102 protein-coding genes, 2 tRNA genes, 1 rRNA gene and 1 riboswitch (2 of these 106 cut by a window edge) are annotated in these 114,244 nt (G+C 61.3%); of the genes, 57 read left to right on the top strand and 48 right to left on the bottom strand.

The annotated features are described in order from the left end of the window. Positions 1-602 carry the 5' portion of an SPFH domain-containing protein gene (locus B5477_RS12355; RefSeq protein WP_079699967.1) on the bottom strand. The gene continues 319 nt to the left of window position 1, outside the view, so only the first 602 of its 921 coding nucleotides appear in the window; the start codon lies at positions 600-602; its stop codon lies off the left edge, out of view. A gap of 44 nt (positions 603-646) precedes the next feature. Then, a complete protein-coding gene (locus B5477_RS12350) occupies positions 647-1,093 on the bottom strand; it encodes an NfeD family protein (protein WP_079699966.1) in 447 nt (148 codons plus the stop codon). A gap of 581 nt (positions 1,094-1,674) precedes the next feature. Between B5477_RS12350 and B5477_RS12345 the strand changes: the two genes are divergently transcribed. After that, entirely contained in the window at positions 1,675-2,274 is a 600-nt protein-coding gene (locus B5477_RS12345; protein WP_159449043.1) for a GNAT family N-acetyltransferase, read from the top strand. Positions 2,275-2,445: 171 nt separating this feature from the next. Here the strand turns inward: B5477_RS12345 and B5477_RS12340 are convergent, their stop codons facing one another. Continuing rightward, positions 2,446-3,405, bottom strand: coding sequence for a uroporphyrinogen decarboxylase family protein (locus B5477_RS12340; RefSeq protein ID WP_242942199.1), 960 nt, complete (start codon positions 3,403-3,405; stop codon positions 2,446-2,448). Positions 3,406-3,412: 7 nt separating this feature from the next. Beyond that, complete coding sequence (locus B5477_RS14945; protein WP_132084991.1) at positions 3,413-3,628, bottom strand: hypothetical protein; 216 nt, start codon at positions 3,626-3,628, stop codon at positions 3,413-3,415. A 91-nt stretch (positions 3,629-3,719) separates the two neighbouring features. On the opposite strand from B5477_RS14945, the gene B5477_RS12335 reads away from it, so the two are divergent. The 4 genes from B5477_RS12335 (at position 3,720) to B5477_RS12320 (ending at position 8,006) form a co-directional block, all read left to right on the top strand. Beyond that, entirely contained in the window at positions 3,720-5,222 is a 1,503-nt protein-coding gene (locus B5477_RS12335; RefSeq protein WP_079699964.1) for an ASKHA domain-containing protein, read from the top strand. 40 nt (positions 5,223-5,262) lie between these two features. Further along, complete coding sequence (locus tag B5477_RS12330) at positions 5,263-6,483, top strand: helix-turn-helix domain-containing protein (protein ID WP_159449042.1); 1,221 nt, start codon at positions 5,263-5,265, stop codon at positions 6,481-6,483. 90 nt (positions 6,484-6,573) lie between these two features. Continuing rightward, positions 6,574-7,212, top strand: a complete 639-nt coding sequence (locus B5477_RS12325) for a corrinoid protein (protein ID WP_079699962.1) — start codon at positions 6,574-6,576, stop codon at positions 7,210-7,212. After that, on the top strand, positions 7,200-8,006 hold the full coding sequence (locus tag B5477_RS12320) for a DUF1638 domain-containing protein (protein WP_159449041.1): 807 nt from the start codon (positions 7,200-7,202) through the stop codon (positions 8,004-8,006). Before B5477_RS12325 ends, B5477_RS12320 begins: the two co-directional genes overlap by 13 nt. A 69-nt stretch (positions 8,007-8,075) precedes the next feature. On the opposite strand, the gene B5477_RS12315 is transcribed toward B5477_RS12320, so the two are convergent. The 5 genes from B5477_RS12315 to B5477_RS12295 form a co-directional block, all read right to left on the bottom strand. After that, positions 8,076-9,089 carry a uroporphyrinogen decarboxylase family protein gene (locus B5477_RS12315; protein ID WP_079699960.1) on the bottom strand — a complete coding sequence of 338 codons (1,014 nt, stop codon included), beginning with the start codon at positions 9,087-9,089 and terminating at the stop codon, positions 8,076-8,078. Between the two features lie 51 nt (positions 9,090-9,140). Beyond that, positions 9,141-9,974, bottom strand: coding sequence for a carbohydrate ABC transporter permease (locus tag B5477_RS12310; RefSeq protein WP_079699959.1), 834 nt, complete (start codon positions 9,972-9,974; stop codon positions 9,141-9,143). Between the two features lie 12 nt (positions 9,975-9,986). After that, positions 9,987-10,862, bottom strand: a complete 876-nt coding sequence (locus B5477_RS12305) for a carbohydrate ABC transporter permease (RefSeq protein ID WP_242942227.1) — start codon at positions 10,860-10,862, stop codon at positions 9,987-9,989. An 84-nt stretch (positions 10,863-10,946) separates the two neighbouring features. Continuing rightward, entirely contained in the window at positions 10,947-12,305 is a 1,359-nt protein-coding gene (locus B5477_RS12300; RefSeq protein WP_079699957.1) for an ABC transporter substrate-binding protein, read from the bottom strand. Between the two features lie 329 nt (positions 12,306-12,634). Continuing rightward, positions 12,635-13,645 carry a LacI family DNA-binding transcriptional regulator gene (locus B5477_RS12295; protein ID WP_079699956.1) on the bottom strand — a complete coding sequence of 337 codons (1,011 nt, stop codon included), beginning with the start codon at positions 13,643-13,645 and terminating at the stop codon, positions 12,635-12,637. Positions 13,646-13,867: 222 nt separating this feature from the next. On the opposite strand from B5477_RS12295, the gene B5477_RS12290 reads away from it, so the two are divergent. The 4 genes from B5477_RS12290 to B5477_RS12275 all read left to right on the top strand — a co-directional run bounded on the left by B5477_RS12290 (position 13,868) and on the right by B5477_RS12275 (position 18,527). Further along, positions 13,868-15,196 (top strand): family 4 glycosyl hydrolase, encoded by a 1,329-nt coding sequence (locus B5477_RS12290; protein WP_079699955.1) that lies wholly within the window; start codon positions 13,868-13,870, stop codon positions 15,194-15,196. Between the two features lie 174 nt (positions 15,197-15,370). Continuing rightward, entirely contained in the window at positions 15,371-16,711 is a 1,341-nt protein-coding gene (locus tag B5477_RS12285) for an ABC transporter substrate-binding protein (RefSeq protein ID WP_079699954.1), read from the top strand. A 93-nt stretch (positions 16,712-16,804) separates the two neighbouring features. Next, positions 16,805-17,680: a carbohydrate ABC transporter permease gene (locus B5477_RS12280; protein ID WP_079699953.1), complete on the top strand. Its 876-nt coding sequence runs from the start codon at positions 16,805-16,807 to the stop codon at positions 17,678-17,680. Between the two features lies 1 nt (position 17,681). Continuing rightward, complete coding sequence (locus tag B5477_RS12275) at positions 17,682-18,527, top strand: carbohydrate ABC transporter permease (RefSeq protein ID WP_242942198.1); 846 nt, start codon at positions 17,682-17,684, stop codon at positions 18,525-18,527. Between the two features lie 63 nt (positions 18,528-18,590). On the opposite strand, the gene B5477_RS12270 is transcribed toward B5477_RS12275, so the two are convergent. The 3 genes from B5477_RS12270 to B5477_RS12260 form a co-directional block, all read right to left on the bottom strand. Then, complete coding sequence (locus B5477_RS12270) at positions 18,591-19,934, bottom strand: M26 family metallopeptidase (protein ID WP_079699952.1); 1,344 nt, start codon at positions 19,932-19,934, stop codon at positions 18,591-18,593. Next, positions 19,931-20,170 (bottom strand): hypothetical protein, encoded by a 240-nt coding sequence (locus B5477_RS12265; protein WP_079699951.1) that lies wholly within the window; start codon positions 20,168-20,170, stop codon positions 19,931-19,933. Before B5477_RS12265 ends, B5477_RS12270 begins: the two co-directional genes overlap by 4 nt. Before the next feature lie 263 nt (positions 20,171-20,433). Then, positions 20,434-21,171: a DUF4097 family beta strand repeat-containing protein gene (locus B5477_RS12260; RefSeq protein WP_079699950.1), complete on the bottom strand. Its 738-nt coding sequence runs from the start codon at positions 21,169-21,171 to the stop codon at positions 20,434-20,436. Positions 21,172-21,568: 397 nt separating this feature from the next. Here B5477_RS12260 and B5477_RS12255 point away from each other — a divergent pair, with 397 nt between their 5' ends. The 4 genes from B5477_RS12255 to B5477_RS12240 all read left to right on the top strand — a co-directional run bounded on the left by B5477_RS12255 (position 21,569) and on the right by B5477_RS12240 (position 26,532). After that, positions 21,569-22,852 carry a tyrosine-type recombinase/integrase gene (locus B5477_RS12255; protein ID WP_159449039.1) on the top strand — a complete coding sequence of 428 codons (1,284 nt, stop codon included), beginning with the start codon at positions 21,569-21,571 and terminating at the stop codon, positions 22,850-22,852. Positions 22,853-23,098: 246 nt separating this feature from the next. Further along, positions 23,099-24,808, top strand: a complete 1,710-nt coding sequence (locus B5477_RS12250; RefSeq protein ID WP_159449038.1) for a peptidoglycan DD-metalloendopeptidase family protein — start codon at positions 23,099-23,101, stop codon at positions 24,806-24,808. 455 nt (positions 24,809-25,263) lie between these two features. After that, complete coding sequence (locus B5477_RS12245; RefSeq protein ID WP_079699947.1) at positions 25,264-25,524, top strand: helix-turn-helix domain-containing protein; 261 nt, start codon at positions 25,264-25,266, stop codon at positions 25,522-25,524. 186 nt (positions 25,525-25,710) lie between these two features. Beyond that, on the top strand, positions 25,711-26,532 hold the full coding sequence (locus tag B5477_RS12240; protein WP_079699946.1) for a pentapeptide repeat-containing protein: 822 nt from the start codon (positions 25,711-25,713) through the stop codon (positions 26,530-26,532). On the opposite strand, the gene rsmA is transcribed toward B5477_RS12240, so the two are convergent. After that, entirely contained in the window at positions 26,529-27,392 is an 864-nt protein-coding gene (rsmA, locus tag B5477_RS12235) for a 16S rRNA (adenine(1518)-N(6)/adenine(1519)-N(6))-dimethyltransferase RsmA (protein ID WP_079699945.1), read from the bottom strand. The genes B5477_RS12240 and rsmA overlap by 4 nt on opposite strands. Before the next feature lie 153 nt (positions 27,393-27,545). Between rsmA and B5477_RS12230 the strand changes: the two genes are divergently transcribed. The 13 genes from B5477_RS12230 (at position 27,546) to B5477_RS12170 (ending at position 42,009) form a co-directional block, all read left to right on the top strand. Beyond that, positions 27,546-28,040 (top strand): deoxycytidylate deaminase, encoded by a 495-nt coding sequence (locus B5477_RS12230; RefSeq protein ID WP_242942197.1) that lies wholly within the window; start codon positions 27,546-27,548, stop codon positions 28,038-28,040. 209 nt (positions 28,041-28,249) lie between these two features. Next, a complete protein-coding gene (locus tag B5477_RS12225) occupies positions 28,250-29,065 on the top strand; it encodes a ClpP family protease (protein WP_079700485.1) in 816 nt (271 codons plus the stop codon). Next, on the top strand, positions 29,062-29,292 hold the full coding sequence (locus B5477_RS12220) for a YlzJ-like family protein (protein ID WP_079699944.1): 231 nt from the start codon (positions 29,062-29,064) through the stop codon (positions 29,290-29,292). Before B5477_RS12225 ends, B5477_RS12220 begins: the two co-directional genes overlap by 4 nt. A 53-nt stretch (positions 29,293-29,345) precedes the next feature. Then, complete coding sequence (locus B5477_RS12215; protein WP_159449037.1) at positions 29,346-30,221, top strand: undecaprenyl-diphosphate phosphatase; 876 nt, start codon at positions 29,346-29,348, stop codon at positions 30,219-30,221. A 39-nt stretch (positions 30,222-30,260) separates the two neighbouring features. Continuing rightward, positions 30,261-33,023 carry an FtsK/SpoIIIE family DNA translocase gene (locus B5477_RS12210; protein ID WP_242942196.1) on the top strand — a complete coding sequence of 921 codons (2,763 nt, stop codon included), beginning with the start codon at positions 30,261-30,263 and terminating at the stop codon, positions 33,021-33,023. A gap of 60 nt (positions 33,024-33,083) precedes the next feature. Then, the gene (locus B5477_RS12205) at positions 33,084-34,988 is read left to right on the top strand and encodes a YgiQ family radical SAM protein (protein WP_079699942.1); all 1,905 of its coding nucleotides are present in this window, start codon (positions 33,084-33,086) and stop codon (positions 34,986-34,988) included. Between the two features lie 6 nt (positions 34,989-34,994). Further along, the gene (locus B5477_RS12200; RefSeq protein WP_079699941.1) at positions 34,995-35,984 is read left to right on the top strand and encodes a ComEC/Rec2 family competence protein; all 990 of its coding nucleotides are present in this window, start codon (positions 34,995-34,997) and stop codon (positions 35,982-35,984) included. 17 nt (positions 35,985-36,001) lie between these two features. After that, positions 36,002-36,223, top strand: coding sequence for a DUF3006 domain-containing protein (locus tag B5477_RS12195; protein WP_079699940.1), 222 nt, complete (start codon positions 36,002-36,004; stop codon positions 36,221-36,223). A 238-nt stretch (positions 36,224-36,461) separates the two neighbouring features. Next, the gene (locus B5477_RS12190; protein ID WP_079699939.1) at positions 36,462-37,856 is read left to right on the top strand and encodes an ABC transporter substrate-binding protein; all 1,395 of its coding nucleotides are present in this window, start codon (positions 36,462-36,464) and stop codon (positions 37,854-37,856) included. 152 nt (positions 37,857-38,008) lie between these two features. Then, on the top strand, positions 38,009-39,187 hold the full coding sequence (locus B5477_RS12185; protein ID WP_079699938.1) for an ROK family transcriptional regulator: 1,179 nt from the start codon (positions 38,009-38,011) through the stop codon (positions 39,185-39,187). A 54-nt stretch (positions 39,188-39,241) separates the two neighbouring features. Continuing rightward, the gene (locus B5477_RS12180; protein WP_079699937.1) at positions 39,242-40,273 is read left to right on the top strand and encodes an asparaginase; all 1,032 of its coding nucleotides are present in this window, start codon (positions 39,242-39,244) and stop codon (positions 40,271-40,273) included. 3 nt (positions 40,274-40,276) lie between these two features. Next, positions 40,277-41,176, top strand: a complete 900-nt coding sequence (locus tag B5477_RS12175) for a carbohydrate ABC transporter permease (RefSeq protein WP_079699936.1) — start codon at positions 40,277-40,279, stop codon at positions 41,174-41,176. Beyond that, a complete protein-coding gene (locus B5477_RS12170; RefSeq protein ID WP_079699935.1) occupies positions 41,176-42,009 on the top strand; it encodes a carbohydrate ABC transporter permease in 834 nt (277 codons plus the stop codon). The genes B5477_RS12175 and B5477_RS12170 overlap by 1 nt, the downstream gene beginning before the upstream one ends. 565 nt (positions 42,010-42,574) lie before the next feature. Here the strand turns inward: B5477_RS12170 and B5477_RS12165 are convergent. Then, positions 42,575-42,808, bottom strand: a complete 234-nt coding sequence (locus tag B5477_RS12165) for a helix-turn-helix domain-containing protein (protein ID WP_079699934.1) — start codon at positions 42,806-42,808, stop codon at positions 42,575-42,577. 114 nt (positions 42,809-42,922) lie between these two features. Between B5477_RS12165 and B5477_RS12160 the strand changes: the two genes are divergently transcribed. After that, positions 42,923-43,189 carry a helix-turn-helix domain-containing protein gene (locus B5477_RS12160; protein WP_159449036.1) on the top strand — a complete coding sequence of 89 codons (267 nt, stop codon included), beginning with the start codon at positions 42,923-42,925 and terminating at the stop codon, positions 43,187-43,189. A 113-nt stretch (positions 43,190-43,302) separates the two neighbouring features. Here B5477_RS12160 and B5477_RS12155 read toward each other — a convergent pair whose 3' ends face one another. From B5477_RS12155 to B5477_RS12145, 3 genes are read right to left on the bottom strand one after another with little or no spacing between them, the layout of a single operon-like run. Next, on the bottom strand, positions 43,303-44,733 hold the full coding sequence (locus B5477_RS12155; protein ID WP_079699932.1) for an ABC transporter permease: 1,431 nt from the start codon (positions 44,731-44,733) through the stop codon (positions 43,303-43,305). Continuing rightward, entirely contained in the window at positions 44,720-46,279 is a 1,560-nt protein-coding gene (locus B5477_RS12150; protein ID WP_079699931.1) for a COG1361 family protein, read from the bottom strand. The genes B5477_RS12155 and B5477_RS12150 overlap by 14 nt, the downstream gene beginning before the upstream one ends. Beyond that, positions 46,276-47,154 (bottom strand): ABC transporter ATP-binding protein, encoded by an 879-nt coding sequence (locus B5477_RS12145; RefSeq protein ID WP_079699930.1) that lies wholly within the window; start codon positions 47,152-47,154, stop codon positions 46,276-46,278. Before B5477_RS12145 ends, B5477_RS12150 begins: the two co-directional genes overlap by 4 nt. A gap of 244 nt (positions 47,155-47,398) precedes the next feature. Here B5477_RS12145 and B5477_RS12140 point away from each other — a divergent pair, with 244 nt between their 5' ends. Continuing rightward, positions 47,399-48,364 (top strand): D-2-hydroxyacid dehydrogenase, encoded by a 966-nt coding sequence (locus tag B5477_RS12140; RefSeq protein WP_079699929.1) that lies wholly within the window; start codon positions 47,399-47,401, stop codon positions 48,362-48,364. Between the two features lie 40 nt (positions 48,365-48,404). On the opposite strand, the gene B5477_RS12135 is transcribed toward B5477_RS12140, so the two are convergent. The 3 genes from B5477_RS12135 to B5477_RS12125 all read right to left on the bottom strand — a co-directional run bounded on the left by B5477_RS12135 (position 48,405) and on the right by B5477_RS12125 (position 51,093). Beyond that, positions 48,405-49,514 (bottom strand): mechanosensitive ion channel family protein, encoded by a 1,110-nt coding sequence (locus B5477_RS12135; RefSeq protein ID WP_079699928.1) that lies wholly within the window; start codon positions 49,512-49,514, stop codon positions 48,405-48,407. Between the two features lie 24 nt (positions 49,515-49,538). Beyond that, on the bottom strand, positions 49,539-50,723 hold the full coding sequence (locus B5477_RS12130; RefSeq protein WP_079699927.1) for an alanyl-tRNA editing protein: 1,185 nt from the start codon (positions 50,721-50,723) through the stop codon (positions 49,539-49,541). 76 nt (positions 50,724-50,799) lie between these two features. After that, positions 50,800-51,093 carry a hypothetical protein gene (locus B5477_RS12125; RefSeq protein ID WP_079699926.1) on the bottom strand — a complete coding sequence of 98 codons (294 nt, stop codon included), beginning with the start codon at positions 51,091-51,093 and terminating at the stop codon, positions 50,800-50,802. A gap of 259 nt (positions 51,094-51,352) precedes the next feature. On the opposite strand from B5477_RS12125, the gene B5477_RS12120 reads away from it, so the two are divergent. Next, positions 51,353-53,428 (top strand): elongation factor G, encoded by a 2,076-nt coding sequence (locus B5477_RS12120; RefSeq protein WP_079699925.1) that lies wholly within the window; start codon positions 51,353-51,355, stop codon positions 53,426-53,428. A 53-nt stretch (positions 53,429-53,481) separates the two neighbouring features. On the opposite strand, the gene B5477_RS12115 is transcribed toward B5477_RS12120, so the two are convergent. The 6 genes from B5477_RS12115 to B5477_RS12090 all read right to left on the bottom strand — a co-directional run bounded on the left by B5477_RS12115 (position 53,482) and on the right by B5477_RS12090 (position 58,012). Then, positions 53,482-54,036 (bottom strand): CarD family transcriptional regulator, encoded by a 555-nt coding sequence (locus tag B5477_RS12115; RefSeq protein ID WP_079699924.1) that lies wholly within the window; start codon positions 54,034-54,036, stop codon positions 53,482-53,484. Positions 54,037-54,049: 13 nt separating this feature from the next. After that, entirely contained in the window at positions 54,050-54,289 is a 240-nt protein-coding gene (locus B5477_RS12110) for a hypothetical protein (RefSeq protein WP_079699923.1), read from the bottom strand. A gap of 239 nt (positions 54,290-54,528) precedes the next feature. Next, positions 54,529-54,765 carry a ribonuclease HII gene (locus tag B5477_RS12105; RefSeq protein ID WP_079699922.1) on the bottom strand — a complete coding sequence of 79 codons (237 nt, stop codon included), beginning with the start codon at positions 54,763-54,765 and terminating at the stop codon, positions 54,529-54,531. A 71-nt stretch (positions 54,766-54,836) separates the two neighbouring features. Next, positions 54,837-55,760, bottom strand: a complete 924-nt coding sequence (locus B5477_RS12100) for an AraC family transcriptional regulator (protein WP_079699921.1) — start codon at positions 55,758-55,760, stop codon at positions 54,837-54,839. Between the two features lie 202 nt (positions 55,761-55,962). Next, the gene (locus tag B5477_RS12095) at positions 55,963-57,669 is read right to left on the bottom strand and encodes an ATP-binding protein (protein ID WP_242942195.1); all 1,707 of its coding nucleotides are present in this window, start codon (positions 57,667-57,669) and stop codon (positions 55,963-55,965) included. 269 nt (positions 57,670-57,938) lie between these two features. Continuing rightward, positions 57,939-58,012: transfer RNA gene (locus B5477_RS12090), tRNA-Gly, on the bottom strand. A gap of 219 nt (positions 58,013-58,231) precedes the next feature. Here B5477_RS12090 and B5477_RS15430 point away from each other — a divergent pair. From B5477_RS15430 to B5477_RS12075, 3 genes are read left to right on the top strand one after another with little or no spacing between them, the layout of a single operon-like run. Continuing rightward, entirely contained in the window at positions 58,232-58,789 is a 558-nt protein-coding gene (locus B5477_RS15430) for a winged helix-turn-helix domain-containing protein (protein ID WP_079699919.1), read from the top strand. 50 nt (positions 58,790-58,839) lie between these two features. Next, entirely contained in the window at positions 58,840-60,510 is a 1,671-nt protein-coding gene (locus tag B5477_RS12080) for an efflux RND transporter periplasmic adaptor subunit (RefSeq protein ID WP_159449035.1), read from the top strand. Beyond that, positions 60,507-63,548: an efflux RND transporter permease subunit gene (locus tag B5477_RS12075; protein ID WP_079699917.1), complete on the top strand. Its 3,042-nt coding sequence runs from the start codon at positions 60,507-60,509 to the stop codon at positions 63,546-63,548. The genes B5477_RS12080 and B5477_RS12075 overlap by 4 nt, the downstream gene beginning before the upstream one ends. 88 nt (positions 63,549-63,636) lie before the next feature. Here the strand turns inward: B5477_RS12075 and B5477_RS12070 are convergent, their stop codons facing one another. The 3 genes from B5477_RS12070 to B5477_RS12060 all read right to left on the bottom strand — a co-directional run bounded on the left by B5477_RS12070 (position 63,637) and on the right by B5477_RS12060 (position 65,435). Beyond that, complete coding sequence (locus tag B5477_RS12070) at positions 63,637-63,819, bottom strand: hypothetical protein (protein WP_079699916.1); 183 nt, start codon at positions 63,817-63,819, stop codon at positions 63,637-63,639. Between the two features lie 77 nt (positions 63,820-63,896). Then, positions 63,897-65,030: a sodium ion-translocating decarboxylase subunit beta gene (locus B5477_RS12065; RefSeq protein WP_079699915.1), complete on the bottom strand. Its 1,134-nt coding sequence runs from the start codon at positions 65,028-65,030 to the stop codon at positions 63,897-63,899. 33 nt (positions 65,031-65,063) lie between these two features. Next, positions 65,064-65,435, bottom strand: a complete 372-nt coding sequence (locus B5477_RS12060) for an OadG family protein (RefSeq protein ID WP_079699914.1) — start codon at positions 65,433-65,435, stop codon at positions 65,064-65,066. Between the two features lie 189 nt (positions 65,436-65,624). Here B5477_RS12060 and B5477_RS12055 point away from each other — a divergent pair, with 189 nt between their 5' ends. Continuing rightward, positions 65,625-66,614, top strand: a complete 990-nt coding sequence (locus B5477_RS12055) for an AEC family transporter (RefSeq protein ID WP_079699913.1) — start codon at positions 65,625-65,627, stop codon at positions 66,612-66,614. A gap of 478 nt (positions 66,615-67,092) precedes the next feature. On the opposite strand, the gene B5477_RS12050 is transcribed toward B5477_RS12055, so the two are convergent. Next, on the bottom strand, positions 67,093-67,890 hold the full coding sequence (locus B5477_RS12050; RefSeq protein WP_181966705.1) for a hypothetical protein: 798 nt from the start codon (positions 67,888-67,890) through the stop codon (positions 67,093-67,095). A gap of 243 nt (positions 67,891-68,133) precedes the next feature. Next, on the bottom strand, positions 68,134-68,748 hold the full coding sequence (locus B5477_RS12045) for a S24 family peptidase (protein ID WP_079699912.1): 615 nt from the start codon (positions 68,746-68,748) through the stop codon (positions 68,134-68,136). A gap of 289 nt (positions 68,749-69,037) precedes the next feature. Here B5477_RS12045 and B5477_RS15095 point away from each other — a divergent pair, with 289 nt between their 5' ends. From B5477_RS15095 to B5477_RS12035, 4 genes are all read left to right on the top strand, one after another. After that, entirely contained in the window at positions 69,038-69,175 is a 138-nt protein-coding gene (locus B5477_RS15095; protein ID WP_159449034.1) for a hypothetical protein, read from the top strand. A gap of 93 nt (positions 69,176-69,268) precedes the next feature. After that, positions 69,269-69,412, top strand: a complete 144-nt coding sequence (locus B5477_RS15480) for a CD1375 family protein (RefSeq protein WP_286168296.1) — start codon at positions 69,269-69,271, stop codon at positions 69,410-69,412. Next, entirely contained in the window at positions 69,412-69,855 is a 444-nt protein-coding gene (locus B5477_RS12040; RefSeq protein ID WP_079699911.1) for a phage holin family protein, read from the top strand. The genes B5477_RS15480 and B5477_RS12040 overlap by 1 nt, the downstream gene beginning before the upstream one ends. Beyond that, positions 69,852-70,517: an N-acetylmuramoyl-L-alanine amidase gene (locus B5477_RS12035; RefSeq protein WP_079700482.1), complete on the top strand. Its 666-nt coding sequence runs from the start codon at positions 69,852-69,854 to the stop codon at positions 70,515-70,517. The genes B5477_RS12040 and B5477_RS12035 overlap by 4 nt, the downstream gene beginning before the upstream one ends. A 76-nt stretch (positions 70,518-70,593) precedes the next feature. Here the strand turns inward: B5477_RS12035 and rpmB are convergent, their stop codons facing one another. Then, positions 70,594-70,782, bottom strand: a complete 189-nt coding sequence (gene rpmB, locus B5477_RS12030; protein ID WP_079699910.1) for a 50S ribosomal protein L28 — start codon at positions 70,780-70,782, stop codon at positions 70,594-70,596. Positions 70,783-70,959: 177 nt separating this feature from the next. Between rpmB and B5477_RS12025 the strand changes: the two genes are divergently transcribed. Continuing rightward, positions 70,960-71,036 (top strand) — tRNA-Pro (locus tag B5477_RS12025). Between the two features lie 170 nt (positions 71,037-71,206). Further along, positions 71,207-72,949 carry an FUSC family protein gene (locus B5477_RS12020; RefSeq protein ID WP_341455999.1) on the top strand — a complete coding sequence of 581 codons (1,743 nt, stop codon included), beginning with the start codon at positions 71,207-71,209 and terminating at the stop codon, positions 72,947-72,949. Positions 72,950-73,008: 59 nt separating this feature from the next. Here the strand turns inward: B5477_RS12020 and B5477_RS12015 are convergent, their stop codons facing one another. Then, the gene (locus tag B5477_RS12015; protein WP_079699909.1) at positions 73,009-74,070 is read right to left on the bottom strand and encodes a DUF4261 domain-containing protein; all 1,062 of its coding nucleotides are present in this window, start codon (positions 74,068-74,070) and stop codon (positions 73,009-73,011) included. A gap of 208 nt (positions 74,071-74,278) precedes the next feature. Here B5477_RS12015 and B5477_RS12010 point away from each other — a divergent pair, with 208 nt between their 5' ends. Next, on the top strand, positions 74,279-74,857 hold the full coding sequence (locus B5477_RS12010) for a GNAT family N-acetyltransferase (protein WP_159449033.1): 579 nt from the start codon (positions 74,279-74,281) through the stop codon (positions 74,855-74,857). An 81-nt stretch (positions 74,858-74,938) separates the two neighbouring features. Here the strand turns inward: B5477_RS12010 and rhaD are convergent, their stop codons facing one another. The 3 genes from rhaD to B5477_RS11995 are packed head-to-tail and all read right to left on the bottom strand — an operon-like array spanning position 74,939 to position 78,510. Next, on the bottom strand, positions 74,939-75,754 hold the full coding sequence (gene rhaD, locus B5477_RS12005; RefSeq protein WP_079699907.1) for a rhamnulose-1-phosphate aldolase: 816 nt from the start codon (positions 75,752-75,754) through the stop codon (positions 74,939-74,941). Between the two features lie 13 nt (positions 75,755-75,767). Next, positions 75,768-77,024 carry an L-rhamnose isomerase gene (locus B5477_RS12000; RefSeq protein WP_079699906.1) on the bottom strand — a complete coding sequence of 419 codons (1,257 nt, stop codon included), beginning with the start codon at positions 77,022-77,024 and terminating at the stop codon, positions 75,768-75,770. A 1-nt stretch (position 77,025) separates the two neighbouring features. Continuing rightward, positions 77,026-78,510, bottom strand: a complete 1,485-nt coding sequence (locus tag B5477_RS11995; protein WP_079699905.1) for a rhamnulokinase — start codon at positions 78,508-78,510, stop codon at positions 77,026-77,028. Between the two features lie 156 nt (positions 78,511-78,666). Between B5477_RS11995 and B5477_RS11990 the strand changes: the two genes are divergently transcribed. From B5477_RS11990 to B5477_RS11960, 7 genes are all read left to right on the top strand, one after another. Further along, positions 78,667-79,434 carry a DeoR/GlpR family DNA-binding transcription regulator gene (locus B5477_RS11990; RefSeq protein ID WP_159449032.1) on the top strand — a complete coding sequence of 256 codons (768 nt, stop codon included), beginning with the start codon at positions 78,667-78,669 and terminating at the stop codon, positions 79,432-79,434. Between the two features lie 192 nt (positions 79,435-79,626). Next, positions 79,627-81,423: a sensor histidine kinase gene (locus B5477_RS11985; RefSeq protein ID WP_079699903.1), complete on the top strand. Its 1,797-nt coding sequence runs from the start codon at positions 79,627-79,629 to the stop codon at positions 81,421-81,423. Next, the gene (locus B5477_RS11980; protein WP_079699902.1) at positions 81,417-82,988 is read left to right on the top strand and encodes a helix-turn-helix domain-containing protein; all 1,572 of its coding nucleotides are present in this window, start codon (positions 81,417-81,419) and stop codon (positions 82,986-82,988) included. Before B5477_RS11985 ends, B5477_RS11980 begins: the two co-directional genes overlap by 7 nt. Positions 82,989-83,103: 115 nt before the next feature. Beyond that, entirely contained in the window at positions 83,104-84,459 is a 1,356-nt protein-coding gene (locus B5477_RS11975; RefSeq protein ID WP_159449031.1) for an ABC transporter substrate-binding protein, read from the top strand. Positions 84,460-84,572: 113 nt separating this feature from the next. Then, positions 84,573-85,460, top strand: a complete 888-nt coding sequence (locus B5477_RS11970; protein ID WP_079699900.1) for a carbohydrate ABC transporter permease — start codon at positions 84,573-84,575, stop codon at positions 85,458-85,460. 11 nt (positions 85,461-85,471) lie between these two features. Next, positions 85,472-86,317 (top strand): carbohydrate ABC transporter permease, encoded by an 846-nt coding sequence (locus B5477_RS11965; RefSeq protein WP_079699899.1) that lies wholly within the window; start codon positions 85,472-85,474, stop codon positions 86,315-86,317. 15 nt (positions 86,318-86,332) lie between these two features. Further along, on the top strand, positions 86,333-88,969 hold the full coding sequence (locus B5477_RS11960) for an alpha-L-rhamnosidase (RefSeq protein WP_079699898.1): 2,637 nt from the start codon (positions 86,333-86,335) through the stop codon (positions 88,967-88,969). Between the two features lie 54 nt (positions 88,970-89,023). Here the strand turns inward: B5477_RS11960 and B5477_RS11955 are convergent, their stop codons facing one another. Beyond that, positions 89,024-89,944: an AEC family transporter gene (locus tag B5477_RS11955; protein WP_079699897.1), complete on the bottom strand. Its 921-nt coding sequence runs from the start codon at positions 89,942-89,944 to the stop codon at positions 89,024-89,026. A 173-nt stretch (positions 89,945-90,117) separates the two neighbouring features. Here B5477_RS11955 and B5477_RS11950 point away from each other — a divergent pair, with 173 nt between their 5' ends. Then, positions 90,118-90,804, top strand: a complete 687-nt coding sequence (locus tag B5477_RS11950; protein WP_079699896.1) for a GntR family transcriptional regulator — start codon at positions 90,118-90,120, stop codon at positions 90,802-90,804. A gap of 116 nt (positions 90,805-90,920) precedes the next feature. Here the strand turns inward: B5477_RS11950 and B5477_RS11945 are convergent, their stop codons facing one another. The 9 genes from B5477_RS11945 to B5477_RS11905 form a co-directional block, all read right to left on the bottom strand. Beyond that, positions 90,921-92,345, bottom strand: coding sequence for a GntP family permease (locus tag B5477_RS11945; RefSeq protein ID WP_079699895.1), 1,425 nt, complete (start codon positions 92,343-92,345; stop codon positions 90,921-90,923). A gap of 95 nt (positions 92,346-92,440) precedes the next feature. Continuing rightward, positions 92,441-93,604: a UxaA family hydrolase gene (locus B5477_RS11940; protein ID WP_079699894.1), complete on the bottom strand. Its 1,164-nt coding sequence runs from the start codon at positions 93,602-93,604 to the stop codon at positions 92,441-92,443. A gap of 16 nt (positions 93,605-93,620) precedes the next feature. Then, entirely contained in the window at positions 93,621-93,917 is a 297-nt protein-coding gene (locus tag B5477_RS11935) for a UxaA family hydrolase (RefSeq protein ID WP_079699893.1), read from the bottom strand. Between the two features lie 31 nt (positions 93,918-93,948). Continuing rightward, complete coding sequence (larA, locus tag B5477_RS11930; RefSeq protein ID WP_079699892.1) at positions 93,949-95,226, bottom strand: nickel-dependent lactate racemase; 1,278 nt, start codon at positions 95,224-95,226, stop codon at positions 93,949-93,951. A 237-nt stretch (positions 95,227-95,463) separates the two neighbouring features. Next, the gene (locus tag B5477_RS11925; RefSeq protein WP_079699891.1) at positions 95,464-96,696 is read right to left on the bottom strand and encodes a glycerate kinase type-2 family protein; all 1,233 of its coding nucleotides are present in this window, start codon (positions 96,694-96,696) and stop codon (positions 95,464-95,466) included. 129 nt (positions 96,697-96,825) lie between these two features. Next, on the bottom strand, positions 96,826-97,914 hold the full coding sequence (locus tag B5477_RS11920; RefSeq protein ID WP_079699890.1) for an FAD:protein FMN transferase: 1,089 nt from the start codon (positions 97,912-97,914) through the stop codon (positions 96,826-96,828). Next, complete coding sequence (locus B5477_RS11915) at positions 97,896-98,969, bottom strand: hypothetical protein (protein WP_079699889.1); 1,074 nt, start codon at positions 98,967-98,969, stop codon at positions 97,896-97,898. Before B5477_RS11915 ends, B5477_RS11920 begins: the two co-directional genes overlap by 19 nt. Before the next feature lie 20 nt (positions 98,970-98,989). Continuing rightward, entirely contained in the window at positions 98,990-99,955 is a 966-nt protein-coding gene (locus tag B5477_RS11910; protein WP_079699888.1) for a polyprenyl synthetase family protein, read from the bottom strand. After that, positions 99,948-101,915: an NAD(P)/FAD-dependent oxidoreductase gene (locus B5477_RS11905; protein ID WP_079699887.1), complete on the bottom strand. Its 1,968-nt coding sequence runs from the start codon at positions 101,913-101,915 to the stop codon at positions 99,948-99,950. The genes B5477_RS11910 and B5477_RS11905 overlap by 8 nt, the downstream gene beginning before the upstream one ends. A 149-nt stretch (positions 101,916-102,064) precedes the next feature. Between B5477_RS11905 and B5477_RS11900 the strand changes: the two genes are divergently transcribed. The 6 genes from B5477_RS11900 to B5477_RS11875 are packed head-to-tail and all read left to right on the top strand — an operon-like array spanning position 102,065 to position 107,565. Next, positions 102,065-103,759 carry a menaquinone biosynthesis decarboxylase gene (locus tag B5477_RS11900; protein WP_242942194.1) on the top strand — a complete coding sequence of 565 codons (1,695 nt, stop codon included), beginning with the start codon at positions 102,065-102,067 and terminating at the stop codon, positions 103,757-103,759. Beyond that, positions 103,749-104,609 (top strand): 4-hydroxybenzoate octaprenyltransferase, encoded by an 861-nt coding sequence (locus tag B5477_RS11895; RefSeq protein WP_079699885.1) that lies wholly within the window; start codon positions 103,749-103,751, stop codon positions 104,607-104,609. The genes B5477_RS11900 and B5477_RS11895 overlap by 11 nt, the downstream gene beginning before the upstream one ends. Before the next feature lie 10 nt (positions 104,610-104,619). Then, positions 104,620-105,192 (top strand): UbiX family flavin prenyltransferase, encoded by a 573-nt coding sequence (locus tag B5477_RS11890; RefSeq protein ID WP_079699884.1) that lies wholly within the window; start codon positions 104,620-104,622, stop codon positions 105,190-105,192. Beyond that, positions 105,189-106,100, top strand: coding sequence for an ABC transporter substrate-binding protein (locus tag B5477_RS11885; RefSeq protein WP_159449030.1), 912 nt, complete (start codon positions 105,189-105,191; stop codon positions 106,098-106,100). The genes B5477_RS11890 and B5477_RS11885 overlap by 4 nt, the downstream gene beginning before the upstream one ends. Further along, a complete protein-coding gene (locus B5477_RS11880; RefSeq protein ID WP_079699882.1) occupies positions 106,052-106,834 on the top strand; it encodes an ATP-binding cassette domain-containing protein in 783 nt (260 codons plus the stop codon). The genes B5477_RS11885 and B5477_RS11880 overlap by 49 nt, the downstream gene beginning before the upstream one ends. Further along, positions 106,831-107,565, top strand: a complete 735-nt coding sequence (locus B5477_RS11875) for an ABC transporter permease (RefSeq protein ID WP_079699881.1) — start codon at positions 106,831-106,833, stop codon at positions 107,563-107,565. The genes B5477_RS11880 and B5477_RS11875 overlap by 4 nt, the downstream gene beginning before the upstream one ends. A gap of 70 nt (positions 107,566-107,635) precedes the next feature. Here B5477_RS11875 and B5477_RS11870 read toward each other — a convergent pair whose 3' ends face one another. Both B5477_RS11870 and B5477_RS11865 read right to left on the bottom strand, forming a co-directional pair. Further along, positions 107,636-108,172: a folate family ECF transporter S component gene (locus tag B5477_RS11870; protein ID WP_079699880.1), complete on the bottom strand. Its 537-nt coding sequence runs from the start codon at positions 108,170-108,172 to the stop codon at positions 107,636-107,638. Between the two features lie 123 nt (positions 108,173-108,295). After that, a riboswitch (THF riboswitch) is annotated at positions 108,296-108,395 on the bottom strand. Positions 108,396-108,579: 184 nt separating this feature from the next. After that, a complete protein-coding gene (locus tag B5477_RS11865; RefSeq protein WP_079699879.1) occupies positions 108,580-110,835 on the bottom strand; it encodes a hydratase in 2,256 nt (751 codons plus the stop codon). Positions 110,836-111,010: 175 nt separating this feature from the next. Here B5477_RS11865 and B5477_RS11860 point away from each other — a divergent pair, with 175 nt between their 5' ends. From B5477_RS11860 to B5477_RS11850, 3 genes are all read left to right on the top strand, one after another. Next, positions 111,011-111,907: an LCP family protein gene (locus B5477_RS11860; protein WP_159449029.1), complete on the top strand. Its 897-nt coding sequence runs from the start codon at positions 111,011-111,013 to the stop codon at positions 111,905-111,907. Between the two features lie 63 nt (positions 111,908-111,970). Then, positions 111,971-112,171, top strand: a complete 201-nt coding sequence (locus B5477_RS11855; protein WP_079699877.1) for a DUF378 domain-containing protein — start codon at positions 111,971-111,973, stop codon at positions 112,169-112,171. A gap of 658 nt (positions 112,172-112,829) precedes the next feature. After that, positions 112,830-114,244: ribosomal RNA gene (locus tag B5477_RS11850) — 16S ribosomal RNA — on the top strand (it continues 99 nt past the right edge of the window).

Below are 114,244 nucleotides of genomic sequence, written 5' to 3'. Positions count from 1 at the left end.
GCGACCAGGATCTGGCTGCGCTTCTCGCCCTCGGCGCGCAGAATGGATTCACGGCGCTCGCGCTCGGCCTTCATCTGCTTCTCCATCGCATCCTGGATTTCGGCGGGCGGCATGATGTTCTTGAGCTCGACCCGGTTGACCTTGATCCCCCACTTGTCGGTGGCGCTGTCCAGGATGGTGGTGATCTTGGTGTTGATCACATCGCGCGAGGTCAGGGTGTGGTCGAGCTCCATCTCGCCGATGATGTTACGCAGGGTGGTGGCGGTCAGGTTTTCGATGGCCGAGATCGGACGCTCGACGCCGTAGGTAAAGAGCTTCGGGTCGGTGACCTGGTAGAAGACGACGTTATCAATCTGCATGGTGACGTTGTCCTTGGTGATGACCGGCTGGGGCTTGAAGTCGACCACCATCTCCTTGAGGCTGACCCTTTTGGCGACCCGGTCGATAAACGGTATCTTGAGATGCAGCCCGGTCTCCCAGGTGGCGTAGTAGGCGCCGAGGCGCTCGACGACGTAGGCGTTGGCCTGTGGGACGATCTTGATGTTTGAAATGACCAGGATCAGGACCAAGAGTATCAGGACGAGAATGACGATGACGGGCATTTTGTTTCCTCCTCAGTGTTTTGAGTGTATGGCGTATTAGACGCTTAAACGGACAGTTTGCGCACGATCAGTTTTACGCCGTCGATTTTTTCGACGCGCACGGTTTGGTCTTTTTCGATGGCCTCGCCGCCGGCGCTGCGCGCCGACCAGCTCAGGCCGTTAACCAGGACCCGGCCCTGCTCGTGCAGGTTGTCGATCGGCTCGGTGACGATCCCTTCCATCCCGACGACGGCGTCCGCGTTGGTCTTCTGCTTTTTAGCACCCAGCAGGCGGTGCGCCAGCGGGCGGCTGAGCAGCAGCGCGACGCAGGAGATCAGCACGAAGCAGGCAAATTGGATCGCGGGCGGAAGCCCGGTCAGCGAGAGCAGCGCGGTGATCGCCGCGCCCAATGCGAACCAGATCGATACCAGCTGGACGGTGGCCGCCTCGGCGATTGCGAGGACCACCGCGAGCACCAGCCATAAAACGGGGTATAAGACGTTTGGATTCATACGCGTTACCTTACCCTTTCTACAGCGCCCATAAGGGGCCTTGCGGACCTTTTAGAGCCCTGTGCAACGAAGCGTTTGACGATGTACATCGAAGTTTCTTTCGTTGTGAGATTATTGTACCACAGTTGCCAGCAAATTAACAAGCGCGGGAAAACGAGAAAAAAGCCCCAAAAACCGTTGTTTTGCCCGATTTTTGAAACCTACTCGCCCGGGGTTATCCCACCGTGTCCGGGGGTGACGGGGCGCCCCGGGGCTTCCAAAACGCCGGCCGCCGGATCGGGCTGTGGGAATCAGAGGGATTCCGAGGAGGTTTGCGAAAGCCGAAGGCCATTTCGCCTGCCCGCGGAAACCCCCGGATTTTTTGCGGGATATCGTGTTTTCTCCCGTTTGCGCGCCCGCAGGCGGCCGTGCTATACTTATCTTACAGGTAACATCACACACGTGGCGGCAAAATTTCCTTCGTTAGGGGTGGAACCATGCGCTAGCTTGGCTTGCCGCAAGCTTATTCAATCGGGTATATACGGCCTTAGGCCAATTATTTAAAGGTGTGTGAAATCATGTTGATCCAAGGACTCGTTCGCTTGGAGAGAAAAGATATCGGCCGGCTCGTGGAGCTGATGTCCGATAGTTTTATGCAGGACCCGCTGTACCAGAAACTGATCCCGGACGAAACCGTTCGGGAGAAGCTGCTGCCGCGTTACTTCCGATGCTACCTGGGACGCTATTTCGACTACTGCCACGCCTTCGCCGACAGCGAAGAGATGAACGGCGCGATCGTCGTGTTCGACGACAGCGACGAGCACAATGCACTGCGTTACCGCTTCGACGGGCTGCGCTATGAGCTGCTCGAATATTTCGAGGTGCTGCGCAGCGATCCAAGCCTTCGCACCTTCCGAAAATTCCGTAAGAACAAGCAGTTTTTGACCTCCGACTGGGTGCGCGGCGCCATTGACGCGCCGGACGTGCATCTTGATTTGCTGGCCGTGCGCCAGAGCGCCAGAGGAAAAGGGGTCGCCCGCAAGCTGATGGAGCCGTTTTTGCAGTATGCCGAGCAGCGGCGCTACAGCGCGACGCTCGAGACCCACAACCCGCGCAACGTCGCGATCTACCAGCGCTTCGGCTTCCAGACGGTTCTGGAGCTCGGGAGCGGCGCGCTGCACCAATATTGTATGGTGCGCTGATACGAAGAATGAAAGACTCCCCCGGCCCGCACAGCGGGCCGGGGGAGTTTCTTTGTATGACGAAGGCCGGGGTGAAAAATAAGCATAAGTTATTCCACTATTATGAAAAAAAACAGTTTTGCGCAATATTTTATTCTGGCATAATGGCAGATAGAATAGGGCTTTCCAGGCTCACAGCGCCCGCCCCAAAGAGTAATCCCCGGCGGCGGCAAAGAAGGCGCGAATGTTCTCCCAAGGGGTTTTTGGCGGGATGTCGCAGCCGGAGGAAAGGACAAAATTGGGATATTCGCGGCACTCCTCCATCAGGCTGTACACCGCGCGGCGGACCGATTCCGGCGTGCCGCCCAGGAATTCCCCGGAGGGGCTGATGTTGCCCATGACCGGGACGTTTGGCGGGGAGAGCGCCAGCATGTCTTTCAGGCGGATGGAGTCGCCGAAGTGGTAAAAAGCCGCGCCGATGTCATACAGGGATTCCGCCATGGGCACCACGTTGTTCCCGCAGTTGTGGTAGCCCACCAGGAAGCTCTCCGTCTGCACCGCGCTGACGATCCGCTTGACATAGGGGGTGGAGAACTCCTGCTCCAGCTCCGGGGAGAGCAGACCGGCGAGAGGCTCGGCCATCAAAACGCCGCCCGCCCCCGTCCCCCGGTAGGCAAGGGCATAGGTGGTCAGGAAGGCGGTGACCTTTTCCATAACGCAGTGGACCAGCTGCGGGTCGGTATAGCAGCACACCATGATTTCCGTGACGTCCATCAGCCGGCCGGCCAGGGAGAAGGGGCCGATCATCCCGGCAAGGACCGGCCGGTCGGTGATGAGACCGCAGGCCTTGCGGATGGCTTCGACGTAGAGTCCGCACCGCGCCGTTTCAAGATCCGGTATGGCAAGGGCCTCGGCGTCCTCGGGGCTTTCTATGATCCGTCCCACCACCGTCGGGACCTCGTCCGGGGAGAAATGGATGCTGGAGCCGAAGGCCTGCGCCTCCACCGAGAGGTCCATCATGCTCACAGAGGCCAAGGACGGCGCCGCGTCGGCGACCGCCTTCATCCCCCTGGCCTGAAGGTCGCTGCTGCCGATCAGGTCCTCCACGCTGATCCCCAACAGCTGGACCGAGGGGAAGGATAAGATCGGCATCGGGCGTTTATTTGCCGCCTTTATGACATTTTGCAGCCAAACCGCCATATTCTGGCTCATCATGCAAAGCTCCTCTCGCAGATAAATTTATTGTTTGAATCTTATCACATCCGATGCGGTTTTGTTTGGTATTAACTGTGTGTTTTTGGTAGAATTTACGGGTGTTTTCGCGGCTGAAATTCTTCCAAATATACTGCAAAATTACTGAAAAAATTACAATCAAGAGCGGCCGGTTTCTCCTATCCTTATTCTTAGACAGGTAAAGGAAACTACTGGTTTTGTATCCTGCGGCAAAGAGGAAAGGAAGGCGCGCCATGAAGATAGACTGCCGAAATGGAGACACCGTCGCCGACGCCCTGAAGGGGCAGAACATTTTGCTCACTCCCTGCGGGAGACGGGGAAGCTGCGGGAAATGCAGAATTCAAACGCTGGCGGGCGAATGGCTTCCCCCGACCGGGGACGAGCGGCGCCTGCTTTCTTCAGAGGAGCTCGCGCAGGGGATACGCCTGGCCTGCCAGGCCAGAGGGACCGGCCTCTGCGAGGTAAAGGTTCTCTTCCAGACGGACGAGATGCACATTCAAAGCGCGCACGGGCAGCTTACCAGCCCGCTGCGCAAGCTACGCAGAGACATGGACGGAAAATACGGCTTTACCGCGGACCTCGGCACCACCACCGTGGTGGCGCAGGTATGGAGGGGCGACGGCTGCCTTTTGGGCGAGGGGGCCATGCCCAATCCCCAAGGCGCGTTCGGAGCGGATGTGATTTCCCGGATCGAAAGCGCCCTGGGGGGCCGGGGGCAAGAGCTGCAGGACCTGGCCGCCGGATGCCTCGACGAGCTGATTAAGGAGGCCTGCCGGCAGGCCGGCATCTCCCCCGGTTCCCTCGAAGAGGGCGTGATCGTCGGCAACACCGCCATGCTCACCCTGCTCGCGGGAGAGGATCCGCAGGGCCTTGCGGTATTTCCCTTCGAACCGGGGGATTACTTCGGAGAATGGTACGGCGCGCAGGAGCTGGGGCTCGGGGCCGCAGGGGCGCGCATCCACCTCCCGCGCTGTATAGCCGGGTACGTGGGGGCGGACGCCGTGGCCGCCGCCCTGGCGGCGGACCTCGACCGCCCGGGGCCGGTGCGGCTTCTCGGGGACATCGGCACCAATGGGGAAATGTTCCTGTCGCTCGGTGGGAAGCTGCTCTGCTGCTCCACGGCGGCGGGACCGGCCTTCGAGGGCGGGGGCATCTCCTGCGGGATGCCGGGGATCGGCGGCGCCATCTCGAAGGTTTTTCTGCAGGAGGGGCAGCTCAAATGGGAGACCCTGGGCGGGACGCCCAGGGGGGTCTGCGGCAGCGGGCTGCTGGATGCGGCGGCGGCGTTTCAGGCGCTTGGCCTGCTCGACGAGTCGGGGCTTCTTGTCAAGGATGGGGAGCCGCAGCCCGCCATGGAGATCGGCGACTCCAAAATCTCCCTGACCCAGAAGGATATCCGCAGCTTGCAGCTGGCCAAATCCGCCATCCGGGCAGGGATGGAGACCTTGCTCTCCCGCGCCGGCGTCCTGCCGGAGCAGGTGGAAACGCTCTACCTTGCCGGGGGATTTGGGAGCTGTCTCAATCCAAAGAGCGCCGGCGCCATCGGCCTGATCCCCCCTCGGCTGGCTCCGAGGGCCGAGGGGCTGGGCAACGCCGCGCTGCTGGGCGCGGCCGCCATCCTGCTGCGGGAGGAGGGGCGCCGGCGCGCCCTGGCGATCTCAAAAGAGGCCGTCCACCTGGAGCTCTCGCAGGACCCGGATTTCATGGAACGCTACGTGGAACACATGATGTTTTGATCCCGCCGGCGGGATGAGCACAGGGAGAGGAGGAAAGGGCATGCAAAAGGAGCTGCAGGAGCGCGTTCTCCAGTGCGCCAGGCATTTTGAAAACCTCTGCGGGGTGCAGTGCGTGGTGGTGGACACAAGGGAAGAGCGCCTGGTGGAAACATGTGAGGAGCGCCTGTTTTTCTGCGGGCAATGCCGGCATGAGCGCCGGGACATCATCAACACCTATCTCTACGGGGCGAGCGAGGCCTACCGCTGGAACGGCAGCTATGTCTATTACTGCCCGATGGGCCTCGTCTTTGCAGCCTCGTCCATCTCCTGCGAGCAGGGGGAGCTGTGCGGGGCCATCGTGGCGGGGCCGCTGGTCATGGGCCCGCTGGAGGACAACCTGGCGGACATCCCCGACGATGCCGTGCGGGAGCGCACCGCCGGCCTGCCCAATTTTTCCACGGCACGGGTCAACGACCTGGCGGCGGTGCTCTCCTCGGTGGCGGCGCACGCCTGCGGGGTGCCTCATGGAAAGGTCGGCTCCTTTATCTACGAGCAGGAGGAGATTCTCAAGACCCTCTATAATGTGCAGACCCTTTACCGCCGGGACGAGGGCCACAGCTATCCCATCGAGTATGAACGGCAGCTTCAGCAGTTCATCCGCCAGCGGGACAAGGACGGCTCCAAGCTGCTGCTCAACCAGCTGCTGGGCCAGGTCTTTCTGGCCAGTGAATTCGACCTGGAGCAGAGCAAGGCCAGGATCATGGAGCTGGTGGTGCTGCTCTCCCGCGCGGCCATCGATGCGGGGGCCGACATCAATGAGATATTCTGCTGCAACACCAGTTATATCCGCGCGATCGAGCAGATGGACAGCATGGAGGACCTGAGCGTCTGGATCACCGGGATCATGCACCGGTTCATCAGCTATTCGTTCGACTTCTCCCAGGTCAAGCACTCCGACGTGGTGTTCAAGGTGATGGAATATGTCAAAAACAATTATGACAAGAAGCTGACGCTGGATGAGATCGCCGGCAGCGTATACCTGAGCAAATCTTACCTCAGCAGCATCTTCCGGGAAGAGAGCGGCTACCATCTCTCGCATTATATCAACAAGGTGCGCGTTGAGAAGAGCAAGATGATGCTGCTGGATGGCAACGCCCGGCTGATCGATATCGCCAATTTATGCGGGTTCGAGGACCAAAGCTATTTTACCAAGGTCTTTAAGCGCTTCGTCGGCATGTCCCCCAAGGCCTTCCGGGATTCCCGGGGGGAAATCGATAAATAATCTCCCAAAAGGCAAAAGATAATGCAAGCATTGACCGGACGCGAAAAGGTAAACTTATATCGTCAAACGGTATGGAAAGGGAGGATCGGAATGGACGATATCATGCTGGAGATCAGCGAGCTGCTGCAGAAGGGCCGGGCTCCGCTGGTAAAGGAAAAAGTACAGCAGGCCCTGGAAAATGGGTGTTCCCCCAAGGATATACTGGAGCAGGGGCTGCTGGCGGGCATGGATGTGATCGGGGAGAAATTTAGGAACAACGAGGTCTTTGTGCCCGAAGTCCTCATCGCCGCGCGGGCCATGAACAACGGGATAGCCGTGCTCAAGCCCTATCTGGCCGCGATGGGGGTGGAGTCCGCCGGCTGCGTGATCCTCGGCACGGTGAAGGGGGACCTCCATGACATTGGCAAGAACCTGGTCAAGCTCATGCTGGAGGGGAAAGGGTTTCAGGTGGTGGACCTGGGGGTGAACGTCAGCGCCGAGCAGTTCGTAAAGGCGGCGCAGGAGCATGACGCGGACATCGTCTGCTGCAGCGCCCTGCTGACCACCACTATGACGGAAATGAAATCGGTCGAGCAGGCATTGCGGGATGCAGGCCTGCGCGAAAAGGTCAAGTTTATGGTGGGCGGAGCGCCGGTCACCCAGGCCTTTGCCGACTCGGTGGGGGCCGATTGCTATACCCCCGACGCGGCGACCTGTGCCGAGGAGGCCCTGCGGCTGTGCCGGGCTTGAATCCCCCCGTCCTCCGGTTGGCGGTTATCGCCTGCCAGGTCTACAGCAGGGAGCTCTCCTTCGCCCTTTCTCAAAGCCCCTGCCCCTGTACGGTGACCTGGCTGCCGCAGGGGCTGCACAACACGCCGGACCAGTTGCGCCGCCGGCTGCAGGAGCAGATCGGGCTGCTGGAGGCCCAGCAGAAAGAGAGGGAGCGCTTCGACGCCATCGTATTAACCTATGGCCTTTGCGGAGGCGGGGTATGCGGCCTGGTCTCCTCCACCCTGCCGCTGGCGGTGCCCCGGTGCGACGATTGTATCGGCGTGCTGCTGGGCGCGAAAAAACGCTACCGGGCGTACTTCGATTCCCGGGAGGGGATCTATTGGTACAGCCCGGGCTGGATTGATTTCGGAGACGTGCCCTGCGAGGAATACTATCAAAGGCGCTATGAGCACTACCGCGCTCTTTACGGAGAGGACAACGCCGCCTATCTCGTCGAATGCGAGGACGGCTGGATGTCCCGCTATCAAAACGCCCTGTTCCTCCAGCCGGATATCCCCGGGGACTGGGAACGGTACCGCATATTTGCCCGCCAGGCCGCGGAGCGCTTTGGCTGGAATTACGAGGCGGTTCCTGGCAGCAGCCGCCTGCTCGAGCTGCTGCTCAGCGGCCGCTGGCCGGAGGACGAGGTCTTTGTCTGCCCGCCGGGTCAAAAAATCGCCCTGGTTCCGGGCACCACGGAACTGACCAGTGTGGCTCCGGACGACAGCCTCGGTATGACAGGTCCCGTGATTAGTCTCAACAGCATGTGCTGACCTCAAAAAAACACCCTGCCGGCGCCAAGGCCTTGGCGCCGGCAGGGTGTTTTTTGATGGGACAGGAAGCTAGTGCTCGGCCTTTGCTTCGGCCCGCAGCTTTTTATTGAAGTCCAGGCGCGCGGCGATGACCGCGTCGTAATTTTCCTTGGGCATGCCGAGGAAGATGGTGTTGCAGCTGGAAAAGACATGTCCGGAGGGCTCCGACTCCCGCACCGCGGTAAGGATTTCGGTGGCCTTTTCATAGCACTGCTGCGGGGTGCCCATGTGGATGATCGAACAGTCGATGTTCCCGATCAGGGTCAGCTTGCCGCGGCTGCGGAGCTTGAGCTGCGCGATGTCCATATTGGCCAGGGGATCTATACAGTGCAGCCCGCCCACTCCGCTTTCCAGGATTCGGTCGAAGATGCCGTTTAAATTCCCATCGCTGTGCCAGATGCAGGGCACGCCTGCCTTGCGGCAGGCCTCGGTCCACACTCTGAAGGCGGGGAAAAAGAACTGGTCCATCATCTCGGGGGAAAGAAAGGTGCCGGTGTTGAAGGCGAGGTCGCAGTCGTCGATCAGCCCGTCTGCCCCCGCCTCGAGCAGCTGCTCCTGAATCTCCAGCATGTGGCGCACCTCGTCCATCGAGCGCTGCTTGCACTTTTCCGGCTCCTCGATCAGCTCCATGGAATAGGCGGTGAGGTCGCCGAAAAACGGGATGCTCAGCGGCAGATAGACGGTGCCGAAGATGAAGTAGTCGTTGCCCGCCTCCTTGCGCAGGGCCCGCAGATGGGCGAGGCGGTCCGAGAGCGTTGGCATGTACAGGTCGGCGGCCTTGCCGGGAGAGATTTCCCAATATCCGCCGATGTCCTTGAGGGCGTTATGATGGCAGGCCTCGGCCGCGCGGATCATGATTTCGGCGTTGTGCCCATGCGCCAGCTCCCTTTCCTTGGGAGATAGCTTGGCCATCTCTTCGCCCACCACCGGCCACTCCCCGGCGTATTCGCGATAGAGCTGAAATTCTATCTCCATGCCGGGGACGGCCGGGATGCTTTCATGGTTATAAACTTTGAGAAATTCCTGTTTGGGGGTAAGGTTCATGATAAAGACCTCCTTTTTTCCTTATCGCGCCGCCGTGCGGGGACGGGCGTTTTATTCCTTGACGCTGCCGGCGGCAAGTCCGCGCACGAATTGCTTTTGTGCCAGCAGGAAGGTCAGCAGCAGCGGCAGGGAGCTGATGACGCAGGCCGCCAGAGTGATGCACCAGCGCGAGGCGTATTGCCCCTGGAAGGTCTGTAATCCGAGCGGCACCGTCATGAGCGACTGGCTGTCGATGAACACCATGGCGAACATGAATTCATTCCACACCGATACCGCGCTCACGATGGCGCAGGAAAAGATGATCGGCCGGCAGATGGGCACCACGATCCTAAAAAAGATCCCCAGGATGCTGCACCCGTCGATGAAGGCCGCCTCCTCGATGTCCTTGGACAGCGAGAGGAAATAGGAGCGCATGAGGAAAACGGAGAACGGCGTCTGCAGCGTGACATAGGCGATGTACAGCGCGATGTGGGTGTTGCGCAGGCCGGCAGCGGCGAACATGTTATACAGCGGGATAATGATGCAATATTCCGACACCATCAGCCCGCCGAGGATGGAATAGAAAATCACTTCCCGGAAGGGGAACTGGAACCGGGAGAGGCCGTAGGAGGCCAAGGAAGCCACGAAGCAGATGAGCAGCACCGAGATGATGGTGACGACAAAGCTGTTGAGCATATAGTCCGATATACCGGACTGCCAGGCGGTGGCGTAGTTGCTGAACATCCATTCCTTGGGCAGGGCCAGGGAGTTTTTAAAAAACTCGTCGTTGGTCTTAAAGGAATTGAGCACCCCCCACAGCAAGGGGATCAAAATCAGGGCCGCGATCAGGCCGAGAACCAAATAGCTGAAAAACTTTGCCCAAAAGGCTGATCTGTTTTTACCCATTACGCGACCTCCTCACTGTTTGCCGGAACCGGAAATGCGCAGCTGCAGCATGGACAGCAGCAGCATGATGACGAACATCACGGTCCCGATCGCCGCGGCATAGCCCATCTTGTTGTAGATAAAGGCGTACTGGTACAGCAGGGTTCCCACCGTATGGCTGGCATAGCCCGGGCCGCCCAACGTCATGACATAGACCTCGGTAAACACCTTGAGGCAGCCGATCACATCGATCACCGTCACCACCAGGATCATCTCCCGGATGGCGGGGATGGTGATGTAAATGGCCTTTTGGAAGCCGTTGGCGCCGTCGATCGAGGCCGATTCGTACATGTCCTCGGGGATCTTCTGGATCGAGACGATCAGCAGCATGCAGTAGTACCCCATGTATTGCCACTGCGCCATGAGGATGATGGCCCAGATGGCGAGGTTCGCCTCGCCCAGCCACGCATGCTGGAACTGCTCGAGGCCCAAGGTGGCCAGGACAGTGTTGAGCAGCCCGCCGCGCGACTGGTAGATGAACTTCCAAAGCAGCGCCGCCGCGGTAATCGAGATGACGCTGGGGATAAAATAGACCGTGCGGAAAAAACCGCTGTGGTTGCGGATCAGCTTGCTTTCCATGATGATGGCCAGTACAAGGCCCAGCCCGCACTGGAAGACGATACAGGTGGCGCCATAATAGATATTGTTGCGAAAGGCGGTCAGCAGGTTGGCATCGGAAAAGAAGGAGGCGTAGTTCTGGAGCCCCACGAACCGGGGCTGGGAAGAGAAGGCGGCCGTGCTGAACAAGCTGGTGTACATGTTTTGCACAATGGGGTTGTAGAGCACTACGACGATCAGTAAAAAAGCAGGAAGCACAAACAGATAGGGCACATACCACTTGACGCGCATAAAATTCACACCCGTTTCCTTAGAAAATAGCGAGGAGAGCAGGGCCGCCGCCGGCCCTGCTCCGGATAAGCTCATTGACCGGGATCAGCCGCCCATCTCTGTTTTTGCCTCGGCGGCAGCGGCCTGGATCAGCCCCATGTACTCCTCGGCGGACATGGTGCCGTTGAGGAATTCCTGCGTACGGGAATAGAATACGTCGCGCAGCAGGGTGTGACATTCGTTGTCGATCCAGTTGACCAGGCCCTTGGTCCCCATCAGCAGGTCGTACACGTCGCTGAGCATCTGGGGCGCGGTCGCCTTGTCCAGGGAGCCCTTCGAGGCGTTGAACCAGCCGATTTCGCTGCTCATGCGCTTGCCCACCTCAGGCCCGGTTATGTAACCGAGGTAATCCAGAGCCTTTTCGGGATGTTCGCACTTGGAGGACATGGAGAAGCCTTCGGGGGAACCCAGCAGCATATCCTGGTCGCCGGGCGCGCCGGGGATGGTGGGGAACTTGAACATACCGTAGTTGAGGTTGCCGCCCGAGTCCTCCTCCACGTTGGTGATCTCGATGGACTCCAAAAACGCCATGCCCGAGCCGCCGGTGGCGAAATCCATACGGGCCACGCCGTGGGTGATCGAGACCATGTCGTCGTTCATGTACTGGGCAAGCTCGGTGTACTTGGCCAGCGCATCAAGATAAGCGGGGTCGGTCCATTCGCCCGAGGTGGGGTTGTAGTCGACATCCCGCACCTCCTGCGGGACCATGACGTGGAACAGGATGGCCAGCAGGTGGGTGGCGGGCCACTGGTCGGCGTCCCCCTCGGAGATGGGCAGCACGCCGTTGCTCTGCAGCACCTCGCAGATGTGGATGAGCTCATCCCAGGTCTTGGGCGGGGTCAAGCCGTATTCGTTGAAGATGTCGATGTTGTAAAAGAACAGCTTGACGGTCAGGTCGTAGTCCAGGCCGTACAGAGCGCCGTCCTCGGTGCGAAACGGCTCCAACAGGGCGGAATTATAGTTCTCCTGCCAAGCGGTGTTCTTCTCGTATTCTTCGGCCAGGTCGTAGACCAGGCCCTCGCGCACGAACTTATTAAGGAATTCGCCGGGGAAGCTGAAAAACACATCGGGCGGGTCGTTGGAGGCCATCAGGATGGTGAGCTTTTCGGCATAGGGGTCGGTGGCGGTAAAGGTCATATTGATCTCGGTGTCGGGGTTCTTCTGGAGCCAATCCTGGGTGATGCTTTCAAAGAAGCCCTTGAAGGGTTCGTCTGAAAAGCGATGCATAACGTCCAGAACGATCTTGTCTCCATCGGCTTGCGCCGCAGGCTCGGAAGACGCGGGGGTCTGCCCGGCGCCGCCGGGGTCGCTGGAACCGTCGGGGACGGCGGGGCTGCCGCAGGCGGTGAACGTCAGGCTGAGCGCCATAATGAGAGCCATGAGTAACGCCATCTTCTTGGTCATTTTTTCTCCTCCTCGGTAAAAATAATAGGTTTCTGCCCGTTTTGGGGTAGACAGGCCAAAGCATATTGAACAAATTGGTCCTGCCCGGCTCCTTTATTATAGTATAAAACCACGGTCTAAAGGCTTGCACAATCTTTAGCCTTTTGGCAGTTTGTTTCTTTTTATTGCCGTAATTTACCGGCAGCGCGCCGTCTCAATCTTTCGCGGCGGCTTCTCCTTGGCGTAAGAAAACCGCAGCAAAAAAAGCCCATAAACCCGTGGTATAGGGTTTATGGGCTTTTCCTGAATAGCAGGCTATGTCTGATGGGCAGGAGATCCCCCGCCGCTCTTTACCTCGTCGAGGCGCGAACGATCAGCTCGGTGGAAAAGACCAGGTCGTGCCAGTTCGAGGTGTCCCCGTTCATCCGCGCGACCAGCCGGTCGGCCGTGGCGATCCCGATGTCCTGGGTGGGGATCGAGATGGTGGTCAGGGGCGGGATGGTATAGGCGGAAAACGAGGTGTTGTTGATCCCCACCACCCCGACCTCGTCGGGCACCTTGCGCCCCATGTTGTGCGCCTGGTTGAGGATGACCGAGGCCATCGAGTCGCTGCCGGCGAAGAAGGCGTCGGGCGGATGGGCGGAGTCGAGCATACGGCGGGTCTCCTCGGCGCAGTTTTCGAGGTCCCAGCCGCAGTAAACGATGAGATCGGGATCGAAGGGGATCCCCCGCAGCGAGAGCGCCAGATGGATGGCGCTGGCGGGGATGGTTTCGTGAAACGATCTTTCCAAGCTCGCCCCGCCCATATAGCAGATTCTGCGGTATCCCCGATCCAACAGGTAGGAAAAGGCGGTGAAGCAGGCGCGGAAGTTGTCCACCCCCACGTTGTCGAGCTCCGGATATTGGGTGTCACACCCCACGATATAGGGCACGTACTCTTTGATATAGGCATACATCTCGTCGGGCAGCTGTTCCATGAGCACCAGCCCGCAAAGGCCCTGTGAAAAGGTCTCCTCAAGCACCTTCGGATTCATCAAATCCTTCAAATTCCGAATCGCGCTGATCACGTACCCATGCTCGATCATCCGGTTTTCCAGCGCCGAGAGGATGGAGGTGAAGTACGGGTCGGAATATTTTTCGACCGTCTCGGCCAGCACGCAGCCGATCCTTTTGGAAGAGGGAGCGCCTACCTTCGGGTCGCGGGTGATGTAGCGGTATTGATACCCGAGTTCGTGCACAGCCTGATAGACCCGCTCGCGGGTTTCGGGGCGGGTGCGGTAGGTGGTGTCCTCCGAGAGGATGCGCGATACGGTGGCGATCGAGACCCCGGCCCGAGCGGCTACGTCACGAATATTCGGCATCGGTGTTCCTTCTTTCACGGAAAATGTTTACTAAACATTATTATAGCAGAAAAAAACCGGATTACAAGGGGACGCGGACAGAAATTTAAAATTTTATTTAGCGATATGACGGATAATCAAAAAAATAACTCAAAAAAACTGTTTACATTTTTGAAACGATGTGCTAAGATAAAGTTAACAGAAACTAAACAGTTTACTAAAATGAGAAATGGGGTCATACATATGCCAAAAAAATTCGCATTCATTGGCGCCGGCTCGTTGGGCTTCACCCGCGACCTGGTGCGCGACATCCTCACCTTCGACAAGTTTAGGGACGCGGACATCTGGTTGATGGACATCAATCCGACCCGCCTTGAGTACTCCAAGCGCGGCGTCGAGAAGATCGTGACCGCCGGCAAGTACCCGGCGAGCGTCCATGCGACCACCAACCGCGTCGAGGCGCTCGAGGGCGCGGACGGCGTGCTGATCACCATTTTGCAGGGCGGGGTCGAGGTCTGGCGTTCGGACATTGAGATTCCCGAGCGCTACGGCGTGGACATCTGCGTGGGCGATACCCGCGGCCCGTCGGGGATTTTCCGCTTCCTGCGCACCGCGCCGGTGATGCTGGACATCTGCAAAGACGTCGAAAAGTACTGCCCGAACGCGGTGGTGCTCAACTACACCAACCCCATGGCCATGCTCTGCCGGCACCTGCAGAGCGAGAGCAAGGTCAACGTGACCGGCCTTTGCCACAGCGTGCAGGGCACCGCCCAGATGCTCGCCGAGTGGATCGGCGCCGACATGAAGGACGTCGAGTACACCTGCGCGGGGATCAACCACCAGGCCTTCTACATCGACTATAAGTGGAAGGGGCAGGACGCCTACCCGCTCATCCGCAAGGCGCTCGAGCGTCCGGAGATCGCCGAGAGCGACCCGGTGCGCAACGCGATGTTCAGAAACCTCGGCTACTACAACACCGAGAGCTCGGGCCACAACAGCGAATACAACGCCTGGTTCCGCAAGAGACTGGATTTGATCGGGAAATACTGCACCCACGGCACCAACTGGAACCCGGGCGAGCACGCCTACATCCTCAAGGAGTACCTCGGGCGTGAGACCACCTGGGAGAAGGAATACACTGAATACCTCGAGCACGGCGAGGTCGAGCTCGAGCGGGGCGACGAGTACGCGGCGAACATCTTCAACGCCCTCTTCGGCGACAACACCCCGTTCCCCTTCAACGGCAACCTGCGCAACGAGGGGTATGTCGACAACCTCCTGCCCGGCGCCTGCGTCGAGATTCCGGTCGTCGCCTGCAAGGACGGGATCATCCCCCAGAAGGTCGGCCGCATTCCGGATCATCTGGCGATCCTGGTCAACACCTCGGCCGGGTGCGAGGAGCTCGCGGTCAGGGGCTGCATCGAGGGCAACCCGGAGGATATCTTCCACGCCATCCTGTTCGACCCGCTGACCTCGGCGGTGCTGACCATGGACGAGATCCGCGACATGACCCGCGAGATGTTTGAAAAGAACCGCGAATACCTCGGCTACTTCAAAACCCTGAAAATCTAAATTTGGGCCAAAACCATACGTTTAGCAACTGGAAAAGGGAAGCTCAAACGTTGTCGAAAGGTAACGAAGAAAGGCCCCTGTGCGGCTCTCCACTTTATGCGAAGAGCTGCACAGAGACCCTGGCATATAGAAATTTCTATATGTATAATAAGATGAAAGAAAGAGGGACTTGAGATGAAACGATTATTGGCAAGCCTGCTCTGCGCATCGATGCTTCTGGTATCCTTTGCCGGCTGCGGCAGCAAGGAAGCGGCCCCGAGCAGCACACCCGAGACCACCCCTGAGACGCCCGCCAGCAGCACCGAAGCCGAGACTGAACCCACCGGCGAGGGCGCGACCATTGAGCTCTGGCTGCATCAGAACGAGGCCTGGAACGCCTCCCACCAGACGATCGCCGACCAGTACATGACTGAGAACCCGGGCCAGGAGATTGTGATTAAGACCTTCCCCTACAGCGATTTCCTCTCCAAGATCCAGACCTCCCTGCTTTCGGGCGGCGAGGGCGCCGACATCTATGAGATGTGGGGCGGCTGGGCGCTCGACTTCACCGGGACCGGCGCGCTGGCCGAGGTTCCGGCGGACATCTCCGCGACCTTTGAAAACTTCTACGCCCCGGTGCTGGGCGCCTATACCCGCGACGGCAAGTACTACGGCGTGCCGCTGGAGTTCAACATCGAATACGGCGGGCTGCTGGTAAACAAGAAGCTCTTCGGAGAAAAGGGCCTGGAGTATCCCAAGACCTGGGCCGACATTGAGAAGATCGCGGACGCCACCTCCTCCAAGGACGGCGAGGTCATGAACCTGCGCGGCTTCGACTTCGTCTCGGAGGACAACATCCTGTACACCTTCCTGGCGATGATCCTCTCCTCGGGCGGCAGCTATCTGACTGAGGACGGCAAGGTCGACTTCACCACCCCCGAGGCGGTGGACGCGATGACCACGCTGGTCAGCTATGTGCGCGACAAGGGCTACACCAACCTCGACGGCATCACCAGCGGCAAGGAAGGCTACAGCTTCGTCTACACCGACGAGTCGATGATGGACATCGTCGGCCCGTGGGCGGTCGCCGACGGTTCCGCTTCCTACGGCCTGGAGTACGGCACGGACTACGAGTACATCGCTCTGCCTCCTTATAAGGAGCCCGTCAAGTTCGCCGCCGAGACCGGCTGGGGCCTGACCGTCGCCGAGTCGAGCGACGTCAAGGACGCCGCGTGGAAATACGTTGCATACTTCGATTCCCCCGAGGTTCTGGTCAAGCACAACATCGCTTGCTCCCAGATTCCGCCCCGCACCGAGATCGTCGAGATGCAGGAGTATAAGGATGGCATGCCCTATGCGCAGCCGCTGCTGGACATCCTGCCCGCCGGCCAGTTCATCGGGCCGTTCAACACCACCACCATCAAGGAGAACATCGACAACATCTTCACCGAGCTGTGCACCACCGATAACTATCCTACCATCAAGGACGGGCTTGTCGCTTTGACCGATAACCTCAACACCGCGTTCTTCGGCTGATCCGGCAAATACGCATAAATCTTCCGGGCGGGGGGTACCTCTCCCCGCCCGGGATTTATTTAAATTTGCGCGATTTGGAGGATAGGAATCGTTATGAAAAATAACAAGTTCGTGTGCATCGTACTAATCCCCATTTTTTGCCTGATCGTTGTATTTTTAATCGCACCGCTGTTTTATGGGCTTGGCATCTCCATGTTCGACTATAACCCCCTGCGGGCAGACAACCCCTTTATTGGAGCCGCAAACTATGTGAGACTGTTCCACGACACCCTTTTTTACCGGGCGCTGGCGCATACGCTGGTCTTCGTCGGGGTGACAGTCACCCTTAATATAATCGTTACCCTGATCCTGGCGCAGCTGATCAGCTCTCTACCCTGGAATTTTGCGCGCGGACTGTTCCGCACAGTCCTCTTCCTGCCCTGCGTGGCGCCGATGGTCGGCACCTCGCTGGTCTGGCGCAACGGCATGTTCGCCACCAAAAACGGCCTGGTCAACCACCTGTTGGGGTATCTCGGGATTCCGGCCATCAACTGGCTGGGGGATGCGAGCGTGGTCATGGTCGCCATGATCATCTTCACCATCTGGGCGGACATCGGCTACAATACTGTGCTTTTCTGCGCGGGGCTCGACGGAATCCCCAAGGACTTTAGCGAGGCCGCGCAGATCGACGGCGCCGGGCCGGTGCGGCGGTTCATCTACATCACGCTCCCCCTGCTCGGGCGCACCTTCATCTTCGTGCTGATGATGACGTTGATCTCGCACTTCCAGATGTTCGTGCAGTTCATGGTTCTGGCCCAGCGCGGCGCGCCGAACAACGCGGCGACCGTGCTCACCCTGCTCATCTATAAGGAGGGCTTCAGCAACCAGAATATGGGCTACGCCTCGGCCATCGCCGTCATTCTCTTCCTGGTCATCATGGTGGTCACTGTGATTCAGCGCCGGGTCAACCGGGTCGATTGGGGGTATTGAGATGGCGGAAATGAAGAAACGAAAAAAGAACCCCTATCTTACGGTGAATATCATTATCGTGATCCTCCTGGGGCTGCTGGCGGTTCTGGTGGTGCTGCCCTTCGTGTGGATGGTCCTCTCGTCCTTCAGGACCAACAAGGACATCCGTCTCAACATCTCCAGCATGTGGCCGGACCCCTGGACGCTGACGGGCTACGCCGCGGCGCTGACCAAGGCGCCCTTCGTGCGGTGGTTCATCAACAGCGTGTTCGTCTCCACCACGGTGACGCTGATCGTGCTGTTCACCAGCTCGATCACCGGATTTGTCTTCGCGAAGTACAAATTCCCGTTTAAAAACCTGATTTTCGGCGTCATCCTGGCGACCATGATGGTCCCCTCCCAGGTGCTGATGATCCCCAACTTCCTGATCGTCAAGGGCTTGGGGCTCTATAACCGCCTGGGGGCGCTGATCGTGCCGATGATGGTGAGCATGTTCGGGATATTCCTGTGCAAGCAGTTCATCGAGGATATCCCGGACAGCCTGTGCGAGGCGGCCAGGATCGACGGCGCGGGGGATTTCTTCATCTACGCGCGGATCATCCTGCCCAACATCAAGCCGTGCATCGGGTCACTGACCATCTTCACCTTCCTCGAGCGCTGGAACGACTATCTGAACCCGCTCATCATGCTCAACGACACCGAAAAGATGACCCTGCCGCTGGCGCTGAACTTCTTTTCCTCCCAGCATCTGGCAGATCTGAGCGCCACCATGGCGGTGGCCTCCCTGGTCATGGTGCCGGTACTAATCGTGTTCATCATGTTCCAAAAGCAGTTTATTAAGGGCCTTGCCCTTTCGGGAATGAAGTAAACGGCATACATAAAAACGGCGGCCCGCCAAAAGCGGGCCGCCGTTTTTTTGCGAGATGATGATTCAGGGCTGGAACACTTTGAGAACCGGGGCGGCAACAGTCTTGCTGCCGCCCGACAGGGTGGGGACGGTGACGGTGCCCATCTCCCAGACGGACGGGTCGAAATCCGCCGGAAGGGAGGAAAAGGAGGAGATTTGCGTGCAGCCGTCATCTGAGAAATTATCGGCCGTCGGATTGTTTGAGGTGTTCGCGATCCCGTGGGTCGGGCCACCCGTCCCGCTCGCCCCCCAGTAATTAGCCGAGGAGGTGATCGAGCCGGGGAAAAAATTGTTTTGGCTGTCCTGAAGGGAGATGTCCCCGGCAACGCCGCCCGACATCCGTTCGGCGGACCCATCATTGGAAGCGGATACTTGGTATTCGGTCAGGTTCCAGGTCTGCCGGATGGTACAGCGGTTGCGCGCGACCGCGGCGATCCCGCCGATCCATCTTACATCGGCAGTTGTACCGTAGGAGGAAGAAACGACCCCGGCAAAATAGCAGTTTTCTATGGTCGATTGACTGAGATGCCCGATCAGGCCGCCCCGCTCAGGCCAGATAAAGTCGCCCTGATCCTCCACCCGGCCGGTGGCGCAGCAATTCGAGATGAAGGAATTATTCTCCGCATGGGCCGCCAGTGACGCGGCGACAGTATTACCTTTTACGGTTACGGACTCCAACGCGAGGTTTTGAACCGTGGCCCCCTCAAGACGGCTGAACAGTCCGCCGGTATCAGCTTCGTTTACCTTGAGCCCGGTGACCTTGTGCCCGCCCCCGTCATAAGTGCCGGAAAAGGAAGCGATCGGCGCCCAGTTGCCCGAGAGGGCAATGTCCCGGTCCTGGTAGATGTTCGCCGCGCTGTGCGCTCCCACATGCGCGAGCTGCTGCTGCGAGCCGACATAGAAGGGGTCCGCCGCGCTCCCGCTCCCCCGGTAGAACGCGCCCGCCGTCCCTGAAGCGCACCCGCAGGTCGGCTTGGTGGTGAAGGAGAATTCCCGCGCCGCCGCCGTGTCCGTCCCGATCCGGCCCGGCAGCGGGCGCGCTTCAATTTTCAGGGTGTAGCTCTGCGGCCCGGTGATGTCATAGGCCAGCGGCAGGTAAACGTCCTCCTGCGCCGCCGTCATCTCCACCTTCGCGCTGACCACCGGAGCCCCGGCGGCGCTGCCGCCCTCGTAGAGCGAGAAGGTGTAGTCGGTGGTGCGCGGCGAGCGGGTGAAGGGAATGGTCACCCCGTAGTCCGCCCGGTAGTTATCCTGCACCGTCACGATGACCCCGCTCTGCGCCGCCCCGGCGCTGGAGGTGATCAGGAAAACACCCGCCGCCAGCGAAGCAGCCAACAGCCGGCGCAGGCGCCCTGCCCGGCCCGTCATCCCTGCTCACCGATCGCACAGGTGGTGATCTCCCCGATCACGAACCCGTCGAGTGGGAGCTGCTCGCGTTCGGGCAGCTCGAAATCATACCGCTCGAGCAGCTCATACTCCTGCGCGGTGATGATCCCCTGCCCAAGCAGGGAGGCGTAATACTCCTGTGGGTTTTCCTGCACGGAAAACCCGCAGAAAGTAAGTATCGCCAGAGCGGGCAGGAACGCGGTTAGGAATTTCTTCATTTGACTTCCCCCTTAAGAATAAAAGACCAGTAGATAAGGTAGCTTGCGGTCTTTCGCTCCGGGGGTGGGGGTGGGAAAGGGAAGATTTCACTTGAAATCTGTACCAGAACAGGATATAATTAGGACAAACAGGGAGGAAATCGACGAAATCTTTCGAGCCTCCTTCCAAAAAAACGCAAAAAGATGACCGTTAGCTACCTTAGCTAACGGTCTTTCTTGTTTGCCGCCGAAAAGCAAATGCTCCATCATTTCGGGGGGCAGTATTACTTCTTGAAGTCGATCGAACCGACCTTGGTCGAGAGGTTGATCTTGGTCTTTTCGTCCTTGTTTTTAAAGGGGATGCCCTGCTGGCCGAGCTCCTCCATCACCAGGTTGTAGGAGGAGGAACGGGGGATCTTGAACTTGATGTTCCCAACGTCCGAGCTCAGGCGGATCTCCTCGGCGGCGGCGATGTTGTTTAGCTGCACGTCGATATCCCCGACCAGGCTCGTGATGGAGCTCTTTCCGCTGAAGGAGCTCTTTTTGACTGTAACCGAGCCGTTGTTCGAGATGATCGAAAAGGCGCAGTCCATTTTCTCCACCAGGATGTCTCCGCTGCCCGACTGGACGACCACGCTGCCGATCCCGTCGGGCACCTTGATGGTCAGGTCCACCGATACGTCCTCGCCCTCCTTGAGCGTTAAGCTCTGTCCCGGCTCGGAGTAGATGGAAAGCAGACTCGGGTCGCTGTTGTCGGTGGTGACCCGCACGTTCTGCTCGATCAGGGTGCGGCGGCTGCGCTCCGGGGCGGTGATGGCGTATTCGGCCTCCATCTGGATGATCTTTCCGGAAGAGGGGACGATATGGATGTTTCCCTTGTCCGACTCCACATTGATCGCCACGATATTTTCGACCGGCACGTCGGGCAGGTCCTCCCGGCTGAGCTTGCCGGTGTGCGGCCCCCCACAGCCGTAGAGCAGGCAGAGCCCCAGCGCGAGGGGAAGCAGGAATGATTTGCGCATTTGTTGTCCTCCTTCGTAAAAGGGGGTGGTTTTAAGGTGGCCGTTCGTGCGGCGAAACCGGCGCGAAACGTCCAGAAGGGAATGGCCATTTATATGGATGACCGACTCTATTATACAGGAAATACGGTCTAAATTGCAATTTTTAAAGGAATATTTAAATTTATTCAACAAATAAAATTGAATTTGAGGCTTAAACGTGGTAAATTGGGTGCATGGCCGTGACGGTGCAAAACGCCGGCCAGTGCCCGGACGCGCCCGCTCCCTGTGGGAGCGGCAGGGCAAATTTTCGCGCAGCAAGCCTTTCTTCGCACGGGCCGCTTTACATCCCTGCCATCCCCATCCCCAGCCTATTAAGACTACCTATATGCCAAAATACGAGAAATGGGGTAGCATTAATATGGCCGAGATCAAAAACCGCATAGCGAGCTCTCTGAATTTGAGCGTAAAGAGGTCCTCGCTGCTCCCGAGCTATGTGCCCATGCACGTCACCCGGGAATACCGCCTGTGTTACACGCATTACAAGCCCGCCCGCCGAAGCAAGAAAGGCGTATCCTACATCGATTTTATGTCCATGCTGCGCCGGCAGCAGCTGTTCGAATTTGAAAGCCAGTTCTCCTACATTGGCCGACGTTTTCGGATCATCTCCGCCCCCGCCAAAGAAGAGCTCACCAACACCAGGGTCGTCGTTCCCGATCCGGAGGGGATCGAGGAACTGCTGGAGGACGGCAAGTATAACTATGTCTCTTCCAGCGTCCCCGTCCAGCTGCAGGACCTGCCGAGCAAGGACGTCAGCTTTTCCGAGTGGAGCGCGCTCTGGCTGGAGACCTATAAACGGGGCCGCGTGAGGCCCAACACCTACCACGTCACCTACCGCAACATCGTGTTTAACCACCTCAACCGGCATTTCGAGGACACGCCGGTGCGGGACATCACCCCGCTGGACATCCAGAACGCCCTGATGACCGAGGCCCAGATCTATTCGGATTCCACCATGCGCAAGGTCAAGGCGGTGGTCTATGCCATCTTTGACCGTGCGGTGGACAACGGGATCTGCCAGAGCAATCCGGTGCGCAACATCCCCACCCCGCCGGGGCTTCCCTGCCGTCCGAAGCGGGTCTATTCAAAGCGCGAGGCGCAGACGCTTATCGACTTTGCCAAGACCCATCCCAAGGGCGCGTCGATCATCACCCTGCTCAAGACCGGCATGCGCCGCGGCGAGCTGGTGGCGCTGATGTGGAAGGACATCGATTTCCGGGGCGGCATCATCCACATCTCCCGCGCGGCGGCGGATGTGCACGATAAGGTGCTCATCGGGCCGCCCAAGACCAAGACCAGCGTGCGGGCCATCCCGTTTGACAGCGAGCTGAAAAGGATATTGGCCTCCCTGCCGCAGACCTCGCCCTTCGTCTTCCCGAACCGCTATGGGGAGATTAACTCTCCCAACAACTGGTCGCGGCGCACCTACCGCCCCTTTATGGAGGCGTTTGCCCGCCGCCACCCGAACGTCCCGATCCTCAATCCGCACGAGCTGCGCCACACCTATGGCACGCTGCTGCGCGACCGCGGGGTGGACATCTATTCCATCCAGAAGGTGCTCGGCCATGCCGACATCTCAATGACCTCGCAGATTTACGTGCACAACAACGAGAAGACGCTTAAAAAGGCGTTGGGGCTCAAGTGACCCCATTCCCCGCCGTTTGACAGCATCCCCGCCGGTATGCTATGATGCCGGGGTTCGTAAGCCCCCGGAACGGCCCGGGCCCCCTGTGAAAATTTGCTGTGCGATCCTGATACATCCCCGCAAAACATCCGGCCGCGCGGGCGGCCAAATTTTTCGACCCAATATGCCGCACGGACGGCCGGTTCCCGGATGTGCGTCACACGCGCCGGCGCTTGAGACAATGACGGTGGCGGCATGGAGGAGAAGATGAGCGCAAGAGAACTACTTGAAAAAATAGCGGTCCTGCTTTACGCGATCGTTTATAAGTACTGTTATCTGGTCGGTCTCTTTACCCAGGAGCTGCTTGAGGGCGTGGTGCGCTTCGTCTCGCGACATGTGCGCCGGGCCGAGCTGCGCCTGATTGACTTTGCACGCGCGCTCCCGCCGGCGCTTTCCCACCTTCTGCACCGGCTGCGCCGTTCGCTGCAGCGGCAGCGTCTGCGGGCGGGGCGCACCTTTGGTTCGGTGCGCGTCGCCGCCGAACAGATGCGCTCCGGCCGGGGGCGCGAGGGGCTGCGCACCTTCGGGCGCGCCGGCCTTGAGCTGCTGCGCCAGCTCTTCCCGCTGCTGCGCACTATCGTCAACTTGGCGCTGCCCATCGCGGCCATCCTGCTGCTGTGGCAGAATGTGCAGCTGGTGGGACGGCAGCAGTATGCGCTGCGGGTGGCCTATGCCGGCGAGACGGTGGGACTGATCAAAAACGAGGCGGTCTACGACCGGGCGGTCAGCCAGGTCGAGGCCAAGCTGCAGGGCTCCCAGCAGGGGACCCCGATCGACTTCAGCGCGAATTTCGAGCTGATCCCGGTCGGGGAGAGCGACCCGCTGCTGGACGAGTACGCCCTGAGCGACAAGATCATCGCCGCCTCGGACAACGACATCACAGAGGCCTTCGGCCTCTATGTGGACGGTAGCCTGATCGGCGCGGTGGCGCAGAAGAACACCCTGCCCACCCTGCTGGCCGGGCTGCAGGACCGCTACCGGACCGACGACCCGACCGAAACGGTGAGCTTCGTGCGAAGCGTCAAGGTGGTCGAGGGGCTCTACCCCGAGGGCCGCGTGGTGGATGGGGAGACCATCGGCTCCCTGATCGACCGCGAGGTGCAGGGCGAGGTGGTTTACACCGTCGAGGCGGGGGACTCCCCGTCGCTGATCGCCGAACGCTTCGGCATCCCGCTGCGCCAGCTGCTGCGCAACAACCCCGGGATCGAGGAATCCCTCCTGATCGGGGATGAGGTGGTGGTGGACCGGGCGCAGCCCTATATGTCGGTGAAGATTAGCCGGGTCGAGACCTATGAGGAAGAGATCCCCTACTCCACCGAGACGAGCGAGGATAGTTCGCTGCTCAAGGGCCAGCGCAAGGTGACCCGCGAGGGCGAGAATGGTCTCGCGCGGGTGCGCGCCTCGGTGACCTATGTGGACGATGTGGAGACCGAGTGCAATGTGCTGAGCCGCACCCCGCTGCGCGAGGCGGTCAGCGAGCAGGTCTCGGTCGGGACCAAGCTCTTCGCCCAGACGCCGGGGGTCTACTCCTCGGGCACCGTGTCCTCCAACTTCGTCTGGCCGGTGGTGAGCGCGAGGGCCTATGTCTCCAACGGCTACTACGGCTACTACGGGCACGGGGCAATCGACATCGCGGCGCCCTACGGCTCGCCGATTATCGCCTCCGCGCCCGGCACGGTGGTGATGGCGACCTATTCCGCCAGCGGGTACGGCCGGCATGTGATGATCAATCACGGCGACGGCGTGCAGACCCTCTACGCGCATATGAGCGCCCTGGCGGTGGGAGTCGGGGAGACGGTGGAGCAAGGGCAGGTCATCGGCTATGTGGGCAGCACCGGCAATTCGACGGGCAACCACTGCCACTTTGAGATACGGGTAGGCGGAAGCAAGGTGAACCCGATGGGATACCTCCCGTGATTTTCTGTCTGGCGTCCCGCCGCGGCGATATTTGCCGCGGCGGGATTTTTTTTGTGTTTTGTGGCCGGCGGCAGGCCCTAAAGGGCAGACCCGGAAAGCGCATGGGCCGATGGGCGCCGGGGCGCAAAAGGGAGCCTCGCTTTACAGGGGTGGCAAAGTTTGCACTTTGGGCTGGCCAATATTTGCTAGGAAATTAGCTCGCACCCCACGCGAGGCGCACCGTCAAGCGGTTTGCGGGAGGTCGCTTCCTTGACAATCGACCCATAATTGTTGTAGTATACCCACAGAAGGAAGAAGCGATGGGGGATACTTTTTCCTGGTCCGGACCGGAGGTAGGAACCGCCCGGACGAAGAAATATCGGTTTGTTCCGCCGGCAAAGAGGCGCCCTTTGGATTTTAGCTGTCTTTTGGGAGGGCCCCGGCGGATAAACAAATATAGTGTAGGTGGGGTTAAAATGAAAGGAGTTTTAAGCACCAGGATGGTGGGCGACCGCAACCTGGTGGGCGACCGCATCCGGCAGGCGCGTTTGGCGCTCAAGCCGCCGGCGACCCAAAGCCAGGTGAGCGCAAAGCTGCGTGAGGAGGGGATCGAGCTGACTTTCAGCTCGGTGGGAAAGATCGAGCAGGGCCTCTCCGCCGTGACTGACAAGCAGCTGGTCGCCTTTTCCAGGGTGTTGGGCGTTTCCGTCCTTTGGCTTCTGGGCATGGAAGATTAAAACCGGCCGCTGTGACGTCGGGCGTTGGCTTACCTGCCCGCGGGCCCCGCAAGCGGCCCGCATGGATCATGCTTATTCCATTAAAAATACACCGGCGACGCCGGGGCCTCAATGCTCCGGGTTGCCGGTGTGTTTTTTGTGCGGATGTGTTATACTGAAAAAAATTCTTCGAGAGGAGGGCGCCAAATGAGGGGGATCCACCGCCCGGACCCGTGCCCACAGCTCAGCGCACGGCTTGCGATCGACTGCAAAAACTGTCAGGGCCTGTGCTGCGCCGCCCTGGCCTTCTCCCGCTGCGACGGGTTCCCTGCGGACAAGGCGGCAGGGGAGCCCTGCCGCTACCTCGGCGGGGACTTTCGCTGCGCCGTCCACGCGCGGCTGGGGCAAAAGGGGCTGCACGGCTGCATGGCCTTCGACTGCTTCGGAGCCGGCCAGCGGGTGAGCGGGTACTATCCCGGCCGGGACTGGCGAAGCGACCCGGCGCTGAAAGACGCGCTGTTCGCGCGCTTCCTCGCCGTTTACCGGCTGCACCAGATGCTCTGGCTGCTGGGCGAGACGCTCTCCCTGTTACCCGCGCATTCCCTCTGGGAGGAGGCTGCGGCGCTGATTGCCGAGGGCGACGAGCTGGCGCGGCAGCCCTCTCCCGGCCTCGGAAAATATCACGGACGGGTCAGCCGGGTGCTGCAAAGCGCCGGGGCGCTCGTCTGCGGGGAGGCGGGCCCGGCGGCGCCTGGCAGGAAGCGGATGGATTATGCCGGGCGCAGCCTGCGCGGGCAGAGCCTTTGCGGGCGGGATATGAGCATGGCGCTGCTGATCGCCGCCGACCTGCGGGACTGCAATCTCTATGGAGCCAACCTCTGCGGAGCGGACCTGCGGGACTGCGATCTGCGCGGGGCGGACCTGCATGAAGCGTGCTTCCTCACCCAGGGGCAGCTGGCCGCCGCCAAGGGGGACAAGACCACCCGCCTGCCGCCAAGGCTGCGCCGTCCAGCCGGCTGGGAGGGCTAGTGCCGGTACGCGTACAGGGCGTTGGCCAGCGCGCCGAACTGCTCGAGGGTGAGCGCCTCGGCACGCGCAGAAGGGGAGACGCGGCATTCCTCCAGGAGGGGGCCGAGCTCGCCCTTGGGGATTTTTAGGCCGCTGCTCAGGGTGTTGAGGATGGTCTTGCGCCGCTGGGAAAAGGCGGCGCGCACCACGGAAAAGAAAAACGCCTCGTTTTCCAGCGCGATGGGCGCTTCCCTGCGCAGGGTCAGACGGATGACGCAGCTGTCCACATTCGGCGCGGGCAGGAAGGACCCGCGGGAGACCGGGAAGAGGATTTCGGGAGAGCTGTAGTACTGCACCGCCAGCGAGACGGCCCCGCAGGCCCGCTCGCCGGGCGCGGCGCACAGGCGGGTGGCCGCCTCCTTTTGCACCATCACGGTGATCGACTCGATGGGCAGGCGCTCCTCGAGCAGCTTCATCACGATGGGCGAGGTGATGTAGTAGGGCAGGTTTGCCGCCACCGCGACTTGCAGCCCCGCGAACCGCTCACGGATCAGGGCGTGCAGGTCGATCTTGAGCACGTCCTCGTTAACGATTTCGACGTTGTCGAAATCGGACAGGGTTTCCTCCAGCACCGGCAGCAGCCGCCCGTCAATTTCCACGCAGACCACCCGCTCGGCGCGCGCGGCCAGCTCGGCGGTCAGCACCCCGATCCCGGCGCCGATCTCGAGGATTCCGTATCCCGGCGCGGCGTGGGCGGCCTCGGCCATACGCGGGCAAACCGAGGGGTTGATGAGAAAATTTTGCCCCAGCGCCTTGGAAAAGGTGAAGCCATGGCGGGCGAGCACCTCGCGGATCACCCCGATGTTGGAAAGGTTTGGCATATCTGTCCTCCGAATTTTCATGAACCGAATGTGACGATTTTTTTAATTATAGCATAAATTGGACGATTTTGTTTGCATGTGGGCCCCGTTTATTATATGATGATAAAAAAGGCAGCGAAAAAGCGCTGTATAAGACGAACGGAGGCGATTTTTGTGCCGGAGCGCAGAGACAAGATCAACTATTATTTGGACATTGCCGAGACGGTGGCCAGCCGGGGCACCTGCCTGCGCCGCAACTTCGGGGCGATCATCGTGCAAAACGATGCGATCATTGCCACCGGATATGTCGGCGCGCCGCGCGGGCGGGCCAACTGCAGCGACCTTGGGTACTGCACCCGCAAGCGGCTCGGCGTGCCGGCCGGGGAACGGTATGAGCTCTGCCGGTCGGTCCATGCCGAGGCCAACGCCATCATCAACGCGCCGCGCGACCAGATGATCGGCAGCACCCTCTACCTGGTGGGGATCGAATACGACTCCGGGGAATATTCCCGCGGGGCGCTGCCCTGTTCGATGTGCAGGCGGCTGATCATCAACGCCGGGATCTCGACGGTCATCGTGCGGGACGACAAGCAAAGCTATCGCACCTACGTGGTGATGGACGAGTGGGTGGTCAAGGACGATTCCCTCTCCGACCACCGCGGATACTGAAAAACACGGGCCATAAAAGGGCGGGAAACCGCCCTTTTTGTCGCTCGGGAGGGAAGGGTTTTGTTTGACGCAAAGGCTTCTTTGCGGTATAATATTTTTTTGGACAGCCTCTCTTTTTTGCCTCCCTGGGGCGGCATAATCGGCCCCGCGCTTGGCACACTAAGCGGTGAAGCGCTTCCCTCCGGGAGGCAGCATTGGAGGTGTGCCGCGTGGCAGAAGAGAAGGATAAAAAAAGCCATTCCCTCAAAAATGAGGATAAGCAGCAGGACGAGGAGCAGCAGGACGACGTTTCCTTAACCAAGGAGCAGAGCGAGCAGATCGTGGAGACCGGCTCGCTCACCCACTCGAAGGGCAAGCACGTCATCCACTGCCTGACCATCGTCGGGCAGGTGGAGGGGCATTACATCCTCCCCTCGCAGAACAAGACCACCAAGTACGAGCATGTCATCCCCCAGCTGGTGGCCATCGAGCAGGACCCCGAGGTCGAGGGGCTGATCATCATCCTCAACACCGTCGGGGGCGATGTGGAGGCGGGGCTCGCCATCGCCGAGCTGATCGCCGGGATGAAGAAGCCCACCGTCTCGCTGGTGCTCGGGGGCGGGCATTCGATCGGGGTGCCGCTGGCGGTCAGCGCCAAGCATTCCTTCATCGCCCCCTCGGCGACCATGACCGTCCATCCGGTGCGCATGAACGGGCTGGTGCTCGGCGTGCCGCAGACGCTCAGCTATTTCGACCGCATGCAGGAGCGGATCATCCGCTTTGTCTGCGACAATTCGCAGATTTCTCCCGACCGCTTCAAGCAGCTGATGATGAACTCGGGCGAGCTGGTGATGGACATCGGCACCGTGCTTGACGGGGACAAGGCGGTCGAGGAGGGGCTGATCGACTCCCTGGGCGGGCTCGCCGACGCGGTGGCCGAGCTCTACCGCCAGATCGAGGAGCTGGGCCCCAAAAAAGAGGACGGGCCCGGGAAAGAAGACGAGCCCGCAAAGGAGCCCAAAAAGAAGGGGGCGAAGGGAAAATGATCCTTCATTCCGTCGCTCCGCTCTGGCAGCTGCTGCCGCCGGATACAGAGCCGCAGCTCTCCTGCGTCGAGTTCGAGGGGGGAATGCTGCTCGGACGCGAAGGGCGGGAGGGGCTCGAGATCACCCAGGTGGTCTCGACCGACCCGCGCGTCTATCTCGACGAGCGCTTTTCACCCGGCGCCACCTACCGCCGGCCGGGTGGTAAGCAGGCCAAAAACGGAATATAAATATTCTGACCGGGCCGCGGCCCGGGAATACATATGTGAGAGAGGTACTTCATTTGAGCGGATTACAGGCCCTTTTGCAGGGCGCGCTGCAGGGATTGACCGAGTTTCTGCCCATCTCCAGTTCCGGGCACCTGTCCATCTTCCAGTACTTTACCGGGCTGTCGGGGGAGAGCGGGCTGCTCTTCACCGTGCTGCTCCACCTTGGCACGCTGATCGCGGTTTTCATCGCGTTCTGGAAGACCATCCTCGAGCTGGTCGTCGAGTTCTTCCACATGCTCGGGGAGATTTTCACGGGCAGGTTCAGGCTCAGCCAGGCAAATCCCAGCCAGCGGATGATCCTGCTGCTGATCGTCTCGCTGCTGCCGCTTTGCTTTTTCATCCTCTTTAAGGATTTTTACGCATCGCTCTCGAGCGACAACGACATCACCGTCGAGGGGCTCTGCCTGATCGTGACCGGAATCCTGCTCACCCTGGCCGACCGCTCCCGGAAGGGGCGCAAGACGGCGCGGGAGATGCGCTTTCGCGACGCGCTCGTGATCGGGGTCGCGCAGGGGATCGCCCCGCTGCCCGGGGTCTCGCGCTCGGGGTCGACGGTGGCCGCCGGCATGCTGATGGGGCTCGACCGCCAGTACGCGGTGACCTTCTCCTTCATCATGGGGATCCCCGCGGTGCTCGGCGCCAATGTGCTCGAGCTCGGCGAGGCGCTGGGGTCCGGCAGCTTTGAGCTGCCGCTCGTGCCGGTGCTCATCGGGGTGGCGGCCGCCGTGGTCTTCGGGATCATCGCCATCAAGATGGTGCAGTGGGTGGTGCGCACCGACAAGTTTAAATATTTCGCGTGGTATACCCTAGCGCTTGGCTCGGTCGTGACGGTGATCGGCATTGTCGAGCTTTTGAGCGGGCACGCGATCCAGCGCATGCTGCTCGGCTGATAGCACGCGGCAGGAACGAAAAATGGGAGGGAAGCCCGGATGGCTGCAAGAAAAACCCCGGCGCAGAAGGCCGCCGAGACACGCAAGCAAAAACAGGAGATGTCCCGCGCCAAGCAGCAGGTTTGCGCGATCGTCCTCTTTGCGATCGGCATCTTTTTGGGTGCGCTGTCCGTCATCGAGGGGGACAATTTTTGGCGGGTGCTGCACGACACGCTCTATGGTCTGTTCGGTTTCGCGGGGATTTTGATCGCCCCGGCGTTCATTTACATAGCGGTGATGGCGACGCTCGACAAGCCCATCGGCAAGCTGGGGCACAAGGTCTGGCAGAGCGTGGCGCTCATCGTCCTCGTCTCCACCGCGGTGCAGATCTTCTCCTACGGCCCGCTCAAAGAACAGGGGCTGTGGAATAAAATCAAGGAGCTTTTCGCCCAGGGGGTGCTTTTAAACGGCGGCGGCCTCGTCTCCGGGCTGATCGGCCAGCCGCTGGTCTCGCTGTGCGGCGAGTCGGGGGCCAAGGTGATCGTGGTGCTGCTGATCTTCGTGTTTGTGATGATCTTTACCGGCGGAACCCTGATCGGCCTGTTCCGGGGCGCGATGAAGCCGGTGCAGAAGATCGGCGAAACCTATACCGAGCGGATCCAGGAGCGCCAGAGCGCGCCGGACGCCACCCCGCCCTCCCCCGGCAAGGGGCGCTTCAATGTGGATATCCCGCTGGACGGGGACCAGCCCGCCGCCTCCCGTGGGGAGCCGAAGGCGGCCGGTCCCTTCCCGCCCGTGCCGGATGTGGAGCCTTCCCTGCCGTGGCAGGATGCCGCCGTCCCGGCCGCTGCTGCGGACGAGGGGGCCGGCGCGCAGGGGAGCTTCGCGCGCAAGTCGCTCGAGCGGCTGGAACAGCAGCAGGAGGCCAAGGCCACCCTGCTGGGCGCCTCCCGCCCCGGCCGGTTCGAGTTTGACATCCAGCTCGACGGGGACCTGGACGACGTGCGCACCGACGAGCTGCCCGAGGAACCGGATCTCGAGGACATTTCACAGGACGAGGTCGGGGAGGACACGGTGCTGCATTTCCGCCAGAGCGCCCCGGCCGCCGGGGAGGACAAGCCCCAGAGCACCGACGATGTGATCAATGAGATCCTGCGCCGCTCGGCCAACGGGGAGGAGATCCTCGAAGGGGAGGAGCTTCCGCGGCACGGGGAACCGGAGGAGGAAAACGCGCCGCCCGAGGCGGCGAAGAAGGACCCGGTGGAGCGCAAGCTCGAGGCGGGGCTATCGGCCGTCAGCGCCGAGGTCGCGGCGAAGGGGGCCAACGAGCGCTTCGCCGAGGAATTCGGCTCGCCCAAGGAGTACGCCTACCCGCCCGTTTCGCTGCTCAGCGAGCCCAAGCGCAAGAAGGACGACCTGGACGCGGAGGAACTCAAGGCCAACGCCCAGCGGCTGGTGGACACCCTCAAGAGCTTCGGGGTGCAGACCAGGATCATCGACATCGCCAAGGGCCCCGCGGTCACCCGCTACGAGCTGCAGCCCTCGGCGGGGGTAAAGATCTCTAAAATCACCTCCCTGGCCGACGACATCGCCCTAAATCTTGCCTCGGCCGGGGTGCGCATCGAAGCGCCGATCCCCAACAAGCCGGCCGTCGGGATCGAGGTCCCCAATAAGAACGTCTCGATGGTCCACATCCGGGAGATCATCGACTCCAACGAATTCGTGGACGCCAAGAGCCCGCTGACCATGGCGCTCGGGCGGGACCTCTCGGGCCGGGTGACGGTGGCGGACATCTCGAAGATGCCCCACATGCTGATCGCGGGCGCGACCGGCTCAGGCAAGTCGGTGTGTATCAACTCGATCATCATCTCCCTGCTCTATAAATCCTCCCCCGAGGAGGTAAAGCTCTTGATGGTCGACCCGAAGGTGGTCGAGCTCGGCGTCTATAACGGGATCCCCCACCTGCTGGTGCCGGTGGTCACCGACCCGAAGAAGGCCGCCGGGGCGCTGGCCTGGGCGGTCAACGAGATGCTCCAGCGCTATAAGATGTTCGCGGACAATTCGGTGCGGGACATCAGCGGCTTCAACCGCCTGGCGCAGACCAGGGAAGAGCTCAGTCCGATGCCGCAGATCGTCATCATCATCGACGAGCTGGCCGATTTGATGATGGCCGCGCCCAACGAGGTGGAGGACTACATCTGCCGCCTGGCCCAGATGGCGCGCGCGGCGGGCATGCACCTGGTCATCGCCACCCAGCGCCCGTCGGTGGACGTGATCACCGGCGTGATCAAGGCGAACATCCCCTCGAGGATCGCCTTCGCGGTCTCCTCGTCGGTGGACAGCCGCACCATCCTCGACATGGGCGGGGCCGAGAAGCTGCTCGGGCGGGGCGACATGCTCTTCTATCCCGTCGGGGCGGCCAAGCCCATCCGGGTGCAGGGGTGCTTCGTCAGCGACCAGGAGGTCGACAAGGTGGTCGGCTTCGTCAAGAGCAGCGGCGAGGAGCACGCCTATGACGAGGAGGTCATGCAGGAGATCGAGCGGCAGGCCGTGAGCGAAAAGTCCGGCTCCTCCGGGGACGGAGGCGGCTTCGACGAGGAGGACGAGATGCTCCCCGCCGCCATCGAGTGCGTGATCGAGATGGGCCAGGCCTCGACCTCGATGCTCCAGCGCAAGCTGAAGCTCGGCTATGCGCGCGCGGCGCGGATCATCGACGAGCTCGAGCAGAAGGGGGTCGTGGGCCCGTTCGAGGGCTCGAAGCCCCGGCAGGTGCTCATCACCCGCGAGCAGTGGTACGAAATGAAACTAAACCAAGAGGAATAGCGCCCCTCCCGCAGGCCGGCTCTCCCGGCCTGCGGGCGCGCTTGTTTTAGGAGGAACCCGATGGCGTTTTTGCCGGTCAACAAACAGGATATGGAGGCCCGGGGCTGGGAGCAGTGCGACTTTGTCTGCGTGACGGGGGACGCCTACGTCGACCACCCCTCCTTTGGCACGGCCATCATCACCCGGGTGCTCGAGGCCGCGGGCTTCCGCGTCGGGGTGATCGCCCAGCCGGATTTCCGGGACGGGCGGGACGTCGCCCGCCTGGGGCGCCCGCGGCTCGGCTTTCTCGTCAATTCGGGCAACATCGACTCGATGGTGGCCCACTACACCGCCGCCAAGCGCCGCCGCTCCCAGGACGCCTATACCCCCGGCAACCGCGCCGGGGCGCGCCCCGACCGGGCGGTGGAGGTCTACTGCCATCTTTTGCGGCGCGCCTTCCCCGATTCGATCATCATCATCGGCGGGGTGGAGGCGTCTTTGCGGCGCTTCGCGCACTACGACTACTGGGACGACGCGGTGCGCGAATCAATTCTCTGCTCCAGCGGGGCCGACCTGCTCATCTATGGGATGGGGGAGAACGCGGTTTTAGAGATCGCCCAGCGGCTCGATGAAGGGGCCGCTCTCAAGGATATGCGCGGCATCCGGGGGATCTGTTATCTCGACGGCGGCGCCGACCTGCCGGCCGGCAACGTGACCGTCGCATCATTTGAAAAGGTGCGGCAGGACAAGGCCGCCTACGCCAAGGCGCACAAGGCGCAGATGCTCGAGCAGGACAGCGCCTACGGCAGGCCGCTCGTCCAGCGCCACGGCGAGCGCTACGTCGTGCAGACCCCGCCGCAGCCGGTGCTCACCACCGAACAGCTCGACCGGGTCTTTTCCCTGCCCTATGAGCGGTACTACCATCCCTCGTATGAGGCGCTCGGCGGGGTCAAGGCGATCGAGGAGGTCGAGTTTTCGATCATGCACAACCGCGGGTGCTTCGGCAACTGCAACTTCTGCTCGATCGCCTACCACCAGGGGCGGCAGATCGCGGTGCGCAGCCACGAGTCGGTGCTCAAAGAGGCCGAAGGCTTTGTAAAGAATCCCCGCTTCAAGGGATACATCCACGACGTGGGCGGGCCGACGGCAGACTTTCGGCACCCCTCCTGCCAGGGTCAGCTCGAGCACGGGCTCTGCAAGGGCCGCAAGTGCCTGGCGCCCGTCCCCTGCAAGCAGGTGGACCCGGACCACAGCGACTACCTGCGCCTGCTGCGCGAGCTGCGGGCCATTAAAGGGGTCAAGAAGGTGTTCGTGCGCTCGGGGCTGCGGTTCGATTATATCCTGCTCGAGCGGGACCGCGCCTTCCTGGAGGAGCTGATCGAGCACCACGTCAGCGGGCAGCTCAAGGTCGCGCCCGAGCACTGCTCGGACCATGTGCTCGATAAGATGGGCAAGCCGCACATCGCCACCTATGAGCGGTTTGAAAAGGAATTTTACCGGATCACCAAAAAAGTGGGGAAGGAGCAGTATCTCGTCCCCTATCTGATGTCCTCCCATCCGGGCAGCCGGCTTCAGGACGCGGTGGACCTGGCGCTCTTTCTGCGCCGGCACCGCATGCGCCCCGAGCAGGTGCAGGATTTCTATCCCACTCCCGGCACCACCTCGACCTGCATGTATTACACCGGGCTGGACCCGATGAGCGGGGAAGCGGTATACGTCCCGCGCACCCCGCAGGAGAAGCGCCAGCAGCGCGCGCTCCTGCAATATTTTAAGCCGGAGAACCGCCGCACCGTGATCGAGGCGCTGGTCTCGATCCGCCGGGAGGACCTGATCGGCCGGGGACCCGACTGCCTGGTGGAGCCGGATGCGCAGTATACCCGGGAGCACCGGGCCGCCCCGGTGAAAGCGCAGGGGCGGCAGCGCCAGCGGGGAAAGCGCCCTGTGCAGAAGCCGCGGCGCTCGAACAAGGCAAAACGCGGGAGGTGACGCCGGTTGGCCAGGCGAAAGAAAAAACGAAATTTTAAGTCCCTTCGCGGAATCCTGATCATCGCCTCGGTGGTGGTGCTGGCGGTTGGCGGAATGGCGGCGGCGCAGAGGTCCATGCCGCAATGGAGCCTGCTGTCGGGCCTCGGGGAGATCAAGGATGCGCTCGGCGACCTCTACGGCTACGACGTGACCGCGCCCTCGGCGTCGCAGAAGATGGTGAGTGGGGAGGGCGAATTCGAGGTACATATGCTGGACGTCGGGCAGGCGCTGTCGGTCTTCCTTCGCGCGCCCGGCGGGGAGTGCGCGCTGATCGATGCGGGGGAGCGGGGCGACGGAGAGTTCGTCTGCGGCTACCTGGAAAGCCAGGGGGTGCGAAAGCTCGACTACCTGATCGCCACCCACGCGCATGCCGATCACATCGGCGGCATGGCAGACGTGGTGCGGCAATTTGAGATCGGAAAGGTCATTATGAGCGACCTGCCCGAGGGACTCGAGCCGACCACCAAGGTCTATACCGACCTGCTCGAGGAGATCGCCAAAAAGGGGTATAAGATCACCCTCGCGCGGCCGGGCACGCAATACAACCTGGGCGAGGCGATCTTTGAGCTCGAAGCGCCCAACGCGCAGTATCAGGACCTCAACAACACCTCGGTGGTCACACGGGTGACTTTTGGGGAACGCGGCTTCTTGATCGAGGGGGATGCCGAGCTCGAGTCGGAGCGGGATATGCTGCGCCTGGGCCGGGAGGTTTCGGCCGACGTGCTGATCGCCGGACACCACGGCAGCTCGACCTCCTCGAGCCAGAAGTTCCTCGAAGCGGTCTCCCCGCAGGCGGTGGGGATCTCCTGCGGGCTGGGCAACAAGTATGGCCATCCGCACGAGGAGACGCTGGACAAGCTTCAGAAGCTGGGCTGCCAGGTGCTGCGCACCGATCTTTGCGGCACGGTGCGTTTTTATACCGACGGGCAGAGGCTGCGCATTGAAACTGAACGTTAACGAAAGGCGGGAGCAGGATGAAAACATGGGTCATCGACCGGTTTGAAGGGGAATACGCCGTCTGCGAGGGCGAGGACGGGAAGATGAAGGATTTTGCCAAGGTCTGGCTGCCGTCCTATGCCAGGGAGGGCGACGTGCTCAAAGAGCACGACGACGGGAGCTTCACGGTGGACCTGCACGAAACCAAGGCGCGCCGGGAGCGCACCCGCGCCCTCTTCGACAGCCTGGTGGAAAAATAGACGCCGCCCTGCGGGAATACGGGCGGCTGGCCGCGGGCCGTTGACAAGTTCAGCGGCCCGCAATTTTATGGAACCTTGCAGGGGGATCCATGCGCGCCGCCCGGCAGACAGCGGCAAACTATCTAAAAAATAATTTCCTTCTTGACAGGATTTCACACAAAATGTATAATGTGCTTGGAGTTAATTAATTCGGTGAAGAAATTAATTGCAATGTGTGATTTGGTAAGGAGGATTTGTTGTGAAAAAACAGATATCCCTGGTTCTTGCGGCACTTCTGAGCTGTACCCTTCTTTTGAGCGCCTGCTCGGGCGGCGGTGGCGCTGCCTCTTCGCAGGAGCCCGCGGGGGAGCCCGCCTCCCAGGCGGGAGAGGAGGCCCCGTCCGAAGAGCCCGCGGGGGGCGGCGAAGCGGTGGAGCTCGGCTTCCTGGACGTCATGCCCTCGCCCGAGCGGACGGAATTCTTAAAGAGCCAGCTGGACAAATTCCATGAGCAGAACCCGAACGTCACCTTTACATACAACTCGGTCCCTTGGGACGACGCGTATAAAAAGGTGGTCTCGATGGCGGCCTCGAACACCCTGCCGGACATCCTGACGGGCGACGTGACCTTCATGCTGGCCCTGGCGCCGATGGGCCAGATCGAAGACCTGACCGAGATGTGGGAGGGCTCGCCCGACTACGGCGACCTGTCCGAGGCGACCAAGGCGGCTAGCAGCCTCTACACCTATGAGGACAAGGTCTATGCGATCCCCGATGGCTACCAGACGCAGGGAATCTTCGTGCGCACCGACTGGCTCGAAGCGGCGGGCTACAAGGTGGAGGATCTGCAGAACTGGAACTGGGATCAGTATTTCGAGGTCGTCGAGAAGCTGACCGACCCGACCCAGAACCGCTATGGGATCGCCTTCCGTGGCGGCGGCAACGGGTTCATGCGCTTCTACGAGTACCTGGCCAGCGAGCTTGAGACCCCGGCCATCTTCCCCGGAGATAACGACACCACCATCCTGGAGGACCCGCGCGCGCAGGAGCTGTTCGAGAAGTTCTACGGCCTTTACAAAAACGGCCAGGCGCCCAAGGATTCGGTCAACTGGGCCTTCAAGGAGATGGTCGAGGGCTTCATCAACGGCCAGTGCGGCACCCTCAACCAGACCCCCGAGGTGACCATCACCTGCGAGCAGAGCATGGAGGACGGCACCTGGACGGTCCTGCCCTTCCCGAGCAAGGAGGGCGCGCAGAAGAAGGTCCTGCTCTGGGGCCAGACCGCCGGCTACATGGTCAGCGCCAACTGCAAGGACAAGGAAGCGGGCTTCGATTTCATCCGCTACATCTCCTCGCCCGAGGTCAACCTCGAGTACTGCAAGGCCTTCTCGGGGCTGCCGCTGTATAAGTCCACCCTCAACGACGACTTCTTCCAGAAGGGTGCGATGAAGGGCTATGCCGATGCGCTGCTGGCGGATAACCTGGCGTATCTCACCCAGCCGACCGAGCTGACCCAGTGGGGCTACTTCCTCTCGGAATACGCCAAGAACGAGACCCAGAAGTACATGACCGGCGCGCAGGATTCGGCGACCACCATCGCCAACCTGAACAGCTGGCTCAAGGAAAACTACGCGAAGGACATCGCGGGAAAATAGCATAGTGCATAAAGCTGCTGTCCTCCCGCCCCAGAAAGCGGCAGGACAGCAGTTTCTATTTGACGGACGGCGGCGCGGATGTTAGGATAAATATGTAAAATTCTGACGACATCACGGCGCCGGCAGGCGCGGCGGCTTTGGAGGCAAGTACGATGATTCAGCCCACGCAGGATCAAGCATATACAAAAATCCACAACACCCGGGTCGTGCTGGACCTCATCCGGGAGAAGCGGCCGCTCTCAAGGGTGGAAATCGCGCGTCTGACCGGGATGAGCTCGGCCACCATCACCCGGATCGTCTCCGACCTCATCCGGACCGGCGTGGTCTGCGAGACCACCCCCTTTTCCACCAAGGTCGGGCGCAAGGCGATCCTGCTGGACATCGTGTCCGACGCGGCGCTCTGCTTTGCGGTGGACATTGCCCCCTCGCTGCTGCGCGCGGGGATCGTGGACTACAAGGGGGAGGTGCTCTGCCAGCGGGAGTACGCCATCGTCTGCCGGGAGCACACCCCGCAGCAGTACGCGAAGCTGGTACATAAAAGCCTTCTGGAGCTCTGTGCGGCGCTGCCTGGGGAGAAGGAAGTCGTCTGCGCGGGGGCGACGGTCATCGGGATCGTGGACCACGCGGCGGGGATGGTGCGCTTCGCCCCCCAGCTGGGGTGGAAGGAGGTCCCGATCGCCGCGCTGCTGGAGGAGGCCCTCTCGCTGCCGGTGGCGATCCACAACGACGTGGACGCCCAGATTCTGGGCGAGGCGCAGAGCCTGGGCCTGGATAAGAAGTCAGTGGCCTACCTTTCGGTGGGCAAGGGGGTCGGCTCCTCGATGCTGCTCGACGGGCGGGTGGTCGAGGGGGACAGCGACATCTGCGGCGAGATCGGGCACACCATCATCGAGCTTCAGGGCCTGCAGTGCAGCTGCGGGCGCCGCGGGTGCCTGCAGACCTTCATCGGGGAAAACTCGGTGCTGCAGCGCGCGCGCATGAAGGACCCCGCGATCAAATCGATGCGCCAGCTGGTCGCCTGCTACCATGAAGGAACGCCCTGGGCCCGGGAGCTGATCGAGCAGACCGCCACCTACCTGGCGGTGGCGATCAACAACCTCGGGTGCATGCACAATCCGCAGACCATCATCCTGGGCGGGGAGCTGATCCGCAGCTATCCCTTCCTCTTCGAGCTGGCGCAGCAGCATCTGGGCGACCTGCTCTACGAGCCCCTGCGGGGGAATTTGCAGCTGCTGTGCACAAAAAGCCGGGGGATGTCCGGAATCCTGGGGATCGCCCAGCTTTCCCAGGAGCGGTATGTGGACCAATTAATCGAAGATAACATCTTTTAACCCCGCCCATCCGGGCACGGCTGTCCGGCGGGCGGGAAATGGGAGGAATACGATATGTCATTTTCTCTGATCAACGAGTATCGGGGAAATCTTTTGGAGTGCTGCCACGAGGGGCGGCTCTGCGTTGTCGATGAGCACGGCGAGGTGCTCGCCGCGGGCGGGGACATCGACAAGGTCACCTATTACCGCTCGGCCACCAAGCCGATCCAGGCGCTGCCGGTGGTGGTGCGGGGCTTGCCACAGCGCTACGGCTTCACCGAGCGGGAGATGGCCCTGATGGCCGGCTCCCACGCCGGGCAGGCCTTCCACGGGGAGATGATCCTCAGCATGTTACAGAAGGCCGGCTTTCAAGAGGAGGACATGATCATGCTCCCCTCCTATCCGGCGGATCAGGAGGAATACCGGCGGATGATCCGGGAGGGTATCCAACCGCGCAAGGCACTGCACAACTGTTCGGGCAAGCATGTGGCGCTCATGCTCCTTTCGCGTGAGCTCGGGGAAGATTACCACGACTACTGGAAACTCAGCAGCCGCGCCCAGCAGGAGGTGCTGCACTATATCTCCGCCTTTTCGGAGTATCCGGCCGACCGGATCCAGACCGGGGTGGACGGCTGCGGGGTGCCGGTCTTCGCGGTGCCCATGCGCAACATGGCGCTCTCATTTTTAAAGCTCGCCTGTCCCGACCTGATCGAAGAGCCGGGCGTGCGCTCGGCGGTGCAGGCGCTGACCGGAGCCGTCAGCAAATATCCCGAGACGATAAGGGGCTACGGGTTTTTATGCACCCTGCTCAACGAGGACCCCAACATCATCGCCAAGGACGGCGCCAGGGGGGTCTATGCGATCGGCCTGCGCCGTGAACGGCTGGGGATCGCCTTCAAGGTGGGGGACGGCAGCGAGCAGAACCTCGGGGTGGTGGTGGCGCATATCCTGCGCGAGCTGCACTACGAGAACCGGGAGACCATCGAAAAGATCGAGGCGATGGAGCCGGGAATCCTCATCAACGACAACGGCCGGGACGTTGGGAGGATTTGCAGCGAGTTCACCCTGGATCTTGGGAGAGACGATACCTATCCGGAAGGGGAATGAGCGATGAAAGCGAAAAAGAAGCGCAACTGGCGTAAGTGGGAGCCCTATCTCCTGCTCGCGCCCGGCCTGCTGCTGATCGTGTTGCTGATGGGATATCCGCTGCTCTACAGCGTGCGGCTCTCCTTCCTCAACTATAATCTATTGACCCCCAATGACATCCACTTTAACGGCCTTGAGAACTATCAAAAGCTCTTTTCCAACCCGGATTTGTGGCTGATCGTCAAAAACTCGATCATCTGGGTGGTGGTCGTGGTCTTCTTCCAGTTCCTGCTGGGCTTCACGCTGGCCATGCTGCTCAACTCGCAGTTCCGCGGCAAGGGGCTTTACCAGTCGGTGGCCTTCCTGCCCTGGGCGGTGTCCGGCTTTTTGATCGGGCTGACCTTCAAGTGGCTGTTCAGCCAGCACAACGGCGTGATCAACTTTGCGCTGCAGTCCCTGGGGCTGATCGATGCGCCGGTTTCATGGCTCGGAAGCGAAACCTTTTCAATGATCGTGCCCATCGTGGGGATGATCTGGTACGGGGTACCCTTCTTCGGGATCATGATCCTGGCGGCGCTGCAGTCCATCCCGGTGGATGTGATCGAATCCGCCAAGATCGACGGCGCTTCGGCCACCCAGACCTTTTTCAAGGTGATGATCCCCTATGTGCGCCCCACCATCACGGTGACGCTGCTGCTGCGGGTCATCTGGGTCTTCAATTCCCCGGACATCATCTATATCACCACCGCCGGGGGCCCGGCGAACACCAGCAACATCCTCCCGCTGTACGTCTTCAACCAGGCCTATTACAGCATGGACTTCGGCTACGGCGCGGCGGCGGGGATCCTGATGATGGCGGTGCTGCTCATCTACGCCATGCTCTACCTCAAGCTGACCAGCTACGAAAAGGCGGGTGATTTTTGATGAAGGTGAAACAGTTTCTCGTGAAGCTCCTGCGCTTCGTACTGCTGGCAATCTTTCTCTTCGCCACCATCTTCCCGTTTTACTGGCTGATACTGACCTCGTTCAAGTCCCGCCAGGAGATCAACAGCCCCGAAATCCATTTCTGGCCGGCCGAGCCGACGGTGCAAAACTATATCACCGCCTTCAAGCAGACGCGCTTTGACGTCTTTATCGGCAACAGCGCCTATGTGACCATCATCAGCTCGCTTTTGGTGCTGATCATCGCCATCCTGGGCGGCTACGCCCTCTCGCGCTACCAGTTCCGTTTCAAAAACCTGATCATGGGAATTTTCCTGGTTTCGCAGATGGTGCCGCTGGTGATTGCGATCATCCCGATGTTCATCCTCTACAGCAAGGTCGGGCTGATCGACAACCTGCTGTCGCTGATCATCAGCTACACGGTCTCGAACGTGCCGTTTTGTATGATCACCATGTCCTCGTTCTTTAAACGGATTCCGGTCTCGCTGGAGGAGGCGGCCCAGATCGACGGGTGCAACCGCTTCCAAAGCGTGCTGCGGGTGGTGCTGCCGGTGATGCTGCCGGGGATCGTGGCGGTTTTCGTCTTCGCCTTTACCGGCTGCTGGAACGAGCTGTTCTATTCGATCATGATGATTAACTCGGAGAACCTGCGCACCATCCCGGCTGGCCTGATGAACTTCGTGCAGAAGTACGACATCGACTGGGGGCAGATGACCGCCGCGGCGACGGTGACGCTCATCCCGGTGACGGTGATGTTCTTCCTGGTGCAAAAGCATATCGTCGCCGGCCTGACGGCGGGTGCGGTCAAAGAGTAAGGCGCACGCATTTTTGGCGCCCGACCAAAAATGCCGCACGCTGACGCGTGTGTGCGCCTCACGGGCTGGAAACGAGCCGTTTCCCCCCCGTGTACCCCCTTTCGGTTTAATTTTCAAGTATTGGGATTCTCAAGGGTCTTCGATCCTTGAGCGGGTGCGGGCAGCTAGGCGCACGCATTTTTGGCGCCCGACCAAAAATGCCGCACGCTGACGCGTGTGTGCGCCTCACGGGCTGGAAACGAGCCGTTTCCCCCCGTGTACCCCCTTTCGGTTTAATTTTCAAGTATTGGGATTCTCAAGGGTCTTCGATCCTTGAGCGGGTGCGGGCAGCGCCCGCGACCTTTTCCGGTTAGCTGACACTCGTCTTGACGGAATCCCCCTTCGGATCAGGAAGGGGAGCAAAAAGCTTCCAGTGGAAGGTTTTTGCATGGGGAAACCCTATCAAGGGGTTTCCCCATGGCGGCGGGCCGCCATCTTCTCCCGCGCTTGTGTCCGCTGCGAAATGCAAAGCCCCGCTCCGGTTTTCCGGAGCGGGGCTTTTTGTCCGCGAAGGGACTAGCGGTTCTTATTCTCCTTCTTCTTTGCGTTTTGGAAAAGGTGCTTGAACGGGAGTAAGACCAAGTAAATAATCTACGCTCACGTTATAATACTTTGCAAGAAAAATAACGTCGCGCATGGGCATTTCCCGGACACCACGTTCATATTTAGAATATAATGATTGATCGCATTTTAACATTGCGGCTACTTCTTTTTGAGCAAGTCCAGCATCTTCACGCAAATCTCGAAATCTAAAATTCATAAAATCACCAAGTTTATTTTACAACAGGACATATTGTCCTATTGACTTTTAGGATAATATGTCCTAAAATAATTAAAAAAGGACAATATGTCCTATGAATGGGAGGCAATATTTATGGATATCTCCGCGGAAAACGAAAAATGCATGCAAAATCTCCTCTGCAATATAAGGCTCCTCCGGCTGGAGGCGGGGCTCTCTGTCAAAGAGATGGCAAATATCGTGGGGATGGAAGAATCGCTCCTCTTACGGCTGGAAGCGGGGGAGCAGGCGGACGAGTTCGATTCAGGGCATATATTTCGTTATTGTCATTATTTTCACGTCCATCCAAATGAGCTTTTCGGCAGTTGGCCCATAAGAAGAAATGCTCCGCCAGAACCCTGACGGAGCACATCAATATTTTCGGCGCGGGCCGCGCACCGCCGGCCTGCTTTTCAGAGCCTGCGCGAATTGGGGGCGGCAGCCTGCCGCCGCGAATCGGGAGCGGCAGCTTGCCGCTATTCATGCTTGATCGCCTCCAGCGCGCTGATCTTCACCGCGCGGTTGGCCGGGTAGAAGCCGGAGAAGAGGCCGATGCAGATGGCGAAAACCATCGCGCCCGCCACCAGCCAGGGCGGGATAATCGAATATTGGGTCATGCCGCCCTGGTCCCAGCCGTAGAGCATGCCGCCCATCATACCGCCCATGCCGCTCCCGTCGCCGCTCATAGCGGCGTTGTTCATGATGAAGTTGAGCCCGAATGAGATCGCATAGCTGATCCCGACGCCGACCAGGCCCCCGAGCAGCCCGATGCACCCGGCCTCCATCAAAAAGATCGAGCGGATGTTCCCGACCTCGCAGCCGAGCACCTTCATGATCCCGATCTCCCGGGTGCGCTCATAGATGGACATGATCATGGTGTTGGTGATCCCCAGCGCCGCCACCAAAAGCGAGATGCCCGCCAGGCCCCCGAGGATCATCTGGATGGTCTGGGTGCTCTTCTGCATTTCCTCCCGCTGGGAGGAGAGCGACCAGTATTGGAACCCCAGCGCCTTGATGGAGTCCTGGACCTCGTCCACCGAGTCGAGGGAATCGGCCATCACATAGACCTGCTGGTATTCCTGGTCGGTCTGGCCGCGAACCTTGTTTTTCTTGTTGTATTCCTTCTGCAGCGCCTGGACCCGGTCGATGTCCATATAGATGGCGTACTCCATGTCGAAGTCCCGGTTCATGGCCTCGTCGTCGCTGCTGAGGGTGCCCACCACCTTGACCGGGTAGCTGCCGTTCCCGGTGGGGACCTTTTCCCGTCCACTGCGGTCATCGTCGTCGTCCTGCTTGCCGATGTTGGCGTAGAGCCGGTCCTTGCTGAAATCAACGAACGGGTCCTTGACCCGCCCGTACTGGTCGGGGTAGGGGGAGACCCGGTTGTCCCGCTTGCGCTTGGTGTCGACAAACTGGTAGGGCACCTTCGCCCCGATGATCACCGCGTCCTTGTATTCCGACTTGGTGGGAAAGCGCCCGTCGGCGAGGGTATAGCCCAGCGCCGGCATCGAGGCGATGTCGATCCCGATGATCTGCCCGCGGTAACGGTAGCGCTCGTCCACCTGGAAGACCACCTCGTCGCCCCAGAGGTACTGCATGGCGGTCGCCGCCTTCACCCCCGGGATGGCACGCAGCTTCTTAACCGATTCGGCGTTCAGCTTGGGCGGCTCCTTGACCACTCCGCCCGGCCCCTCGCTCATGCCGTAGTCGGGATAGACCTGGATCAGGGTCAGGTTGCCCATCCCCTCGATCATCTCGGTCTGCGCCTTGTCCATCCCGACGCCCAGCGACACCATCACCACGATGGCGCAGGTGCCGATGACCACCCCGAACACCGTGAGCGCGGTGCGCATCTTGCGCCGCCAGAGGTTGCGCATGCACATCGAGATTTTATCAAATATCTTCATCGTCGTCTCCCGATTTCTTCTTGCGGACCCGGCGCACGACGAGGATTACCACGATCAGGATTATCACGCCGCCCACGGCGATCAGGGCGATCATTAGAGGGCTTAGCCCCTGCTGCATGCCGTCCATCTCGCCGCCGACCGTCACGTCGGGCGGGAAATCGTCCATTGAGGGCTCCTCGGGCTGCTCCTGCACGGTGACGGTGAACTCCTTTTTCACATCGTTGATCCGCACCCGGTCGGTGCCGTCCTCATTCTTGCCGTCGCGGTCCTCATAGGTGACGATCGCCTCACAGGTGAAGGTGCCGGACTGCGCGAACTGCACCGGGATTTCGATCTCCGCCTGGGAGGAGTGGGCCAGCGCACCATGGTACTCGGTGGCGCCGTTGTTGACAAGGTCGTTGCCCGAAATGGTCAGCTGGACGTTGGCCGCGTCCGAAACCAGGTCCTTGTTGATCACCTTGACGGTCAGGTAGCCGTCCTCGTTCGGGAAGAGGGAATCGGGCGGGGTGATGTTGAGGATTTCAAAGCGGGAGATGCGCCCCTGCTTCTCCTCGTCCTCCTCCTCGGGCTTGGGGATGGAGGAGACGTAGATGGTCTCCTCCGAGGCGACCACGCCGCTGTACTTGCCGTCCACCTTGTACTGCCCGTCGAACTTGACCGCGATCGGGATGCTCTCAAGCTTCAGGTCCTTGCTCGCCTTGAAGTGGAAGGTTTCGGTGGTGGATTGCCGCTGCGGGATGGTTATGTAGTGGCGCTTGTTGGTGCCGTTGACGATCGACACCCCCTCGGGCGGGGTGATGGTCATGGACATGTTCTCGATCGCCTTTTTCTTGGAGTTGTTCATGAACTTGATGGTGACCTTGAACTCCTCGCCGTACTGGACCGAATCGGGCGCCTCATAGTCGGTGATGAGGATTTTCGGGGTCATGGTGTCCTCGGCGACCTCCTTGTCGTCTTCATCGCTGCTGTTGGTGCTGGTGCGCCGGGTTCCGCTGCCCGAATCGTCATCGTCGTCGTAGCTGCTCGAATAGGGCAGCTCGGTCAGGTTGCGCGAGAGGATGTCGTAGCTGTCGTCCTCATATTTGACCATGGCGCGGAAGGTGCGGTTCCCCTCGTGCGGGCGCACGCCCAGGTAAAAGACGTGCCGGTCGTCCTTTGCGTTGGTGGTCTCATAGAACTTGAAATCGTCCTTGCTGTTCTTGGACTCGAAGTAGGCGTAGTCGTTGTCGGCCGTCACCTTGAAGTTGGGATTGTCGCCATCCACCTTGATACCGGCCTCGCGGCCCTTCTGGGTGATGCGAAGCTCCAGCCTGGCGTAGTAGCTGTTGCCGTATTTCGGGTTGGAGGCCGCGTCGCGGTCCCCCTCGTCCTCCACCAAATAGAGGTCCCGCAGCTCCACATAGCCGGGGCGCACGTTTTCATTGACGTCCTTGTCCGCCGCGCCCACCACGGTGGCCAGCAGCCCCGAAAAAACGCCCAGCACCATCGCCACGGCGAGAATCAGCGGCAGCACACGTTTTAAGATCATTCTGGTTTTCTGTTTCATCTTTCTTCTTCCCCCGCAATATTGGTATCAGGCGTCCCCGCCTGCAAATCCTCGTGTTCTTCCCGGCTCTCCCCGGCCGTCGGCCCGGGATTGTCCGGCTGCGGCAGCCCCGCCGGCTCCTGGGCCGTATGTTCCCCCGCCAGCTCCTGCTCCTGGGCGTAGGGGTTATAGTCCTCCGGGTGCGCATCGTTGAGCCGGTCGCTGACGATGTTCCCGTCGATCAGGGTGACGATCCGGTCGGTGAACTGGGCAAGCTCGCTGTCGTGGGTGACCAGTACCAGCGTCTCGTTGTTCTCGTGCGCCATCTTCACCATCAGCCGCATGACCTCGACCGTGGTCTTGGTGTCCAGGTTCCCGGTCGGCTCGTCGGCGAAGATGAGGTCCGGCTTGGTCACGAAGGCGCGGGCGATCCCGACTCGCTGCTGCTGGCCGCCCGACATCTGGGTGGGCTTGTGGCGCACCCGGCCTTTGAGCCCCACCGCGTCGAGCATGGCCTTGGCGCGCTTGTCCCGTTTTCGTTTGGAGACCCCGCGGAACATCAGCGGCATCGAGACGTTCTCCAGCGCGGTGAGCGCCGGGAGAAGGTTATAGGACTGGAAGATAAAGCCCAAGTGTTTTTGGCGGAACTTGGCGAGCTGCCGCTCGCTGAGCTTCGATATGTTGGTCCCGTTGATGTACACCCCGCCCTTGGTGGGCTTCTCGAGCCCCGCGAGCTGGTTTAGGAAGGTGCTCTTGCCCGAGCCCGAGGTGCCGAGGATGCAGCAGATCTGCCCCTTCGGGATCTCGAGATTGATACAGTCGAGCGCGACCACTTTTTCCTTCCCGAGATTATACACCTTGCGCAGGTTTTTTACGGCGATGATGGGCTGCTCCAACCGTCCGCCTCCTTTCCAAAAAATGCTTCCCGTATATCGTGTCGAAGAAAGGGAAAGTTCCTGCAACAATCACGAAAAATTCACAGGGCATTCACAAAACTGTATTATATGTATTAGTACAGTTCATCTTATCATGGGGCACTCCCGCTTGTCAATAGCGCGTAGGGGAAACGGGCGCCAGAATGCTTGAAAATTTTTAGCGGCAGGAATATAATGGAAGAATTCAAGGGGAAAGGGTGTCAAGATGAAAATCGTAATTCTGGACGAGTATCTCGTCTGCCGGGGAAACCTGGATTTTGAGGCGCTGCGGCAGTTTGGAGAGGTGGTTTCTTACCCCACCACCGCGCGCGGGGAAGCGGCAGAGCGGATCGGGGACGCCGAGGCCGTCTTTCTAAACCGGGTGGTGATCGACCGCGAGGTGCTCTCGCGCTGCCCGAACCTGCACTTTATCGGGATCACCGCCACCGGCTACAACATGATTGATCTCGAAGCTGCCGGCGAATTTGGGGTGACGGTCTGCAACGTGCCTGCCTATTCGACCGAAGCGGTGGCGCAGCTGACCTTCGCGCTGCTGCTCGAGATCGCCTGCGGGGTGAGCGCTCTCAGCGCCCATGTACACGCCGGGAACTGGCGAAGCCCGCTCGACCCCTTTGTGGCGGAACACCGCTCGTTCGAGCTTTGCGGCAAGACGATGGGGATCGTCGGGATGGGGGACATCGGGTATCGGGTGGCGCAGCTGGCCAACGCCTTTGGGATGGATGTGCTCGGCTACCGCCGCCATCCCGACCGCTCGCTCGAGCGGGAGAACCTGCACTTTTGCGATCTCGACGACCTGCTCGAGCGCAGCGACGTCGTTTCGGTACACTGCCCGCTGACGAGCGAGACCCGCGGGCTGATCGGGGAGCGGGAGCTCGCCCGGATGAAGGACGGGGCGGTCCTGCTCAATACCTCCCGCGGGCCGGTGTTAAACGAGGCGGCGGTGGCCGCGGCACTCGACAGCGGCAAGCTCTACGCCGCGGGGCTGGACGTCCTTTCCAGCGAGCCGCCGAAGGAGGACAATCCCCTGGCGCGGCACCCGCGCTGCGTCGTCACGCCGCATGTGGCCTGGACCCCGCGGGAAACCCGCGCGCGGCTGATCGGGGTGTGCGTGGAGAACCTGCGCTGCTTTCTGGAGGGGCGGCCGCAGAACGTGGTCAATCAAAAGGCATGATCAAAAGGGCTGGCGGGGATTTTCCCGCCAGCCCCTTTGGTTATTCCTTTTCCTGCGGCGCTTCGGACTGAAGATAAACGGTGCGGGTGGGGAAGGCGAACTGCAATCCCAGCTTATCCACGATGTCTATGATGGCGAAGTTGATCTTCTCTTTGAAGCGCATATAGTCGGCATAGCCGGTCAGGTCGGTGAAGTAGTAGACCCGCAGCAGCAGCGCGCTGTCTGAAAACTCGTTGAAGGTGACCGACACGGTGTCCTGGTTGACCCCTTCGGTGGTCTGCAGCAGGTCGCGGATCTGCGCGACGCATTCTTTCATTTTTTCGGGCGGGGAGGAATAGGCCAGCGACAGGTCGAAGGAAATTTTGCGCTTCTCCATGCGCGACCAGTTGGTGATCGGTTTTTGGGCGAGCAGGGAATTGGGCACCACCACCTGGGAATTATCGAAGGTGCGCACCCGGGTCGAGCGGAAGGTGATGTCCTCCACCACCCCCTCGAGGGAGCCTTCGACCTGGATCCAGTCATCCACCTCGAAGGGCTTGTCCAAGAGGATCACCATCCCGCCGAAGAGGTTCGAGGCCCAGTCCTGGGCCGCCAGGGCGATGGTCAGGCCGCCCAGCCCGATCCCGGTGATCAGCCCGCCGACGTTGTAGCCCAGCTCCCCAATGATGATGACCACCCCGAAGGCGGCGGCCACGATCCGCAGAATCCGGGTGAAGAAGATGGAGAAGGTCTTGCTCATGCGCTCGGTGCGCCCGCCGCCGAGGCTCAGGCTGAGGTTGTCCGGGGAGATCAGGCGCACCAGCCCCCAGGTGACGCAGGCGATGATCGACACCCGCAGCAGGGTGCGGCAGAAGGTATGGTAGGAGAGGATCGCGCTTTCGCCGCCCCAGGCAATGCTGACGGCGGCGAGATAGAACCCCAGCAGCAGCAAAAAGGTGGCCGCCGGGCGCTCGAACGCCTCGCAGAGCTTTTGGGGCAGAGAGCTCCTGGCGCGCGACGAGAGGCCGCGCAGCAGCCTAAAAAGGATGCGCGTCACAGGCCGGTAGAGCAGCAGGGTCAGCCCGGCGGTCATCGCGCAGACGGCCAGCTGCAAAAACAGGCCGAGGTTGCTGAGGAGAAAATTCTTGAGATAATCGATTATCAGGCTCATGGGTACCTCCGTAGCGGGTCGGTTTTAGATGTGCGACAAGAGATAAGCGCCCGGCAGCCGGCGCAGCGCAAAGTCCCGCAGCGCCTCACATTCGCCCTGCAGCGAGCCCTGCACCAGCTCGGGCTTGCCGCCGCCCCGGCCGCCGAAGGCTTCGCCGAGGCTCTTGGCGAGCGGGCGCATGTCCTCCTTCGCGCTGCAGGCGGCGTACCGCCAGGCGTCCCCGTCCCTTGAAAGGGCGAGTACCGTTTCGGCGCGTTGCATGAGCGAGAGGGCGCAGCGGCGCACCTCGTCCGGCGAGAGCCCCTCCCAAAACGCCACGACCGTGCCCACTCCCGCGGGAAGGGCGTCGGCTTCATCCTTAAAGCAGCGCTCCTGCCAGAGGGCGCACCGCGCTTTTTCCTCCTGCTGCTGCGAAAGCAGGCGCTGCACGGCCGGCTCGAGCGCGTCGCTTTTCTGGGAGAGCAGGGCGCAAAGGGAAGCGACGGTCCGGTCCTTTTCCCCATAGTCGCGCAGCGCCCGGCCCCCGGCGTAGAGGGTCACCCGGGTGCCGCCCTTGTAGCGCTGACCGCCTGCGAGGCGGATGGCGCCCACCATCCCGGTGCGGGGCAGGTGGGTGCCGCAGCAGGCGCAAACGTCGATCCCCGGGATGGTGACGATCCGCACCGGGCCGCAGAGCTCCTTCTTGCTGCGGTAATCGAGGTCTTGCAGCTCGTCCGGCTTTGGCCAGGAGGCGGTGACGGGCAGGTCCCTCCAGACGGCCTCGTTCGCTTCAAGTTCGATTTCGCCGAGGAGCTTTTCCCCGATCTCCCCGTCGAAGTCCAGGGTCACCTCCCGCTGCCCGAGATGGAAGCCGACGTTTCGCAGCCCCAGCCGGCGGTAGACGATCCCGGAGACGATATGCTCCCCGGTGTGCTGCTGCATATGGTCCAGCCGCCTGGAAAAGTCGATCTCTCCGCTGACGACCTGTCCGGGAGGCAGCGCGCGCCCGGCGGTGTGCAAAATTCTGCCCTCCCGCTCGTGCACGTCCAGAACATCCGCCCCTCCGAGCCTTCCGCGGTCGGCGGGCTGGCCGCCTCCCTCGGGGTAGAAGGCGGTGCGGTCCAGGGTGATGAGATAGCTGCCGTCATGTTCCTCGCAGCCGGTCACCACCGCCTCAAAGCGGGTGAGCAGGCTGTCGGCGTAGTAGAGCTTTTCACATTCCTGCGGCATTTTCTATTCTTCCTTTCCGGTTTGCCTCTATCATAGCATAAGTAGGCGGCGGGGAAAATGGGAATTTTGTGAACAATCAGATGATGAAGTCCCCGTCCTGCAAAATTTCGATCCCCTGCCGGTCGCAGATCCGCCGCTGGGCGAGTATCCCCACCAGTACGTCGCTCAGAATATCCAGGATGTTGATCAGGGTTTCCAGCTCGCACTCGGTCTTCCCGCGCGCCAGCTGGGTGGCGAGCGAGGTAGCCATCAGGATCATGTCCTCGCTGTAGCCGGTTCCGGTCTTGCGCTTGCGGCCCCGTGGCCGGCCGTCCGGACGCGGCGGGCCGTGCGGCGCGTCCCCCGGCCGCCCCTCGCGTTTTTCGCCCATCAAGCCCACCTCCTGCCATATTCAGGATATGCTGGCGGTAAAAATGGGGTGAAAACCGTCAGATTGCACAAGTGGGGGCGGGATTATTTTCAAGTGGCTCGTCTTGTTTTTACAAAAAGCTCTTGAATCGCAATTTCAGAATTGTTATAATAAAATCTATAAATGGGTTGTTGAACAATTTGGTTTTTGGTCATATTCAACAATTTATTCTGCAAGGGTTCCGGCAACGGAAACCAAATTCAGAAAGGGGCTAAACACTATGCGTCAATATTTGGCGGGCAAGATTCGTAACGTCGCCCTGGCGGGCCACTCCAGCGCGGGGAAGACCTCGCTGGCGGAGGCGCTTCTCTATAAGGCGGGGGCGAGCGACCGGCTTGGGAAGGTCGCGGACGGGAACACGGTCTGCGATTTCGACCCCGAGGAGATCAAACGCCAGGTCACCGTCAGCAGCGCCATCGCGCCCTTCAGCTGGGGCTCGACCAAGATCAACCTGATCGATACCCCCGGACTGTTCGACTTCGCCGGCGGGATGTACGAGGGGGTGCGCCCGGTCGAGAGCGTGCTCATCGCGGTGTCGGCCAAGTCCGGCGTCTCGGTCGGAACCGAGAAGGCCTACAAGCTGGCGCAGGAGCTGCATAAGGCGAAGATGTTCTTCGTCAACAAGATGGACGCCGAGCACGGCGACTTTTATAAGGTGCTCGAAGAGCTCAAGGCGGCCTTCGGCCCGTCGGTCTGCCCGATCGTGGTGCCCTATGTCGAGGACCACAAGGTGCTCTGCTACATCAACCTGATCGACAACAAGGCCTATACATATGACGGGAGCGGCAACCCCTCCGAGACCGAGATGCCCGATTTCGGCCACCGGGTCGAGGGGCTGACCGCCGCCATCTCCGAGGCGGTGGCCGAGACCGACGAGGCGCTGTTTGAAAAGTACTTCTCGGGCGAGGCGTTCACCCGCGACGAGATTCTCAAGGGCATCCACGACGGCGTCCAGAAGGGGGCCATCACCCCGGTGCTCTGCGGCAGCGCGCTGAACCTGGCGGGCGTCGACATGCTGCTCGACTGCATGGTCGACCTGCTGCCCAGCGCCTGGGAAGAAGGGGCGGAGCTCGCGAGTGACAAGGACGGCGAGCCTGTGGAGATCGCCTGCACCGATGAGGCTCCGCTGGCGGCCTATGTCTTCAAGACGGTGGCCGACCCGTTTGTCGGCAAGCTCTCGTTCATCAAGGTGGTCTCGGGCAAGCTCTCCTCGGAAATCACCCCCGTCAACGCCCGCACCGGTGAGCCGGAGCGCCTGGGCAAGATCGTCTACATCAAGGGTAAGAAGCAGGAGGACACCGCCTTCATCACGGCGGGGGACATCGGCGCGGTGACTAAGCTCTCGAGCGCGATGACCGGCGACAGCCTGTGCGATCCCAAAAGGGTGGTCTCCTTTGAAGAACTCAAATTCCCGGCCCCCTGCCTCTCGATGGCCATCAAGCTGGGGGGCAAGGGCGACGACGGCAAGGTCGCCGGCGGCCTGCAGCGGCTGATGGAAGAGGACCCGACGATGGGGTACGAAAACAACGTCGAGACCAAACAGCAGCTCATTTCGGGCCTGGGCGAGCAGCATATTGATGTGATCGTCTCCAAGCTCAAGTCCAAGTTCGGCGTGGAGGTCGGGCTGGTGGCGCCCCGCGTCGCCTACCGCGAGACCATCCGCAAGAAGGTCAAGGTCGAGGGCAAGCACAAAAAGCAGACCGGCGGCCACGGACAGTTCGGCCATGTGTGGATCGAATTCGAGCCGTGTGACAGCGACGGGCTCTTCTTCGAGGAGAAAGTGTTCGGCGGCGCGGTGCCGAAGGGCTTCTTCCCCGCGGTGGAAAAGGGGCTCCAGGACTGCATCAAGCACGGTGTGCTCGCCGGGTATCCGGTGGTCGGGCTGCACGCCACCCTGGTGGACGGCAGCTACCATCCGGTGGACTCCTCCGAAATGGCCTTCAAGATGGCGGCTTCCATCGCCTATAAAGAGGGCATGGCGCAGGCATCCCCGGTCATCCTCGAGCCGATCGGGAACCTCAAGGCCTATGTGCCGGAGTCGAACACCGGTGACATCATGGGCGAGCTCAACAAGCGCCGCGGCCGGGTGCTGGGGATGAACCCCGCCTCGGACGGCCTGACCGAGATCGAGGCCGAGGTGCCGATGAGCGAGATGAGCGATTTCGCCACCCTGATCCGCTCCACCACCCAGGGCAGGGGCTACTTTGAGTTGGCCTTTGCGCGGTACGAGCAGCTGCCCCAGATGCTCGAAGCGAAGGTCATCGAGGACGCCAAGGCCATGAAGGAAGAGGAATAACAGAAGATAAAAAGGCCGCCGGGCAGTCGCCCGGCGGCCTTTCTTTTTGAAATTTATGCTTCCTTGGCGCGGGGGCCTTGCCTCGCGGCCTTTGCCGGGCATTGAGGCCCGTCGCGCAGGCTTTGGCGGATAAAGTCGGGCACCTCCTCGCGCTGGATCCCCAGCGCCACGGCCAGCTCGCCGTGCAGCAGGTCCTCGGCCCGTTTGCGGTAGCGCTGGTCGACCTGGCTGGGCTTACGTCCGGCCTGCTGCGCGCTCTGGCCCTTGACATAGAGGGCCTTGATCAGATGGATCAGCTCGGCGCAGTCGTTCTGCTGAAAGGAGGACTGATAGTGCTCGACCAGGGATTGCAGGCTGTGGATATTTGCCGGGTCCTCCCGGATCAGGGGGATCTGCGCGATCAGCTCTTCGGCCTCCCGGCGGCTCATCACCGGGCGCATGAAGGCGGTGGTGTCCACCGGGATATAAATGGTCTCGGTGCCGTACACCGGCTCCAGGGTATAATACTTGCGGCCTTCGCTGGCGTGCGCGGCCCTCACCGGCCCGACGTCCGCCACCCGGCAGACGCCGCTGGTGCCGTAAACGATCATATCTCCGATCTTATACATGCTTCGCCCTTCGCTACCGCAGGTAGTCCCCGCAGCTGTAGAAATTATATTGCTTCTTGATCTTCAGGAGGATGGAGCCGTCCGGCTGGGGCGTTTCCTCCACAATTTTATATTTGACCCGCTTGCGCTCCAGCGCAGCTTTGTAGCCGGCCAGCTCTTCCCTTGCCAGTTCGGCTGCCTTGGACGGTTCCAAGCCCTCCTTGAGTTCGAAGTGGATGGTCTGCTCCAGGCAGGCGGCTTTGATCCGTTTCACGCGCTCTCCCAACTCCTTTCGGTAGCTCTATTTTACCACGTTTGAGGGCCTCTTCGCAAAGGAAATCTGGGGGAGCGGCGGCATTTTCGTGGATTCTGCGCATAGAGTGGGGTCCAAAATTTGTGCATTTTGCAGGTACGGCGGCCCGTCCGGGCGGGGAGGGGCCCATAAAATGAGGGTAGGGCCCGGCCTTCGGGAACGGCCGGGCCCCGCTATGATGAAAGACTTGCAATTTGGCTTCAGCAGTCTCCGGCGTAGTAGGAGACGATGCGCATGTAATCCTTGGGATTTGTGACGCTTAAAGAAAGCTGAAGATAGTTTTTGTTTTCCCGGTGCTGTTGCAGCAATTCCTCCTGGATTCCGGGGATGCGCATATCCGCTTTTGCCCCGTCCGGGAACAGGAGATCGACCGATCCGTCGCACTCGTTTACCGTCTGTAGAAAGTTTTTCATGTTTAAGATATTCAGTGTGATCATGACAGCCCTCCGTTCTAAATACACCGGGTTTACAGCTATCATTATACGGCAATTTTTTCATAAAGAATATCTTAACACTGCCCTCTGCTATCATGATCCTGCCATTTTTGACGATACTCGGAAGGGGTACAGCCGGTCTGCTCCCGAAAGACCTTCCCGAAGTAGCTGCTGCTGCCCAGGCCGCAGGCCTGGGCGATCGAGGTAACGGGCTCCCGGCCCCGGGCCAGCATCTGGCAGGCCATTTGCAGGCGGTAGCTTTTGATGTACTCCACCGGCGTCATGTGCAGGCAGTTATGGAACAGGCGGAAGCACTCGCGCTCGCTGGAAAAGGTCGCGGCGGCAAGCTGGGCGATGGAAATCTTTTCGGCATAGTGCTCATGGATATAGATCATCATCGGCTTGATCCGCTCGTTCGTTTTGCTGTACCTTTGCTTTTCTTTCAAGAGGGGGCGAGACAGGGCGAGAAGGGCCAGCCAGATCTCGGAGAGGGCCGCCCGCAGCTGGAGCTCGTAGCCGTCGTCCTGCTCCCGAAGGCGAAAGGATTCCCGAATAAGGCCGAGCACCTGCGCCTGCTGGGGGTCGTCGGGATACAGCGCGATGATTTCGAGCTGTGAAGCCGCGGTGATCGGCACGACGTATTTTTTCTCGATCCGGCTGCCCGCCTCCCCGGCGATGAAGGAGGGGTCGAAGATGTGGTTGAGTTGGATGTTCTCCTCATCCTTGCCCCGCGGGCGGGTCATGTGCAGGATGTTCGAGTTCACCATCCCGCCGGCTCCGGCGCGAAAGATCGTACTCCCCTGGGGCGTGCAGTATTCCACCGCGCCGCTTTCCATGTAAAAGAGTTCGACGGGCTTGTGCCAGTGCCACGGGACGAACCCGTCCCTGTATTTGTCCAGCTGCGCACAGGACGCAATATATGGGAAGTCGGGAGCAAAACCGGGCAGCCGTTCTTCCTTGGTCTCGGTGTAAAACTCGATATGGGAGATGTTTTTCATACCGGGCTCCCTCCTCCTTGGACGGCGACATTTCAGAACTGGATCTGGGGCTTGCTGGAAGCTGCGAACGTCCCCGCGCGCCACATGGACGGCAGGAGGGGGACTGCGCTCAAACCAGGCGCCGTTTGGAGGGGACGCCGGCGGCCGGGCCAAGGGAAGGGGCTGTCTCACCGCGTGGAATGAAACGAAGCCCTGCCGATTTTCACACCTTCTCTTTGGCGATGACCTGGTCCAGCGTCTGGTATAACCGGTCCAAATCCAGGGGCTTTGCGAGATAGGCGGTCATTCCGTACTCCCTGGATTTCTCCCTGTCCTCCTGAAACGCATTGGCGGACAGGCCGATAATGGGGATGCGCCCGGCATCCGGATGGTCGAGGGCGCGGATGGTACGGCTGGCCGTCAGCCCGTCCATTACCGGCATCTGCACGTCCATGAAGATCAGCGAAAAGGTTCCCGCCGGCGACGACGACAGCAGCTCGACGGCGGCCTTGCCGTTCTCTACGCGCTCCACCTCAGCGCCCAAATCTTCCAGGAGCAGGGTGGTGATCTCCGCGTTGATTTCATTGTCCTCCGCCAGGAGGATGTGCATGCCCGTAAGGCTGCAGGCGACTTTTTTTCCACTTTCTTGCGGTCCGCCGGTCCCGGCGGACGCGTCCCGCCGCAACGTCAGGCAAACGGTAAACTGCGTACCCTCGCCCAGCTTGCTGTGAACGCTGATGGTACCGCCCATGAGCTTGATAAAGCTGCTGCAAATTGCAAGGCCCAGGCCCGTTCCGCCATATTGGCGGGCCGTGGCGGGCTGCGCCTGCTCGAAGGGCTCGAAGATGCGCTGCTGGAACGTGTCGCTGATGCCGATCCCGGTGTCGGCAACCACGAATTCCAGGCAGACCGTCTCGTCATTTACCGCCGTCTGCCGCGCCCGGAGCGTTACGCTGCCTCCCGCAGGCGTAAATTTCAGGGCGTTGGACACCAGGTTTACCAGCACCTGGCTGATACGCAGGTTGTCCCCGATCACCTGGGCAACGGACAGCCCGTCTGTGCAGACGTTCAGCACAACGCCGCCGTCCTCCGCCTTGCGCCGGAACATTTCCTGAACGCGCTCCAGCATTTTTGTCAAATCGAAAGGCTGCTCGTCCAGCTGGATCTTCCCGCTTTCGATCCGGGACATATCCAATACATCGTTGAGCAGCGACAGCAGATAGCTTGCGGAAAGGTCAATTTTGTTCAGGCAATCCGTCATCCTTTCCGGGTCGTTTACATACCGCCGGGCGATGGCCGACATGCCGGTGATGCCGTTCATGGGCGTGCGGATTTCATGGGAAATCCGGGAAAGGAACTCGCTCTTGGCCCGGTTTGCGCTCTCGGCCAGGTCCAGGGCCATTTGCGCCTTCTTCTGCCGCGCCTCGCTCACCCAAAGCAGGATAAACAGGATAACGAACCCGCCGTTGAGGCAAAGCAGGATGCCGATGGAATTGGTGACGCGCATCTCCGAATACCGCTCCGCCGCCGACACGGCCCGGTCCGCCAATTCAAAATGGGACTCGCTCAATTCATACAGCCGCCGGGAGGGCCGGCCATGCCGCACCAGCCCAATCTCGTCCTTGATCTCCCCCCAGGCCATCTGCATCTGCCCCACCAGAGTCTGATACGCCTCGTCCGGAAGCGCAATCAAATTGTTTTCTCCCTCGCCGGTGGAAAGCTCGGAGACGATGCCGTCCAGGCGGCGTATCAGCGCATCATTAGAAATTCCGTTTATTTCCTGCTTCACCAGCCGCTGCGTCGCCCCCCGGACAATCCCCGTATAGTTGACGACCCGGGCGTTTCCCTGCATATGGAGCATGGCCATCAGGGCAACGGTGCTGATCAGGCAGAATAAGACCGCCAAAAAAATTGGCGACAGACGTTTCAACCACTTCTTCATTTCTATCTGCTACGCTTTCCATATTATTGGTTTTTGTAGAACTTTACCATAAAGTATAGCAGAAGGCGATAAAAATAGCAACGGATCAGCGAAAGATAGGGCTTATATGTGTGCACAAGACGGCCCGCCACTGGAAGTAGGCAGCGGGAATTTATCCTTCGTCTGCGGCTCAGACTCGCTTGCTGCCTGAGATGCGCCCGGGAGGGCGTGTATTTTCAGCCGAGCAAATTAAAAAACCACCCAAAGGGTGGTTTTACTGGAGCGGGTAGCGGGAATCGAACCCGCAACCTCAGCTTGGGAAGCTGATGTTTTGCCACTAAACTATACCCGCATGTTCTTTTTTCAACCGGTTATTTGTGCCGGTGACTATTATTATATTAAAAACCGTGCGGGTTGTCAAGAGCTCCCAATCAGGGTAGGCCCAAAAACTTTTCGACAGGCTTCAAACTTCCAACACAAATATCAATCAGCCGTCAGACAGTTTTCACCGAACAAACACAATCGGCCGATATAATAGGGAACGGATTATCAAAGAAAGGGAGGAAAGGCCATGAACGAAAAAACGGCCGTCCCGCAGCGGCCGGACCCCTACCAGTTTCTGACCCGCCGCCTGGAAAGCGGAGGCTTCCAGGCGCTGGACGCCGCCGAAGCGCGGCGGCTGGTCTCGCAGGAGGAGCGGGGGAGCCTGGTCGTGGCGCTGGATATTCTGTCTCCGACGCTGGCTTCGGGCGGCGGCGCGCGGCTGTTTTCCATCCGCATGGGGCCTGTAAACGGCGATCAGCGGGAGGACGTCCGCCTGGGCGGCTTATACATCTGCGCGGCCGGGCGCTCGGTCTTCCTTAAGGGGAAGCGGGTCGGCACCACCCCGCAGGAATTTGAACTGCTCTACCACCTCGCCGCCCACCCCAACGAGGTGTTCTCGCGCGAGCAGATCATCCGGGTGGTATGGCATTCCGATTACCACGGGGATGAACGCACGGTGGACACCCACATCAAGTGCCTGCGGGCCAAGCTGGGCGAGTACGCCGGACGGATCGTGACCATCCGCAAGGCAGGGTATCTGTTCGAATGGCAGCAGGAAGAAAAAGAGGACCCGGCAAATATCTGAGCAACGATTACGAATGTGCCGAGTGGCGCAGCGAAAGGAATGAATGTTTGGTGAAACAACGGATGAAGCTGATCGTGGCGCTTTGCTGCACGGTCACCATAGTTATTGCGGGAATCGTCACGGCCACCGGTGCGATGGGCGGCATGGGCGCAGGCATGGGAGGCGGCGGTATGGGCGGCGGTGGCCGCCAGGGAGGAAAAGGCGGCGAAGCCGAGGGGCAGCAGGCCCAGAAGGAGGATATCCTGGTGGAAGCCGAGCCAGTGGGTACCGGTAGCCTGGAGCTGAGCACCAAATACGTCGGAAAGATCGAGCCCGGCCGTTCGCTGGAGGTCTTTCCCGAGACTTCGGGCAAGGTGAAGACTACATATTTTAATGTGGGCGACGCGGTCCAGAAGGGCGACTTGCTCTTCGAGATCGATTCCTCCGATCTTGAGCTCGAGGCGCAGGCGGCCGAGGCGAGTTATGAGCTGAGCCGTCTCAACATCGAAAGCAGCCTGGGCAGCACCTATGAAAGCTCCTTGCAGCAGAAGACCTCCAGCTATGAAAACGCGAAAAACAGCTACAAGAATGCGGTGGAGGATTTGGAGAACTACAAGGACGAGGGCAATGAGGACGACCTTGAGGATGCCAAGGATGAAGCCAAGAGCGCGCGCAGCGACGCCCTGAGCGAATACAACGCCGTCAAGCGGCAGGTCGCCGAGCTCGAGGAGCAGATCAAGAACGCGACCATCGGCTCCTCCCAGCTCGAGGACCTGGAGGACGACCTGGATTACCTCAAGGATGAATTGCAAATTAAGGAGCAGGCCTACAACGCGGCCGACTCGGCTTACGAAGCGGCCAAGAAGGCCTATGACGGCTATGACGACGAGGTCGACCAGTTCCTGCGCTCGGTGCGCTCCGCCAGCCTCTCCCTCTCCTCGGCCGAGGATTCCCTGAACCTGCTGACCGAGAAGCAGCGCAAGGAGGATGAGGAAAAGGCGGACGTGCAGCTTCGCCAGGCCAAGATTTCCTATGAGACCACCATGAAGAAGCTGGATAAGACCAAGGTCTACGCGCCGATCGACGGGATCATCGAGAGCAAGAACCTCGATGAATTTGAAAACGCCACCACCCAAAACGCGGCCTATACCATCTCGAACAAGGACAGCATGCTCGTCTCCTTCAGCGTTTCGGCCGACTCGATCGACTCGATGTCCATCGGCGACCCGGTGACGGTGGAGCGGGGTTCGGCCTCCTTCCCGGGGTCGATCGTCGAGATCGGGCAGAAGATCGAAAGCAGCGGCCTGCTCACCGTCAAGGCCGAGGTGCAGGCGGGCGAGGTCTCTTTGGTCAACGGCATGACCGTCAAGGTGTCAGCCGCGACCTCCAAAGCGGAAAATGCGATCGTTATCCCGGTGAGCGCCATCAGCTATGAGGACGGGCAGGGATATGTCTACGTCGTGCGGGATGGCGCCGCCGTCAAGACGGCGGTGGGGACGGGGATCTCGAACCGGGAGGAGATCGAAATCACCGAGGGGCTGGACGAAGGCGATCAGCTGGTGACCACCTGGCATCCCGACCTCAGCGATGGGGCGGCGGTCAGCGTGGTCGGCGAGAGCAGCCCCTCCGGGGAAGAGGCTGGCTCCGATGAGGCGGCGCAGCCGCAGGGCCCGCAGGCGGCAAAAGAACCTGATGAATCAGCCCCCCAAAATGATACAGATGGGGGAGAGACAGAGGAATGAACCTGACCAAACTTGCACTGAGGCGCCCGGTCGCCATCTTTGTGTGCATCCTGGCGCTGGTCATCTACGGCGTGTCCTCCATCTTCGGCATGGAGATGGAGCAGACGCCCCAGATGGAAATGCCCATGCTGATGGTCCGGGCTTCCTATTCCAACGCGGGACCCGAGGACGTGGAGGAGCTGGTCACCAGCGTGATCGAGGACGCGGTCGGCTCGCTGGACGGCCTCAAGTCGATGACCTCTACCTCCAGCGAAGGGAACGCGATGGTCGCCCTCGAATTCGAGTATGGCACCGACACCGAGGAGGTCAAGACCGATTTACAGGATAAATTGAACCAGCTCGAACGGCAGCTCCCGGATGACGTGGAGCCCTCGATCATGGAGATGTCGATGAACCAGTCCTCGGTCATGAGCCTCTACCTCGACGCGAGCGAAAATTCCGACTCGGTGCTCTACTACGCCGAAAACGAGGTCCAGCCCGAGCTCGAGGCAGTATCGGGCGTCGCCTCGGTCGAGGTGATGGGCGGCAAGCGCCAGTATATCCGCATCCAGCTCGACGAGGAAAAGCTGGGCCAGTATAACCTGACCATGAGCGACGTTTCCAGCGCGATCGCCAGCGCCGACTTCTCCACCCCCGCGGGCACCATCGGACGCGGGGACCAGGACATCACCCTCAAGGGCGGCGAGCACTTCGATACCTATGAAAGCCTCGCCGAGGTGCCGATCACGCTGCAGTCGGGGGACATCATCTACCTGCAGGATGTGGCGGACATCCAGATGGCCGAGGATGAAAATTCCTCCATCAGCCGCGCGCGCGGTCGGGAAAACGTGATGATCTCGATCGACAAGAACCAGAGCGCGAGCGCGGTCACCATCTCCTCCAAGGTGCAGGATGTGATCGCTTCCCTCAACGCCGCAAACCCCGATAAGCCGATCAATGTGATGAACGACAGCGGCGAAACCATCCGCGAATCGCTGATGAGCGTGGCCAGCACCCTGGTGCTGGGAGTTATCATCACCATGGCGGTGCTGCTGGTCTTCTTCGGGGACATCAAGGCGTCGCTGATTGTGGGAACCTCCATGCCATTCTCCCTCTTGACCACATTGATTATCATGTCCTATTGCGGGCTCACCCTCAATACCCTGTCAATGGGTGGTCTGGTGATCGGGATCGGCATGATGGTTGACAACTCGATCGTGGTGCTCGAGAGCTGCTTTCGGCGCGGGGACGTGGAGCGAGACTTTACCGAGGCCGCGCTGGAAGGGACCAGGCTCGTGGCCTCCTCGGTGGTTGCCTCGACCATTACCACCGTCGTGGTCTTCCTGCCCATCTCGATGATGGAGGGCATGGCGGGACAGATGTTTAAGCACATGGGCTACACCATCATCTTCGCCCTGACCGCCTCGCTGATCTCGGCGCTGACCCTGATCCCGCTGCTCTTCTGCCGCCTTAAGCCCCGTGAGCACAAGGGGAGGATTACCCGGGTCATGGAGAGGATCGAGAACGCCTACGGCAGGCTGATCGCAAGGCTTTTGAACCTCAAGGCACTGGTCATCCTGGTGGCGGTCTCCCTGCTGGTGGTCTCGGGTGCGATGGTCACCCACATCGACACCGAGCTCATGCCCATGATGGACCAGGGCTCGATCCAGATTTCGGTCGAAACCAAGCCCGCCCTCAAGACCGAAAAGGTTTCCGAAATCCTGGCGGGGATCGAGGCCATTTTGGAGGAGCAGCCGGACATCGACGAATATTCGGTGCGCTCCGGCTCGGGCTCGAGCTCGATTTCGGTCTACCTCAAGGACGACCGCTCGATGGAGACCGGCGAGATGGTCGACCTGCTGCGCGAGCAGACCGCGGACATGACCGACTGCAAGGTGAGCGTCTCGGCCCAAAGCGGCATGTCCATCGGCGGCAACGCCGAGGTGACGGTGCAGCTCACCGGCAAGGACCTCACCCAGCTGGAGGAGGCCGCCTCGCAGGTGGCGGCGATGATGAAGACCCACGAGGGGATCGTCTCGACCTCGACCTCCCTCTCGGACGGCAACCCCCAGGCCGAGATCGTGGTGGATTCCCTGACCTCCCGCTCGCTGGGGCTCACCCCCTCGCAGATTATGTCCACCGTCTCGAACATGATTTCGGGCACGACCGCCACCACCATCACCCAGGACGGTGAGGAATACAGCGTCCGGGTGGTCTATCCCGAGGGGACCTATGAGGACGTGTCCGACCTGGAAGGGGTTATGCTCAAAACCGGCAGCGGCAGCTATATCCCGCTGATGGACGTGGCGTCGATCGAGTACTCGAACGCGCCCCAGTCGCTGCAAAAGCTCGATGGGAAATACCTCGTCGAGGTCAGCGGCCAGACCAGGAGCGACAGCGCTGCCAAGACCTCGTCCGAGGTGTCGGCGCAGGCGATGAAGCTCTCCCTGCCCGAAGGGGTAAGCCTGTCGATGGGCGGAGACATGCGCTCGATGAACGAGGAGTTCTCCGCGATCTATACCGCGATCGCCTCGGCCATCTTCCTGGTGTTCATGGTCATGGCCATTCAGTTTAACTCCATCCGTTTCTCCCTGGTGGTCCTGATCTCGGTCCCGTTCTGCGCCATCGGCGCCTTCGCGGCGCTGCTGATCGCGGGGAGCAGCATCAACATGGCTTCGCTGATCGGCTTCGTGCAGCTGGCCGGTACGGTGGTCAACAACGCCATCGTATTGATCGACTACACCAACACCCTGCGCCGGGAGCAGGGGCTCTCGGCCTACGATGCGCTCTGCCAGGCGGGCCGGACCCGTTTGCGGCCGATCATGATGACCACCCTGACCACCGTGCTCTCCCTGATCCCGCTGGCGATGGGGATCGGGACCGGAACCGAAACCATGCAGTCCCTGGGCGTGGTGGTGATCGGCGGGCTGATCAGCTCGACCTTCCTGACGCTGATCCTGATCCCGACCTTCTACCTGCTGTTCTGCGGCAAGGACGGGCAGACGCCGAAGAAAAGGAATTTCCATCCCATCCGGCGGCTGCGGGCGCGCTTCGCCTGACGGTTTACCGGCGGATTCAAATAGAGAAGAAAGCAGGGGCACTTTAAAGTACCCCTGCTTTCTTATAATCCCCCGGCTTTGCGGCTGATCAGCCGGCGGTGGAAGCCTCGGATGAGACGCTGGAGAGGGGGGCGGCCCCGTCGGGATAGACGGTGTGATCCCCGAGGATATGGGTGTTGAACCATCCGAGCCCCACGAGCAGGGCGATGGTGACCGCGATATAGACGAGAATCCGCCAGATGGGCGGCTGTGGGCGGTTTTGTCCGAACAAGGAAAGCCCTCCTTTTCATGGGTCAAGAAAACCCGCGCTATGAGCGCGGGTTTTCGGATTTGATCGTTCGTTTGGAATTAGCCGAGGATGTTGATCAGCACGCCCGCCGCGACGGCCGAGCCGATAACGCCGGCCACGTTCGGGCCCATGGCGTGCATGAGCAGGAAGTTCGAGGGGTTCTCCTGCTGGCCGACCTTCTGGGAGACGCGCGCCGCCATCGGGACGGCGGAGACGCCGGCGGAACCGATGAGGGGGTTGAGCTTGCCCTTGGTGGCCCAGCACATGATCTTGCCGAAGATAACGCCGCCCGCGGTGCCGAAGCCGAAGGCGATGACGCCCAGCACGACGATCAGCAGGGTCTGCAGGGTCAGGAAGGTCTCGGCCGTGGTGGTGGCGCCCACCGAGATGCCGAGCAGGATGGTGATGATGTTCATCATCTCATTGCCGGCGGTCTTGACCAGGCGGTCCACGACGCCGGACTCCTTCATGAGGTTGCCGAGCATCAGCATACCGACCAGGGCGGTGGCATCCGGGACGATGAAGGAAACGACGATGGTCACCAGGATCGGGAAGATGATCTTCTCACGCTGGGTGACCGGGCGCAGCTGCTCCATCACGATCGAGCGCTCCTTCTTGGTGGTGAGCAGCTTCATGATGGGGGGCTGGATGACCGGGACCAGCGCCATGTAGGAATAGGCCGCCACCGCGATGGGCCCGAGCAGGTGGGGGGCCAGCTTGCTGGTGGTAAAGATGGCGGTCGGGCCGTCCGCGCCGCCGATAATGCCGATCGAACCCGCCTCCTGCGGGGTGAACTGGCCGGAGGCCAGGGCCATGAAGAAGGTTAAGAAAATACCTAGCTGCGCCGCCGCGCCCAGGATAAAGCTCTTGGGGTTGGCGATCAGCGGCCCGAAGTCGGTCATGGTGCCGATTCCGAGGAAGATCAGCGGCGGATAGATTCCCATCTTGACGCCCTGATAGATATAGTAGATCAGGCTGCCCTCGTTGTGGGCGGAGAGACCGGCCACCGGGATATTGGCCAGCAGCATGCCGAAGGCGATCGGCAGCAGGAGAAGGGGCTCGAATTTCTTGACGATGGCAAGGTAGAGCAGGACACAGGCCACGATGAGCATCAGGGCCTGTCCGCCCGTGATGTTCGCAAAGCCGGAGTTCAGCGCGATATCCTTGATCGTCCCTAAGAACATATCTAACATCCGATTCGTTCCTTTCTTTGTCGTTGTCCGGCCTTAGAACGGCTGGGTGTTTTCACGCAGACCCGCCATGGACCATGCGCTGCGCCCACGGGGGGCTTCTTTTTTCGCGCGGCGGATCGAGGTGATCCTGCCCTTGCCACCGGTAAAGGCGGCGATGGCGGCCGAAATGACCGAAACGACCTCCTCCGGGGTGCCGGACTGGACCGCCATCTGCGGCGGCGCTGCCTTGGGAGCCGGGGCTGCAGGCGCGTTCTTGACGGGCGCCGAGGGGGCGTCATCCTTTTTCTTGCCGGTGCCGCCGAGGACCTTGCCCATGGCGACCATGACCAGGATGAGCGCGATCAGCACCAGGAACACGATGCTGATCCCTGTGAAGATGACTGATAGTGCGTATGCAATATCCATGGCTCGATCTCCTTTTCCTTAATATCCTTAAAACCGCATGTTGGGGCGCGGTTTTTGCGTACATGAGTTATTATACAATAGATGGGGGCGGATTTCAATCTATAAACTGACAAAAATTTAACCAAAACGGTTGCCAAAGCGGGGGCGCGGGAGTACAATAAGAAAAATGTTGTTTTAGGGGGAGCTTCGGTGCAAAACGCGCTCATCATCCTGCAGCAGGTCGCCGTCATGGTCCTGATCGCGCTGATCGGCTATCTGCTGGTGCGGGGGAGAAAACTGGACCCGCTGTGCACGGTCAGCCTGTCCAACATCCTGCTCTACGCCGTCACTCCCGGGGTGATCATCAGCGCCATGCAGCGGGAATATGACGCGGCCGAGGCGGGCGCGCTGCTGACGGCGCTGCTGCTGGCGGCGGGGACGCACCTGATCTTTATCCTCCTGGCACGCCTCCTGATCCGGGAGCGCAGCGGGAACCAGAATATTGGGGTGGAGCGCTTCGCGCTGGTGATGTCCAACTCCAGCTATATCGGCATCCCGATGGTGCAGGCGGTGCTGGGCGAGGACGGGGTCTTCTTTCTGACCGCCTATTTAGTGGCTTTCAATCTCTGCCTCTACAGCTACGGGAGGCTGATGATGATCGCGGACAGCGCCCGCCGGGGGCTGCCCGGGGAGCCGGGTTGTAAGAGCTCCCTGCGGCAGTGCCTGGTCAACCCGGCGACCGTCAGCGTGGCGATCGGCGGGGCGCTCTACTTCTTACATATCGAGCTGCCCGAAGTGCTGCTGACGGTGGCGCAGGGCTTCCGGGGGCTCAACACCGTGCTCTCGATGCTGCTGGTGGGGATCTTCATCTCCCAGGCGGATCTTCGCCAGGTCTTCTGCTCGATGCGCGGGATCGTCCTAGCACTGCTGCGCCTGGTGGCGCTGCCGCTGGTGCTCATGCTGCTCCTGGCGGCGCTGGACCTTTCCCGCTTCGTACCGGACGGGTACCTGATCAAGACCACCATCGTGATCGCCGCCTGCGCGCCGACGGCGGTGGCGGCCTCGTTCATGGGGGAGCTCTACGGCGGGGACAGCATCTACGCCGTACGCCTGATCGTGCTCTCCACTTTGATGAGCGTGGCGACCATGCCGCTTCTGCTGTTGATCTGGGAGTGGCTGGTACGCCTGGCGGGGCAATAATCCGGGTTGATTTTGGGGGTCCGCGGCGATGCTATAAAAATTTTTTCTCACCGATCCGGGAAAATCCCGGCGCAGGAGAGAAACCTTTCTCATCCATGCACCATGGGCGGGGGTGGACATGCCCCCGCTCGGCTCCGGGGGTGGGGTACCGATAACCGGCCGCGGCCATATGATAGGGATGTAGGGACCCCGACCGGTACGGCTGGGCGGCAGGTGGCCGCCTCTGCCCGCGAATAGCCCGCCGCCATGCCGGCGCGCGCTTTAGAAGGGCACCCGCATAAAAGAAAGGACGTAAAAATAAACAGGATAGCCGCGGCAGGGGGACGCCTTGATAAAGAGGCGGGCGCGCTCCCTGCCGCGGCGTTTTACTTTTGCGGGCCGTTACGAAAAGGAAAAAGGAAGCAGCGGGAATCTTCCCTGCTGCTTCCTTTTTTGCATGCAACTTACTTTCCGTCCATCGGGTTCGTCGGCGAGGGCACTAGCAGTTTTCATCCTCGCTCAGATCGGCAAGATTGGGGGGGAAGAACTCGTTGGTCGGGAATTTGATCCGGCGGAAGAGGTCGCAGGGATTCTCTGCGCCGCCGCCAGGCGTGCATTCCTTCTCCGGCACGCAGAAGTCGTAGGCCGGGATCATCATCTGCACATCGCGCTCGATCTGCACGATGGTGAACAGCCCGATGGTGATCAGGACGATCTTGTTGTAGGTCGGCGCGCAGCAGTCACAGCCGATGTAGCTCAGCACCTCGGGCGGGAAGCAGGGGCACTCGCACTTGGGCGGACATTCGATAAGCTGGACATCCAGCGCAATCGGATCGGCGATCTGCACACTGGCTTTGGGCATGTTGGTGGTATGCTGGAAGGGATGCTCGCAGCAGTTGCGGGAGGTGAAGATTTTGACATTCCCCTCGCTGCCGTAGAGAATGACCTTCTTCTGGAACTGGGAAACGCCGCAGACCGTGATGGGGTCACATGTATTGGGTGTACTGACTTTTAAGTCCACCTTGAAATAAAACGTCATGTCTACGCTGTAGAAGCCCTTGTTGAACGGGACGGGCTCCACATCCAGACATACAGTAAGTACTTCGACCGATTTCACCTTGGCACTGGTGGCGGCGTCGATCACGAACTGCGCATCGGGCGCAAAGACGACCTGAAGGTCTTCCAGACAGTCTTTATCGCTGCAGCTGTCGTAAATCCTGCCGGCATCTATGCACACGGCTTCTTTGAAAGTATTGTGCCCGGAAGCGGTGTTGGCGTAAGCCTTGGATTCTGCCATACTTAATCCTCCTAATATCAGTAATAGTTCTTGCCTAGTATTATTTTATGAAAGTCGCAGGAATTTGTGCACGCAATCCCGTCTTTGCACCCACTTTCATTCCTTTGCGCGGGATAATACCCGTCCCGCTTCCCCCACACGGGACCGGTATGCCCCAGCCGTACCATTATATGAAAAAACAAAGCCACCAGTGCATTGGCGGCTTTGTTTCCAAGGTTTTATATTTAGAAGGCGGCAGGGACATTAAAACTTGCCGCGCAGCTCGACCACCTTGCCGATGATGCTGACAGGCAGCTCGAGTATCTCGTCGTTGGTGAAAAACATTGGGGTGTAGGAGGGGTTCATCGCTACGAGGGAGATGCCGTTTTTGTGCTTCCTCACCGTTTTGACGGTCGCGTCGTTGCCGTCGACCAGCACCACCGCTATGTTTCCATCATCCACATCCGGCTGTCGGCGCACGATGACCACATCCCCTTCCTGGAACCGGGGCTCCATGCTGTTGCCCGTGACCTGCAGCGCGAAGTGTTCGCCCTGTGCGGCCATCTCGGGGGTGATTTCTTCATAGTCCAAAATTTCCTGGACCGCCTCGATCGGGATGCCCGCCCGCACATAGCCGAGGACCGGAATCTTGATCCCGGTGTGCGAAACGCTTTCGGTGGGTTGGTCCATCACGATGCTTTCAGACGTCACCTCCAAAGCGGCCGCCAGGCGCGCGATTCGGTCGCGGCGCAAATTTTTAATTTCGCCGCTCTCCCACCGCTGCACCGTCGCCTTACTGACACCGACCGCCTTGCCGATCTCCTCCAGGGTCTTTCCCAGCTGGGTACGCCTGGTCCGAATGAGGTCCTGTAGCTCCATTGCTTTCACCTGCCTTGCCCTTATCATACCATGCAAGTAACGATAATGCAACAAAAACTTTGGATTTGGCAATGAAGTTGCGTTTTCGTATTGACATTAGCAATGAATCGTTGTACAATAAAGTTACGAAAACGAAACAAGAAAACAAGTGGAAATGTGGACAACCTCTATTTTACAATGAAATTTGCAGTTTGAGGTAAAATCAGACACCCACTCCTTCTTTTTGTTTTGTGAAGGCATTGTTTTTTGTTTCTTAAGTTACTCAAACGATACTAATGGGGGTGCTTATATGGTGGCGATGATGGTGATCCTGTTGCCTGGAGTTTGGCTGATTGCTTTGGCGGCGGCATTGGGGGATCGGATGGAGCGCAAGGGAAGACGGCGCGGTCGGGACAGAAAGTCCGCCTCTGACGGGCTTTTGATATAGATGGGACCCGGGAGCGAAGGGGCCCTCGCGCCCGGTCTCAGTGCAAGATGAATCGTAAAAACGAATTATTATAGTTCTCATGATGCAAATTGTATGAGTGATTGGAACAGGAAGGTGAACGAGACGGTTAACAGATATGTACAGCTAATCCGCAAGGGGAGAAAAACGGTCGAACAGGTTCCCGCATCTCTGCGCGAGCAGGTGAGGAAGCTCCCTGACACTGGAGCGTTGGGGTGATGAAGGTACCGATGGGGAATCTGTTTTGGAATTATGGCGCCAAAGGCGCCGAGGTTTCCGCGGCGGTGGCCGCTGTGGGGACCTTCCTGGTGGGAATTTTGGGGGGATGGGATTTCATGATGATCGCGCTGCTCTGGGCGATGGGACTGGACGTCCTGCTCGGGCTGCTCTGTGCCGTCAAGGTCAGAAATGTTGACAGCCAGGTCATGCTCTGGGGCGGAATCAACAAGGTGCTGGTGCTGCTCTTCGTGGCCTTTGGGGTGGTGATGGACCGGGCGCTGAGCTTTGATAACCCTTATATACGCACCGCCATCATCTGCTTTTATCTCGGCCGGGAGGGGCTGTCGATCATCGAAAACTCGGCCAAGCTGGGCATGCCCTGGCCGGGGTTCATTACGGCTCTGCTTGAACAGCTCAAGGAACGGGGGGAGAAGGGAAAATGAAGATTGAGCAGAAAGCTTCCCCCAACTGCTTTTCCCGGAACGGCTGGAAGCCGGACATGATCGTCTGTCACATCGCGGAGGGGACCTATGACGGGACGATCAGGTGGCTCTGTAACCCGGCCTCCCAGACCTCATCCCACTTTGTGGTGGGCAAGGACGGCCGGATTGCACAGCTGGTGCCCCTGGATCAGGCGGCATGGTGCAATGGCACCAGCATGGCGGCAAACGATAAGCGTTACTTTGGCAAGAGCACCCTGGAAACGGTCCGCGAGCGCAAGACCAACGCGAATTATTATACCATCTCAATCGAGCACGAGGGGTACTGGAAAGACGGACGCGGGAAGCTGACGGCGGCGCAGCAAGAGGCGAGCGTCGGGCTGATCCGGTATATCCGCACCGAGATCAAGCGGCTTTATGGCATGGAGGTTCCGGCGGACCGGGAGCATATCGTTGGGCACTATGAGATCAACCCCATCACCAAGCCCTGCTGCCCGGGAGAATGTTTCCCGTTTGGGGAAATTCTTGAGGCGCTGGGCGGGCAGAAGGAAAGCGAAAAGCTCTACCGGGTACAGGTGGGCGCTTTTCAAAGCCGGGAAAACGCGCAGAACTATATGCAGCAGCTGAGACAGGACGGCTATCCGGCCATGATTGTGACACAGTAATGCGAAGCGATAGAAAACAAAAAACCTGTTGCCCCAGATGGCAACAGGTTTTGTTTTGGTCATTACAACTACGCTCTTAGTCGGCGCGGGTCACCTTATTGGAACGCAAGCAACGGGTGCAGGCGTAGATGCGGCGGGGAGTACCGTCGACAATCGCCTTAACGCGTTTTACGTTGGGCTTCCATGCGCGGTTGGAACGCTTGTGGGAGTGAGAAACCTTAATACCGAAAGTGACACCCTTTTGGCAGATATCGCATTTTGCCATATGTCTGCACCTCCTTAAAATCCTTTTCCATGTCAACATTCGTATTTTATCAGATATTTTTTATAAAAGCAAGCGTTTTTTAAAATAATCTTCGCGATCGCTGGATTTTGTAGTGGAATTCCGGAATACAGCACTTGATTTCTCAAAAAGAGCATGCTATAATATAAAAGCTGTTTTCCGGGTGTGGCGCAGATTGGTAGCGCGCTACCTTGGGGTGGTAGAGGCCGTGGGTTCAAGTCCCGCCACTCGGACCAAGAAACCGCATGACAAGCCGTTTTACGCTTGTCGTGCGGTTTCTTTTTTAATTAATATCTAAAAGTTGGTTTGCAACCTCAATACCCGGAATCGACCTTCGACGCTGCTTGCCGATTTGATTTTCCCCGGCAGACTGTCTATAATAAAGAGTAGAAAGGAGATCTTCCGGTTGGAAAAAGTACATCAGATCGGCGCCAGCATGAAAGCGAGCTTTCATAAAAACTTTCGCCATGCGACGCTAAACTTTATTTTCATTCTTATTTTCGTCAATCTGTTTCAAAGAATCTTCGGGATGGAAAACTCCATCGTCGGCGTCATCTTCACCATCATGATGTCCGCCTCAATGGTGCGCGATCTGACCGCCACACCGGTCAGGCATCTGTGCATCCAGACCGTCGTCCTCTTCCTCATGGCAGCTGCGGCCTGTTTTGTGGCGAACGCTCCCCCTGTTTTCGCCCTGCCGGTCAACCTGGCCATGATTTTTTTGATCCTCTACGCCTTTACCTACGAATATGTCAGCCACCTGTATTTCCCCTACATCCTCTCCTATCTGTTTTTGGTGTTCATTTCGCCCGTTACGCCGGACCAGCTGCCCAAAAGGCTGCTGGGCGTATTTGTGGGGGCGGTCTGTATCATCCTTTATCAGCTGATCAATGGGAGGAAACGGGTTGTCGAGACCGCCCGCGACGTGCTGGTTTCGATGATCGGCCATGCCGACGAGTGCATCGGCTGCCTGCTGTCGGGCAAGGGGGCGCCCCGGAATCCCGAGCAGCTTCGCGAGGAGCTGTGCAAGCTGAGCCAAATCGTATATGACCGGCGCCGCAAAGCGCTGTGCATTTCGGACGCCAGCTTTGCGATGATCGACGCGGGACGGGGGCTGGAAAACCTCGTATTGCTGCTCTATGAAATGGAGGGTCCGATCACGCCCCCGCGCGCCGGGATGCTGCGGTATATCTCATGCTGCCTCTCCCGGCTGCGCGCGTATATGCTGCGCGAGACGGCGGACCTTGCGCCCATCTGCCGGGAGGACCTGGACGGGGAGCAAAACGGCGAGGCGGAGCGCTTTTTAAACTGCCTGCAGTATATCCGCAGCCGGATGCTAAGCATGACGCAGCCGCAAAAGAAAAAACAATACCGCAAGACGCTGCTCTCGCTCTCGGTGCGGCTGAAGGCCGCGCTGCGTGTGAGCCCGGTGCGGGTCGTCTACGCGTTGAGGGTCAGCATCCTGCTGGCACTCTGTACGCTGCTGGTCCAGCAGCTGGGCCTACCACATGGAAAGTGGCTGCTCTTTACAGTGGCCTCGGTCTCCCTGCCCTATGCCGACGACGTGGGCTTAAAGGCCAAGAAGCGGATGGTCGCCACTCTGGTCGGGGGACTGTGCAGCGTTGTGCTCTTCTCTCTGATCCCCTCCCCGTCGGGGCGCACGGCGGTCATGATGCTCTCCGGCTATCTGTCCTTTTATTTTACCGACTACTCGGCGACCTACTCCTGTTCCACCGTGGGCGCGCTCGGCGGCGCCGTCTTTATGGGCATGTTCGGCTTCGGTCAGGTCGGTTACATGTCGCTGGTCCGCCTGGGCTATATCGCGCTGGGAATCCTTATCGCCCTGCTGGCCAACAAGGTCTTCTTCCCGTTTCGCAGGGCGACGGCCACCCGCCAGCTATGGAACAAGTATTTGTCCACCACCGAGCTGCTCACCCGGGTCTGCCGCGACCCCGGAGCCGATCCTCAGCTCTACTACGGGCTGGTGATCCAGGCGCAGCTGCAGGAGGATAAGCTCTGCCAGAACGCTAAGGAGCTCAACTGGGAAGGTGCTCAGGAGCTGCTGGAAAAATGCCGCCGCGCCGTGCGCATGGCGCACCGCACCGGATGGGAACCACAATCAGGCGGCCCGGCCCTACAGGAGAACTAACCGAAAAGCCCCGCCCCTTCCAAACCTCTGGAAGGGGCGGGGCTTTTCGGTGCAACCGGTTAAAAGGCGACCTTCAGGCTTTCGCCCTCCACTGAAACGCCGGGGGAGAGGGTGAGAGCCAGCTTCTGTCCGGTACTAAACCCGACGGTCTCCCCGCCGTGCAGCACGACATGCTCGCGCAGCACATAGCCGGCAACGTCGTAGAGAAAGCTGCGCAGCTCGTCGGGGTCGGCGGTGCTGTCCAGCACCTCCAGCTCATGGCGGCCGAATTGCCGCAGCCCGCAGGTGTAGCCGCCCACCCCCGATTCGGAGCGGTAAAGCCCGACGAAGACCAGGTTTAAAATCGGCAGCTCGCCCTTGCGCAGCAGCTCGGCGGCCTCCAGGTAAAATTCGGGCTGCAGCACGGAGCCGTTGGTGTAAAGGCCCAGCGTCCCGCTTTGCAGGAGCGCGGCGGCGCAGAGCTTGACGTGCAGCGCGCCCGCCGCCTCGGGCGGCCGCCCCCGGCTTATGACCGCCACGTCCAGGTGGGCCAGATGGGCCTTCGCCGCCTCGGCGGCGCCCGGCCACATGTAATTTGAATGGGCGTTCTCCTCGGCCTCCCCGCCCGGGATGGGCGAAGGCATCAGGCTGATGGCGGCAAGCATGCCCTCTACCTCCCACACCAGGCTTTGGCCCCCGCCTTGCGTCTCCTGTGGGCAGTCGATCCCCCAGCCTGCCAGGTCCCGGCGCAGCTTTTGGGGGTCCCAGCGGTCCTGCTCCAGCAGCACAAAGCTCAAGAACGGGCCCGCCGGCTCCGGCTTCTCCTGCGCCTGGTCCATCCGGTGCGGCCGCAGCCGCTCCACCATAGCGGTGGCCTGCTCCCGGGCCTTGGCGGGGTCATAGGGGCGCTTATCGCTCAGCACGTGGCCGCAGTGCTCCAAAGAGTCCCCCTCGTACCCGCCGCAGACCCCCAGCAGCCACCGGCCCCAGAAATGCTTTTTATAGCGGAACAGGTAGTAACGCAGCCCGTGCAGCAGGAAGTCGCCCGTACATTCGATCTTATAGGGCGGCGCGCCCAGCCTGTGCTCATCCGCCAGCCAAGCGGACATCGCTTTAAGCGCTGCCTGATATTGCTCCCCCATGCCAAACGTCACCTTCCATATTTTTCTACTTTCAGTTTACCATTGGTTCGAATCATACGCAAGGCCAAAATGTTGAATGGAGGCCGGAACTGTAGTAAAATGAAAAATAGCTCAAGGAGCTATTTTTTTAAAATCCTGTGGCCGGCCTACGTCCATGAGCATTTTTATTTCTTCGCTCATGCTCAGCAATCAAAAGGGAGGGAATGGCATGCAAATCGAGGCGCTGACCCCCGCGCGGGCGGGAGACTTTTTCGGGTTTTTCGAGGGCGCGGCCTTTTGCGATCATCCGGACTGGGCCGCCTGCTACTGTTTGGAGGGGTATCTGGACCGTGAGGAGAACCGGGCCCTCTACCGGGCCGGGCAGCGGGCGCGGCGCCTCCGGGCGGCGAAAATGATCGAAGAGGGCGCCATGCACGGCTATCTTGCCTACGCCGGCGGCCGGGCGGTGGGCTGGTGCAACGCGGGGCCGCGGGGGGACTACCGGAGGCTGTCCATCTACGAAGGGCTCATCAAAAGCGAGGACGAAGGGCAAAACATCTGGTCGGCGGTCTGCTTTTGTATTGCGCCGCCGTTTCGCTCGCAGGGGGTGGCCACCGCGCTGCTGCGGCATGTCTGCGTGGAGGCGAAAAAGCGGGGCGCGCAGTGGGTCGAAGGCTATCCGAACCGGGGAGCGAAGGATTGCTATGAGCACTACCACGGGCCGAAGGAGCTTTATCTGAAATGCGGCTTTTCGGCCGATAGGGAGCTGGAGGGAATCACCGTCATGCGGCGGCGTATGGAGGGCTAGCCGGGGCATACCGGTGAAAAAATAAAGGGCGGGCACCTGTTTGTTAGGTGCCCGCCCTTTCAAAATGGAGGTTGTAGGCTTTCACGCTTCGAGGTAGCCCGGCTGCACCCGCACGCCGAAGGCGTCGGCCAGCCTTTGCAGCTCGACGTCCCGGATGGTCTGCAAAACGGGGCAGCCTCGGGTCTTGATGAAGATTTCGGCCGACTTTTCCACCGTTTCGACCAGCCCGAAGGTCTCGTCCAGGCTGGCGCCGGCGGCGAAGATGCCGTGGTGCGCCCAGAGGACCACCCGGCAGTCGGCGATTTTTTTGGCGGTCTCCCGGCCGATCTCGACCGTCCCGCAGAGCATCCAGGGCAGGACGCGCACCCCTTCGGGGAAGACCACCACGCACTCGGTGCTCATCTGCCACAGGGTGCGCGAGAAGGCGCGGTCCTCGAGCTCGTGGATGTAGGTCATGGCCAGTACGTTGGCCGGGTGGCAGTGCATCACCACCCGGTGGGCGGGGTCGGCGGCAAGACGCGCGATGTGGTTCAGCAGGTGGGTGGGCAGCTCGCTGGTGGGCCTGGCACCCTCCAGAAAGCCCCAGAGGATTTCATAGGAGAGCCCGTCGGGGGTGATCCGGATCAGCCCCAGGTTATGCGCGGGGTCGCCCGGCACGTTTTTAAAATACTTGCCCGATCCGGTCAGCAAAAGATAGCGCCCGGCCAGCGGGGAAGCGCAAAGCCCGATGGGATGGGCGCGCGTCTCCCCGCCGGGGGAGAGATAGGGGGCGACCTCGGCTTCATCCAGCAGGAGGCTGACATTGCCGCCGTTGCGCTCGTCCCAGCCCAGGCGGTACATATTGCCGATGATGGCGCACATCTCCTTTAAAAAGGGCGCCTGCAGCATATCGTTCATGGATTTCCCTCCTTTAGCTTCTCGCTTCGAGGACCTGTGCCTCGTAGCGGCGCATGTCGTCGAGCCATTCGAGCCCCGCCGGGACCGAGCTGCTCTCGCAGAAATAATCCCAGACCGCCTGCATGGGCAGGGCCTTGAGCTCCTCGAGCCAGGCAAGGCGGCTGGTGAAGTCGCCCGCAAGCTCATATTCGCGCAGCCGGTCGGTCGGCTCGAGCAGGGCGTGCAGCAGCGCCTTTTGCATACTGCGCATCCCGATCACCCAGGCGGCGATCCGGTTAATACTCGCATCGAAGAAGTCCAGGCCGATGTGGGTGCGGGAGAGCAGATCCCCGCGCACCAGCTCGCTTGCGATCTGCTGCAGCTCGTCGTCCAGGATCACCACGTGGTCGCTGTCCCAGCGCACCGGGCGGGAGACGTGCAGAAGCAGCTCGTTGCAAAACAGCAGCACGGCGGAAATTTTGCCGCTGATCACCTCGGTGGGGTGGAAGTGCCCGGCGTCCAGGGTGAGGAGCTTTTGGTTCTTCACCGCGTACCCGAGATAAAATTCGTGCGAGCCCACAACGTAGCTCTCGCTGCCGATCCCGAAGACCTTGCTCTCCACCGCGTCGAGGTTATATCGCTCATCGATCGGCTCCCGGAAGATTTCATCCAGCGCCGAAAGCAGCCTCCGGCGCGGGGCCAGCCGGTCGATGGGGGTGTCCTTGTAGCCGTCCGGGATCCAGATGTTGTTGACGCTCGGGGACTGGAGCTCGCGGCCGAAATAGGCGCTGACCCTGCGGCTGCGCTTGCAGTGCTCGATCCAGAAGTCGCGGATTCCGCGGTCGGCGCTGGCGAGGGTGAAGCCGCTCTCCGACTTCTCGTGCGAGAAGCAGGTGGGGTTGAAGTCGAGCCCGAGCCCTTGCTCCCTGGCCCACTGTACCCAGCTTTCATAGTGGCGCGGCTCGATCTCGTCGAGGTCGATTCGCTCGTCGGTGTCCGCATAGGTGGAATGCAGGTTGATCCTGTGCTTGCCGGGGATCAGGCGCAGCGCCATCTCCATGTCGGCGCGCAGCTCGCTTGGCGTGCGCGCGGCGCCGGGGTAATTCCCGGTGGCCTGGATCCCGCCCGAGAGAGCGCGCTCCCGGAACAGGAAGCCCCGCACGTCGTCCCCCTGCCAGCAGTGCATCGAGATTTTGATCTGTTCGAGCCTTCTCAGCGCCTCCCCGGTGTCCACGCCGATTTCGGCGTAGCGCTCTTTGGCCAGCTCGTAGGCCTTCTCTACCGATTTCATATTACAGCTCCTTTTTTGGCGGCAGGACCGCCTTTTGGTATTGCAGGTAACGGATTTTCTGCTGCAGCGTGTCGCCCCGCGGCAGATAGCGGGCGACGGGGAAGCTGCGCCGGATACAGCGCCGGGCCGCGGCAAGGTCGGGCAGGGCACGCAGCGCGATCAGCTGCACGGCGATATTCCCGAGCGCCGTCGCCTCCACCGGCCCGGCCTCGACGGGGATAGCGGTGCAGTCGGCGGTCATCTGGCAGAGGAGCTTGCTCTGGATCCCGCCCCCGATCATATGCAGCAGCGGGAAGCGCCGCCCGGTGACCTGCCCCAGCTGGTCGAGGGTGAGGCGGTACTTCATGGCGAGGCTGCTATAGATGCACTGGGTCACCTGTCCGATCCCCTCGGGCACCGGCTGCCCGCTCCTGGCGCAAAGGCTTTTGATCCTGGAAGGGATGTCGCCGGGCTGGATAAGCACAGGGTCGTCCACGTCGATGAAGGAGCGGTAGGGCTCCTCGCGCTGCGCGAGCTCCTCCAGATCCGAAAAGGAGAGGGAATGCCCCTCCTTTTCCCACTGGCGGCGGGACTCCTGGATCAGCCAGGAGCCCATAATATTCTTGAGGAAGCGGACGGTGCCGTTTACGCCGCCCTCATTGGTAAAGTTTAAGGCGCGCGCTTCCTCGTTCGCTAAGGGGGCGGGCAGCTCGGTGCCGAAGAGCGACCAGGTCCCGCAGCTGATGTAGGCGGGGCAATCCTCCCCCTCCTCCAGCGGCAGGGCGGCCACCGCGCTGGCCGTGTCGTGCGAGGCGACCGACAGGATGGGGACTGCGGAGAGGAGCAGTTCCTCCTGGAGCGCGGGGGTCAGCACCCCCAGCTCGCTACCCGGCTGGCGCAGCGGCAAAAAGAGCCGGTAGGGCAGCGAGAGGCGGCCGCAAAGCTCCCGGTCCCAGCCGCGGGTATGTACGCCCAGCAGCGCGGTGGTCGAGGCGTTGGTATACTCCGCCCCCATCTGCCCGGTCAGATAGTAGCCGATCAGGTCGGGCAGCAGCAGCATGTGCCGGGCCTGCTTTAAAGTCTCCGGGCGCTGCCAAAGATCGGCGCAGAGCTGGAAGACGGTGTTGAAGGGGGCGTACTGGATTCCGGTGCGCGCGTAGAGCTCCCGGGCCGGAACGCTTTCATAGACCCGGTCGGCAATCCCGTCGGTGCGCCGGTCCCGGTAGTGGTAGGGGTTCGCGAGCAAGCGCCCCGCGCCGTCCAGCAATCCGTAGTCCACCGCCCAGGTGTCTATCCCCGCGCTGTCCACCCGGCCGGCATGACGCAGCCCCTGTTTGATCTCGTGAAATAGGCGCAGGAAATCCCAGTAGAGCTCCCCGCCGACGGCGACCGGATCGTTTGGAAAGCGGTGGACCTCGCCGAGGCCCAGCTGCCCGTCCCGATACTGCCCGAGGATTGCCCGCCCGCTCGACGCGCCCAGGTCGATGGCCAGTACATGCTTTTGCATAAGCGCCCTTCCTTTCTCGTCCTTGCCAGGACGGCTGGTTCCTGCTATATTATAAATGCCGCGAGCAAAAATGTCTATTTATGAGCGGTAAATTGAAATATGATCATCAAAACAGGAAAAAACAATCAATTTGGGACATCAATGGAGGGGAAGGATATGCTGCAATCACAGCGGCAGCAGGAAATTTACGAATACCTGCAGGTCAAGAAGTCAGCCTCGGTGGCACTGCTCTGTGAACGGTTCTATGCCAGCGGGGCGACCATCCGGCGGGACCTGTGCGCGCTCGAGCACAAGGGCCTGATCCGGCGCACCCACGGGGGCGCGGTGCTCTACGAGGGCGGGAACGACGAGCTGAGCGTCACCATCCGCGAGCAGAGCGCGGTGCCTCAGAAGCGGATCATTGGGGAGCTGGCCTCCTACTTCCTCAAGGATTCCTACCGGGTATTCCTCGATTCGAGCAGCACGGCGGGGTACATGCTGCCCTACCTGCGGGGGGTGAAGAACCTGTCGGTGATCACCAACGGGCTGCGCAGCGCCATGCTGCTCTCCCAGGCGGGGGTGCACGAGGTCTACCTCCCCGGCGGGCGGCTGCTCGAGCGCTCCAACTCCCTGGTCGGCAGCGATACCCTGCAATCCCTCGACAGCTACTGCGCCGACGTGGCATTTTTCTCCTGCTCGGGGCTGGACCCGCGCTTCGGCATCACCGAGGCCAATCCCGAGCAGGCCCAGGTCAAGCGCCGGATGCTAAAGCGGGCCAAGACGAAGATCCTGCTTTGCGACAGCACCAAGTTTTACCGCAGCTTCCTCTACCAGACCTGCGGCTTTGGCGATGTCGATTACCTGATCACCGACCAGCGTCCGGGGGAGGATATCCTCGCGCTGCTCGAGGGGACGGCTTGCGACCTGGTCTGCCCCCAGCTTTAGGTGGTAAGCGCGACGTTCTAATGATCATGTTGATGATTGAATATGATCATTTATCAAGTTATTCGTCAAAAATAGACAGGCCCGTTCTCTTCAATTATAATATAGTCTCAGGCAAAGCCTGGGGCACGGCCGGGCCCTAAGTAAAAAGCGAGGGGAGCTAGCTCCTCTTTTTGCATAGAGAGGAGCGTACCCATGCACAAATTGATCGAGCGTATTCCCCGGCTGCTGGGGATGAAGAAGATCAAAAACCAGTTCCTGGCGGCGATGATGTTCCTGATACTGATTTCGGTGCCGGCGCTGGGGATCATGTCCTACCGGATTTCCGCCTCGATCATCGAGCGCAACCACACGCGGTCCTACCAGTCCAGCCTGCAGACCTCCGGGCGGATTCTGGAGGCGACGCTGGATTCGATCGTGAGCGCTTCGCGCACCTTTTTATATGACCAGGAGTTCTTGCTGGCGGCGCAGAACACCTCCTTCGTGCACGACCCGGACGGGAAGCGCGCGCGGGACGCCCTGCTGCAGGAGAAGATGCGCTACTATACCTTCTATCTCAACGACATCCTCTGGGCCGGGTTTTATGATCAAAACGGCACGCTCTATTCGGGCGGCTCCAGGGTCAACTCCCTGGGCGCCATGCTGAACTCCTCCTTCGGCCAGGTCAGCAAGACCGACTGGTACCGCCAGATCATCGAGGCGCAGGGGAAGGAGGTCTTTTTCAGCTACGACGTGCTCGACCCGACCAATGCCAACGAGGTTTTTACCTGCGGCAAGTTGGTCAGGGTACCGGGCAGCCTGGAGGAGCTGGGGGTACTGATCACCTGCGTGCGCACGCGGATCTTCCGCTCCGCCTTCCCGAGCGCCGGCACGGATGCCGCAGATGCCACCGCGGCGGGCTGCTACATGATCCTCGACGCGGGCAGCTCCCGTGAGCAGAACCTGCTCTACTGCAACAACCCGTCCTTTCACGAGGCGCTGGCAAAGAAGCAGGTGCCGCCCGGCCTCTTTGACGAGGAAAGCGGCTTTTTCACCACCCGCTTTCAAAACGGGGCCACCGGCTGGCAGCTGGTGCACACCGTCAGGCTGGACGATCTATTGCGGGATACCGGCACCATCAAGCGCTACACCGCCTTTACGGCGGTGATGACCGCGGCGGTGGCCATCCTGCTGTTTTTGCTGCTCTCCAATTCCATCAACCGGCCGCTGCATAAGCTCGAGCGGGTGATCGAGGAGGTCGGGGACGGCAAGCGGGTCTTTGACGAACAGTTTTCCGACGACGAGATCGGGACGATCGGGAATAAATTCTTGGAGATGATCGGGGAAAACTACCGACTGAACGAAAGCGTCGCCCAGCTGCGGCTGCGCCAAAAGGAGGCGCAGCTCAAATGCCTGCAGGCCGAGATCAACCCGCATTTCCTCTACAATACCCTGGACAGCATCTACTGGATGGCCAACCTCCAGAAGGTCCCCGAGATCGGCCAGATGGCCATCTCGCTGTCCAAGGTCTTTAAAATCAGCCTCAACAGCGGCGGGGAGACCACCACCGTGCGCCGGGAGATTGAGCAGGTGGAGAATTATCTGATCATCCAGTCCCTGCGCTACAAGGATAAGCTCGAGTACCACATCGAGGCGGAGGAAGAAATTCTGGAGTGCGAGATCATCAAGATCATCCTGCAGCCCTTTGTGGAGAACGCGGTGCTCCACGGGCTCGAGCCCAAGGAGGGCAGGGGCGCGCTCTGGCTGCGCGGGAAAAGAGAGGGGGAGGACATCCTCTTCACCGTCGAGGACGATGGGGTGGGGATGGCGGACACCGCGCAGGTCCACGCGGGCTACGGGGTGCAAAACGTCGTGGAACGGGTACAGCTCTATTATGGTGAGCGCGGTCGGATCACCTTCCAAAGCCGGCCGGGGCAGGGCACGCGGGTGACCATCCGGCTGCCCGCGCAGTTCGAGGGCCCCTGGGGGCCAAAAGGAGGAGAGCAATGCTGAAAGCCATTGTGGTGGACGACGAATATGTGGTCCTCGAGGGCCTGCGCTCACTCGCCGACTGGTCGAGCTACGGCGTCGAGCTGGCCGGTACCGCCCGCAGCGGCAGCGAGGGGCTGGCGCTCATCGAGCGTCTGCGCCCCGAGATCGTGCTCACCGACATCCAGATGCCCGTCATGGACGGGCTGGAAATGATCCGGCGGGCCAAGGAGATTGTGCCCGAGAGCGTCTTCGTCATTTTCAGCGGCTTCAACGAGTTCCGCTATGCCCAGAGCGCCATCAGCCTGGGCGTGCTCGACTATCTGGAAAAGCCGGTCACCCTCGAATCGATCGACGGCGCCATCAGCCGGGCGGTCAAGCTGCTGCACTCCCGCGCGCCAGCCGGGAATTCTGATATGCCAAAGGCGCGCGCCGAGCAGGACGCGCTCTCCCAGGCGGTGCGCGCCCTGCTCGACGGGACAATCCAGGATTTCAGCCAGTACGTCGCCTTCTTCGAGGAACGGGGGCTGCCGCTGCCGCCCCTGCGCAGCGGGGGTGCCGCCGCGCTGCGCATTGCGCAGCGGGATGGGGAAGGGAACCATGCCGCGCCGCGCAATACGGTGCAGGACGGATATGCCGCCCTGTGCCGCAGTTTCCAGCGCCGGGCGCTGCGCGAGGGCGAACAGGCCGTCTTCTTGCAGCAGGAGGGTGACCTGCTGCTCGTCCTGCTCTCCCCGGGGGCGCAGGAGCTTTGCCTTACGCGGCGGCTTTCGGCCCTCGCGGCCGAAGGGGAATATTCCTTCTTCGCCGGGGTGGGGGAAGACTGCGCCGACCCGCTGCACCTGCCGCTGTGCTGCCTGCAGGCGCGCCAGGCGCTGCGGTATGCGCTCTTTCGGGAAGAAAACAGCGTGCTCCCCATCGGCGAGGTGCAAAGCGGGCCCCTGCCCGCGGGCGGCGGGCGCGAGGAGGAGATCCTCTACCGCCTGCGCGCCGGGGAACGGGAGGAGACCCTGGCGGCGGTGGACGGGCTGCTGGACTTCTGGTGGAAGTCGAACCTCTCGCCCCAGCTCTTCTGCCACGAATGCCTGGAGCTGTGTTATCTCGGGCTGCGGGCCGCGCAGGAGACGGGGGAAAATTATCTGGAGACTCTGGGGGAGGGGTACCTCCCGCATGAGGAGCTGTTTAGACTTCGCGGCTACCGGCAGATCTGCGGGTGGGTGCGCGGATTTTTCGGGCGGCTGTGCGACTGGCTGCAGGAGGTCAAGAGCCGCGGCATGCACAAGGGGGTGCTCGAGGCCAAGCAGTATATCCTCAAAAACTACGACAAGAGCCTGACGCTGCAGGAGCTGGCGCAGGCGGTCTACATGAACCCGACCTATCTGAGCATGCTCTTCAAGGAGCAGGTGGGCACCACCTATATCAAATTTCTCACCTCGGTGCGTCTCGAGCACGCCCGGGAGCTCTTGGAGCGCGGGATGAAGGTTTCGGCCGTGAGCTCCCAGGTGGGCTTCCACGACGCGCGCCACTTCAGCGAGGTCTTTAAAAAAACCTTCGGCATCACGCCGGACCAGTATAAACACGGGCACTGAAGGATAAAACAGAAATTCCCCCCACCGAATCAGAAAAAAAGCTCACTATTCGATTTTTTTGTCAAATGCTACAATGAAACTACACAAAACAACCATGATTTTGGGAGGGTTATTGATGAATACGAAAAGAGTATTGAGCGCAGTGCTGGCCGCCGTCTGTGCCGCTTCGGCGTTTGCGGGGTGCTCCGCCAAGAAGCTGGAAAACAGCAGCTCCGACGCCGCGGCGCCCGCAGAGAGCTCGGCCGCCTCGCAGGAGGGCGGCGCCGACACCACCGAGCGGGTGATCCATCACCTGACCGTCTGGGACGACAACCAGAACACCGCTGCGGTGTTAAACGGCCTGACCGAGGAATATCAGAAGGATCATCCCGGCGTCACCATCGAGAATGAGAAGATCGCGCAAAACGATCTGCCGCAGAAGATCATGATCCTGGCGTCCTCCAACTCCCTGCCGGACATCTTCAACTCGGACCGCGCCGACACCAACGCGTCCTTAATCAAGTCCGGCCAGATCAAGAACGCCTCCGAGGTCCTAAAGGAAGCGGGGGTGGAGAGCTGCCTGCCCGAGTCCGTCTACCAGGGGCTGGCGAACCTCCAGGGCACCGACGAGATGTGGGTGCTGCCGACCGAGAACAACATCGAGGCCATCTGGTACAACAAGAAAATTTTCGAGGAGAACGGCGTCACGGTGCCCACCACCTGGGACGAGTTCACCGCCGTGTGCGACACGCTCAAAAATAACGGTGTGCAGCCGATCGCCCTCTTCGCCAAGGGCAAGTGGGGCGCCACCCGCTGGATCGCCAACATGACCTTCAGGCGGCTGGGGGTCCAGTCCATCGTGGACATCAACGACGGCGTGCTGTCGATGAGTGACCCGACCGTGGTGGACAGCGCAAAAATCCTGCAGGACATGAACACCAAGGGGTACTTCGGCGAGGGCGTCAACTCGGTGGACGAGGACATCGCCTATGAGATGATGCTCGGCGGCAAGGCGGCCATGTGCTACACCGGTTCTTGGTTCACCGAGCGCCTCGAGGGCAGCGACACCATCGGCGAGGACATGGGCCTCATGGCCTTCCCGACCTTCCCGGACGGCAAGGGCAGCGCCGGCGACTACCTGTGCCACTACGGGCTGACGCTCTGTATCGGCGCCCAGAACTACGACGACGCGCTGCGCGACTGGATCGCCTACGTCTTCCCGCGCTATGGCGACTACGCGCTGGAGAACCTCGGCCTGCTCACCCCCTACACCATGCAGGAGGAGCACGAGACCAGCTACTACACCCAGCTCGTACTCGATGAGATGCAGAAGGTGACCGGCACCGGCGCCTGGCTGGAATTCAAGCTCCCCCAGAAGGCTTCCAGCACCGTTGAGGACAACGTGCAGCCCCTGCTGGTCAGCGAGATCACCCCGGAGGAATACTGCCAGATCTGCGACGAAGCGATCAAGACCGAGCTGGCGAAGCAGTAGCCTCCACCTGAGCTGACAAGCCGAGAATCTAAGAAAAACGATGCCAGTCCCGCCAGCCATAAAGCCGATGGCCGGCGGGACTGACTGCTTGATGGGAAGGGAGAGTACATACCTTGGATAAGCTGCTGCGGGACAAAAAAGCGATCGCCGCCTTCGTGCTGCCGGCCATGCTGGTCTATGCATGCATTGTGCTGGTGCCGATCGTCTGGTCCGCCACCTACACCGTGTACGACGGGGTGCCGGGGCTCGACTTCCGCTTCGTCGGGAGCCAGAACTTCACGACCCTCTTTCGCGACCGCGACTTCTGGATGGCGGTCACCACCAACCTGAAATACGTCGCCGGGGTGGTCACCGGGCAGATCGGGCTGGGGCTGCTGCTGGCCTTCATGCTGATGTTCGGCCTGCGCTCGCACAAGAACCTGGTGCGCACCATCCTCTTTTTCCCGGTGGTGCTGCCCTCGGTGGCCATCGGGCAGATGTTCGTCAAAATCCTCGAGATCCAGCCGCAATACGGGCTTTTCAACAGCCTTTTGGAGGTGGTGGGCCTGGGCGCCTATGCCAAGGGATGGCTGGGAGAAAGCTCGACGGCGCTCATCTGCTGTATCATCGCCGACATCTGGAAGGCGATGGGCCTTTACGCCACCCTCTTCTACTCGGGGCTTCTGGACATCCCGGGCGACGTGATCGAGGCCTCCCAGATTGACGGGGCCACGGGGCCGCAGCGGGTGCGCTACATCCTGCTGCCGATGCTCAAGCCCATCATCATGATGGCCCTGGTGCTGAGCATGACCGGTACGCTCAAGGTGTTCGACTCGATCTACGCCCTGACCGGCGGCGGCCCGGGCAACGCCACGCGCATGCCCACCATGTACATGCAGACCACCGCCTTCGTCTACCAGCAGTACGGCTACGGCAGTACCATTGCAATCTTCATCATGATCGAGTGCCTGTTCTTCTCGCTCATCATCAACAAGCTGCTGAGCAAAGACAATACCATTTGAGGAGGAGCGAAATGGAAAAAACAAAAAAGAAGGTTTCCCCCCTGCGTGCGGTGGGGACCACCCTGCTGATCATCTTCCTTCTGATCGAGCTGTACCCCATCATCTGGCTGCTGCTCTCCTCCTTCAAGACCAACTCCGAGATCGCGCTGACCCCGAGCTATTCTTTGCCGCAGGGGATCGAGGTGCAGAACTACATCGACGCCTGGAACGTGGGGCATATGAGCACCTTTATGGGGAACAGCATCTACACCACCGTCTTTTCGCTGACCTTCATCGTCCTGCTCAGCGCGCCGGCGGCCTTCGGGCTGACCAAGATGCGTTGGAAACTCAGCGGCCCGGTCTCCACCCTGTTTTTGATGGGGATCATGATCCCGGTGCAGGTCATGCTCATCCCGCTGTTTTTGATGTTCAAGACGGCGAACCTCTTAAACACCCTCGAATGCCTGATCGTGGCCTTCTCCGCCTTTGGGCTGCCGATGTCAATCTATCTCTTCTCCGGCTTCTTTAAGGGGATCCCCAACGAGATGATCGAGGCGGCGGTGATCGACGGCTGCTCGATCTACCGGGTATTCTTTAAGATCATGCTGCCGCTGATCAAGAACGCAATGGTCACCATCCTGATGATCAGCTTCATGGACGTGTGGAACGACCTGCTCTTCTCGATGACCTTCGTCAGTTCGACCGAGCTGAAGACCTTACAGACCGGGTTGGTGATGTTCAGCGGGCGCTTCGGGGCCAGGGATTGGGGCCCGACCTTCGCGGCCATCGCGATGGGGACGCTGCCGACCATCCTGCTCTATCTGGGGCTCAACAAGGTGATGATCGAAGGGCTGACCGCCGGCGCGGTCAAGGGCTAAAAGGAGGGGTTATCTTTGACAAGCGACAAGGCGGCTTTCCTGCGCTGCGAGTACCGGGAAAACCCGGTCGGGATCGACGCGCCCTCCCCCCGCCTGAGCTGGCAGATGGAGAGCACGCGACAGGGCGCCATGCAGAGCGCCTATCAGATCGAGGTCTCCACCGAGGAAACGTTCGGCGCGCTCTGCTGGGACAGCGGACGGGTGCAGTCCTTCGAGACGCTGGGGATCCCCTACGGGGGCGCGGCGCTCAGCGCGCGCACCCCCTATTTTTGGCGGGTGCGGCTCTGGAACGAAGAGAACGAATGCTCCGGCTGGAGCCAGGCGCGCTTTGAGACCGGGTTCCTCGGCTCCCCCTGGATGTCGCGCTGGATCGGCGCGCGGGACGAGGAGGAATCCTGCCACTATTACCGCAGGGAATTCTCGGTGCGCGGCGGGCTTCGCGCCGCCCGGCTCTACATCACCGCCTGCGGGCTCTATGAGGCGCACATCAACGGGCGGAAGGTGGGACGGGACCATCTCACCCCCGGCTGGACGAGTTATGGGGACCATCTGCAATACCAGAGCTACGACGTGACCGAGCTGCTGGGGGAAGGGGAAAACGCCCTCGGCGCGATCCTGGGCGACGGGTGGTACAAGGGCCCCTACACCTGGGACAAGAAGCGGGAGCTTTACGGGCACAAGCGGGCGCTGCGCTGCCAGGTGCACCTTTGGTATCAGGACGGCCGGGAGGAAATCGTCTCCTCGGATGAGCGCTGGCGCTACCGCCGCGGGCCGATTCTCAGCTCCCAGCTCTACGACGGGGAGATTTACGACGCGCGCCTCGAGCTTCCCGGCTGGGATAAGCCGGGCTTATCCGGGGCGGGCTGGTCCCCGGTGCGGGTACTCAGCCCGCAGGTGGGGGAGCTCGTCTCCAACCTCTGCGCGCCGGTGAGGGCGCAGCGTGAGCTGCGGGTGCAAAAGATCCTTCGCACCCCCAATGGGGATAGGGTGCTCGACCTCGGGCAAAACATGGTCGGCTGGCCGAGAATCCGGGTGCGGGGCAGGAAAGGGGAGCTCGTCTTCCTGCGCCTGGTGGAGACGCTTGGTCCGGACGGCAACGCCTATCCCTACAACCTGCGGAGCGCCAAGCAGGAGCTGCAATACATCCTGAAGGGGGAGGGCGTCGAAATTTTCGAGCCGCATTTCACCTTCTCGGGCTTCCGGTATATCCAGGTCGTCGCCTGGCCGGGCGAGCCCAATGAGGACAGCGTCCTGGGGGTGGCGGCCCATTCGGGGATGGAGCAGACCATCGAGCTGCGCAGCGGGAACCCTCTGATCGAGCGGCTCTATAAAAACATCCTCTGGGGCCAGCGCGGGAACTTTATCGAGGTACCGCTCGACTGCCCGCAGCGCGACGAGCGCTTCGGCTGGACCGGGGACGCGCAGATCTTCGCGCGCACCGCCAGCTTCAATTTCGACTGCTTCCTCTTCTATGAAAAGTGGCTGCGGGGTGTGCGGGCCGACCAGTTCTCAAACGGCGCCGTGCCCTTTGTGGTGCCCAACATCCTGCCGCGGGACTGGGACCTGGCCAGCGCCGGGCCCGAGTCCACCTCGGCGGCCTGGGGGGACTGCGTCACCATCTGCCCCTGGGTGCTCTACACGGCCTATGGCGATCGGCGCATCCTCGAGGAGAACTACGGGGCGATGAAGCGGTATGTCGGCTACATGCGCGCCGAGAGCCCAAACGGCCTCTGGGAGGGCGGCAGCCAGCTCGGCGACTGGGTGGCGCTCGATGCGAAGCCCGGGGACTACATCGGGGCGACCGACCCGCTCTATACCGCCACCGCCTTCTACGCCGTCTCGACGCGGATCGTGGCAAAAGTGGCGCGGCTGCTGGGCCGTCAGGCGGACGCACAGGAATATGAGGCGCTCTATGGGGCGGTCCGCGCCGCCTTCCGGGCACGTTTCGTCCGGGATGGCGAAGTGAGCGAAGAGACCCAGACCGCCCAGGTGCTGGCGCTGGTCTTCGGCCTTGTCGAGGACAGTGAACGCCCGGCGGCCGTAAGGAAGCTCGCCGAGCTGATTGAACGGAAAGGCGGGCACCTGGACACCGGCTTCGTCGGCGCGCCCTACATCTGCTTTGCGCTCAGCGAAAACGGCCGGGCGGACCTTGCCTACGAGCTGCTATTTAAAGAGGACTTCCCCTCCTGGCTCTATCAGGTGCGCAAGGGAGCCACCACCGTCTGGGAGCACTGGGACGGGATCATGGAGGACGGCAGCTTCTGGAGCGACGAGATGAATTCCTTCAACCACTACTCCTACGGTTCGATCGGGGAGTGGATTTACCGGGTGGCCGCCGGGATCGACTGCGATGCAGAAGAGGCGGGCGGCTACCGGGACATCCGGCTGCACCCGGTGCCGGACAGGAGGCTTAGCGAGCTCTGCTGCCGCTACCGCACCCCGCGCGGCACGCTGGAGAGCGGCTGGAGGATGGAGGGGGACAAAGTGGAGTACCAGTTCACCATTCCGCCGAACACCACCGCCATCCTGACCCTGAGGGCGGGGGAGGGGGCGCGCGTCAGCGCGCCACAAAACGCGCGCTCTCTCGGGAGCAGCGGCGGGGAGGCGCGCTACCTGCTCGCGCCGGGGCGCTACCGCTTCACCGTAAAATAACGGGAATCAATAAACGGGAGGGCCGCACGGCCCTCCCGTTTTCATGTTAAGAGTTCAGGCGATCCCCAACGCCAGCATGAGACCGGTCATCATCAGAAGGCTGACCACGATGGACAGGGAATTTGTGAATCCCGCCAGCCCCGCGTCGCCGCCGCAGCGCTCGGTAAAGGCCGGAGCGATCACCGAGATGGGCGCGAAGAGGATCACCGCCACCACCTGCTTGATCTCCAGAGGGAAGGGGGCGAAGAAATAAATCCCCAGTGCGACGAGCAGCGCGAAGAGGTTGCGCGCCAGTACCACCGACAGGGCCGCGCGCAGGTAGCCGGGCTTCGATTCCCACCGGAACATCAGCCCGATCATCAGCATGGCCAGCCCCGGGTTGGCGGCGTTCAAGGGGGCGAGCAGGGTGAGGGCGACCTGCGGGACCTTGAGCCCCAGCGCCGAATAGGCGAGCAAAAAGAGGTAGACGTCGAACGGCACCGAGGTGAAGAGCTTTTTGAGCGTATCGCGCAGCCGGGGGCGGCCGCCGTCGCCGCCTATGGCGGCGGTGCAGAGCGCGTAGGAGCCGCCGGTGCACATGATGGCGTTCCCGGTGTCGAACAGGCAGGCGATCACCACCCCGCCGTGGCCGAGAAAGCTCTGCATATAGGGCATGGCGAAGGTGCCGATGTTATAACCGGGCAGGTTCATCATCGAAAAGGCGCGCTGGCCGGCCGGCTTGCTGCGGCTGCGCCACCAGCCCAGCCCGAACAGGGCGAGGTTGGAGAGGAGCCCGAGCAGCACCACGAAGAGCAGGGCGCCGCTGAGCTCGAGCCCGGCGAAGTTGGTAATCACCGCCGCGGGCAGGGTCAGGTTCATCACGATCCTGACGAGAATTTGGTAGTCGCGCTCTCCGAAGAGCCCCGCGCGCCGGAGCAGGAAACCTGCCGCGATCAGCAGCACGAAGGAGAGCGCTTTGAGCAGTACCGCGCCCATGGGACATCCCCTCTACTAAATTTTTACTGGTAAACAGCCATGGCCGTAGGTCGGCCATAGAAATTTTTATAAAGCTATTGTAACCCCTCGCGCAGGATTTGTAAAATGTGATATAATAGCTTATATCTTTTACAATCAATTCAAAAGCTAACCGCGAAAAGGAGCCCAAAATCATGGCCATCGTCCATCGTCCCATCGCCAGCACCATCAAGGATCAGGTCTATCAGATACTCAAGGAGGAAATCTGCGGCGGCGCCTACCAGCCCGGGCAGTGGCTGCAGGAGAAGGAGCTGGCGAACCGCCTGAGCGTCAGCCGCTCCCCGATCCGCGAGGCGCTGCGTCAGCTGGCCGGGGACGGGCTGGTGGTGGACATCCCGAACAAAGGGGTCTTCGTCAAGGAGTTCACCCTGCGCGACATCGAGGAGGTCTTCGATCTGCGGCTGATGATGGAATCCTACGCCATCCTGCACTCGGGCAAGAACCTGACCCCCGAATACAAGGAGGAGCTGCTGCGCTATGTGGACGAGCTGACCCGCGCCCATAGCGAGGGCCGCCTCAAGCACTATATCGAGCTGGATACCCAGCTGCACAACCTGTTCATCACCCTGGGCGGCAACCGGCTGCTCGAGGAGAGCTACCAGAAGGTGCACACCATGATCCAGCAGTTCCGCATCTACTCCCTGATCGGGCAGCAGCGCTTCGACGAGTCGGTCGAGGAACACAGGGAGATCGTGCACTGCATCCTCACCGGCGCGCTGGAGGAGGCTAACCGCGCCAACCAGCACCATCTCGAGCTTGCCAAGGAGAAGATCCTCGAATACCTGGAAAAGAAGAAACAGCAGGCGGAGGACAAACGGTAACCGTTCTATGGCTTGACAATAAGTATGCGCCCCCGGCTTTTCGCCGGGGGCGCATTTGTGTCATCCGGGAGGGTGGCACAAAATACGTATCCTCCTATCCCAACAGGAAGGTACTCTTAATGGAAGAATATGCTGAGAATACAGATGATGATCGAGCCGAAGACCGGGACGGCGATCGAACCCATGGTCCAGGTCTTGAGGCTGGTCTTGATGTCCATGCCGCTGAAGTTGGTGACGACGTGGAAATAGCTGTCGTTGAGGAACGAGGGGCACATCGCGGTCAGACAGACGGCCAGGCCCGCGAGGTAGGGGTTGATCCCCAGGGTGAGAACCATCGGGGCGATGATGGCCGAGCCGGTGATCATAGCGGTGGTGCCGGAGCCCTGCGGGAAGCGCATGATGCAGCCGATGAGCAGCGGGACCAGGATGCCGGGGATACCGATGGCGACGATCCCGTCGGCCATGATCTGCGCAGCGCCGGTCGCCTTGACGACCGCGCCCAGGGCGCCGCCGGCGGCGGTGATGCAGATGATCGGGCCGGCGTCTTTGAGCGCCAGGTTCATCATGTCGTTGACGATCTTATTCGGCAGGTCCTTGGCCAGGACGAACGCGCCCAGGCACAGGGAGATGAACAGCGCGATGACGGGGTTGCCGAGGAAGGTAACGATCGAGGCGAGCATGGTCCCCTCGAGGGAAGCGATCTGCCCGACGATGGTGTTGCAGAGGATCAGGACCACCGGCAGAAGCAGGATGGTGAAGGAGATCCCGGCGCCCGGGAGCTTCTCGGTGCTCAGCAATGCCTCGAAGTCGCTGTTTTCCAGCTCCTTGCCGGCGTTGGTCTTCGCTTCGATCATATCCAGGACCTTGAGCTGCGCTTCGGTGTATTTGCTGCGGTCGATCTCGCTGGGAACGACGAACTGCGGATACTTGTTGCCGAACCAGCGGAAGAGGAAGACCGAGAAGATGAACAGCGGGATGGACAGGAGCAGCCCGTAGATGATGAACATACCGAGGTCCACCGCCAGGCCTTCCTGCTGGAAGGTGCCGACCACGGCCAGCGGGCCGGGGGTCGGGGGAACCATGAAGTGGGTGATGTAAAGGCCCATGCCCAGGATGCCGCCCAGTCCGACCATGGATTTCTTGGTCAGGCGGGAGAACTCCTTGGCCAGGGAAGAAAGGATGACGAAGCCGGAGTCACAGAACACCGGGATGGAGACCACGAAGCCGGTCAGGCCCAGCACCACGTCCGCGCGCTTGACGCCGACCATCTTGAGGATGGTCAAGGCCATGCGCTTGGCCGCGCCGCTCTTCTCCAAAAAGATGCCCATGATGCATCCGAAGCCGATGACGATGCCTATACTTGCCATCGTGCCGCCGAAGCCAGAGGTCACGGTGGAAATGGACTCGCCCAGCGGAACGCCGGACAGGATACCGATCAGAATCGCTGAAATGATCAGCGAGGGGAAGGCGTGCATACGGGTAAAGATGATGAGGACCATCATCACGATGACGCCGATTAGCATTGCGATTACGGGATTCATAAACTACTCTCCTCCTTAATTTTAGGGTGGTGGGATAGGATATGTATTGCGTGGCCCCGGCGCGCTCGCCCCTGCCGGGACCGGGAAAACGAAAATCAAATGACCGGGCCCATGGTGTAGATGTCGATCGAGTTGAAGTACTTGATGGCCTCGTTCTTGGTGTACTCGCCGTTCAGCACCCGCAAAAGCAGGGCGAAGGCCTCCTCGCCGACCTCTTCGATGGTTTTTTCACCCGTGATGATCCGCCCGGCGTTGAGGTCCATGTCGTGGATCATCCGCTCATAGGTGTTCGGGTTGCCGCAGATTTTGATGACCGGCATCGAGGGGAAGCCCTGCGGGGCGCCCCGCCCGGTGGAGAACATCATGAACTGCGCGCCGGTGCAGGCCATGCCGGTGAGGATTTCCGGCTCGCGCCCGGGGGTGTCCTTGATCCAGAGGCCCTTCTGGTCGGTCACCATGTCGGAATAGCCGAGTACGCCCTGGATCGGGCGGGTGCCGGACTTGACGATGGCCCCGAGGCTCTTCTCCTCGATGGAGGACAGGCCCCCCTCGATGTTGCCCGGGGTGGGCTGGCCCTTGCGCATGTCGCACCCCAGGGACTTCGCCCTGGCCTCCATGTTGCCCACAATTTCGTATATCTTGTCCGCGACCTCCTTGTTGACCGCGCGGCGCGCCAGCAGATGCTCGCCGCCCAGAAACTCGGTGGTCTCGCCGAACACCACGGTGCCGCCCAGGTCCACCAGCTTGTCGGCCACGTAGCCGACCACGCAGTTGGAAGCCATGCCGCTGGTGGTGTCGGACGCGCCGCACTTGATGGCCATCACCACGTTGGAGATGTCGACCGTCTGGCGCTGCTGGGTGGAGATTTCGATGACCAGCTTCTGAGCCGCGTCGATCCCCGCCTGGATGGCCCGGCTGGCGCCGCCCAGCTCCTGGATGTGGATGATCTCAACCGGCTTGCCGGACGCTGCAATCGTCTGCACCAGCCGCTCGTGGTCGGTCCCCTCGCAGCCGAGGCTGACGACGAGCGCCGCGCCCACGTTGGGCGAGCAGCCGAGCGCGCAGAGGGTGTCGGTCACCCGGTCCAGGTCGGGCGGCAGCTGGCAGCAGCCCTGGTGGTGGAAGTAGCCGACCGTCCCCTGCACCTGGCCGACGATGGCCTGCGCCACGTCGTTGGCGCAGATGACGCTGGGGATTACCGCAACGTGGTTGCGGGAGCCGACCTTGCCGTTTGCCCGTTTATATCCTAAAAATTCCATAGCCTCTGATCCCTCCTTACAGATCGCCGCGCCCACGCATGCTGTCCAGGTTGTGCACATGCACGTAGTCGCCCTTCCCAATTTCGGCGGTGGCGACGCCGATCTCCTCGCCGTACTTGGTGATCTGCTCGCCCTTATGGATGTCGCACAGGGCGATCTTGTGTCCGTAGGGCACGTCGCCGTGCACGGTGATGATCTCGCTTTGTCCCTTCTTGTCGCGCACTTCTACCTTTGTGCCGTCGACAATCCCATTGGCGAAGATGGTCGCCACGTTGTCCTGATCGTGAACCTTGAGCGCCAGATTCAGCGCCATAGCCATCGCTTCCTTTCCCGCTTGATAATAGTTACTCTTTGACCGCCAGTACCGAAACGCCGTCCGGGATGACGACCACCTTTGCGTCCTGGCCCTTCATCTCCCGCGCCATGGCCAGCGCCTCGTCGGGGCTGGAGGCCGGGATCATATTGGCCTTTTTGACCAGTTCGTGATCCAGGTAGGTGGTCACCAGGATGACCTTGTGCTTTTTGAGGATGCGCGAGTAGATCTGCGCGCACCACTGCTCGGGGATGGTCTCCTTGGGCGGAATCTTCGAGAGGTCCGCCTCGATCTCCTCGGGGGTCCCCGCGACGATCAGCTTTTCAAAGTGGGTGCCGCCCATCCCGTCAAAGCAGGAGCAGCACATGATGATCACCCCATCCTCCCCGGCGCAAGCCTCGGCGGTGGCGACCGCCTTGGGCGACTGGTAGAGGTTCTGGTCCAGCGGATACCCACCGTTGGAGGTGATCACGATGTCGCCGGTGATACTCGGGCACTGGGACATCTCGCGGATGAATTCGACCCCCTTGGCGTGGGACTCCTCGAGGTCCCCGGCGAAGGCGGCAACGATCTTCTTTTTCCCATCCAGCGCGACGTTGAAGGTGAACTGCACGTTGACCTTGCGCGCGGCGAAGATCATATCCTCGTGGATCGGGTTGTGCTCCAGCACCCCGGTGGCGGCATAGGGCGAGGCGATCGCCTTGAAGGAGTGGTTCTCGTTGACCGTCTCCTGCGAGCAGATCCCCGGGAGGATGCTCTTGCGCCCGCCCGAGAAGCCGGCGAAGAAGTGCGGCTCGATGAACCCTTCGGTCAGCAGCAGGTCGCATTCGACCGCCAGCTTGTTGCACTGGAAGCCCGCCCCCGAGGGGAGGGCGCAGACGTAGGTAAAGTCCTCGGGCTGAAAGGCGTCGTTGATGGCGATCTTCTCGTTGTCCACGATCTGATCGCCGAACATCTTGCGCTGCTCCGCCTCGGTCGTGGCCCGGTGCAGCCCGGTCGCGATCAGGATGGTGATGTCCGCCTCGGGGTTCCCCTCGCGGATCTCCGCGAGCAGGATCGGCAGGGTGATCTTGCTGGGGACCGCGCGGGTGTGGTCGCTCGTGACCAGCACCACCTTGTGCTTGCCCTTCGCCAGCTCGCGCAGCCGGGGCGTGCCGATGGGGTTTTGCAGCGCCTCGCGCACCAGCTCCTCTTCGCTCTTGCCGGGGTCGTATTCGTGCATCTTGGCGGTGATCACCGCGGCGAGATGCTCTTCTTCGATGTGAAGCGGAAGACTCGAAGTGTAATAGGGAATGTTGATGGTCTTCATCCTGAACCTCCTGCAAAGCATCAATAGCTTGTATGATGTATACAATATATTTAATCCAAAAATAGGATATTCCAAATTCGACATAAAGTCAATTCGTTTTCTCCTAAATTTAGACTTTTTGTCTAAATACACAAATTGATAATGAATAAATTGTTAATAATACCGCCCGCAGACGACAAAAAAATCCCCCCGCCGCAGCGGGAGGATTTTTCTGTTTCAAAGCACGGATTTTTCCACTCAGCGGCGCAGCAGCAGCACCGCCACGTCGTTGACGTTGGTGCCGGTGGCGCCGGTCCTGATCAGGCCGCCGCAGCGCTCGAGCGCGTGGTAGGAATCGTTTTGGCGCAGCACCTCGAAGACGTCGGTCCCGGCCTCTTTCAGTGTTTCAAAGGTGGTGTTGTCCACATAGCCGCCCGCCGCATCGGTGGGGCCGTCGGTCCCATCCGAGCCGACCGAGAAGAGCGCGGTGGCGGGCAGACCGGCGATCCCGACGGCGCCCGCGAGGGCCAGCTCCTGGTTGCGACCGCCCAGACCCTTGCCGGTCAGGTGGACCACCGTCTCGCCGCCGGCGATGAAGGCCAGCGAGTGGTCGCAGTCCTGGTGGTACTGCGCGATGGACGAGAGGAAGCTGCCCGCCTCCCTCGCCTCGCAGCAGAGGCTGGCGGTGAGGATGTGCGGTTCATACCCCAGCTCCTCGCAGCACCTTGCGGCCGCGCGGCAGAGCTGGCGCACGCTGCCGGTGATGTGCGTCTCGACGTTGTGCAGCTCCTTGGGGGTCTCCTGGAGCAGCAGCTCCTCCATCTTGGGGGTGAGGGTGAGGTTATATTTGCGGGCGATCTCCCGGGCCTGACCACTCGTCGAGCTGTCGGGATAGGCCGGGCCGGAGGCGATCATGTCCAGCGGGTCACCGATGATGTCCGAGAGCACGATCGAGAAGACCTTCGCCGGGGCGCAGATCTGTGCAAAGCGCCCGCCCTTGACGGCCGAGAAGCGCTTGCGGATGGTGTTCATCTCGACGATGTCCGCCCCGCAGGCCAGCAGCTGGCCGGTCAGGTCCTGCAGCTCCTCCGGGGAGATCAGCGGCTGCTCGAACAGGGCGGACCCGCCGCCCGAGACCAGGAAGAGCACCGTGTCGTCCTCCCCGAGGCCCTTTACCAGGTCGATGGCCGCCCGGGTCCCCGAGAAGGAGTTCTCGTCCGGTACCGGATGCCCGGCCTCGACGATCTTAAAGTTCCCGATCGGGCCCTTGGCGTGCTGGTACTTGGTGACCACCACCCCCGCCTCGATTCGCTCGCCCAGCAGGTCGTAAGCGCTCCTGGCCATCTGCCAGCCGGCCTTGCCCAGGGCCACCAGCACCAGCCGGCCCGGGCCGAAGGAGCGGCCCTCGAGCGCCTTCTTCACCGCCGTGTCGGGCAGGGCGGCCGTGATCGCATCGGAAACGATCCGGTTTGCATCCTCGCGTAGCGTCATATTCTGTCACACCTTTCACTCTATCGGCATTGCTTGCTGTCTTCATTATAACGGGCGGGGAGGATTGTATACAATCGGCGTTTTCAATAAGAATGTAATGGATTCTTTGGGCAGGATCGAAGCGGCGCGTCAGGACAGGGGGATTTCCCCCTCCAGCACTGCCGCCGAAAAGCCACTGCTTTGCCGCCGGCCGCCGCCGGGCAGGAGCCAGAACGCCTCGGCGCCGGGGAGGGATTCGATAAGGGCGAGGCCCTCTTCGGGTGAAAGACAGAACAGGGCGGTGGAGAGCGCGTCGCAAAGCGCCGGATCCCCGGCCAGCACGCTGACCGATTGGCAGTGGCGTGCGGGATAGAGCGTCTGCGGGTCGATGATGTGGCAATAGCGCACCCCGTCGAGCGTGAAGTAGCGCTGGTAGTCCCCGCTGGTGGCGACCGTGCAATCTTGCAGCCCCAAGGTGAGCAGGTAGCGCTGCTCGTCCCCGCTTTGCGGGTCGAGCAGCCCGACCGAAAACGGCGTCCGGGCGCGGTCCATCCCGCCGATGGCGCAGACGTTGCCGCCAAGGCTTATCAGCAGCTGATCCGCCCCCTGCTCTTCCAGCTGCGTGCAGACCTCCCGGAGCGCGTAGCCCTTGGCGATGGCGCCGACGTCCAGGCGCAGCCCGGGATCGAGGATTGCGACCGTCCCCGCCGCCTCGTCGATCATTACCTTCGAGAGGTCGCAGTGCCCCGCCGCTCCCCGCAGCGCCCTGTCGTCCGGCAGGCGGGCGGAAAGCGGATCGGAGAGCGCCTGCTCGCGGCAGCCGTGCCAGAGGGAGAGCACGCTCCCCAGCGCCACGTTGACCTTGCCGCTGGTGAGCGCCTCCATCTCTTTCGCGCAGCGCAGCAGGCCGATGATCCGCCGGTCCACCGAAAGCGGCCCCTGCCCGGCGTGGTCGTTGAGGGTTTTGAGGTTTACCACCCCTTCATAGTCGTGGTAGATGTCGTAGAGCCGGTGGTATTGTTCCAGCTCGTCGTGGAGAAATTGCACCTGCTCCTGGAAGCGTTCCTTTTGCTTGGTGTAGCCCACGACGGTGGTCACCGTGTCGAAGGGGCCGAGGAACTGCGCCTGGAAGCGCTGCTCCCGCGCCCCGCAGCCGCCGAGTGCGAGGGAAAGCGCAAGGCAGCAGGAAAAGAGACGGGGGGCCAGCCGGCCCCCCTGTTTTACTGCGCGCGCTTCCATGCCTTTTGCAGACAGACGTTAAAGTCCCCGACCGAGATGGTGACCGAGGCGGCGAGCTCGGCGTCGGCGGGCCTGCCCTCCTCGGTGAGGGCGATGCCGCTCAGCTCATCCGCGCTCTTCCCGGCGGCGTAGGCGGCAAAGGCCGCCGCCTGCTCGTTCCATTCCCTGACGATCCCGGAGGCCTTTTTCATCCCGTATTCCTCGCCCAGCTCGTCCTTGGTGGGAATCGGAGCGTTAAGGTCCGAGAGGATCTGTCCGCCCTTGTCAAAGCGCACGGCGCTCTGCGAGCCGTCGATGAGGCAGCTGGTAATCCGGCCCTCGTCGTCGAACGAGGCGGCGGCGTAGGTCGAGTCGGCCTGCGCGAGGCCGTCCTCCTCCCCGGCCGGGGTGGATTTGGCGATCCCGGTGACGATCCCGAGCCCCAGCTTGTCCCCGGCCTTGGCGCCGAGGGGCTTCGAGTTCCCCACGGCCTCGGTCACCGCATCCAGCCAGCCCCCGACCGAGATGGTGACCGAGGCGGCGAGCTCGGCGTCGGCGGGCCTGCCCTCCTCGGTGAGGGCGATCCCCTTTACTTCATCCGCCGTCTTGCCGATCACGTAATCTGCGAGTGCTTGGGCCTGCTCGCTCCACTCCTTGCCGATCCCCGAGGCCTTTTTCATCCCGTAGCGCTCCCCGAGCTCGGTCTTGGTCTCGATTTGGGCGGCCGTGTCGGTAAGCAGCGTGCCCTGCGCGGAGAATTCGATCTTGCTCTGCACCGCGTCGATTTTGCAGTCCACGATCCGGCCTTCGCCGTCCACCAGCACGGCGACAACGTTCGAGTCGGCCTGCGCCAGTCCGGGTTCTCCGCCTGTGGCGGGGGCCGAGCTGGCGACGGAGTTTTGGATGGCCATCCCGATCAGCAGCCCGCCCTCTGCCGCAGTGGCGCCGTCCTGCGGGGCGCTCCCTTGCGAGCTGCTGCTCAGCGGCGAATGCCCTTTGGGCAGGTTGGAGGTGCAGCCGAAAAGCAGGCAGAGCGCCAGGGACATTCCCAGTGTTCGTATGATGGTTTGCTTCATTTTTACCGGTCTCCTTTTTCCTAAAACGGCTGTGCGGCCCGCCCCGCCCGCTCGAGCAGGGACAATAGCCGCGCTTCTTTTTCCTTCGGCGCGTGGAGGGCGGGGAGCAGGCGCAGCGCCCGGTCGTGATACCGCCGGCAGAGCGCGCGGGTAAAATCCAGCCCGCCCCCGGCGCGCACCCGTTCCGCCAGCTCGTCCATGGGAATACGCCCCTCCCGCGCGCGGGCCGAAAGCGCGGGGTCTCTGGCCAGTGTGTGGATCAGCGGCAGGGTGATCACCCCCTGCTCATAGTCCGAGCGCACCGGCTTCTTGGCAAGGTCCTGATCGAGGGTGAAGTCCCCCAGGTCGTCAGCCAACTGGAACAGCATTCCCAGGTACCGGCCGAACCGCGCGTAGCGCTGCCGCAGCTCGTGCTCGTCGGTAAAGAGCAGCGCCCCGGCGTAGAAGCTGCCCGCGAAGAGGGCGGCCGTCTTGCCGCCGATGATCCGCAGGTACTGCGGGGCCGTGAGCCCGAGGTTCCCGTTTTCGACGGTCTGCCGCAGCTCCCCGAGGCAGACGCGCCCGATGTACCCGGGCAGGCGCAGCGAGAGAAAGCGCTCCCGGTCGTTCAGTGCGGCGGCGGTGCGCAGCGCCGCCGCCAGCAGCCAGTCCCCGCAGATGACCGCCACCCGCTTGCCGTACCGCGCCTGCAGGGTGGGGGCGCCACGGCGCAGGCCGGCGTCGTCCATCACGTCGTCGTGCACCAGAGTGGCCAGGTGCAGAAGCTCGACCCCCGCCGCCAGGGGTGCGGCGCCGGCGGGCACCCGCCCGTCCTCCTGCTGCGCGCAGGCGAGCAGGCAGCGCGCGCGCAGCTGCTTGCCCGGCGACATTGCCAGATGGGCGGTGTATTCCCGCACCAGGGAGGGGGAGCTCAGCAGCGCGTCATTTAGACGCTTTTGGGCTCCGGCGAGGGCGTGCTCAAAATCCGGGAAGGCTTGCTCAGTCATGATAGAGATACCACTTTCTCACGAAGTTTACCCGCTGCCAGCGCTCCTTGAGCCAGGGCATGGCGTAGTAGTCGAGCCCCAGCGTGCGCCCGCCGCCGATCAGGACGGCAATTGCGGCGAAGATCATCCAGAAGGTGCTCAGATACAGTCCGGTGGTGCAGACGAACATGAACTGCAGCACCAGCGAGAGCCCCGAGGCGGGGAAGGTCAGCAGCCCAAAGACGAGCAGGAGGCCGATGAGGATTTCCGCCACCACGATGAAAATCTGCATGAAGAGCTGTACCCCGTCGTAGGGGAGGACGAGGGTGCTCACAAACCAGTTGATGAGCGGGAAGTCGAATTTCAGGGCGTAGTCCGCCAGGGTGGAGCTTGCCACCTCGCTCCCGCTGACCAGGGTCAGGTCGAAATAGCCGAGGATCCGGTAGCTGAAGAGCGCCACCCCGCTTGAAAGCGTCTCCTCGGCGGAGGAGGTGGCGCTGGCCACCGCATCCACCGCGGCGGTGACGTTCCGCGCGCCGGCAGAGGAGAGGATTTCCTGAAAGAAGGCGTTGGCCCCGCCGAAGAAGCCGGTGAGCTTGGGGGAGTTTAGCCACCCCTCGACGATCTTCATCACCCCCTCATAGAGCCAGCAGAGCCCGAGCCAGACACGCAGGGGCACGAGCAGGAAGCTGGGGGTGCGGTTGGAAAAATGCCCGCCCAGGAAGCTGCGGCAGCGGCGGATGGTGAAAAACTCGTGCCGCAGGTAGCTCATCACCTTGTTGTAGCCCATCACCTGCACGAAGTAGACGAGGTTGATGAAATGCTTGACGAACATCGCCAAAAAGGAGGGCAGGGCGAACAGGTGCCCCGGCAGCCCGACGTGGGCCACCCCGTACCGTCCGCCCACGCTGACCATCACGCCATGGAACTTCGGACGGTATTCCTCCGGCTCCCCGCTGCCGGTGATCGCGCAAGCGAGGTTGTGGGCGATGGTGTCGGCGCTCTGCTCGCAGTTTTCCACCATCTGGGGCACCGGCTCCTGCGACCCGCGCGGGGTGTACAGGATATTGTCCCCGGCGATGTAGACCTCCTCATGCCCGGGCGCGCGCAGGTAGGCGTCCGTTTCGATCCGGCCCCGCCGGGCATTTTTGAGGGTTTCGCCCGCCTGGTGCGTGAGGGCGGAGCTCTCGATCCCCGCCGTCCAGATCACCGTGCCCGCTTCGCGGCGCTCCTGCTCGCCGCCCCGCTCGAGGACGATGTAGTCTTCGCCGATCTCCCGGACCCCGGTGCCGAGCAGCACCTCGACCCCCATCTTTTGCAGCCGGCGCTCCACCTTCCCCGAAAGGCGCTCGGGCAGGATGGGCACGGTGCGCTCGAGGATATCCACATCGTAGAGCGAGACGAGGGAGCGCTCGAGCCCGTAGCGCTCACAGAGGAAGGGGACGTCCTCTGCGAGCTCGCCCGCCATCTCCACCCCGGTGAAGCCCGCCCCGACCACATAGAAGGTCAAGATCCGGCGGCGTTCGGCGGGGTCGCGCTCGCGCGCCGCGCGGCGAAAGCTGTCCTCGAGCCGCTCGCGCAGGGTAACCGCGTCGTCGTAGGACCAGAGGGTATAGGCGTGGCCCTCTGCCCCCTGCACCCCGAAAAAGGTCGGCTGCGAGCCGCTGGCGAGCACCAGGTAGTCGTAGGGGTATTCCCCCTTGGAGCCGGCGACGATTTTTTGTTCAAAGTCGATCCCGGCGATCTCGTCGAGCACGACGCGCACCGGCCTGCCCGCGAAGATGCGGGAGAGGTCCATGCGGATGCTGTCCTCCTCCACCCGGTGGGCGGCGACCTCGTGCAGCTCGGTGAGCATGGTGTGGTAGGGGTTGCGGTCGATGAGCGTAATCTCGACGTCCCCGCGCCCGCGCAGCTTGCGGCAAAGTTTTTTGGCGGTCAGAACGCCGGCATAGCCGGCGCCCAGGATAAGCACATGTTTCATGCGTTCAGTCTCCTATCTCGGCAGACGCCGCGCGCTGGCATAGAGTTTTGCGCGCGGCGATATATATGGAATAGTCTTCCCCGTTTGCGCCAAAATTAATGCTCGTGAACGTCGTCCACGCAAAATTACGTTTGAAACGGGGGAGCGCCGTGCCGAAGCGGGATCTGAATTCTTTCATAAAAGCGCTCGAGGCGCGCGGGGAGCTGCGGCGGGTAAAGACCCTAGTCTCGCCCGTCCTGGAGATTACCGAGATCGCCGACCGGGTCGGCAAGCAGGGCGGCCCGGCCCTGCTCTTCGAGCGTGTCGAGGGCTCGGACTTCCCGGTGCTGATCGGCGCTCTGGGCAGCGAAGGGCGCATGAGCCTCGCCCTGGGGGTGGAGGACTTCGGCGCGCTCGAGCGGCAGCTGGAAGGGTATCTCGACCTGTCGCGCTACACGACGCTGCGGGGGCTCCTTTCGAGCATCCCGTTCTTTTGGCGGATGTTTCGCAGCCTGCCGGTTCGCGTCCCCCTCGGCCGCCCGCCCTGCCAGGAGGTAATCGAGCACAGTCCAAACCTTGGGGAGCTCCCCATCTTAAAATGCTGGCCGCTCGACGGCGGGCGGTTTTTGACCCTGCCCGTCGTCTTCACCAAAGAGCTGGGCGCCAGGACGCAGAACGCCGGGATGTACCGCATGCAGGTGCTGGACAGGGCCACCACCGCCATGCACTGGCACAAGCACAAGGACGGCTCGCAGATTTTTGAAAGCTACCGGAAGGCGGGCAAGCGCATGCCGGTGGCGGTGGCGCTGGGGTGCGACCCGGCGATCACTTATTCCTGCACCGCGCCGCTGCCCCCGGGGGTGGATGAAATGCTGCTCGCCGGATTTCTGCGCCGGCGCCCGGTATCCCTTGTCCGCTGCCGCAGCTGCGATCTTTGGGTGCCGCGCGACGCACAGTTTGTGCTGGAGGGGTATGTGGACCCGCTCGAACCCCTCTGCCGGGAGGGCCCCTTCGGGGACCACACCGGCTACTATTCCCTGGAGGGGCTCTACCCCCGCTTTCATCTGACCTGCCTGACCCGCCGGAAAACCCCCGTCTACCCGGCCACGGTGGTGGGCCGCCCGCCGATGGAGGACTGCTACCTGGCCAAGGCGACCGAGCGCCTCTTCCTGCCCATCCTGCGCAAGGCTATCCCGCAGCTACATGACCTCTGCCTCCCGCTCGAGGGGGTGTTCCACGGCTGCGCCGTGCTCAGCGTAAAAAACGACTTTCCCGGCGCGGCGCAGACGGTGATGAACGCCGTCTGGGGGATGGGGCAGCTGCGCTACACCAAGCTGCTGATCGCGGTGGATGAGGGGACCGACCCCTCGGACCGGCAGGCGGTGCTGAAGGCCGTCCTGCAAAACGTCGAGCCGGAGCGGGATCTTACCTTCTCGAAGGGGACGCTCGATGCGCTGGACCACTCCTCGCCCACCGCGCTCTTCGGCACCCGGCTGGGGGTGGACGCGACGGCGAAGCCGCAGCGCCCCGCCCGCCTTGGGCGCATGGAGGTCACAGCGGTGGATAAGCGGGAGGCAGGGCAGGGCCTGCGCGCTGCGCTGCGGCTGCTGGACGATAGGAAGGTCAAGCTCGCCGTCGCGGTGGACCGGGACGTGGACGTGCGGGACCTCGGCGAGGTGCTCTGGAGGATCTATAACAACATCGATGCCGGGCGGGACCTGGCCGTGCAGGCGGGCGGCGCGGCGCTCGACGCCACCCGAAAACGGGAGGACGAAGGGCTCCACCATCCCTGGCCTGCGGATATTGAAATGGACGGGGAGGTGCGCCGGCGGGTTACCCGCCGGTGGAAGGAATATGGATTTTAAAGGGATGGCGCGGCGGTACGGCACGCTCGTCATGTTCGGCCACACGGTCTTTTCCCTCTCCTTCGCCGCGCTCTCGCTGCTCTGCGCGAGCGGCGGGCGGCCCCGCTTTGCCACCCTCTTTTGGGCGGGGCTCGCCTTTTTGTCGGCGCGCACCGGGGCCAACGCCCTCAACCGGGCGGTGGACGCGCAAATCGACGGGCGCAACCCCCGCACCGCGGGCCGCCAGATCCCGCGCGGGGAGGTCACATCCGGCGAGACGCTGGCTCTGAGCGCGGTCTGCTTTTTGCTGTTGATTTTCAGCGCCGGGATGCTGAATCCCGTCTGCCTGCTGCTCTCGCCGCTGGCGCTGCTGCTGATGAGCGGCTACTCCTACACCAAGCGCTTCACCTGGCTGTGCCATCTCGTGCTGGGGGTCACCTGCGCCTGCGCGCCGGTGGGGGCGTGGCTGGCGGTGACCGGGCGTTTCGCGCTGCGCCCCTTGCTGCTGGGCGCGGCCAACTGCCTGTGGACCGCCGGGTTCGACATCCTTTATGGCACCCAGGACTATGAGTTCGACCTTGCGCACGGGCTTTATTCCATCCCGGTGCGCTTCGGGCTGCGCCGCGCTTTGCAGATCAGCGCCGCCTTTCATCTTCTGGCGCTGCTGGCGCTTCTGGCGTTCGGGCTGCTGGAGGCGCGCATGGGCCCTCTCTTCTGGATGGGGTTTGCGGGGATCGCCGGGCTGATGGCGCTCCAGCACCGGATGGTCACGCCAAAGCGGCGGGACAAGGCGCAGCTCGCTTCCTATAATGTCAGCCAGCTGACCAGCCTGCTGCTGCTTTTTTGCGGGGTGCTGGACGTCTATTTATAAGGAGGAGACGATGGAACGTTATATTGTCGGGATCACCGGGGCGAGCGGGAGCGCCTACGCGCTCGCGCTTATCGATGCCCTGCTTGCGCGCGGCGCGCGGGTGCATGCCGTGCTTACCGGGATGGGGGAGCAGGTGCTGCGCTACGAGTGCGGCCTCGGCTTCGATGAATGGGCCCGCGGGCGGGAAAACCTGCAAACCGAGGATGACCGGGACCTCTTTTCGCCTATCGCCAGTGGCTCCTTCCCGGTGTCGGGCATGGCGGTGGCGCCCTGCTCGGTTTCCACCCTCGGCCGGATTGCCGCAGGGGTAGCGGACGACCTGCTCGCGCGGGCGGCGGACGTTTCCCTCGCGCAGCGCCGCCCGCTGGTGCTGATGATCCGCGAAACGCCGCTGAGCGCCGTCCACCTGCAAAATATGTTGACCCTCTGCCGGGCCGGGGCGGTGATCCTGCCCGCCTGCCCCGGCTTTTACCACCGGCCGCAAACGGTCGGGGAGCTGACCGGCTTCATGGCGGGGAAGGTGCTCGACTGCCTGGGGCTGAAGAACGAATGTTATCCACACTGGAAGGGAGTACGCGAATGAAACGGATTTTTTTATTATTCCTGTCGGTGCTCCTGCTGCTTTGCGGCTGCGGCGGCAGGGAGGCGGAAGCCCTGCGCCTGGGGGTGATGTACTCGGCGGACATCCTGCCGCTGGCGCTAATGAAGGAGCAGGGGATGGACCAGGCGCATGGTTTCACCCTGGACATGCAGGTCTTTTCCTCGGCCAAGGACCGGGACGCGGCGCTGCAGGCCGGGGAGCTCGACGGGGTGTTCACCGATTACATCGGGGTCTGCATTTACCAAAACGCCGGGCTGGACGTGCGCATCACCGGCGTGACCGATGGGGACTATCTGCTCCTGGCCGCCCCCGGCAGCGGGATCGGCTCCCTCGCCGGGGCGGCCGGGCAGAGGGTGGCCATCTCGCAGAACACCCTGATCGAGTACGCTTTGGAATATATCCTCGGGGAGGAGGGCTACCCGCCGGACTATCTCAAAAAGGAGCTGGTGCCGCGCATCCCCGACCGGCTGCAGATGCTGCGGGAAAATAAGGTGGAGCTCGTCTTGCTGCCCGAGCCGTTCAGCACCTTGGCCTTGCAGGAGGGGGCAACCGCTTTGGGCAGCGCCAACACCTCCCACCTCTATCCGGCGGTTTCGGCCTTCACCGGGACGGCGCTCGAAAAGAAGGGCGGGGAAATCACCCGGTTTTACGAGGCGTATGACGAGGCGGCGGGGCAGCTCAATGCCCTGCCCGCCGGGGAGATCGACCCGGCGCTGCTCGAGGCGGCGGGTTTTCCGAAGGAGGCCGGTGTCCCCGCCACGCTGCCGCATTACCGCCCGAGCGCGCTGCCGTCCCGGGAGGATTTGCAGCGCGCCATCGGCTGGGCGGCGGAGCGGGGCCTATGCAGCGGGGACCTCAGCCCGGATGCGCTGCTGGGCTCCCCGCGCTGATGCTCAGCGTACAGGCGCTGAAAGCCCGCTACCGCCCCAGCGACCCGCCGGTGATCGAGGACCTCTCGTTTACCCTGCCGGACGGCGGATCGCTGGCGCTGCTGGGCCCCTCGGGCTGCGGGAAGACCACCCTGCTCCATCTCCTGTGCGGGGTGCTCACCCCCGAGCACGGGGAGCTGCGTTTTGACGGGGAGCCGCTGACCCCGAAGAAGGTCCCGATCGGACTGGTGCCGCAGGGGTACGGGCTGCTGCCCTGGAAAACGGTGCGGGAAAACTGCCTCTTCGCGGCGCGGCTGCGGGGAGGCGAAGACGCTGCGGCCCTGGATTCCCTGGCAGCGCGGCTGGGACTTACGGCGCTGCTCAGGCGGTATCCGCCCGAGCTCAGCGGAGGACAGGCGCAGCGGGTGGCCCTGGCGCGCGCGCTGCTGATGCGGCCGAGGCTGCTGCTGCTCGACGAGCCCTTTTCGGCCCTGGACATCGGTACAGCGGCAGAGGCCCGCACACTCTGCCACAGCCTTTGGCAGGAGAGCGGCGCCACCCTGGTCCTCGCCACCCACCAGATCGAAGAGGCGCTCTGCTTCGCGCGCCGGATCGCCGTAATGGGCCCGGGCGGACGTTTTCTGGCCCTGCACGAAAACCCGGAGGCGGGGGCGGATGACCTTCGCCGCCGGGTGCTGGCGGCGAAGATCGGGGAGGAGCTGCGCGCCGCCCGCGCGGGGGAGGCGGCGGGATGAAAAAGACGCTGCAATTCCTTTTGGGGTTTCTCTGCTGCAACCTGCTCTGGCTGCTGCTGGCGGCGGCACTCCGCACCCGCGCGCTGCCCGGGCCCATCGCGGTCTACCGCGCCCTGCCGCAGACGCTTTGCGGCGCCGGCGGGCATATCCTCTTCAGCCTCTGGCGGGTGGGGATGGGCGTTTCGCTGGCGCTGCTGGCAGGCGGGCTGACGGGGATCGCGATGGCCCGCCTGCCAGCGCTCGGGCGCGCGCTCGACCCGGTCCTCTATTTTGCCTATCCGGTGCCCAAGAGCGCGCTGCTGCCGGTGGCCATGCTGCTGCTGGGGCTCGGGGACGGCTCGAAGGTGATGATCATCTTTTTCAGCGTGGTTTTCCCGGTGACGGTGGCGGCCCGGGATGCCGCAAAGGAGACCGACCCCGCCCTCTACGCCCTGGCGCGCAGCGCCGGGGCGAGCCGGTGGCAGAGCTTCTGGCAGATCACCCTGCCCGCGCTGCTCCCGGCGCTGCTGACCAGCCTGCGCCTGGGGGTGGGCACCGCGCTGGCACTGCTCTTCCTGGTCGAAGGCTACGGGACCGACCGGGGGATCGGCTACTACATCCTGGACTGCTGGTCGCGGATCGATTATCTCGGGATGTACGGCGGGATCGTGCTGATCTCTTTGGTCGGCGCGCTGCTCTTCCTCGGTGTGGACCTGCTAGCGCAGAGGCTTTGCCGGTGGAAGCGGGTATAACCACGGCAAAAGCGGTGAAAGCAGAAAAAGTGCCCCGGGTCGTCGACCCGGGGCACTTTTTATAGACCGGTTATTTTCGCTGCACCTGCCGCACCCGCTCCATGGTCTTTAAGATGAAGAACATGATCGCCGCCTCCACCGGCAGGGCGACGGCGTTTTTTATGAGCCGTACCGGCAGCAGCACGTTGATCGCCTGTCCGTAAAGCACCGCCAGCCAGAGGGTGGAGAGGATGACGTTGACCGTCAGCGAGACCACCCCCTTGGTCAGCAGGCAGCGCCAGAAGGTGGGGCGTCTATGGTAGAGCAGCAGCCCGTAGATGGTGCCGGTGAGCAGGGCGTTGAAGGTGAAGCCGAAGAAATAGGGGCCGGTGGGGCGCAGGAAAAAGCGCAGCACATCGATCGCCCCGGCCCCCAGGCAGGCGGGCACCGGCCCGAAGAGGAAGCCCATCGCCGAGGTGACGGTGAAGCCCAGGCCGATTTTGAGGAATTCGTTGGGCACCAGGGTGACGAGCCCGAGCAGCAGCCCGAGGGCGATCAGGATGGACATGGTGGTCAGGGTGCGCGCCTCGCGCAGGGAACGGTACGAGAGTCGGATGGATTCCAGCATGGTGACGATACCTCCTTCAAAAATGAAAAGCCTGCCTTTACGCTGGTAAAAGGCAGGCCGTTCCCGTATTTAGATTGAGGCATCGTCGAGGACGCGCCGCGTCCCGTTCTAACACCTTTCACTAACAGCGGGATGCGGCAGCCAAACCGCAAGCTATTCGCTTTTCGTTCCCGCGGCAACTCCCCGTCCGCGGGACACTTTACGCTTGGCCGCCTACTCTGCCTACGCCGGTGGTTACCCACCGGCATCTAAATAATTGCTGACGCAATTATTTTAGACCGAAAGACTGTTCTACGCCGACGTAAACGTCGGCATCTAAGTTGCTGGCGCAACTTTAGACCGAAAGATACTTGGTACGCCGGCGTGGAGGCCGGCATATGGTTTCAGGCGGCGCTCCCACCGCCGGGTCAGTGGTTCTTATAATAATTGATCAGGCATCCGTCCAGGATGATCTGGCGTTCGTCGTCGGTCAGGCTGCCCAGAGACAGCTTGAGAGGAACCGCATCTCCGTCCGCCAAGACGTAGCCCTCGATGGTTTCCAGGCGCTTTTCAACCGCCGTGCGCACATTGGGGATATAAATCCAGTCGCAGCGCCCGAACTTTGGCTCGCCCTCGAGCAGCAGGGGAAGCATGCCCCAGTTGATCAGGTTGGAGCGGTAGCGCTTGGTGGCATATTCCTGCGCGATGTTCGCCCAGCCGCCGAGCACCTTCTGGCAGGAGGCCGCCTGCTCGCGCGCCGAGCCGTCGCCCGGCTTGACGGCGTAGACCAGCGAACCGATCCCGATTTTCTTGCTGTCCACTCCACTGTCGAGCTTTTTGATCTCTTCGAGCAGTCCCTGCAGCCCGCTGGTAAAGGGGTCCTGCCCCTCCTCGCGCAGCCGCTCGAAAGCGCGCACCTCCTTGGCCTCGCCCACATAGGCGGGGTCCTTGCGCGAGAGGGCGAATTCGCTCAGACGCTCGGGGTTCGAGCGGTAGGACGAGGTTTCGCCCGAGGGGATCAGCTCGTCGGTGGTGGTGACCGGGTCGGTGATGAAGGAGGCGACCTTCAGCAGCAGATGCTCGGTCAGGGCGGGCATGTGGGGCCAGTCGGTGATGTTCGGCCCAAAGCGCAGCTCCTCTTCGGGGCGCGCCTTGCCGAAGCCGTAGTAGCAGCGGTTTTTGTAAACCTCGCCGTTAAACTTGTATGCTGGACTTTGATAATCAATGTCCAGCGTATCGGCCGCGGTGAGTACGCCGCCACTGCGGGCAGTGGCCGCGATCGAGCGCGCGTCCATCAGCGCGACCGAGGAAATCTGTCCCTCCCCCGGCTTGGAGCCCTCGCGGTTGGGGAAGTTGCGCGTCGAATGGCGCACGCTCAGCGCGCCGTTGGCGGGCACGTCCCCGGCGCCGAAGCAGGGCCCGCAGAAGGCGCTGCGCACCGTCGCGCCGCTGGTCATCAACTCGGCGATCGCGCCGTTTTCCACCAGCGAGAGGAAGGTCGGCTGGCTGGAGGGGTAGACGCTCAGCGAAAACTCCCCGCTGCCGATCGAATGTCCGCGCAGGATGTCCCGCGCGCAGCAGATGTTGTCGAAGGTTCCGCCCGCGCACCCGGCGATGACCCCCTGGTCCACCACCAGCCGCCCGCCGCGGATCTTGTCCTGCAGCGAAAACCGGAGGTCCGGGTTCCCGAGCTGCCGCTTGGCGGTGAGCTCGACCTCGTGGAGGATGTCCGAGAGGTTGGCGCAAAGCTCCTCAATAGTATAGGTGTTCGAGGGGTGGAAGGGCAGGGCGATCATCGGCTTGACCTTCGAGAGGTCCACCGTCACCAGCCCGTCATAGTAGGCGATCCCGTTTGGAGAGAGGGGACGGTACATTTCTTCGCGCCCGTGTTCCTTTAAATATTCGCGCGTCCTTTCGTCGGTCATCCAGACCGAGGAGAGGCAGGTGGTCTCGGTGGTCATTACGTCGATCCCGTTGCGGTATTCCATCCCGAGGTTCTGGATCCCGTCCCCGATGAACTCCATGACCTTGTTTTTGACATAACCGTTTTTGAAGACCGCCCCGATGATGGCCAGCGCCACGTCCTGCGGCCCGACCCCCGGCCGGGGGGCCCCTGTGAGGTAAACTGCCACCACCTGCGGCAGGGCGATGTCGTAGGTGCGCCCGAGCAGCTGCTTGACCAGCTCCGGCCCGCCCTCGCCGATGGCCATGGTGCCCAGCGCCCCGTAGCGGGTGTGGCTGTCCGAGCCCAAAATCATCCGCCCGCAGCCGGCCTCCATCTCCCGCATGTACTGGTGGATGACCGCCTGATGGGCCGGGACATAAATTCCGCCGTATTTGCGCGCGGCACTAAGGCCGAAGAGGTGGTCGTCCTCGTTGATGGTGCCGCCCACCGCGCACAGGCTGTTGTGGCAGTTGGTCAGCACGTACTCCAGCGGGAACTCGCGCAGCCCGCTGGCCCGGGCGGTCTGGATGATCCCGACATAGGTGATGTCGTGGGAGGCCATCGCGTCAAACTTGAGCTTCAGGTTCTGCATGTCCTCTGCGGTGTTGTGGCTTTTTAAAATCGAATAGGCGATGGTGTTCTGCCGCAGCTGCCGGCTGTCCAGCCCCGCGCACTGGCCATCATCCAGGATTTCGGCGCCGTTTTTGATGAAGGCGCCGCCTTCTTTGAGTTGTATCATAAAGGAACTCCCTCCTTAAACATATGAATCGTCGAACAAACACAAGTTTAGCATAGAATACCGCCGCCGCGCAAGGTTTTAACAGGATTTGTCTGAGCGCCAAAGGCAAAAAGCTGTATTTTTTCGTTTTGGGCGGACCATGCTATTCTTATTCGGATCAAAAGGAGCGGGGCGGATGAATCAAAAAAGATTGACGGTGCGTTACTTCCTGCTGTCCTTCGCAGCCGGCTTTCTGGTGCTGGCGGTGGCGGCCATGCTGGTCGTCCTCTTCGTGCCGCCTCAGATGCACCGGGATTTGGACACGAATGAGTATCAGGGCGCCTATCTGCCCTCGAACGAGGATGCGCTCAACCTCCTGGTCGTGATCGAGCGCGCCTCCCCCGAAGAGGAGGACAGCTTCCTGCTGATCCGTTTTGATCCGGTGCGCGGGCAGATTCCGGTGCTCGCCCTGCCCGGGCGGACGCTGCTGGAAATCAATAACAACACCCTATCAATCGACAACCTCTATGAATATGCCGGGGTCAAGCGGGTGTCGGGCGAGCTGGCGGACGACCTTGGGGTACAGATCGACCGGTATATTAAGATGAATAAGCAGAACGTCATCGACCTTATCGACCTGCTCGGCGGGGTGCGCTACCGGCTGAATGCCCCCCTGACGCTCAGCGGCGGGAACGTGGGCACCACCCTGGAGGCGGGAAACCAGCAGCTTTCGGGCAGCCTCTTCTATGAGGTAATGACCTATGGCGGCTATCCCGATGGGGAGCTCGGGCGCGCCCGGGTGATGGGGGAGCTAGCATGCTCGTTGATCAACCAGCATGGGGAGCTGATTCTGACCGAGGAAAGCGACGCGCTCTTTGAGCGGATCGTCAATATGGTCCAGACCGACTTTTCCGCGATGGATTACACCCGTATAAAGCCCGCCGCCCGCTTTCTGGCACAGCTGCGGGGGGAGGCGGCCATCTCGATCCCCATCACCGGGAACTCGAACGAGCAGTTTGAAATTTTTTCGCTGTCCAAAACCGCGCTCGGACAGATTCAGGAAATCTATTCTCCCGCGCAGCAGCACGTCTGAATAAATGGAAACAACTGGACCATACTACTAGCGAAAAGCAATTGGGAAAGGAAGTTTTACAGTATGCTTGATAAAATTGCATTGATTCTGGTCATCATCGGAGCGCTCAACTGGGGCGCCATCGGGATCTTCCAGTTCGACCTGGTCGCCTGGATGTTCGGCGGACAGGCGGCGGTTCTCAGCCGGATCATCTATACCCTGGTGGCGCTGGCGGGAATCTGGGTGATCTCCCTGCTCTTTAAGGATACGTCGCACGCCGACTGATTGCGACAGGAATAGCTTTGATTTACGCCGGGAAGCAGGTAATGTGTTTCCGGCGTAAATTAAAGTAAAATTTTCTTGAAAAACAAGGGAAAATATACTTGACAAACCGGACAACCCTGTGCTAATATAAATAAGCTGTCCGGCGGGAGGCCGTGATCTTGAGCCCGAAAGGGTGAAAGGAAAGGGTTGACAAGAAAGGCAGCGGGGTGATATAATAAAACTTACCTCCCTCGGGAGGCAGGGTTTGTTAAAGCCCTTGGGAAATGCGTCGGGCGCAGCCCGGCACCAAAGAAAAGGCGTGTTGGCAAGCACGAAGTGCTTGACGGGAGGAGCAGAGCTCCGAGAACGGCTTTTCAAAATGCGAAGGAAATTGCTTGAAGCGGAAAAGAACGCGAAGCGTTCTTAGGATGCGTCGGGCAATGCCCGACGCTATAGGACCTTGAAAATTGAACAACATGAAAAAGCGAACCTTTGAAATTCTAATGAGTAATTCAAAGTAGTGCGTGGGACTTTTGGGACATGGGAATTCCGCAAGGAATTCCAGCGCATGTTCCGGGAGGCACACGCAGTGCTAGCGTAAAGCGTCCGAAAGGACGCACCAAGAGCGAATTAAGCTTTTGAAAGAGATATGTAGCGCCTAAGGGCGATATATATACCATTTCTAAAGAGTTTGATCCTGGCTCAGGACGAACGCTGGCGGCGCGCCTAACACATGCAAGTCGAACGGAGAAATGCTGAGCTTGCTTTGCATTTTTTAGTGGCGGACGGGTGAGTAACACGTGAGCAACCTGCCTTTGTGAGGGGAATAACGTCTGGAAACGGACGCTAATACCGCATAACGTCAAGGAACCGCATGGTTTTTTGACCAAAGATTTTATCGCACAAAGATGGGCTCGCGGCTGATTAGCTAGTTGGCGGGGTAACGGCCCACCAAGGCGACGATCAGTAGCCGGACTGAGAGGTTGATCGGCCACATTGGGACTGAGACACGGCCCAGACTCCTACGGGAGGCAGCAGTGGGGGATATTGCACAATGGGGGAAACCCTGATGCAGCGACGCCGCGTGAGGGAAGACGGTTTTCGGATTGTAAACCTCTGTCTTCAGGGACGAAATCAATGACGGTACCTGAGGAGGAAGCCACGGCTAACTACGTGCCAGCAGCCGCGGTAATACGTAGGTGGCAAGCGTTGTCCGGAATTACTGGGTGTAAAGGGAGCGTAGGCGGGAATGCAAGTTGAATGTTTAAACTATCGGCTCAACTGATAATCGCGTTCAAAACTGCATTTCTTGAGTGGAGTAGAGGCAGGCGGAATTCCTAGTGTAGCGGTGAAATGCGTAGATATTAGGAGGAACACCAGTGGCGAAGGCGGCCTGCTGGGCTCTAACTGACGCTGAGGCTCGAAAGCGTGGGTAGCAAACAGGATTAGATACCCTGGTAGTCCACGCCGTAAACGATGATTACTAGGTGTGGGGGGACTGACCCCTTCCGTGCCGGAGTTAACACAATAAGTAATCCACCTGGGGAGTACGGTCGCAAGACTGAAACTCAAAGGAATTGACGGGGGCCCGCACAAGCAGTGGAGTATGTGGTTTAATTCGAAGCAACGCGAAGAACCTTACCAGGTCTTGACATCGTGCGCATACCGTAGAGATACGGGAAGTCCTTCGGGACGCATAGACAGGTGGTGCATGGTTGTCGTCAGCTCGTGTCGTGAGATGTTGGGTTAAGTCCCGCAACGAGCGCAACCCTTATTATTAGTTGCTACGCAAGAGCACTCTAATGAGACTGCCGTTGACAAAACGGAGGAAGGTGGGGATGACGTCAAATCATCATGCCCCTTATGACCTGGGCTACACACGTACTACAATGGCACTTAACAGAGGGAAGCAAGACCGCGAGGTGGAGCAAACCCCCAAAAAGTGTCTCAGTTCGGATTGCAGGCTGCAACCCGCCTGTATGAAGTCGGAATTGCTAGTAATCGCGGATCAGCATGCCGCGGTGAATACGTTCCCGGGCCTTGTACACACCGCCCGTCACACCATGAGAGCCGGTAACACCCGAAGTCAGTAGC

Source organism: Provencibacterium massiliense (assembly GCF_900169495.1).
Lineage (GTDB): Bacteria > Bacillota > Clostridia > Oscillospirales > Ruminococcaceae > Harryflintia > Harryflintia acetispora.
Note: the sequence above shows the minus strand (reverse complement) of the source record. Positions and strands in the feature narration are given on the sequence as shown.

Excerpts from the sequence above, each read along its gene's own strand:
- B5477_RS11860 (WP_159449029.1), top strand. The coding sequence starts at position 111,011 with ATGAATCAAAAAAGATTGACGGTGCGTTACTTCCTGCTGTCCTTCGCA.
- B5477_RS12220 (WP_079699944.1), top strand. The coding sequence starts at position 29,062 with ATGATCCTTCATTCCGTCGCTCCGCTCTGGCAGCTGCTGCCGCCGGAT.
- B5477_RS11985 (WP_079699903.1), top strand. The coding sequence starts at position 79,627 with ATGCACAAATTGATCGAGCGTATTCCCCGGCTGCTGGGGATGAAGAAG.
- B5477_RS15095 (WP_159449034.1), top strand. The coding sequence starts at position 69,038 with ATGGTGGCGATGATGGTGATCCTGTTGCCTGGAGTTTGGCTGATTGCT.
- B5477_RS12255 (WP_159449039.1), top strand. The coding sequence starts at position 21,569 with ATGGCCGAGATCAAAAACCGCATAGCGAGCTCTCTGAATTTGAGCGTA.
- B5477_RS12300 (WP_079699957.1), bottom strand. The coding sequence starts at position 12,305 with ATGACCAAGAAGATGGCGTTACTCATGGCTCTCATTATGGCGCTCAGC.
- B5477_RS11865 (WP_079699879.1), bottom strand. The coding sequence starts at position 110,835 with ATGATACAACTCAAAGAAGGCGGCGCCTTCATCAAAAACGGCGCCGAA.
- B5477_RS11990 (WP_159449032.1), top strand. The coding sequence starts at position 78,667 with ATGCTGCAATCACAGCGGCAGCAGGAAATTTACGAATACCTGCAGGTC.
- B5477_RS12295 (WP_079699956.1), bottom strand. The coding sequence starts at position 13,645 with ATGCCGAATATTCGTGACGTAGCCGCTCGGGCCGGGGTCTCGATCGCC.
- B5477_RS12275 (WP_242942198.1), top strand. The coding sequence starts at position 17,682 with ATGGCGGAAATGAAGAAACGAAAAAAGAACCCCTATCTTACGGTGAAT.
- B5477_RS12195 (WP_079699940.1), top strand. The coding sequence starts at position 36,002 with ATGAAAACATGGGTCATCGACCGGTTTGAAGGGGAATACGCCGTCTGC.
- B5477_RS12210 (WP_242942196.1), top strand. The coding sequence starts at position 30,261 with ATGGCTGCAAGAAAAACCCCGGCGCAGAAGGCCGCCGAGACACGCAAG.
- B5477_RS12290 (WP_079699955.1), top strand. The coding sequence starts at position 13,868 with ATGCCAAAAAAATTCGCATTCATTGGCGCCGGCTCGTTGGGCTTCACC.
- B5477_RS12130 (WP_079699927.1), bottom strand. The coding sequence starts at position 50,723 with ATGCCGCAGGAATGTGAAAAGCTCTACTACGCCGACAGCCTGCTCACC.
- B5477_RS12150 (WP_079699931.1), bottom strand. The coding sequence starts at position 46,279 with ATGAAACAGAAAACCAGAATGATCTTAAAACGTGTGCTGCCGCTGATT.
- B5477_RS12010 (WP_159449033.1), top strand. The coding sequence starts at position 74,279 with ATGCAAATCGAGGCGCTGACCCCCGCGCGGGCGGGAGACTTTTTCGGG.
- B5477_RS12260 (WP_079699950.1), bottom strand. The coding sequence starts at position 21,171 with ATGCGCAAATCATTCCTGCTTCCCCTCGCGCTGGGGCTCTGCCTGCTC.
- B5477_RS12015 (WP_079699909.1), bottom strand. The coding sequence starts at position 74,070 with ATGGGGGAGCAATATCAGGCAGCGCTTAAAGCGATGTCCGCTTGGCTG.
- B5477_RS12340 (WP_242942199.1), bottom strand. The coding sequence starts at position 3,405 with ATGCCGATCTTATCCTTCCCCTCGGTCCAGCTGTTGGGGATCAGCGTG.
- B5477_RS12280 (WP_079699953.1), top strand. The coding sequence starts at position 16,805 with ATGAAAAATAACAAGTTCGTGTGCATCGTACTAATCCCCATTTTTTGC.
- B5477_RS15480 (WP_286168296.1), top strand. The coding sequence starts at position 69,269 with ATGAGTGATTGGAACAGGAAGGTGAACGAGACGGTTAACAGATATGTA.
- B5477_RS12100 (WP_079699921.1), bottom strand. The coding sequence starts at position 55,760 with ATGAAAAACATCTCCCATATCGAGTTTTACACCGAGACCAAGGAAGAA.
- B5477_RS12330 (WP_159449042.1), top strand. The coding sequence starts at position 5,263 with ATGCAAAAGGAGCTGCAGGAGCGCGTTCTCCAGTGCGCCAGGCATTTT.
- B5477_RS11910 (WP_079699888.1), bottom strand. The coding sequence starts at position 99,955 with ATGACTGAGCAAGCCTTCCCGGATTTTGAGCACGCCCTCGCCGGAGCC.
- B5477_RS11905 (WP_079699887.1), bottom strand. The coding sequence starts at position 101,915 with ATGAAACATGTGCTTATCCTGGGCGCCGGCTATGCCGGCGTTCTGACC.
- B5477_RS12270 (WP_079699952.1), bottom strand. The coding sequence starts at position 19,934 with ATGACGGGCCGGGCAGGGCGCCTGCGCCGGCTGTTGGCTGCTTCGCTG.
- B5477_RS12105 (WP_079699922.1), bottom strand. The coding sequence starts at position 54,765 with ATGATCACACTGAATATCTTAAACATGAAAAACTTTCTACAGACGGTA.
- B5477_RS11965 (WP_079699899.1), top strand. The coding sequence starts at position 85,472 with ATGGAAAAAACAAAAAAGAAGGTTTCCCCCCTGCGTGCGGTGGGGACC.
- B5477_RS12035 (WP_079700482.1), top strand. The coding sequence starts at position 69,852 with ATGAAGATTGAGCAGAAAGCTTCCCCCAACTGCTTTTCCCGGAACGGC.
- B5477_RS12350 (WP_079699966.1), bottom strand. The coding sequence starts at position 1,093 with ATGAATCCAAACGTCTTATACCCCGTTTTATGGCTGGTGCTCGCGGTG.
- B5477_RS12335 (WP_079699964.1), top strand. The coding sequence starts at position 3,720 with ATGAAGATAGACTGCCGAAATGGAGACACCGTCGCCGACGCCCTGAAG.
- B5477_RS11980 (WP_079699902.1), top strand. The coding sequence starts at position 81,417 with ATGCTGAAAGCCATTGTGGTGGACGACGAATATGTGGTCCTCGAGGGC.
- B5477_RS12240 (WP_079699946.1), top strand. The coding sequence starts at position 25,711 with ATGAGGGGGATCCACCGCCCGGACCCGTGCCCACAGCTCAGCGCACGG.
- B5477_RS11925 (WP_079699891.1), bottom strand. The coding sequence starts at position 96,696 with ATGACGCTACGCGAGGATGCAAACCGGATCGTTTCCGATGCGATCACG.
- B5477_RS11975 (WP_159449031.1), top strand. The coding sequence starts at position 83,104 with ATGAATACGAAAAGAGTATTGAGCGCAGTGCTGGCCGCCGTCTGTGCC.
- B5477_RS11995 (WP_079699905.1), bottom strand. The coding sequence starts at position 78,510 with ATGCAAAAGCATGTACTGGCCATCGACCTGGGCGCGTCGAGCGGGCGG.
- B5477_RS12250 (WP_159449038.1), top strand. The coding sequence starts at position 23,099 with ATGAGCGCAAGAGAACTACTTGAAAAAATAGCGGTCCTGCTTTACGCG.
- B5477_RS12265 (WP_079699951.1), bottom strand. The coding sequence starts at position 20,170 with ATGAAGAAATTCCTAACCGCGTTCCTGCCCGCTCTGGCGATACTTACT.
- B5477_RS11950 (WP_079699896.1), top strand. The coding sequence starts at position 90,118 with ATGGCCATCGTCCATCGTCCCATCGCCAGCACCATCAAGGATCAGGTC.
- B5477_RS12315 (WP_079699960.1), bottom strand. The coding sequence starts at position 9,089 with ATGAACCTTACCCCCAAACAGGAATTTCTCAAAGTTTATAACCATGAA.
- B5477_RS11895 (WP_079699885.1), top strand. The coding sequence starts at position 103,749 with ATGGATTTTAAAGGGATGGCGCGGCGGTACGGCACGCTCGTCATGTTC.
- rsmA (WP_079699945.1), bottom strand. The coding sequence starts at position 27,392 with ATGCCAAACCTTTCCAACATCGGGGTGATCCGCGAGGTGCTCGCCCGC.
- B5477_RS11885 (WP_159449030.1), top strand. The coding sequence starts at position 105,189 with ATGAAACGGATTTTTTTATTATTCCTGTCGGTGCTCCTGCTGCTTTGC.
- B5477_RS11855 (WP_079699877.1), top strand. The coding sequence starts at position 111,971 with ATGCTTGATAAAATTGCATTGATTCTGGTCATCATCGGAGCGCTCAAC.
- B5477_RS12075 (WP_079699917.1), top strand. The coding sequence starts at position 60,507 with ATGAACCTGACCAAACTTGCACTGAGGCGCCCGGTCGCCATCTTTGTG.
- B5477_RS11880 (WP_079699882.1), top strand. The coding sequence starts at position 106,052 with ATGCAGCGGGGACCTCAGCCCGGATGCGCTGCTGGGCTCCCCGCGCTG.
- B5477_RS12140 (WP_079699929.1), top strand. The coding sequence starts at position 47,399 with ATGAAAATCGTAATTCTGGACGAGTATCTCGTCTGCCGGGGAAACCTG.
- B5477_RS12000 (WP_079699906.1), bottom strand. The coding sequence starts at position 77,024 with ATGAAATCGGTAGAGAAGGCCTACGAGCTGGCCAAAGAGCGCTACGCC.
- B5477_RS11870 (WP_079699880.1), bottom strand. The coding sequence starts at position 108,172 with ATGCTGGAATCCATCCGACTCTCGTACCGTTCCCTGCGCGAGGCGCGC.
- B5477_RS12115 (WP_079699924.1), bottom strand. The coding sequence starts at position 54,036 with ATGTATAAGATCGGAGATATGATCGTTTACGGCACCAGCGGCGTCTGC.
- B5477_RS12050 (WP_181966705.1), bottom strand. The coding sequence starts at position 67,890 with ATGGCAGAATCCAAGGCTTACGCCAACACCGCTTCCGGGCACAATACT.
- B5477_RS12165 (WP_079699934.1), bottom strand. The coding sequence starts at position 42,808 with ATGAATTTTAGATTTCGAGATTTGCGTGAAGATGCTGGACTTGCTCAA.
- rhaD (WP_079699907.1), bottom strand. The coding sequence starts at position 75,754 with ATGAACGATATGCTGCAGGCGCCCTTTTTAAAGGAGATGTGCGCCATC.
- B5477_RS12155 (WP_079699932.1), bottom strand. The coding sequence starts at position 44,733 with ATGAAGATATTTGATAAAATCTCGATGTGCATGCGCAACCTCTGGCGG.
- B5477_RS12180 (WP_079699937.1), top strand. The coding sequence starts at position 39,242 with ATGTCATTTTCTCTGATCAACGAGTATCGGGGAAATCTTTTGGAGTGC.
- B5477_RS12125 (WP_079699926.1), bottom strand. The coding sequence starts at position 51,093 with ATGGGCGAAAAACGCGAGGGGCGGCCGGGGGACGCGCCGCACGGCCCG.
- B5477_RS12040 (WP_079699911.1), top strand. The coding sequence starts at position 69,412 with ATGAAGGTACCGATGGGGAATCTGTTTTGGAATTATGGCGCCAAAGGC.
- B5477_RS12305 (WP_242942227.1), bottom strand. The coding sequence starts at position 10,862 with ATGCGCGTCAAGTGGTATGTGCCCTATCTGTTTGTGCTTCCTGCTTTT.
- B5477_RS12160 (WP_159449036.1), top strand. The coding sequence starts at position 42,923 with ATGGATATCTCCGCGGAAAACGAAAAATGCATGCAAAATCTCCTCTGC.
- B5477_RS11915 (WP_079699889.1), bottom strand. The coding sequence starts at position 98,969 with ATGAAGCAAACCATCATACGAACACTGGGAATGTCCCTGGCGCTCTGC.
- B5477_RS12325 (WP_079699962.1), top strand. The coding sequence starts at position 6,574 with ATGGACGATATCATGCTGGAGATCAGCGAGCTGCTGCAGAAGGGCCGG.
- B5477_RS12045 (WP_079699912.1), bottom strand. The coding sequence starts at position 68,748 with ATGGAGCTACAGGACCTCATTCGGACCAGGCGTACCCAGCTGGGAAAG.
- rpmB (WP_079699910.1), bottom strand. The coding sequence starts at position 70,782 with ATGGCAAAATGCGATATCTGCCAAAAGGGTGTCACTTTCGGTATTAAG.
- B5477_RS11955 (WP_079699897.1), bottom strand. The coding sequence starts at position 89,944 with ATGGGCGCGGTACTGCTCAAAGCGCTCTCCTTCGTGCTGCTGATCGCG.
- B5477_RS12135 (WP_079699928.1), bottom strand. The coding sequence starts at position 49,514 with ATGAGCCTGATAATCGATTATCTCAAGAATTTTCTCCTCAGCAACCTC.
- B5477_RS12310 (WP_079699959.1), bottom strand. The coding sequence starts at position 9,974 with ATGGGTAAAAACAGATCAGCCTTTTGGGCAAAGTTTTTCAGCTATTTG.
- B5477_RS11940 (WP_079699894.1), bottom strand. The coding sequence starts at position 93,604 with ATGGAATTTTTAGGATATAAACGGGCAAACGGCAAGGTCGGCTCCCGC.
- B5477_RS12065 (WP_079699915.1), bottom strand. The coding sequence starts at position 65,030 with ATGTTAGATATGTTCTTAGGGACGATCAAGGATATCGCGCTGAACTCC.
- B5477_RS11920 (WP_079699890.1), bottom strand. The coding sequence starts at position 97,914 with ATGGAAGCGCGCGCAGTAAAACAGGGGGGCCGGCTGGCCCCCCGTCTC.
- B5477_RS12185 (WP_079699938.1), top strand. The coding sequence starts at position 38,009 with ATGATTCAGCCCACGCAGGATCAAGCATATACAAAAATCCACAACACC.
- B5477_RS12245 (WP_079699947.1), top strand. The coding sequence starts at position 25,264 with ATGAAAGGAGTTTTAAGCACCAGGATGGTGGGCGACCGCAACCTGGTG.
- B5477_RS11945 (WP_079699895.1), bottom strand. The coding sequence starts at position 92,345 with ATGAATCCCGTAATCGCAATGCTAATCGGCGTCATCGTGATGATGGTC.
- B5477_RS12170 (WP_079699935.1), top strand. The coding sequence starts at position 41,176 with ATGAAGGTGAAACAGTTTCTCGTGAAGCTCCTGCGCTTCGTACTGCTG.
- B5477_RS12060 (WP_079699914.1), bottom strand. The coding sequence starts at position 65,435 with ATGGATATTGCATACGCACTATCAGTCATCTTCACAGGGATCAGCATC.
- B5477_RS11935 (WP_079699893.1), bottom strand. The coding sequence starts at position 93,917 with ATGGCGCTGAATCTGGCGCTCAAGGTTCACGATCAGGACAACGTGGCG.
- larA (WP_079699892.1), bottom strand. The coding sequence starts at position 95,226 with ATGAAGACCATCAACATTCCCTATTACACTTCGAGTCTTCCGCTTCAC.
- B5477_RS12205 (WP_079699942.1), top strand. The coding sequence starts at position 33,084 with ATGGCGTTTTTGCCGGTCAACAAACAGGATATGGAGGCCCGGGGCTGG.
- B5477_RS15430 (WP_079699919.1), top strand. The coding sequence starts at position 58,232 with ATGAACGAAAAAACGGCCGTCCCGCAGCGGCCGGACCCCTACCAGTTT.
- B5477_RS11890 (WP_079699884.1), top strand. The coding sequence starts at position 104,620 with ATGGAACGTTATATTGTCGGGATCACCGGGGCGAGCGGGAGCGCCTAC.
- B5477_RS12175 (WP_079699936.1), top strand. The coding sequence starts at position 40,277 with ATGAAAGCGAAAAAGAAGCGCAACTGGCGTAAGTGGGAGCCCTATCTC.
- B5477_RS12120 (WP_079699925.1), top strand. The coding sequence starts at position 51,353 with ATGCGTCAATATTTGGCGGGCAAGATTCGTAACGTCGCCCTGGCGGGC.
- B5477_RS11875 (WP_079699881.1), top strand. The coding sequence starts at position 106,831 with ATGAAAAAGACGCTGCAATTCCTTTTGGGGTTTCTCTGCTGCAACCTG.
- B5477_RS12285 (WP_079699954.1), top strand. The coding sequence starts at position 15,371 with ATGAAACGATTATTGGCAAGCCTGCTCTGCGCATCGATGCTTCTGGTA.